Here is a 115,343-nt window from a genome sequence, read left to right on the forward strand (position 1 = left end):
GCTATCTGGCCCATGCGCGCAATCATGGTTTCCAGTTCCAGCTGGGTTCCGTCATTGATATCGATCGTGAAGCGAAAACAATCACTATTGCAGAACTGCGCGACGAGAAAGGTGAACTGCTGGTTCCGGAACGTAAAATCGCCTATGACACCCTGGTAATGGCGTTGGGCAGCACCTCTAACGATTTCAATACGCCAGGAGTCAAAGAGAACTGCATTTTCCTCGATAACCCGCATCAGGCGCGTCGTTTCCACCAGGAGATGCTGAATCTGTTCCTGAAATACTCCGCCAACCTGGGCGCGAATGGTAAAGTGAACATTGCGATTGTCGGCGGCGGCGCGACGGGTGTAGAACTCTCCGCAGAATTGCACAACGCGGTCAAGCAACTGCACAGCTATGGTTACAAAGGCCTGACCAACGAAGCCCTGAACGTAACGCTGGTAGAAGCGGGCGAACGTATTTTGCCTGCATTACCGCCACGTATCTCTGCTGCGGCCCATAATGAGTTAACGAAACTTGGCGTTCGCGTGCTGACGCAAACCATGGTCACCAGCGCTGATGAAGGCGGCCTGCACACTAAAGATGGTGAATATATTGAGGCTGATCTGATGGTGTGGGCAGCCGGGATCAAAGCGCCAGACTTCCTGAAAGATATCGGTGGTCTTGAAACCAACCGTATCAACCAGCTGGTGGTGGAACCGACGCTGCAAACCACTCGCGATCCAGACATATACGCTATTGGCGACTGCGCGTCATGCCCGCGTCCGGAAGGGGGCTTTGTTCCGCCGCGTGCGCAGGCCGCACACCAGATGGCAACCTGCGCAATGAACAACATTCTGGCGCAGATGAACGGTAAGCCGCTGAAAAATTATCAGTATAAAGATCACGGTTCTCTGGTATCGCTGTCGAACTTCTCCACCGTCGGTAGCCTGATGGGTAACCTGACGCGCGGCTCAATGATGATTGAAGGACGAATTGCGCGCTTTGTATACATCTCGCTATACAGAATGCATCAGATTGCGCTGCATGGTTACTTTAAAACCGGATTAATGATGCTGGTGGGGAGTATTAACCGCGTTATCCGTCCACGTTTGAAGTTGCATTAATCGGCTTGTACTGGCGGATGCGGCGTAAACGCCTTATCCGCCCTGGACAAATGGTACGAGCGGTAGGCCTGATAAGACGCGTTAAGCGTCGCATCAGGCATTCCTTCAGACTCCTCCGAATCCCTAAGTATTTCCAGCCATTCCCGCGCTTTTCATCTTCTGTCTGATAGCTGCTTTTCTCCTTCACTTGCATGATTGGCATAACAGCAAAGAAGGAGGTGTTCCCGTGAATAAATCAATGTTGGCGGGTATGGGGATTGGTGTCGCAGCTGCGTTGGGCGTAGCGGCAGTGGCCAGTCTGAACGTGTTTGAACGTGGCCCGCAATACGCTCAGGTTGTTTCTGCAACCCCAATCAAGGAAACGGTTAAAACACCGCGTCAGGAGTGTCGCAACGTCACAGTGACCCATCGTCGACCGGTGCAGGATGAAAATCGCATTACCGGGTCGGTGCTCGGCGCTGTTGCTGGCGGCGTGATAGGGCATCAGTTTGGCGGTGGTCGCGGTAAAGATGTCGCCACTGTTGTGGGGGCGCTGGGAGGTGGCTATGCCGGTAACCAGATCCAGGGCTCTCTCCAGGAAAGCGATACTTACACGACTACGCAACAGCGTTGTAAAACGGTGTATGACAAGTCAGAAAAAATGCTCGGTTATGATGTGACCTATAAGATTGGCGATCAGCAGGGCAAAATCCGCATGGACCGCGATCCGGGTACGCAGATCCCGTTAGATGGCAACGGGCAACTGATTTTGAATAACAAAGTATAACAAGGCTGTATTCTGCAATTTAGCCCCCCATTCGCTCAGGCTGAGGGGCTTTTTTTTGCGCCTTATTTCACCAGTTCGGGCCATAAACGCAAAGTCATTCGGGCAATCTGCATCAGTTTTTCCAGCGATGCACCTTCGCGTGCGCTGATCGACATCCCCTGAATAATACAATTAAGGAATTCAGCCAGATGCGTCACATCACAGTGGGTCGGGATTTCCCCGCGCGCTTGTCGTTGACATAAAAACTGCTGCAAAGTGCGCTCTTGCATCGCATGGCGTGATTTCAGCGTATTGGCGATATCTCCGGAATCCGGGGAGAGGGTGGTGCAGTTGTTGATCATAAAGCAGCCAGCCGGGGTGTCTTTGCTGGTAAAGCAGTTGGCGATGGCAGCAAAATAGTCAGCCAGCGCAGACTCCACGCTTTTCTCTTCACAAAACAGCTGTGCTTCATGCTTAGCGGCAAAACGATCGATATAGCGGTCGAGTACGGCGCGGAATAACCCCTCTTTGTTGGTAAATTCCGCGTATAGCGTGGGCGCTTTGGCTCCGGTCGCTTCGACGAGGTCCGCAAGAGAAGTCGCTTCATAACCGTGCTGCCAGAACAATTTCATGGCCTTATCAAGCGCGGCATCCCTGTCGAACACTTTTGGGCGGCCACGGCTTTTTTTTACACATTGTGTTGAGTCAGTTGCCATGATGCCGTTGTACCTGGTGACTGTGAATGAAAGGTTATTATAAAAATAATCACCTCCGTTCACCAGTCCACAAACCATAAAAATAATTGCTTTCTATTTAACTGAAATTTAAAGATTTTTAAATTAATTAATGATTGTTATAAAAAATATCTTGTATGTGATCCAGATCACATCTATCATTTAGTTATCGATCGTTAAGTAATTGCTTGCGACGTCATTCATCTGCATAAGGCCACTATTATGAAAAACGTAAAAACCCTCATCGCTGCGGCGATTTTAAGCTCCATGTCATTTGCCAGCTTTGCGGCTGTCGAAGTTCAGTCAACGCCAGAAGGCCAACAAAAAGTCGGTACTATCAGTGCTAACGCGGGGACAAATCTGGGATCGCTGGAAGAGCAGCTGGCGCAAAAAGCGGATGAGATGGGCGCGAAATCTTTCCGTATTACTTCTGTAACCGGTCCGAATACCCTCCATGGAACAGCAGTAATTTATAAATAAGCATTAACCCTCATTAATGCCTGCTACTGCTGATTTTTTTCCCCGCGACATGCCGTGTCGCGGGGATTTTTTTATTCAGGATTTACAAAGTTTGTGGGCTCACTTGATGACGGCGGACATCCACCGGCATCCCGGAACGGACATCCATCACATGCTGCATCACTTCAGCGTCAGTTTGCGCTGCATCTTTAAATGATTGCATTGCGCTATTCAGTGTAATTGGCAGCAGCTGCGGATCGTCATCAATCTTCTCTGACAGCGGTTGATGTACTTCAACCAGACGCGCACCGTTTGGTTCGGCAGAGACTTTAATCGGGGTGTTGATGATATTCACTTTGGTACCTGGGGTGACCTGGCTAAAGAGTGTTTTGATATCGTCATCCCGCAGACGAATACAGCCAGAACTTACCCGCATGCCAATGCCGAAATCGGCGTTCGTACCGTGAAGCAAATAAACACCGCCATAGGCCGCCAGACGAATCGCATGATGGCCCATTGGGTTATCCGGTCCAGCCGGAACTACCGCAGGCAACTCAATTCCCTGTGCCTTATACCGCGCGCGAATGTTTGCCGTTGGCGTCCAGGTTGGGTTTGCACGCTTGTCAGAAACGGTGGTCACCATTGTTGGTGTCAGCGTGTCACCACCCAACTGACCAATGCCGATGGGATACACGGTTACCGAATTTTTACCCGGCGGGTAGTAATAGAGACGCAGTTCCGCAATATTGATCACAATGCCTTCGCGCGGCGCATCTGGAAGTAGGGTTTGCAACGGGATCGTTAACACGCTACCCGCGCGCGGCACGTAAGGATCAACGCCGGGGTTAGCCTGTAACAAAGCGAGAAAGCCGACATTATATTTTTTGGCGATGGCTTCCAGAGAACCACCGTCATTTTCCACCACATGAAATTTGTTTTCGCCAACCAGACGACTGCCTGCTGGCGGCAGCGGCCAGGTGTTGGCTTTTACCGGTAGCGCCAGCGCCACGGCAGCGGCGAACGTAAAAAACGTTAGCCAGCGAGAAAAACGCGTTTTGATCATCACCAAAAATCCATAATAAATATAAGGTTATTGTAATAAACAGATAAGCCTGAATTATGGATGGTGACAGTGTCGGATAGTGCAGGGAAGTGCAAATAATTTGTAAATGTTGGATATGGGGGCGCAGAAACGCCCCCGATTTACCATTAAGCGATCGCGTTCTCTTCCAGTTCACGCATAAACTGGCGAATCCATTCGATACGCGTTTTCCGCTCGCTCAAATCCTGAATAAACTTCAGGCGCGTCGGACCATCAAGGCGGTAATGCTGTGGCTGTTTTTGCAGCAAACCAATCAACCAGGCCGGATTAACGTGATTCTTCTCGGCAAATTCGATCACCCCACCTTTCTCATTACCTTCCAGCTTCCTGATCCCCAGTTTCTGCGCTTGCTGGCGCAGACGGGCAATATCCAGCAGGGTACGCGCCGGATCCGGCAGCAGGCCGAAGCGATCGATAAGCTCAACTTTGATCTCTTCCAGTTCGTTTTCCGTTTTGGCGCTGGCAATACGTTTATAGAACGACAAACGCGTATTCACGTCAGGAATGAAATCATCTGGCAATAGCGACGGCATCCGCAGCTCGACTTCTGTTTGCTGACTGGTGAGATCTTCCAGCGATGGCTCGCGTCCGGCTTTCAGCGCATCGACGGCGTTTTCCAGCAACTCCATATACAGCGAGAAACCGATGGTTTCCATTGAGCCGCTTTGTTCTTCGCCAAGCAGTTCACCTGCGCCGCGGATCTCCAGATCGTGCGTTGCCAGCGCAAAACCTGCACCGAGATCTTCCAGCGAGGCAATCGCTTCAAGACGTTTTTGCGCATCGGTGGTCATCGCTTTTGGATGCGGCGTCAGCAACCATGCATATGCCTGATGATGCGAACGTCCGACGCGACCGCGCAACTGGTGCAGCTGTGCCAGACCGAAGTGATCCGCGCGTTCAATGATAATGGTGTTGGCGGTAGGGATGTCGATCCCGGTTTCGATAATGGTGGTACAAACCAGCACGTTAAAACGTTGATGATGGAAATCATTCATCACCCGTTCCAGTTCGCGCTCGCGCATCTGCCCGTGACCGATGGCGATCCGCGCTTCTGGTACCAGTTCTGCCAGTCGTTCGGCGGCTTTCTGAATGTTTTCCACATCATTGTAGAGATAATAAACCTGCCCCCCGCGCAGAATTTCGCGCAGGATCGCCTCCCGTACCACCAGACTATCGTACTCACGAACAAAGGTTTTAACTGCCAGACGACGGGCTGGCGGCGTGGCAATAATCGACAGATCGCGCATTCCGCTCATTGCCATATTCAGCGTACGTGGGATCGGCGTTGCGGTAAGTGTCAGAATATCCACGTTCGCCCGCATCGCTTTAATGCGCTCTTTATGACGCACCCCGAAGCGGTGTTCTTCATCGACAATCAGCAAGCCTAAATCTTTAAACTTGACGTCATTTTGCAGCAGTTTGTGCGTACCGATCAGAATATCGATTTTCCCTTCTGCCACTTCCGCAAGGATTTGCGTCTGCTCTTTGGCGCTGCGGAAACGGGAGATCATTTCGATGCGTACTGGCCAGTTGGCGAAACGGTCGCGGAAGTTGTCGTAATGCTGCTGCGCGAGAAGGGTGGTAGGCACCAGCACCGCCACCTGCTTGTGGTTATCTACCGCCAGGAAAGCGGCGCGCATCGCGACTTCAGTTTTCCCAAAGCCAACATCGCCGCACACCAGACGATCCATTGCCAGCGGCTGACACATGTCACTAAGCACCGCATTAATGGCCTGCGCCTGATCCGGCGTGGTTTCAAACGGGAAGCTGTCGCAGAACAACTGATACTGCTCACGGTCGTGTTTAAACGCGAAGCCCTCTTTGGCGGCGCGTTGTGCGTAGATATCCAGCAATTCTGCCGCCACATCACGCACTTTTTCCGCCGCTTTCTGCCGCGCGCGTGACCACGCATCGCCGCCAAGTTTATGCAGCGGGGCATTTTCTTCCGCGCCACCTGCATAACGGCTAATCAGATGCAGCGACGACACCGGAACATACAATTTGGCGTCGTTGGCATAGGTGAGCATCAAATACTCGCCGGTAATGCCGCCGGCTTCCAGCGTGGTCATTCCGGCATAGCGACCGACGCCGTGCTCCAGATGGACCACCGGCTGACCAATATGCAGCTCCGCGAGGTTACGGATCAGCGTGTCAGGATTGATGGCGCGCCGTGAGTCCTGACGGCGACGAGCAACACGTTCACCGAGCAGATCGCTTTCGCAAATCAGCGCCAGATTACGTACCGTATCGATAAAGCCATGTTCGGCAGCGCCAATCATCAGATAACGCCCGCGGTCGCTGGCTTCATCAAGACGCATAATGCGTTGTGGGGCGATTTTGATTCGGGCGAGCAACTCACCCAGCGCTTCACGGCGGCCTTCACTTTCTACCGAGAACACCACCGGGCCGTCGAAAGACTCGAGGAACTTACGCAGCGCATCCAGCGGCGCTTTTTGTTGTGCCTGAACGGCCAGGTCTGGCAGCTTCTGGAAACCTAAATTGGCATTCGCTGCTTTTGTCGGTAAATGTTCAGTTTTTAGCTGCACACGCGGCCAGTTTTTTAGCTCTGAAAAGAGCTCGTCTACCCGCAGCCAGAGCGATTGTGGTGGCAACAGTGGACGCATCGGATCGACGCCGCGATTTTCAAAACGCGCCAGCGTGTCAGCCTGGAAACGTTCGGCACTGTTTTCCAGATCGCCAGTATTCACCAATAGCGTATTGGCAGGGAAATAACTGAACAGTGGCGGCAGCGGTTCGCTGAAGAATAGCGGCTGCCAGTACTCGATCCCGGCAGGTAATGTGCCTTTACTCACTTGCTGATAAATATGTTCCGGGTCGCGCTTCACTTCGAAGGTATCGCGCCACTGGCTGCGGAACAGTTCAATCGCCGCTTTATCGGTCGGAAATTCGTGCGCGGGCAACAGATTGATCGCTTCTACTTCTTCCAGCGTACGCTGGCTGTCAACGTCAAATACGCGCAGGCTATCGATTTCATCATCAAAAAAATCAAGACGATAAGGCAAGTCGCTGCCCATCGGGAAAAGATCCAGCAACGCGCCGCGCGTGGCGTATTCGCCGTGCTCCATCACCTGGTCAACATGGCGATAACCGGCACTGTCCAGTTGCGTACGCAAGGCATCACGAGATAACCGCTGACCTTTTTTCATCATCAGCGCGTGGCCGTGGAGGAAACTGTGCGGGCAAACGCGCTGCATAAGCGTATTCACCGGAACAATCAGTACGCCACGCTGCATCGTTGGTAGCTGGTAAAGAGTGGAAAGGCGTGAGGAGATAATGTCCTGATGAGGCGAAAAACTGTCGTAGGGAAGGGTTTCCCAGTCCGCCAGATTCATCACCATCTGATCGGTAAACTGGCTGATTTCATCATGCAAACGCAGGGCATTTTGCATATCTGGTGCAATAAGTACCACCGGACCGGCGTGACGTTCGGCAATTTCCGCTACCAGCGTCGCGCAGGCAGCGCCAGTTAACTCGCCCAGCAGACGCTGCTCACCCGCTTTGACGGGCAGCGTATAACGATATTGTTCAGGCATAACGGTTGTCAGATTCTCGTTAGGATATGCCTCAACATATGGGGGCATATCTCTGATAAGCAATGCTGTTCATTATCCGTAATCGACATGGTTTAGCAAATTGAATCGCCCCGGCTGGGGCGATGGCTTAGCGGGAGTAACTGACGGCAGCGGGCAGAGAAGGCGGGGAGAACAACAGATCGCTGAATGCGCGCTGTGAAAGTTTTCTTACCAGCAAGCCCGCAACAGTACAAATCAACAAACTGACAAAGGGGTAAACCAGCAGGAGCGTCAGTTCGACTTGCGGCGACCAGCGTGCCGCGTTCATTTGCGGAATCAGGCTTAAGCTGAATATTTCTACCAGTATGCGATGGGTGGTATAGATAGCAATGGTGTTGGAGCCAATCACATTCAGCAGGCTGGAGGAGCGCATACCGAAGCGTTGCTCGTACTGATAAAACAGCTTCATGATCACCACAATCGATACCAGCGACAACAGCAGCGAGATATTAAACAACCAGGCACCGACCGCCAGAACGGCCAACAAAGAAGCCATCAGCAGATGGCGGCGCAACGGCACCGCTTTAACACAGGTTATTAATGTTGCGCCAAACCATGCGCCAAGACTGTAATAAGGCAAATTGCGGATCACGCTGTTCATTCCCCACCACGGCGTGGGAACGAAATTAACAGAGACACTCAGCAGCACAAACAAGGCGAATAGTGGCAGCGCCAGACGGCTAAAAAGTTTACATATCACGAAATAGACAATTAAAGCATACAGATACCACAAGCTGGTGCTGGCGGTGATCATCCCGTGCAGGAACTCACCGGTGGAATCGGCATAAGCGGCATTGGAGGCATTGCTTAAATCGCGCTCAGGTACCAGCCACTGATTCAGCGCACTTAACGCCAGCCACTGCACCACGCCCCACAGCGCCAGCACCCAGAAGATGTTCCAGATGCGTTTATTGAGACAATTTCCCCACGGTACGCTGTCGATATAGCGGCGAATCAAATAGCCAGAAATAAAGAAAAAAACCGGCATACGAAAGGGGGCAAGGTAAAGATTGAAATAGATCCAGCATTTGCTCAGGACTTCCGATAACGGATGCTGAAAAGTGGTCAGATGCGGATAAAAGGTAATGACCGAGTGATAAATCACTACAAGACAAATACATAACCCTTTGATCTGGTTAATCCATAGCTCTTTTTGTTTCATCAGGACAACACGCTCTTTTTTAATTTACATGCGGTTGATCCTGCGGGTTATGACCCGAGGTGTAATGGGTATCTGTCTGTATTGGATGATTTTTCAGATTAAGATCAGGCGGCAAGATTGATGATAAAACATGGCAATTTAGCCGATTGATTTACGGGGACTTTTCAGATTAGCCCTGACGATCACTTACAGTTCAGACGTTTACCCATCTTGCTTTCGCTTATATACTCGTGTCTTTGCTAACAGCAACCAGACGGATTTCATGTACCAACCTGTCGCTCTATTTATTGGCCTGCGTTACATGCGTGGGCGTGCAGCGGATCGCTTCGGTCGCTTCGTCTCCTGGCTTTCTACCATCGGCATTACCCTCGGGGTGATGGCGCTGGTCACAGTATTGTCAGTGATGAACGGCTTTGAGCGCGAGCTGCAAAACAACATCCTTGGCCTGATGCCACAGGCAATTCTCTCTTCTGAGCATGGCTCTCTTAACCCGCAGCAACTCCCGGAAACGGCAGTCAAACTGGACGGCGTTAATCGCATCGCACCTGTCACTACCGGTGATGTGGTACTGCAAAGTGCACGCAGCGTGGCGGTCGGGGTGATGCTGGGTATCGACCCGGCACAAAAAGATCCACTAACGCCGTATCTTGTCAATGTGAAACAAGCTGATCTCGAACCGGGGAAATATAATGTCATTCTCGGCGAACAGCTTGCCTCACAGTTAGGTGTCAATCGCGGTGATCAAATCCGCGTGATGGTGCCGTCTGCCAGCCAGTTCACGCCGATGGGGCGTATTCCAAGCCAGCGCCTGTTCAATGTGATTGGCACTTTCGCCGCCAACAGTGAAGTCGATGGCTATGAAATGCTGGTGAATATTGAGGATGCCTCGCGTCTGATGCGTTATCCGGCAGGCAATATCACTGGCTGGCGTTTGTGGCTGGATGAGCCGCTGAAAGTTGATTCTTTAAGCCAGCAAAAACTGCCTGAAGGCAGCAAATGGCAGGACTGGCGTGATCGTAAAGGCGAGCTGTTCCAGGCCGTACGCATGGAAAAAAATATGATGGGCTTGCTGCTGAGCCTGATTGTTGCCGTAGCGGCGTTTAACATTATTACCTCGCTAGGGCTGATGGTGATGGAGAAGCAGGGCGAAGTAGCGATCCTGCAAACGCAAGGCTTAACTCCGCGACAAATCATGATGGTCTTTATGGTGCAAGGGGCCAGCGCCGGGATTATCGGTGCGATCCTCGGAGCGGCGCTTGGCGCACTGCTTGCCAGCCAGTTGAATAATCTGATGCCGATAATCGGCGTCCTGCTTGATGGCGCGGCACTGCCAGTCGCTATCGAACCTTTACAGGTCATTGTTATTGCGCTGGTGGCGATGGCTATCGCGCTGCTGTCTACGCTTTACCCTTCATGGCGCGCTGCCGCCACTCAACCCGCTGAGGCTTTACGTTATGAATAAGATCCTGTTGCAATGCGACAACCTGTGCAAACGCTATCAGGAAGGCAGTGTGCAAACCGATGTACTGCACAATGTCAGTTTCAGCGTCGGCGAAGGTGAAATGATGGCGATCGTCGGTAGCTCTGGTTCTGGTAAAAGTACCTTGCTGCACCTGCTGGGCGGGCTGGATACGCCAACCTCCGGCGATGTGATCTTTAACGGTCAACCGATGAGCAAACTGTCTTCGGCGGCGAAAGCAGAGCTGCGCAACCAGAAGCTGGGCTTTATTTATCAGTTTCACCACCTGCTGCCGGATTTTACCGCCCTGGAAAACGTGGCTATGCCGCTGCTGATTGGCAAGAAAAAGCCCGCTGAAATCAACAGCCGTGCGCTGGAGATGTTAAAAGCGGTGGGGCTGGAACATCGTGCGAATCACCGCCCATCTGAACTTTCTGGCGGTGAGCGCCAGCGTGTGGCGATTGCCCGTGCGCTGGTCAATAACCCGCGGCTGGTACTGGCGGATGAACCTACCGGTAACCTTGACGCACGTAACGCCGACAGCATCTTCCAGTTGCTTGGGGAGTTGAATCGTTTGCAGGGTACCGCCTTCCTGGTGGTTACTCACGACCTGCAACTGGCGAAACGTATGAGCCGCCAACTGGAAATGCGTGATGGACGTCTGACGGCGGAACTGAGCCTGATGGGAGCGGAGTAATGGCGATGCCTTTATCGTTATTGATTGGCCTGCGTTTTAGTCGCGGACGGCGGCGTGGCGGCATGGTATCGCTGATCTCCGTCATTTCTACCATTGGCATTGCCCTCGGCGTGGCGGTATTGATCGTCGGCTTAAGCGCGATGAACGGCTTTGAACGCGAACTGAACAACCGCATTCTGGCGGTGGTGCCGCATGGCGAAATTGAGGCGGTGGATCAGCCGTGGACTAACTGGCAAGAAGCCCTGGATAACGTGCAAAAAGTGCCGGGTATTGCCGCTGCCGCGCCGTATATCAATTTCACCGGGCTGGTGGAAAGTGGTGCCAATCTGCGCGCAATTCAGGTCAAGGGCGTTAACCCGCAACAGGAACAGCGTTTGAGCGCATTACCCTCGTTTGTCCAGGACGATGCGTGGAGCAATTTTAAAGCAGGCGAACAGCAAATTATCATCGGCAAAGGCGTGGCGGATGCGCTGAAAGTGAAGCAGGGCGATTGGGTGTCGATTATGATCCCCAACTCGAATCCCGAGCATAAACTGATGCAGCCAAAACGCGTGCGTTTGCACGTTGCCGGTATTTTGCAGTTGAGTGGCCAACTCGATCACAGTTTTGCCATGATCCCGCTGGCGGATGCCCAGCAATATCTTGATATGGGTTCCAGCGTGTCAGGTATTGCCCTTAAAATGACGGATGTTTTCAACGCCAATAAGCTGGTACGCGATGCGGGTGAAGTGACCAACAGCTATGTTTATATTAAAAGCTGGATTGGTACTTACGGCTATATGTATCGCGATATCCAGATGATCCGCGCCATTATGTATCTGGCGATGGTACTGGTGATTGGCGTGGCCTGTTTCAACATCGTCTCCACCTTAGTGATGGCGGTGAAAGACAAGAGTGGCGATATCGCCGTATTAAGAACGCTGGGGGCGAAAGACGGTTTAATTCGCGCCATCTTTGTCTGGTATGGATTACTGGCAGGGCTGTTCGGCAGCCTGTGTGGGGTGATTATCGGCGTGGTGGTTTCACTGCAACTTACCCCGATTATTGAGTGGATTGAAAAGCTGATCGGTCATCAGTTCCTCTCCAGCGATATCTATTTTATTGACTTCCTGCCATCGGAATTGCACTGGCTGGACGTCTTCTACGTACTGGTCACAGCATTGTTGCTGAGTCTTTTGGCAAGTTGGTATCCGGCGCGGCGCGCCAGTAATATTGACCCTGCGCGAGTCCTTAGCGGCCAGTAAAGGCAGTACATTAAAACAAGGAGCGGCAATGTATTACGGGTTTGATATTGGTGGAACAAAAATTGCGCTTGGCGTGTTTGATAGCGGTCGGCAGTTGCAGTGGGAAAAGCGGGTGCCGACACCGCGTGACAGCTATGACGCATTTTTAGATGCAGTGTGCGAGCTGGTGGCTGAAGCCGATAAGCGTTTTGGCTGTAAAGGTTCTGTAGGCATCGGTATTCCGGGAATGCCGGAAACAGAAGATGGTACGCTGTATGCTGCCAATGTCCCCGCTGCCAGCGGTAAACCGCTGCGTGCCGACCTGAGCGTACGTCTTGATCGCGATGTCCGCCTTGATAACGATGCCAACTGTTTTGCCCTTTCAGAAGCCTGGGATGATGAATTTACTCAATATCCACTGGTGATGGGGTTGATTCTCGGCACCGGCGTTGGCGGCGGGCTGATTTTCAACGGTAAACCAATTACCGGTAAAAGCTATATTACCGGCGAGTTTGGCCATATGCGTCTGCCGGTTGATGCGTTAACCATGATGGGGTTGGATTTCCCGTTACGCCGCTGCGGCTGTGGTCAGCATGGCTGCATTGAAAATTATCTGTCTGGTCGCGGTTTTGCGTGGCTGTATCAACACTATTATCATCAACCGTTGCAGGCTCCCGAAATTATTGCGCTTTATGATCAAGGCGATGAGCAGGCAAGGGCGCACGTTGAGCGTTATCTGGATTTGTTAGCGGTTTGTATGGGAAATATCCTGACCATTGTTGACCCTGACCTGGTCGTCATTGGTGGTGGCTTATCGAATTTCCCGGCAATCACAACGCAACTGGCGGACAGGCTGCCTCGTCATCTCTTACCTGTAGCTCGTGTTCCGCGCATTGAACGCGCGCGCCACGGTGATGCGGGAGGAATGCGTGGTGCGGCTTTCCTACATCTAACCGATTAAACAACAGAGGTTGCTATGCTGTCGCGTCGGGGTCATCGGTTAAGTCGTTTTCGTAAAAATAAACGCCGCCTGCGCGAGCGTTTGCGTCAGCGTATTTTTTTCAGAGATAAAGTGGTGCCGGAAGCAATGGAAAAACCAAGAGTACTCGTACTGACAGGGGCAGGGATTTCTGCGGAATCAGGTATTCGTACCTTTCGCGCCGCAGATGGCCTGTGGGAAGAACATCGGGTTGAAGATGTGGCAACGCCGGAAGGTTTCGATCGCGATCCTGAACTGGTGCAAGCGTTTTATAACGCCCGTCGTCGACAGCTACAGCAGCCAGAAATTCAGCCTAACGCCGCGCATCTTGCGCTAGCTAAACTGCAAGACGCTCTCGGCGATCGCTTTTTGCTGGTGACGCAGAATATCGACAACCTGCATGAACGCGCAGGTAATACCAATGTTATTCATATGCATGGGGAACTGCTGAAAGTTCGCTGTTCGCAAAGTGGTCAGGTTCTCGACTGGACCGGAGACGTTACGCCAGAAGATAAATGCCATTGTTGCCAGTTCCCGGCACCCTTGCGCCCGCACGTAGTGTGGTTTGGCGAAATGCCACTCGGCATGGATGAAATTTATATGGCGTTGTCGATGGCCGATATTTTCATTGCCATTGGTACTTCCGGGCATGTTTATCCGGCGGCTGGATTTGTTCACGAAGCGAAACTGCATGGTGCGCACACTGTGGAACTCAATCTTGAACCGAGTCAGGTCGGTAATGAATTTGCCGAGAAATATTACGGCCCGGCAAGCCAGGTGGTGCCAGAGTTTGTTGAAAAGTTGCTGAAGGGCTTATAAAGCAGGAAGCATTGCCTGATGCGCTACGCTTATCAGGCCTGCGATGGGGCGCAATGAATTGAATTTGCGGGTGTCGTAGACCAGAGAAGGCGTTGACGCCGCATCTGGCATATTTACTGCCTCTTTTAGCGTTTACTCGTCCATAACAGCAACATTAGCCACATCCTTGCTAAATGAAAAAACGGGCGGTAATACCACCGCCCGCTTGCTGAATTAACGTCCTGCTTTCAGCTTCTGATAATACTCTTCATAAATGCTGCTGGCTGCGCCAACGTCATTCTGCCATTCGCCATTTTTAATGGTTTCAGCATCCGGGTAGAGCGTCTTGTCGTCCGCTATTTCCGGGCTTAACAGCTTACGCGCGGCGAGGTTTGGCGTTGGATAACCGATAGTTTCAGCAACCTGTTTTGCCACATCCGGGCGCAGCAGGAAGTTGATCAATTTCAGCGCGCCCTCTTTGTTTTTGGCATTTGCCGGGATCGCCAGGCTGTCCATCCAGAAAATGCCGCCTTCTTTCGGCCATACCACGTCAATTGGCGTACCCGCCTGGCGTGCAACGAAAGCGGAACCGTTCCAGATCATGCCGAGGTTAACTTCGCCTTCCATGTACGGGTTAGCTGGGTTATCGGAGTTAAACGCCGCTACGTTTGGCATCAGTTTTTTCAGCTCGTTATACGCAGCTTCAATCTCTTTCGGATCGGTGGTGTTACCGGAGTAGCCCAGTTTGCGCAGCGCCATCTGGAACACTTCACGGGCATCGTCGGTCAGCAGCAGGCTGCCTTTGTACTCAGGTTTCCACAGATCGGCCCAGCTGGTGACAGATTTCGGATCCACCGCATCACCGTTAACGCCAATCGCCGTCGCACCCCAGATATACGGAATGGAATAGTCGTTATTCGGGTCAAACGGCTTGTTGAGCATGTCTGGATCGAGGTTGCTGAAATTGCTTAACTTCGACTTATCGATCTTCTGGATCATCCCTTCTTTACGCATTTTATCGACGTAATAGGTTGAAGGAACCACCAGGTCATAGGCACCGTCTTTGTACGTTTTCAGCTTCGCGTACATGGTTTCGTTCGACTCGTAAGTCGAATAGATAACCTTAATACCGGTTTCTTTGGTGAACTGTTCAAGCAGTCCTGGCGGCACGTACTCGGTCCAGTTGTAGAAATACAGCGTGTTGTTGTCATCGGCGTGAGCGGCGCTCATGCCCAGTGCCAGAGCACCCGCCGCGAGCAGGTGGCGTGACCATTTTTTCATTTAACGTCCCCTGTGTTACCTTTCGTTTTATCACGAGCAATAAGCTGGCTGGCAATTACCATCACCAGCGACAGCACCAGTAATATGGTTGCCAGCGCGTTAACTTCCGGCGATACGCCGACTTTGACCATCGAATAAATTTTTAACGGCAGAATTTCATAGCTTGGTCCGGTGACGAACGAAGAAACTACTACATCGTCCATCGACAGGGTAAAGCTTAACACCCAGCCCGCCGCCACCGCAGGCATTGCCAGTGGCAGAATGATTTTTCGCAGAATGGTAAATTCGCTGGCACCGAGATCTTTCGCCGCTTCCAGCATTCGCACATCAAAACCTTTCAGGCGCGAATACACCGTCACCACCACAAACGGCAGGCAGAAGGTGATATGCGAGAACAGCAGCGACCAGAAGCCAAGCTGAATACCCAGCAGCATAAACAGCACCAGCAGCGAAATCGCCATTACGATATCTGGTGACATCATCACCACAAACAGCATTCCGCTAACGAACGGCTTACCACGAAAGCGATAACGGTACAGCGCAACTGCCGTCAGTGAACCGATAAGCGTAGCAAACGTCGCCGAAAACACCGCCATCGTCAGAGAATGCTGAGCTGCCTGTAACAGGCTGTCGTTGTTCATCAGCAGGCTATACCATTTGGTGGTAAAACCCTGCCAGTTGATGCCAAAGCGCGAGCTGTTAAAGGAGTTCACAATCAAAATAATGATTGGGATATACAGGTACGCGTAGATAGCGGTCATAAAACCGCCGCGAAGCAGTCGACCGATCATTCGAGTTCCACCTTCTTATTCAGCAGACGAGAAGCGCGCCAGTAAACCAGCAACATCAGGCCCATTACGATAGTCAGCGTAATGCTGGTGGCAGCACCAAACGGCCAGTCACGAATATTGAGGAACTGGACCTTGATGACGTTACCAATCAGCAGGTTTTTCGCACCGCCCATCAGGTCAGACACATAGAACAGGCCCATCGCTGGCAGCATCACCAGCAGACATCCGGCAATAATCCCCGGCATCGTCAGTGGGATAATGATACGGATAAAGGTCTGCAACTTGCTGGCACCGAGATCGCGCGCCGCCTCCAGCAACGGCTTATCCAGTTTTTCGATACTGGAGTACAGCGGCATCACCATAAACGGCAGCAGAATGTAAACCAGACCGATAATCACCGCACTGGGTGTGAACATAATGCGAATTGGTGTATCGATAACGCCCAGCCAGAGCAAAAACTCGTTGAGATAGCCTTTGGTGCTGAGGAAAATTTTCAGCCCGTAGATACGAATCAATGAGTTGGTCCAGAACGGAACAATCAGCAGAAACAGCAGCAGCGGACGCACCTTGTGTGGCAGCTTCGCCAGAAACCAGGCAAAGGGATAGCCCAGCACCAGGCAGGCGAGGGTGGCGATCAGCGCCATATTCAGCGAGTGCAATAGCACTTCAAAATAGAGCGGATCGAGCAGACGCGTGTAGTTATCCAGCGTAAAGACCATTTTGACGAAACTGGCGTCGTCGCGGGTCAAAAAGCTGGTGCCAATGATCATCAGGTTGGGCAGAAAGACAAACAACACAAGCCAACCGACGATAGTGACAATCACTACATTCTGGAACTTACTTGTGTTCTTCATCAGCCAGTACGACCTCCCAGCTTTCTACCCAATTAATGGCCATTTTTTGGTCGAGAGAGTGGTCAAAGTCAGGATCGTCTTCATTGAAGAATTCGCTGACCATCACCATCTTGCCATTTTCCAGCTCAACAACCGACTCCAGCGTCATGCCTTTGTAATTACGCTCGCGAACGTAACCAATCAGCCCTTCGGCGTGGTTGTCGTCGTTAATCTCTTCAACACGTAAGTCTTCCGGGCGCAGCAGAACATGCAGTTTTTGCCCCGGTTCAACGCCGAAGTTAACGTAGATATTACACTCGCGGCCTTCAACGTTGGCGCGTACGCGCTGCTCGTCGAGACGTTCGATGACCGTGGCATTAAACATATTGATTTCACCGATAAACCCAGCAACAAACAGGTTTTTCGGCTCTTCGTAGATTTCACGCGGCGTGCCGTCTTGCTCAATGCGACCATCGCGCATCACCACAATCCTGTCCGACATGGTGAGTGCTTCTTCCTGGTCGTGAGTTACGAACACGAATGTAATGCCAAGCTTACGCTGTAACGCTTTCAGCTCGTTCTGCATTTGCTTGCGCAGTTTGTAATCCAGCGCTGAGAGCGACTCATCCAGCAACAACAGACGAGGCTTGTTAACCACCGCGCGAGCAATGGCGACGCGTTGCTGTTGACCACCAGAAAGCTGATGCGGTTTACGTTGAGCGAAGGTTTCCAGCTGCACCATCCGCAGGGCTTCCATCACGCGGGGCGTAATTTCAGCAGCGGGGGTTTTTTGCATGCGCAACCCAAAGGCCACATTTTCGAACACGGTCATGTGGGGGAAAAGTGCGTAGCTTTGGAAAACAGTGTTCACATAGCGGTTTTCCGCCGGAACGTGGGTGATGTCCTCGTTATCCAGCATGATGCGTCCGGAATCAACAGTTTCCAGACCTGCAATCAGGCGAAGAACGGTTGTTTTACCGCAGCCAGAAGGGCCAAGCAGCGTGAGGAACTCGCCATTGTTGATAGTCAGATCCAGCTGGGGAATGACCTCTTTACCATCAAAGCATTTGCGAATTCCCGCCAATTGCACCAGCGGTGAAAGCGAACTCGGTTGTTTATTCAATTTTTTACTCTGTCCCATGTAAACGCAACGGATGGCTTACCGATGCGGGGTTTGTGGTTAACCACCTTGGTGACTCTTAATGAGGGCGGTAATTCTACGGCAAACCGCTTGAATCGCCAATCTTTGTTGTGAATTACTGGCTTAGCTTTATATTCATTAAGGTAATGCTGATAAATATTCCCGCTTGCAGGGCTAAAAGTGACCTGACGCAATATTTGTCTTTTCTTGCTTCTTAATAATGTTGTCACAAAAAGTGAGGGTGACTACATGGATAAACTACTTGAGCGATTTTTGAACTACGTGTCTCTGGATACCCAATCAAAGGCAGGGGTGAGACAGGTTCCCAGCACGGAAGGCCAATGGAAGTTATTGCATCTGCTGAAAGAGCAGCTCGAAGAGATGGGGCTTATCAATGTGACCTTAAGTGAGAAGGGCACTTTGATGGCGACGTTACCGGCTAACGTCCCTGGCGATATCCCGGCGATTGGCTTTATTTCTCATGTGGATACCTCACCGGATTGCAGCGGCAAAAATGTGAATCCGCAAATTGTTGAAAACTATCGTGGTGGCGATATTGCGCTGGGTATCGGCGATGAAGTTTTATCACCGGTTATGTTCCCGGTGCTGCATCAGCTACTGGGTCAGACGCTGATTACCACCGATGGTAAAACCTTGTTAGGTGCCGATGATAAAGCAGGTGTTGCAGAAATCATGACCGCGCTGGCGGTATTACAACAAAAAAACATTCCGCATGGTGATATTCGCGTCGCCTTTACCCCGGATGAAGAAGTGGGCAAAGGGGCGAAACATTTTGATGTTGACGCCTTCGATGCCCGCTGGGCTTACACCGTTGATGGTGGTGGCGTCGGCGAACTGGAGTTTGAAAACTTCAACGCCGCGTCGGTCAATATCAAAATTGTCGGTAACAATGTTCACCCGGGCACGGCGAAAGGAGTGATGGTAAATGCGCTGTCGCTGGCGGCACGTATTCATGCGGAAGTTCCGGCGGATGAAAGCCCGGAAATGACAGAAGGCTATGAAGGTTTCTATCACCTGGCGAGCATGAAAGGCACCGTTGAACGGGCCGATATGCACTACATCATCCGTGATTTCGACCGTAAACAGTTTGAAGCGCGTAAACGTAAAATGATGGAGATCGCCAAAAAAGTGGGCAAAGGGTTACATCCTGATTGCTACATTGAACTGGTGATTGAAGACAGTTACTACAATATGCGCGAGAAAGTGGTTGAGCATCCGCATATTCTCGATATCGCCCAGCAGGCGATGCGTGACTGCGATATTGAGCCGGAACTGAAACCGATCCGCGGCGGTACCGACGGCGCGCAGTTGTCGTTTATGGGATTACCGTGCCCGAACCTGTTCACTGGCGGTTACAACTACCATGGTAAGCATGAATTTGTGACTCTGGAAGGTATGGAAAAAGCGGTGCAGGTGATCGTCCGTATTGCCGAGTTAACGGCGCAACGGAAGTAGCGAAAAGGGATGCGGCATGTGATGCCGCATCCAGCTTAACTTCAAACTTACCCTTCGAAGAACCAATACCCGCTATTGACCAGCGCTGCGAGCATCGCGAGAAATGACGGATCTTCCAGTGCATCACCAAAATTCTCCGCGGTCAGCGCAATGTTGCTGGCGAGCGCATCCAGTGCCGGACGGTGCGGGGAATCGATCTTCTCACCATTGGCATACACGTCGTCGCCAATGCGCAATACGCGCAGCCCCCCCAGGCGTACCAGCACATCACCTTGTTTCAGCGCATCGTAGATTTCATCCGGCTGATAAGGCGGCTCTGGCGGCGCGATATCCAGTTCATGACGTGACTGGGATATAAACTCGCCAAACCATTGCTTAAAGTGTTCCGGCTGGTTGATCAATTCGAGCATCATCTCACGCAGTTTATCCATCTCTTGCGGCAGAACGTCCGCAGGATGAGCGCGAGGTGGAACATCAGGATCGCTGTAGTAGTTGCCGCCCAGTTCACGTTGCAGCACATAATCGGCAAATCCGCTAATCAGTTCCCGCGTATTTGGCGCGCGAAAACCCACGGAATAGTTCATCGCATTTTCCAGTGCGTAGCCTTCATGCGGGAATCCTGGCGGAATATAAAGGATATCGCCAGGCTCCAGCTCTTCATCGATGATGGCTTCGAACGGATCGACCTGTAACAGATCCGGGTGCGGGCAGTGCTGTTTCATTTGCAGCTTTTCGCCCACTCGCCAGCGACGACGTCCGGTACCCTGAATGATAAACACGTCGTACTGATCGAGATGTGGGCCGACGCCGCCGCCAGGTACGGAAAAAGAGATCATCAGGTCATCAATACGCCAGTCTGGTAGTTCACGGAACGGCCGCATCAGTGCGGCGGTCGGCTCATGCCAGTGGTTCACTGCCTGTACCAGTAACGACCAGTTGGTTTCACCGAGATGATCGTAGCTTTCGAACGGGCCGTGGCTGACCTGCCATTTGCCATCCTGGTGACTGACCAGTCGACTGTCGACTTCGCTTTCCATCGCCAGACCCGCCAACTCGTCTGGAGAGATCGGGTCAATAAAATTATTAAAGCCGCGTTTTAACACCACCGGGCGTTTCTGCCAGTGACGTTCAAGAAAATCGGGCCAGTTAAGAGTGAGTTGGTATTCCATGTTAAGCATCCACAGGCTGGTATCTGCAACCGATTATAACGGATGCTTAACGTAATGCGTGAAGTATGGACATATTTATTCATCTTTCGGCGCAGAATGCTGGCGACCAAAAATCACCTCCATCCGCGCACCGCCCAGCATGCTCTCTCCGGCGACGATTTTACCCTCATACTGCTCGGTGATTTCGCGGGCTACCGCCAGCCCTACACCTTGCCCAGGGCGTAAAGTATCAACCCGTTGACCACGGTCGAAAATGACCTCTCGCTTGCTTAATGGAATACCGGGGCCATCATCCTCGACCACAATATAGAGATGCTCGTCGGTTTGCCTTGCAGAAATTTCGACAAACTCGAGGCAATATTTACAGGCGTTATCCAGCACGTTGCCCATCACCTCGACAAAATCGTTCTGCTCACCAACAAAGCTGATCTCTGGTGAAATATCGAGAGAGATATTGACCCCTTTGCGTTGATACACTTTGTTCAGCGCCGAGGTGAGATTGTCCAACAGAGGGGCGACCGGATGCAGTTCGCGGCTAAGCAATGTCCCTCCGCGCATACTGGCACGATGCAGGTAGTAGCCAATTTGCTGTGAAATGCGGCTGATTTGCTCCAGCATCACCGGCTCTGCATCACTGACGCTCATCTTCTCACTACGCAGAGAACGCAGCGTACTTTGCAGCACCGCCAGTGGCGTTTTCAGACTATGGGTCAGGTCGGTGAGCGTAGTGCGGTATTTGTCGTAACGTTCGCGTTCACTTTTTAACAGTCGGTTCAGGTTTCGTACCAGACTGGTCAGTTCTCGTGTTGTGGCAGGATTGAGCAATTCGCGGTTATGCTCTTCCAGTTCGCGGACTTCTTTTGCCAGGGCCTCGATGGGACGTAAACTCCACCAGGCGGCTACCCACAGCAGCGGGATCACTAACAGCAGATTGGCTGAAAGCACATAGATAAACCAGCTCCAGACCATATAGGAACTTTTTAGCTCCACCGGAATGGTATCCACCACCACAATGGTTAACTTTGGCATCCGCGATGTTGCCGGGTAGACGTTTACCGCCACCGAGTGGGTCATCTCCGCGTCGTCATCATCTTCCCGCACTTCCTGCAACTGTTGCTGTATTGAATGATCTCCACTCAGCAAGAGGCTGGTATCGTTAACATCCGCTTCAATTTCATGAAAACCATTCGATTTCAGCCAGTCAGGCTGGATCATCTTCATCAGCCAGGGCACGTCACGTTGCGCCCATAAAAGCTGCCCGTTCTCATCATAAATTAGCGTCATAGTGGGGCTTTGCTTGTCGATATTTTCGGGTAACTCGACATGCAACTTATTGTTTTCCCACTTCGCAAGGGTATAGAACAGATTGCTCTCGCCACGTAACAGCCGAAACGTGGTTTTATCGAAACTGACGCTATAACCGATCAGCGCAACCATTCCGTAGGCAAGCGAAAGCACCAATACTACTGCTGCCGTTGCTAACAGAAAACGTACCCGCAGCGAGAGCGGGAAAAAAAGACGCAGTAATTTTTTCATCAGCGCAATTCGAACAGATAGCCCTGGCCGCGAACGGTGGTAATCACTTCTTGCGGATATTGTGCCTGAATTTTTTTGCGCAGACGTCCCATCAGTACATCAATGGTATGGCTTTCCCGCAGCTCCGCATCCGGGTAGAGTTGTAGCATTAACGAATCTTTGCTGACCACTTTGCCATTATTGCGTATCAACGTTTCCATAATGGTGTATTCGAACGCGGTCAGTTTGATCACTTCGTCATTAATAGATAATTCACGGCGGGAGAGATCAACCTGAAACGGTGGTAGCGAAATGACCTGTGAAGCCAGACCGCTATTACGCCGCATTAATGCCTGCATTCGCGCCATCACCTCTTCAATATGAAACGGTTTAGTCACGTAATCATCAGCACCGGCACTTAATACTTCGACTTTGTCCTGCCAGCTTTCACGGGCGGTTAATACCAGAATCGGCAGTGAAACATCATTGCTACGCCAGCGGCGAATCAGTGACAGACCGTCCTCGTCAGGCAAACCGAGATCGACAATCGCAATATCCGGTAAATGCTCATTGAGATAATAATCGGCTTCTTTGGCATCTTCTGCGTCATCGACCTGATGACCAGCATCCTGAATCTGAACTTTAAGATGGTGACGTAACAACGCATTGTCTTCAACAACCAGTACGCGCATTTTTCATTCTCCCTGTTTTAATTATTAAAATAGTGTAACGCGATTATGTCGTTATGGGGGTAAACATTAAATAAACCAGCGGGGAGGGGAGGTAAAGAGAAAAAATAAAAAGCGGATAATCTTAATAAGCAGGCCGGACAGCATCGCCATCCGGCACTGATTTGAGGCTTATTTCAGCTCATCAACCATGGTGATGGCGCGACCAATGTAGTTTGCCGGCGTCATCGCTTTCAGGCGGGCTTTCTCTTCTTCTGGCAGCGCCAGACCGTCGATAAATTGCTTCATGCCTTCGGCGTCAACGCGCTTACCGCGAGTCAGCTCTTTCAGCTTCTCGTACGGTTTTTCGATGCCATAGCGACGCATAACTGTCTGGATTGGCTCAGCCAGCACTTCCCAGTTGTGATCCAGTTCCTCCAGAAGATGGTCACGGTTCACTTCCAGTTTGCTCACGCCTTTCAGGGTGGATTGATACGCAATTAAGGCATAACCGATACCCACGCCGAGGTTACGCAGCACGGTGGAGTCGGTCAGGTCACGCTGCCAGCGGGAAACCGGCAGTTTGCTTGCCAGGTGCTGCAACACCGCGTTGGAAAGCCCCAGGTTACCTTCGGAGTTTTCGAAGTCAATCGGGTTAACTTTATGCGGCATGGTGGAAGAACCAATCTCACCAGCAATGGTTTTCTGTTTGAAGTGGTTAAGGGCGATATAACCCCAGACGTCACGGTCGAAGTCGATCAGAATGGTGTTGAAACGCGCAACGCAATCAAACAGTTCGGCAATATAGTCGTGTGGTTCGATCTGGGTGGTGTACGGGTTCCACTGAATACCCAGCGAGGTGACGAACTCTTCGCTGAACTGATGCCAGTCAACTTCCGGGTAAGCCGCGATGTGGGCATTATAGTTGCCGACAGCGCCGTTGATTTTGCCGAGGATCTCCACCTGATTAAGCTGGCGGTACTGACGTTCCATGCGGTAGGCAACGTTTGCCATCTCTTTACCGATGGTTGACGGCGTGGCTGGCTGACCGTGGGTACGGGACAGCAGCGGGATATCGCGATACTGAACGGCGAGATCTTTAATGCCATCAATCAGTTGACGCCAGTATGGCAGGATCACTTCATCACGCGCGGTTTTCAGCATCAACGCGTGGGAGAGGTTATTGATATCTTCCGAAGTACAGGCAAAGTGGATGAATTCAGAAACTGCGTGCAGTTCCGGGATATCGGCCACTTTTTCTTTCAGGAAATACTCAACCGCTTTAACGTCGTGGTTAGTGGTACGCTCGATGGTTTTGATGCGTGCTGCATCTTCTTCGCTGAAACTGGCGACAATTGTATCAAGGTAACCGATTGCGTCGGCAGCAAAAGCAGGAACTTCCTTGATCGCTGCGTGCGCGGCCAGTTTTTGCAGCCAACGTACTTCAACTTGTACACGGAATTTCAGCAAACCATATTCGCTGAAAATCCCGCGCAGCGCGCTGACTTTATCGCCGTAGCGTCCATCGACAGGGGAAACGGCGGTCAGTGAGGATAATTCCATAGATCACAACTCCGGGGTTAAATGAGCAAGAATTTGTTTTGCCTGAGTGGTCAGGCGATTACGAGAAAACATCAGTTGCAGACGTCCGCCGCCGACCTGGTGCCAGAGCACGGCGGCGCGAATGCCTGCCAGCAGGGTGGCGCGGACTTTCGCCTGCACCTGTGGGCTTTGCAGTACAGCAGGAGATCCGGTGACCTGAATGCGCGGGCCTAGCGGGCTAATCACATCAACATAAATAGCGGCCATCGCGCTCATCAGCGTTTCGGACTGTAGATCGAAGTGTTCGAGCTGACGTTGCAGGCCGTTGATGCGGTTGCCCAGAGTGTCGAGCGCACCTTTCGCTGAGGAAAGTTTGCGCTCAAGCACCATCAGGCTAAGGGTGTAGCGGGTTAACTCAGCATTTAAGCCCTGGCGACTGCTGGCGTTGAGCACGCCGAGCAATGTTTCCAGCCCGACGCGCAGGTTAGCTTCGCTGCCGCCAAAAACCGCCAGCGTGGAGCTGGGGTTCATATCGATAATACTGTTGAGTGAGACGTGTAGCGCATCGGCATCACAATGCCCCTGGTGAGCGAGTTGTTGCACCAGGCGTGCCGACTGACAAATTCCGGCCAGGGCGAGGGTGATGTCATAGTAATTCTTTGCCACGTTCACTGCTTCCTTGTTGTAATTAAAGACAATAATCAGACCGGCAGCGGCAGACGCTGCTCAATAATACCGCCACCGAGGCACACTTCACCGTTATAGAAGACGGCAGACTGGCCCGGCGTCACGGCGGCAACCGGCTCATCAAAAATCACTTCAATGCGATCGTCGTCCAGCGCCTTGACGGTGCAAGGGATGTCGGTCTGGCGATAGCGGGTTTTTACCGTGCAACGCATAGTGCCGGTGAAGGGTTCGCGATCGACCCAGTGCAGCTGCTGGGCAATCAGACCGACAGACATCAGACGCGGGTGTTCATGGCCCTGCGCAACAATCAGAATGTTGTTTTCGACGTCTTTATCGACCACATACCACGGTTCTTCAGTGCCTTCTTTGGTGCCACCGATACCCAGACCTTTACGCTGACCGAGGGTGTGATACATCAGCCCCTGGTGCTCGCCAATTTCATCGCCGTCAACGGTAATGATTTTGCCCGGTTGCGCCGGGAGATAACGGCCCAGGAACTCGCGGAATTTACGCTCGCCAATAAAGCAGATCCCGGTAGAGTCTTTTTTCTTCGCGGTAACCAGACCGAGATCTTCAGCAATCTTGCGCACCTGCGGCTTTTCCAGTTCGCCGACCGGGAACAGGCTTTGCGCAATCTGCTCATGGCTGAGCGTATAAAGGAAGTAGCTCTGGTCTTTATTGCTATCCAGACCACGCAGCAGGCGGCTTTTGCCATCGACATCGGCACGACGAACGTAATGACCGGTAGCGATATAATCGGCACCTAAATCTTCAGCGGCAAATTCGAGGAAAGCTTTAAATTTGATCTCTTTGTTGCACAGAATATCCGGGTTTGGCGTGCGACCGGCTTTATATTCGGCAAGGAACAGTTCGAAGACGTTGTCCCAGTACTCGGCAGCAAAGTTAACGGTGTGCAGTTCAATGCCGAGCTTGTCGCAGACAGCCTGGGCATCAGCCAGATCCGCTGCCGCCGTGCAATATTCCTCACCGTCATCTTCTTCCCAGTTCTTCATAAACAGGCCTTCGACCTGATATCCCTGTTGTTGCAACAGCCAGGCAGAAACGGAGGAATCGACACCGCCGGACATACCGACGATTACTTTTTTTGCGGTTTCAGACATTGGATCACTCACGACATTGAACTTCAAGGCGGCGTATTCTATCACGCAGCCTTTTAGATGACACCCTTTGTAAAAGGCCAGTTAAAATCGCCAATCATCTCCAGCGGATAGCGTTGCCCACTTTGATAACAACGAATACTTTCCGCCACCAGCGGCGAACGCAGATTTGACGCCTGTAAAATTTCTTCGGCGCTAACCCAACGGCAGCAGTCGATATCGCTGTCATGAGGCTGGGTTGGACATATTTGCTCAAGCTCAATGGCAAAGAGGAAACGCAAAAACGGCGTTTTATCAGGCGCAATCCACTGATGCATACGAATAAAGTGTTGCGGCTGCGCGCTGATGCCCGTCTCTTCCCACAGCTCACGGGCGGCGGCTTCCACTAAGGTTTCATCGGCTTCCAGATGCCCGGCGGGCTGGTTCCATAACGCTTTACCATTAATCGTCTCTTCAACGACTAAAAATTTGCCTTCTGCGTGCACCACGCAGGCAACGGTAACGTGCGGTTTAAACATTTTGCGTCCTTAATCTGTCGCTTCTCGCCATTCGCCATTGGCAAGATTATCCAAAGAGTAATCACCCATCGCATAGCGAATCAGTCGCAGCGTGGGAAAACCAACATGGGCGGTCATGCGGCGCACCTGGCGATTACGTCCTTCATATAAGGTGATCTTAAGCCAGCTGGTGGGAATACTTTTTCGTTCACGAATTGGCGGATTACGGGGCCATAACCATTCCGGCTCCTCAACCATCTCCGCACCTGCGGGCAGGGTAGGGCCATCATTTAAGGTTACGCCATTGCGCAACGCTTCAAGGGCGTCTTCCGTGGGAATACCTTCTACCTGTACATAATAGATTTTCCCGGTACGTTTACCCGGCTGGGTTAAACGCGCCTGCAAAGCGCCGTTATTGGTCAGCACCAGTAACCCTTCGCTGTCGCGGTCGAGACGACCTGCCGCATACACTCCCTGAACCGGGATGAATTCTTTTAATGTTTTGCGTCCGGCTTCATCGGTGAACTGCGGAAGAACATCGTAGGGTTTATTGAACAGGATCACACGCGTGGGCTGGTTTTCAGGTTTTCGCTTAGTTGAGTGTTGCGAGTTTAGTCGACTAACCTGTTTTTTTCTAAAAGAAGATTTAGAATCGCTAAAGTATTTCATGGTAAATTCCAAATAGAGCTATACGCAGAGGGTAGCACAGTGTCGGATTGCATTGGACTTTAAAGGTACTCGTTAGAGGTTCAGGGTTCAGGCTCTTCAGCGCGGTTTCATCAATACCTGGGTTAGTGAGCAGCGGTTGTGTGGCTGCATGGTGATAAATATGGCCCAATGAACACATTTTACATTGATGAATTGAATAAATACTGGTATGAAAAATAGTGTTTTGTAGTGGTCAAGTAATATTGGCCACGGTTTTACAGTAAAAACGGTATCTGTTCTCTGATTCTTCCGGCGTCAACCCACCGTTGTAATGGTGAGGCCTGACGCTATTGTAATAATTCAGGATATAACCGCTAATTTGTTGCCGGGCCTCGTCCTTGCCTACGTAACCATCCGTCGGCACCCATTCTGTTTTCAGACTGCGGAAGAAGCGTTCCATAGGGCTGTTATCCCAGCAGTTTCCCCGTCGGCTGACACTTTGCTTTATCCTGTAACGCCAGAGAAGCTGTTGATATTTCAGTCCTGTATACTGACTTCCCTGGTCGCTATGGAACATGACGTCCCGCGGCTGACCACGCACCTCATACGCCATCCGCAAGGCACTGCTTATCAGTGCAGTATCGGCATTCGCTGACAGGCTCCAGCCGATAACCCTGCGGGCAAAAAGATCCATGACGACCGCCAGATAGCACCAGCGATTTCCTGCCCAGATATACGTAATATCTCCGCACCATACCCTGTCTGGCTCCGGTACAGCGAACTGACGCTCGAGCAGATTCGGCAAACACGTATGCTCCTGACAGGCATTTTTGTATTGATGTTTTCCGGGCTGACAACTGCTCAGGTTCAGGTATTTCATCAGCCGTCCGGCACGATAACGGCTCATCGGGACGCCGTTTTGGGTCAGCATTTCAGCCAGCGTGCGCGCGCCTGCAGAGCCCCGGCTCTGGTTCCATGCCCGGCGTATTTCGCTGCACAACCTGACGCGAGCCGAATTAACCGTATCGCGTCGTTTTCGCCAGTACCGGTAACTGCTACGGTGTATTCCCAGTGCGGAACAGAGGCTGACAACTGAGTGGCTGTCACTCAGTCTGGAAACTATCGTAAACCGTTCAGTGAGTCGGACATCAAGAGCGCGGTAGCCTTTTTTAATATCGTATTTTGTTCCTCCAGTCGGCGAACCTGCTTTTCCAGCTCGCGAATACGTTGCTGTTCAGGGGTAATGGGTGTTGCAGAGGGCGCAATACCTTGGCGCTCTCGCCTGAGCTGACGTACCCAGCTCTCAAGCGTGGTAGAACCGACATTCATCGCCTCACTGGCTTGTCGATACGAATAGCCCTTATCAACAATCAGCTGTGCACATTCCAGCCTGAACTCAGGGGTGAAAGTACGTTTGGTTTTCTTGTTCATTAAGTCACCTGTTTTGTGTTGAGGTGAGAATATCACCTTTAATCAGGTGGCCAAATTTACTGTGCCACTACAGTTTCTGTATTACTGATGGGTGACAGCACTTCACTGTTCAAGTTCAGGATGATGCTTTACCACTACCATCATCAGCAGTAATAAGAGGGGCATCGCAGCCTTCTTTTTTATTCTACTGATACAGCCATTTTCCCGCTTCTGCTGATTCTGCAAACATCCGTACAGTTAACGGTAAACGTGTTGTTTCTACCTCTTCCCGCTTGAGTTTGAACCATCGTTGAAGCAATGGTGCAGACTCCCACGGAAGGTAAAAAGACCAGTCCAGATTATCCAGGTTAATCCCAAACCTCTCTTTGTATTTCCGTATAGCGTCCTCTAAATCATCTCGTGGATAGTCGAACAAATCAGAGTCCAGTTCTAACGGAATTTCCTTCCCGTGGTCATCCTGATAACCTGGAATCTCATCACGGAACAGTGCTAAAACTTCGTCTGTGATTGTTGTCGCCATTAGAAGGAAGTCCACTTAATACGGTCTTGAGGTTTGGCAATCAGATTGTATTTTTCCTGGGTACGAGTCGAAACCCTGTAAAGACTCATCGACAGTGAAGCCCAACCAATCCACGGGACCCAACGAGCGATAATTGCAGCAAGCTTATTAGATTTCTGCATCCTTACACCCACTGGTGTATGAACAGAAATACCAAAAGGCATGCGTGCATCTCTCATCAGTATACGCGCATACTTTGAGACAACACTTGTTCCCAGGGTTGCTCCTTGCGGCTTCGCTCTTGTACCCAGCCACGGTTGACCAGATAAGATTGCTGCACCTGATACCGAATCAATCCCCAATTCCTTACAGAATTCTTCAAGGAATATGACGTTGAGTAGTTCTATTTTGGACAGGTTCGGGTGTCCTCTGTAGAAATATGTTCCATTGCGTTCTTCGGTAGTATCCATTTTTCAACACTCCATTGTTATATGGTGTTTCTGTTACTTGAAGTTGATTTCTTCGGTTGCAGCAGAACCAGTAAAGGCAACGAGTGTCACAGCTATCAGTGCAAAGCGTTTCATGTGAACCTCAAAAAGGGTGGATGCCATAATTTACTCGTTGCTTGTCGCTTCAACCATGACTTTTGATAATTTTCCCAATAGTGCTCAAAGTGAGTTAGTCGCTGAATCGAGTAATGTCAAATTTTGACCAAATAGCACCCTGTTAGTTATCTCTGGTGGTTTTGTTATTGCTTAAAATCTGGTGTAAATAATTGATATTTAATATTTTATTTGAAGGCTGGTAAAATACTGTCTTTGGTCTAAAAGAAGTTTTTTGCATGGTATTTTCAGAGATTATGAATTGCCGCATTATAGCCTAATAACGCGCATCTTTCATGACGGCAAACAATAGGGTAGTATTGACAAGCCAATTACAAATCATTAACAAAAAATTGCTCTAACGCATCCGTATCGCAGGACGCAAACGCATATGCAACGTGGTGGCAGACGAGCAAACCAGTAGCGCTCGAAGGAGAGGTGAATGGAAAGTAAAGTAGTTGTTCCGGCACAAGGCAAGAAGATCACCCTGCAAAACGGCAAACTCAACGTTCCTGAAAATCCGATTATCCCTTACATTGAAGGTGATGGAATCGGTGTAGATGTAACCCCAGCCATGCTGAAAGTGGTCGACGCTGCAGTCGAGAAAGCCTATAAAGGCGAGCGTAAAATCTCCTGGATGGAAATTTACACCGGTGAAAAATCCACACAGGTTTATGGTCAGGACGTCTGGCTGCCTGCTGAAACCCTTGATCTGATTCGTGAATATCGCGTTGCCATTAAAGGCCCTCTGACCACTCCGGTTGGCGGCGGTATTCGTTCTCTCAACGTAGCTCTGCGCCAGGAACTGGATCTCTACATCTGCCTGCGTCCGGTACGTTACTATCAGGGCACCCCAAGCCCGGTTAAACATCCTGAACTGACCGATATGGTTATCTTCCGTGAAAACTCGGAAGATATTTATGCGGGTATCGAATGGAAAGCTGACTCTGCCGACGCTGAGAAAGTGATTAAATTCCTGCGTGAAGAGATGGGTGTGAAGAAAATTCGCTTCCCGGAACATTGCGGTATCGGTATTAAGCCGTGTTCTGAAGAGGGCACCAAACGTCTGGTTCGTGCCGCGATCGAATACGCAATTGCTAACGACCGTGACTCTGTGACCCTGGTGCACAAAGGTAACATCATGAAGTTCACCGAAGGCGCGTTTAAAGACTGGGGTTACCAGCTGGCGCGTGAAGAGTTTGGCGGTGAACTGATCGACGGCGGCCCGTGGCTGAAAGTCAAAAACCCGAACACCGGCAAAGAGATCGTTATTAAAGACGTGATTGCTGACGCATTCCTGCAACAGATCCTGCTGCGTCCGGCTGAATACGACGTTATCGCCTGTATGAACCTCAACGGTGACTACATTTCTGATGCTCTGGCAGCGCAGGTTGGCGGTATCGGTATCGCCCCAGGCGCAAACATCGGTGACGAATGCGCGCTGTTTGAAGCCACCCACGGTACTGCGCCGAAGTATGCTGGTCAGGACAAAGTTAACCCAGGCTCTATCATCCTCTCCGCTGAGATGATGCTGCGCCATATGGGCTGGACTGAAGCCGCAGATCTGATTGTTAAAGGTATGGAAGGCGCGATTAACGCGAAGACCGTAACCTATGACTTCGAGCGTCTGATGGAAGGCGCTAAACTGCTGAAATGTTCAGAGTTTGGTGACGCGATCATCAAGAATATGTAATCACTACATGTGTTAAATATTGAAACGGGCGTATAACACGCCCGTTGTTTTTTTGTTAGCATGCTAACGGTTATCAAAATTTTATCAAAACTCCCCTGCTAGTTTGGGGTAGTGTGGTCTGTCCAATGACTGCTCTACTGCCTAAGTCCCTATTCTCTTTTCTTTTAAACTGCGGTAAAGACCGGAATGCAACGGATCTGTATTAATAAAATAATAATGATCTCCCGTCTGGCGTTTAATGGCACGACGGTTATGCTCCCTGTTTGCTGACAGGCCCCGGCGCTGTGCGAGTTAAATAAACAGGTCTGCAGCTCTCCAGGGGGAGCCGTGGGCAAACACGGCACGATCCGGAATATCAACCCCCCTGAGAAAAAGGATTGTATTATATGGTAACACCATGCCGCATTAACGCGGCTGTGACACTGTCCCAGCTCCTGCAGAGCCAGGAAAGTTGCAGGACTCATCTGCGGGAGATGATAAATTTAATTCACAGAAATACGGACTGTAGCACGATGAGTTCTGACCAGATTAACGAACTGGCGGATGTCATGGCGACCGCACTGCAGCCAAATCAGATGGCTAAACTGCCGGATAATCCAGACATGCCTAGGGCGCGTGGTCTGCAAATTCCTGAGTCGTTCAGTTTTAGTTTTTCCGACCACACCATTACCTTCACCAACACGCATATGGATTTTAATGGGGACAATTGCGTGAATATTATGGTCAGCAAGGATGGGAGGAGTGCCTGTGGCTATGCTGATTGTTATCTGTTTAACGCCTTTGTCACAACACTGGTCTCACGCAGTCGCCAGCCCGGAATAGATGATTTCAGCCCTTCTATCACAGAAGAAAAACAACGGGAAGGAGTGAATTACATGCTAACGCCATGCTACTCCAACCTCGCCATGGGCGCGACATTGCCCCGGCCCCTGCTGCTGCTCCAGAGCAGCGAGAAAATTCTGAATCAGATGAAAAATTTAATCATCGAGAATACGGACGAGGCTAACGAACTGGTAGTTGCCATGACGAATGCACTGTTTACGTACCGGGCGGAGGTGGGGGCTGACCCGCAACTCACTAAGCTTTTCACTGAGCCGTTCAAGTTTAGTTTCTGTTTTTCCGGCCACACCATCACCTTCACGAAAACTATTAGTAATAGCAAATTAGTGAATATTGATGTCACTGATGGCAGTGTGAAGGTCTGTGGAAGTGTGGATAGTGCCCGATTTCACGCCATTGCCGCGACACTGTTGTCACATAACCAGCCAGAATCACTTGATTTCAGGTCCTCCCTCTCCGCACTGTCGGAAGAAAACCTGAGTGCGAAACATGAGACAGTCCCGCAACGTCGCGTCAGGGTAAGGTCGAAAGTTGCCATAAAGCTCCCCATTCCCTACGAGGTTATCCGGAAATGGTCGATGATGACCTCGGATGAGCGGCGCAACGTCGATTTCAATAAGTGGTGTGAGAGCCACAACATCCGGCCGTGCACAGCACGTCATTACCTGAATTTGAGCAAGGACGGATTAACCTGGGTGGGCCGAGCGAAGCTGAACAAACCAGAGAAATGGAACAGAGTTACCAAAAATCTCGTCCGGGAATGGTCGAAGATGCCCCAGGTTCAGCGGGAAAAGATCAAGGGTGTTAAGGGGTTTTGTACTGACCACAGCATTAATATATTCACTGCCAGAAAATACATGACAGAGAATGGGCTTACCGAAAGGGGCAAGAGCAGGATAAAGAAAGGTTCGTAAGGATCCGGTAAATTCGCGTTACATAATCATCAGCCCCTTAAATCGAAATCATAGTGGAGGGGCTTTTTTGAATAAATCGTACTTTTACTGAGTTTAAGGATCAGACCACACATCATCTGCCAACACGGCTCGTCCCGTTACAAAGCAAAAGTTAGAATCACCAACTGGCACATCAATAACAGAGCTCTTATCAACCGAGGCCCCTCCCTGTCTGGTTGCACGAGGAGGTGATTTCGGATTGGTATAAGTCAGCAATGCCTTCTTCCCAAGGGCGACCTCAGCATTCAGCGTAACGGATGTAGAGGTGTAGCCGGATTAATCCGGCAAACCCATCAAAAAATCAGGACAGCAGCAGACGGAGTTTACGCCTCTCGGCTCTGTTACGAGCAGCTGCGCCGTGTGAAAATCAGCGCGCTCATCCCACCCCAAAAAGGAGCGGGTTACTGGCCCGGTGAGTATGCCGACCGTAACTGTGCAGTCGCGTATCAGCGATTGACCGAGGGTAATTCCCGGTGAAAATGGACAAAAGATTACAATCGTCGCTCAATAGCGGAAACGGCAATGTACAGGGTAAAACAGTTATTCTGAGGTTCTCTGATGCTGCTAGATTATGATAGGCCGGTTGCAGAGGCTTTGGTCATGGTGCATACGCTGAACATAATGACGAAGGTAGGTATGCCAGAAAGTGTTCATACTGCCTGAAGATACAACCTGCTCAGGGGGATACTTACCGAAAAATTATTTATTCGACAAAGCCCCATAGGGAGCGACTTGTAATGATGCAGGCCCAGCGGGAAGGCTCAACAATACATAACCGAACAGTGTTATAATAAGATTCATTTTGCTGATTGTTTCATAAGGACCAGTGAAGTAAGATCTAAGAAGAGTTAAAATTTATACAGTATAATCATGACATTGCAGTAAGGTGGTTATAATTGAAAGAACATTTGGATATGAATACATCTCATGTAAGAGTTGTAACTCATATGTGTGGGTTCTTGGTCTGGCTCTATAGTCTTTCAATGTTACCACCAATGGTTGTAGCATTGTTTTATAAAGAAAAAAGCTTGTTCGTTTTTTTTATTACTTTTGTTATATTTTTTTGTATTGGTGGCGGAGCGTGGTATACCACTAAAAAATCTGGCATTCAATTACGCACCCGTGATGGGTTTATTATAATTGTAATGTTTTGGATTTTATTTTCTATTATTAGCGCATTTCCATTATGGATTGATTCAGAGCTTAATTTAACGTTTGCTGACGCGCTGTTTGAAGGGGTTTCCGGAATAACAACAACAGGAGCAACAGTAATTGATGATGTCAGTTCATTATCTCGGGCATATTTGTTCTACCGGTCACAATTAAATTTTATAGGCGGTTTAGGGGTTATTGTTCTGGCAGTTGCTGTGTTGCCATTATTGGGTATTGGTGGTGCAAAACTTTATCAGTCAGAAATGCCAGGACCATTTAAGGATGACAAACTGACTCCACGCTTGGCTGATACGTCGCGGACACTTTGGATAACTTATTCTTTATTAGGCATTGCCTGTATTGTTTGTTATCGACTTGCAGGAATGCCGTTGTTTGATGCTATTTGTCATGGACTTTCTACAGTTTCTCTTGGCGGTTTTTCAACTCATAGTGAGAGTATCGGTTATTTCAATAATTATTTGATTGAACTGGTGGCGGGCTCTTTTTCTCTGTTATCGGCTTTCAACTTCACTCTTTGGTATGTTGTTATAAGCAGGAAAACAATAAAACCCTTACTCAGAGATGTTGAACTTCGTTTCTTTTTGTTAATAGCTTCAGGTGTTATCATTGTTACCTCTTTCCAGGTCTGGCATATAGGTATGTATGACTTAACTGGAAGTGTTGTTCATTCGTTTTTTCTTGCTAGCTCCATGCTCACTGATAATGGTTTAGCTACGCAGGATTATTCAAACTGGCCCACACATACGATAGTTTTTTTGCTGCTGTCAAGTTTTTTTGGGGGATGTATAGGCTCAACGTGCGGCGGAATTAAATCACTTAGATTTCTTATACTTTTTAAACAAAGTAAACACGAAATAAATCAGCTTTCTCATCCCAGAGCATTGCTTAGTGTAAATGTAGGAGGGAAGATTGTTACAGACCGCGTAATGAGGTCTGTATGGAGTTTCTTTTTTCTTTATACTTTCTTTACAGTGTTTTTTATACTGGTGCTAAACGGTATGGGATATGATTTCCTTACATCATTTGCGACAGTCGCTGCATGCATTAATAATATGGGGCTGGGTTTTGGGGCTACCGCATCCTCATTCGGTGTTCTTAATGATATTGCAAAATATCTCATGTGTATTGCTATGATTCTTGGTCGACTTGAAATTTACCCTGTTATTATACTATTTTCAGGATTTTTTTGGCGTTCTTGATATATAGTTAATTTATGATTGTGAATTTTATAGTATGTTGACCCCCTCATATGGACTGGACCCATAGGATTATTACCATCTCCGATGTGAAGTTGATAAAAAAATGCCTCTTTCTTACGCGAAATATCATCATTTCATCTGACGTGAATGCTGATAGTATCCAGGCTTGAGAAGCAAGCAGGCTACTCACTTAGCCTCGACGCCTCCTATTTACCATAAGAGACATCGAAATAACATTACAGTACAGTTTTTGCCCATCGCCTTCTGCGAAGTTTAGGAATGCAAGATGTTGCAGTGAGTCTTGTTCCACAGCGGGAACAGACAGCACCATGAGGTTGATTTAACTCAGGTTTATAGGTTGTAAAATTAAAACTTTGGCTTGAGCAAATCGGGCAGCAAAATTTAAGATTGGGGATAGCCCCTCCTGCCGGTTACGTTGAAACCTAAGGTTAGTTCAGAAGGTAGAAAAAAGATAGGTAACTACGTTAAATTAATAGCATTAAACACTAAAAATATAAACTCTGACGTCACATACATATCATTGTTTGACCACTCGGTAGAGGAACCAGAAACAAGTATTATGGGTTTAGTGCAGCTTCAGGTGTTGAATCTGGATTCAACGAATACATTCAGCACCATGCCTTCAAATAAAACAAAATCATAGCGCCCCTCTACGAAGGGGCAGTTTTTGGTAGATTTATCTATAGCATATAGGGAAGGTTAAATAACCCCCATTACTTGAGACCATGTGGACATATTTGCATAATGCAATTCTTATGCAGGCATTTATTCGTAATTTTGTTTGATTCTGTAGGACACTCTTGACTATTTTTGATTAAATTCCATAAGTTTTTGTTGAATAGCGCCACGTTAAAAATACTGATCGGATATTCTTTATCCTCGAGTATAATACCTGACTTAATAACTGTAAATATGCTGCCAGGTGGGATAAATATATTTGAACGATACCAAATGATCATTTTCATATCGCTCCATATGACTGAAAAATATATACCACACGAAGGTTGTATTACAGTATCAATTACTATACACTTCATTTCTTCGCCTTATTCTTCTGTTCCAATGATGTTGATAAAGAATATCAATATATTCAGCTCAGATGAGGTTGAATGCAAAGGTGGTTTGTTCTTTATTTATATTTAAAGTTTTTTTCTATCACGGACGTTAGAGAAATATGCCAATGCATAATCTCTTTCCCCGCACTAATAATTAAATATGAATATAATCGCTAGTATCCGGGCACTCTTCGTGTATTAAAACTCCTGAGATGACTTAAATATCGTCTAATGTAAAAATAAGCACCACTTCCAAAGCATTCCTGATAATATCTTTTTCAACAATGTCATCAGCAGATGATAAAAATGAAAGCAATTTCAGTATAATGCTCTTGTTATCCACGTGTTCGTTGTAAAGATATAAATCTCTAACTGCCTTATCAATTGCAAGTTTTTCTTCTGAAAGCCGACTATCATATTTATTCAAATATGCGTATAGGTTCATTTCAAAGTTCATTCCTTGACTTTGCATAGACATAATTGACTCCCAAGGATTTAATTAAGAATTTTATCTAAATGAAATTTAAAACAAGGGATCTCAACAGAGGCTAAACAAAATGAAATTTAGTAATATGATTAAATAATTCATTCCGTTATAGTTCTGTTTAGTCAGGACGATATATATTTAATTCAAAGAAGATTTGTAAACAAAGCATAGCTTTTATGCTGGTTTGTGCCACTTTGCCAACCCCATGGTTGGCTTTTTTATATAAAGATCATAAGGATGACTATCTTCCTGACATGATGAAAAGGTTTCAATTATTGGGCTTTATAGTATCGGTTTGACCGTTATGAGCAGCGTTAACTCGTTCCTGATAATATTAAGGTAACGTGATAATAACTAAGCCAAAACGCATAAAAAGCGCTTACTTTGCGTCCTTCATAATGGCCAGTAACGAATAGGTCGAATAAGGTAGGATGATTAAGAAACAGTTCCAGCAGCGGTATGATATCCAGATGCGCGCAAGCGTTCTTATCTGGCTGTGTTCAGCCATGTTTGGTGGAGTTAGCCGGAGATAATTCTAAGGCAGGAGGTATGCAGTACATGCTATCAAGAATATGTTAACGCTATACCTATTAAGTACTGAACGGGCATATAACACGCCCGTTGTATTTGTGGGTTTGATAGCTGCAAGAAAAGTAACGTATCAGAACGGCAAAGGAGGCGTGTCAAATGTCAGATTTATAGAATTGGTCGGCTGAACAATTATGGATAACAATAAAAAGGGAGTTCTGATAAGTCATAGAAAGTCCTCTTTTTTGTTATTTTACTGAATTATGATAGATCTCTTATGTGTTAAAACTTTGCTAGATTAATGGCTTGTTATTTTCCACATCTTCAACATACAACAGCGTATTATCAATAGCGTAGTAGCCGCGTTTATTGTTATTAACATCGGTTACCCAGCGGAAAACGCCAGCACTTGCCAGTGTTGTACAATACTCCCAAAATGTAGAGTTCCCAGAAATATGAAGCAATGCCGCCTCTTTAATTTTTTCTGGGTTTTTGGTTGTACTGACTTTTAACAGGCTACGGTTTCCTCTTAATAACAAAACTGTTTCATCGTGAGTAATAATTCTGATGTTATCCGTAGCCAGATAATAAATGTAATGCACAATACGGTGATGTTTTAACTCTGAATAAAACCAGGAAAAGTTTTGCTCTTTTCTCACTTTTTCAAACATCTTTTGAAAAACAACGACCTGATCCATCAGGATAATAACCTTTTGTTAGTTGTGAGAGTGCGTAGTGTGCACGATCGGTTTTCTCACTTCAAGCTGGTCTGTCCTTTGGCTGTGATATGTACAAAGTGTGAAAGGGGGGTTACCTGAATTCTCCCGGTGAGCATTTTGCAACGGATCAGCTCCGGTACAAACGCTGTTGTGGGTTCAGATTATAAGATTCTGTCTAAGGGGCGGGATAAAGGTGAAATTAGGGGGCATGAAAGATGACGTTATAACCTTGCTCACCCCAGTGTTGTAAAAGTTCGTTTTGCCTTCTCGTTGGTGCCATGCCTGTCCAGACAATCAATGTTTGCGTCGGGAACAGTTCCGGGCGCGGCGATTCAATGGGATCAGCAAGGACAGAAATATGCCATCCTGACAATGATAAACGCCATGCTTCCAGCCACAATCGTGCTCTCTCTTCAACATTCCACGCCATTAGAATGGCTTCTTTACCGGGCTTACGGCGCATTTCGAAAAGTGAGGCTGCTGCGTATTCAATTAATGCGCCGTCAAATATACTGCTCATAATGCGGGAGGTGTTGTGATCAAGCACGAGACGCTGACGAACAGGAAGGTAAACATGATTAATCAATTGATCTACCGGGTACTCTCGACCCAGTGAAATAATTCTCGCGCGTAGTTTGGCAGGATTAGCCATACGAAGAATTGACATCATTTCTTCTTGCAGGCGGCTCCAGTCATCTTCCGTATCCTGGCTGGTGGTTTCCAGTAATGCTTTAACTTTGCCTACAGGGACGCCATTACTTATCCAACGCTTGATCTCTTCGATGCGTTGTATGTCTTCTTCATCAAAGAGTCGGTGTCCGCCTTCACTGCGCTGTGGTTTTAACAAACCGTAGCGGCGTTGCCAGGCCCGGAGAGTGACAGGATTAATCCCGCAACGTTCAGCAACATCACCAATGCTGTAATAAGCCACAATTCCTCCTTGCGCTCATAAATCTCCGTCGCCTGTACACGACCCAATAATACTTTGTACAATATACGCTAAAATTGTACAAAGTATAAATAAGATTTCAGCTAAATTGGATAAAACATTATTTTTAATGTGGATTAAATTAAAACATAACGTATTCATTTTCACGATGATTTCCAGAAATCATGTGAAATAATGTGCTGAAAATTATTTTTTCTCCGGCCACGCAACTGAAGGGATACCATTCAATTTAGCTTTGGCAAACAGATCTCCCTGAAACATCTCAATTCCTGCAGATTCAAGCCACATCCACTCTTCTGGTGTTGCCACACCCATAGCAGAGACTTGAATTTCAAGTGATGTACAGCATTTTATGATCGCCTGAATAATTGCCTGCCGAGGCCCGCTTTTATGAACATTGGTAATCAATTCCTGACTGATTTTAATTCTATCAGGCTGGAAGCGTGACAGGAGTAACAAACCGGCAAAACCTGTGCCAAAATGGTCAATTGCTACACTCATACCGGTAGCCTTAAGTGATTTAACAGCATCGGCAAATTCATCAAACCGAGATATGACCTCACTTTCAGTAAATTCCACGATAATTTGTTCAGGCACCAAACCATTGGCCTTTATTTCATCAAGTAAAAAAGAGACCGCGTCAGGCTCGTTAACCAAGGTCATAGGTAATAGATTGATTGAAATCATTTTATCACCGAGCTCAAGTGCGTGTGCCATCGCGAATGCAAGCGCCTTACTTTTGAGATCCGCTTTGTAGATTTCCCCGTCTTTACGCTGCCCAACCGCTATAGCTGATGGGCTATCTTCATTTTTTTGCACAATGGCTTCAAAAGCGATTATTCGCCGCGATAAGGGATCGACAATAGGATGAAAGGCAAAGTGGTCGTTTATAGTTGGTGAAAGGGTACAGGAATCAAGTTCTTTATCAGAACCGTCAGCGATAAAAAGCCAGGAGTCTTCAGCAGGGATCTCGAAATAGGTTGCTTGTTCGGTTGCAAGGACAAAAGTACGAAAAAATTGTAGCGCTCTGTCATCATAAGTTAGCTGAAATTTTGATGTGCCTTTGTCGAATACGGCCTGTAAAACGTCATCTCGCTCGTGCAGGCGCAAATCAAATAATTCCATTCCCGCTTTGCCAAAACGGCGAGCAGGCGCGTAATCGCACAGCAGCTCAACAATATTATAGTGCCGTGGATCCTGGCATATGGCCCGATAAATCATTTGAACCTGTTCTTCCGGACCTTCCAGAAGTTGAAAAAAATGTGAACCATTAAACAGTAAAATCCCTGTTACGTCAGACCGCATGTTTCTGCGATTTGCTATCGAAACCATTTCTTCGATTTTTTTGACAGGTTCGTCGTCACGTATATGGCTACGATAAATAAGGGTAGTAAGCATTAATAGTCCAGGGTAATGGGCGAGGCGAGAGTATGACGGTAACAGACATATCTTCTGGTGTCTTGCTTTTAATACTAAAACATAACTATTTATTTACATTGTTAAAAAATAGAAAAATTTGAAGATGAGTTCGTTTGGAATCTTGTATAGGTTGTCAGTCAAATGATGCAAATAATTTTTACGTATCTCATTGTTTTATAGGTGTTAGCACTAATTGCAAAAAAATAATTTATCATTCTGTACACATATTTCGTACAAGTTTGCTATTGTTACTGCACTTAACAACGTTTAACATTTTTAATAGAGGCGTAGCATGCAGCAAAATTCAGTGATTTCAGATTCTGCGGGGGCAATTACTCGTTACTTTGCAAAAGCTAACTTGCCTACTCAGCAGGAAACCCTCGGGGAAATTGTGACTGAAATTTTGAAAGATGGACGTAATCTGAGTCGAAAGTCGCTTTGTACCAAACTTCTTTGTCGACTGGAGCAAGCGACAGGGGAAGAGGAACAGAAACACTACAATTCACTAATTGGGTTGCTTTTTGAATAATGTGACAGCCTGATTATTTGACAGATTAACTATGAAGTCGTTATGAAGACATCTGATAATGAAAGTATAAAACATGAAATTACTGGCCAGGCGGTGCTCCAGATATTACGCATGAAGATAAATTTTTCGTTGCAGACTCTTATTAAGCAATTACTCGTAATGAAATCGGCTGAGGAAAATGCTTTCCGACGAGATTTAATTGACAGCATAATTCGTGATTTTAGCAACAGTGATACAGGAGGGCCAAACAGAAGAACAGCGATAGCTGACAATAAAAGTATGTTCAATGGTAAGAAAATAAACAGAATACATTAAAATTTCATAAGTAAGATGAGAGGTTACCATGCTTGAAGATACTACAATTCATAATGCAATAACTGATAAAGCGTTATCAAGCTACTTTCGCAGTTCGGGTAATTTGTTAGAAGAAGAGTCAGCTGTGTTAGGGCAGGCTGTGACCAATTTAATGCTTTCAGGCGATAATGTTAATAATAAAAATATTATCTTAAGTCTGATACACTCTCTGGAAACAACAAGTGATATTCTCAAAGCTGATGTGATTAGAAAAACACTGGAAATCGTGTTGCGATACACAGCTGATGATATGTAACTTTCAATTATTAAGTATAAGTTTATAGAAAACTCAGTCATCTTATTTTTGTCTGTCGCTTTAGACTATACACAGCATAATTTTATTGGGTCACTATTCCTACGAGGCTGACATGAATAATTCAATCCCAGAGAGATTTATTTTTCAATGTGCTTTGTTTAAAAATCTCGAGAGGGAGGTGTTCATGACGCATGGATATGTTGATAGTCATATTATTGATCAGGCTTTACGCTTGCGTTTAAAAGATGAAACTAGTGTGATTCTTTCTGATCTCTATCTGCAAATCTTGCAGTACATTGAAATGCATAAGACTACACTAACGGATATCATTATTAATGACAGGGAATCCGTGCTCTCTTAGAACTGAGTAAGGTTTTAAAATTACCATCAGCTGTATCATATGCTGGTGCAAAGTAATAATTTAAGTCGTTATGTTTCTTAATATATCCGGAATATCAGGGTTTAAACAAGAATGGAGAACTATTGTTCTCCATTCTTGACGTCTGACATCCTGCCAGATTTGCTTAATTTTACCCACATTAAGCACAATAATTAATAGGTTAGATGACGATGGAGAAAATTTTATCTTCGGCGTGGATATTTCTTATGCTCTCTACCATGCTCTCTTTAGACGCCAGCACGAGCGAATGAACATCATTTCATGTATTAAAATCCTTAGTCCGGGACAAGCGAATGCGCAATACACTCATACCCATCCTCGTTGCGATATGCTTGTTTATAACCGGTGTCGCTATTTTGAATATCCAGCTCTGGTATTCCGCAAAAGCAGCATATATGGCGGGAGCGAGATATGCTGTCAACAATATCAATCACATACTTGAAGAAGCGTCACAGGCGACTCAAGCGGCGGTTAACATTGCCGGGAAGGAATGCGACCTCGAGGAGCAATATCAGCTTGGCACTGAAGCAGCTCTGAAACCTCACTTGCGCACAATCATCATTCTCAAACGCGGAATGGTCTGGTGTACATCCTTGCCGGGGAATCGAGTCCTGCTGTCTCGTATTCCTGCTTTCCCTGACAGTAATTTACTGTTGGCTCCGGCAATCGACACCGTCAATAGATTGCCTATCCTGCTCTATCAGAGCCAATTTGCAGACACGCGTATTTTGGTCACGATAAGTGATCAGCATATTCGTGGAGCGCTTAATGTGCCCTTGAAAGGGGTAAGGTATGCATTACGCGTAGCGGATGACATTATTGGACCTACCGGTGACGTGATGACGCTTAATGGACACTATCCTTATACTGAGAAGGTTCACTCCACAAGATATCATTTCACTATTATCTTTAACTCACCACCATTCTTTAGCTTCTACAGACTTATCGATAATGGCGTAGGGGTTTTGATATTCATTCTGTTAATTGCCTGCGCCGCAGCCTACCTGCTTGATAAGTATTTTAATAAAAGCGCAACGCCTGAAGAGGTCCTGCGACGGGCAATAAGTAATGGTGAGATTGTCCCTTTTTACCAACCTGTGGTAAATGGTCGGGAAGGGACATTGCGGGGAGTTGAGGTATTAGCCCGCTGGAAACAACCTCACGGCAAATATATCTCACCCGCGGCATTTATTCCACTTGCTGAAAAATCTGGATTAATTGTTCCGCTTACACAAAGTCTGATGAATCAGGTTGTCACACAGATGAACGCTATCGCGAGTAAATTGCCGGAAGGTTTTCATATCGGAATTAATTTTAGTGCCTCGCATATTATTTCGCCGACGTTTGTCGACGAGTGCTTAATTTTCCGTGACAGTTTTACCCGTCGCGATTTAAACCTCGTTCTGGAAGTTACCGAGCGTGAGCCATTAAATGTTGATGAGAGTCTGGTTCAGCGGTTGAACATTCTGCATGAAAATGGTTTTGTCATCGCGCTGGATGATTTCGGTACTGGCTACTCAGGGCTTTCTTATCTGCATGACCTGCATATTGATTATATCAAAATTGATCACAGTTTCGTTGGCCGCGTAAACGCAGACCCAGAATCAACTCGGATTCTGGATTGTGTATTGGATCTGGCGCGTAAACTTTCGATCAGTATCGTAGCTGAAGGTGTCGAAACAAAAGAACAGCTTGATTATCTGAATCAAAACAACATCACATTTCAGCAGGGTTATTATTTCTATAAACCGGTAACCTACATCGACCTGGTTAAAATTATCCTTTCTAAACCGAAGGTGAAGGTTATGATTGAGTAAAAATTGATCATCAAGACCATGGTGCGGTGTAATTATAGACAGCTAATTAGCTCGTTGCGTCTTGTTACTATTGTTCATTATTTTGTTTGCTATAATTGTTTGAAAGTTTTGACAGGATCGCCATTAGTAGCATGAACAATAGTAATAATCTGGATTATTTCACTCTCTATATCATCTTTTCCATTGCATTTATGCTGATCACCTTGCTGGTCATCCTTATCGCAAAACCCAGTACTGGGCTTGGAGAAGTGCTTGTAACGATAAATTTGCTGAATGCCCTTGTTTGGCTGGCGATCAATCTGGTTAATCGAGTAAGGGAAAAACTCGTTAGCCACAGGGATCAGCACTAATCTTTCTTTATGCTATAGCCGCTATATAGTAATAAGTATTGTTGTATTTGTGGTTTAATGCCGATTAAATTGCTTTGCTTGTTGTTGTGAGGGCGTATTGGCGGGTGTGATGTTTCATTGTAGAACTATATACAACCACCGCGTCGAATCAATCGACGCGGTAACAGACGAAATATTATTTTTTGCCGATAGCACGCATGGTGTCATCAATTGCCGTGATCAACAGCATTTGCGGGTCTTTAGCGCAAACCTGGTTCAGTTTTTCTACCACTTTGGCGCTCAGTTCCGGAGATTGCTCAATTTTTAAATCACGGCTGGCAACGCTGGCATTACCCATTACCGCAACAATTTCTGCAACCTGTGCGCTGTCAGTTTTTGCCATTTCGTTGGCTTCTGCGCAAGTAATATAGGTTTCTGACGGCAAGCCGTTCTTAATATTGTAGTCCTGCGCCCAGGTCATTGGTGCGAAAACAAACAGACCCGCCAGTAAAGCAAATTTTTTCATCATCATTCCTTATTTCATTTTACCCAGAATTGCACCACCCGTACCGCCAATTACGGCACCTTTAATCGCCCCTTCAAGGCCATTGCCGGTCAGAACGCCAGTGACAGCACCAACGGCGGCACCCACTTTTGCACCTTTGCGCGCATTTTTGCCGTCGCGGCCTTTTTCTGTTACTGCACCAACGCCAGCGCCAACAGCTGCACCTTTCAGTACGCCATTAACGCCATTGCCAGTAAGTAAACCAACGCCTGCACCAAGTAGTGCACCTTTTGTGGTGCGATTCATATCCGCCATCGCTGGCGCGGAGCAGAGCAATGCTGAGATAAGCCCGAAGGCGAGTATTTTTTTCTTCAACTTAGATGTCCGGTATTAAGTAAGTTGCACACACAATAATTTCGTCTTCAATTAAGACCTGCTTAACTAAAGAACGCTCGCTATTATTCAGATAATTCAAAATGAGCGTGGCTGTGATGATAGGAATTATGTCTTTTACTTGAATGAGAATAATCTTAAATAAAAAATAACTCTTTGATTGATAATATTTTTATTCAAGAAGTGTCATTGGCTGTTAACGTGATGTTGTAAAGGTAAGATAATCTGATGCATCAATATTATTGTGTAATATTCATGTGAGTAGAAGATATTCATCAGAAACAATTATGTGAGTCATTTTACTTTGCCGACGGCCTTATTTTCGCAGAATAAGCGTACGACAGTCTTATCTGAAAAGATTGATTTTTATTCAACCACACTTCAGCGCGATGCGTCTAAAAATGCCTCTTTCTTATGCGGAATATCATCATTTCATCATGATGTCTTTGATGAGCGGTGAACACAATACACTTGCGCTGTCTCTTAAGGATGAATCCCCTGGTCTGGTGCCTGTGGGCCGATGTTGCAGCAGAGCTAAGGTCGCTTACCCGCTACTCAGTATTCACTTTTCAGAGGATGAAATTTATGAACAGGACCAGTCGCTATTATTTTCGCCGTTCAGTACTTTCCTTATTGATATCTGCCTTGATATATGCCCAGCCTGGAGAGGCTGCTTTCACATCAATCGTTACTGGTATCGTAAATGGTGAAACTGTGGATGGCGAGCAAATAGTAGATGAAAGGGGGACAACTAATGATACTCATATCATTAATCACGGCCACCAGACTGTATTTGGTGGGGTGTCTAATGGAAGTATTATTGAAATGGGTGGACAACAAGATGTAGCAAACCATAACAATTATCAGGGGCAAGCTAATAATACAATCCTTCATGGGGGTACACAGGTAATTTATAATGGTGGGAATTCTAGCGGTACGATAATCGCGAGTGGCAATCAGCAAGTTTATAACGGTGGTACCAGCAATGGCACGTTAATCGAGGGTGGCAATCAGTACATTTATAAGGATGGTACCAGCAATGGCACGATAATTAAGAATGGTAATTCATACGTCGAAGGAGGGAGAGCAAACGGGACTGTCATTGATGGTGGTAAACAAACAGTAACAGCTCAGGGGCATGTTGACGGTACGACGATAAATACATCTGGTTCTCAGAACATCACACAAGGAAGTCTGGCAACGAACACAACAATAGATGGGGGCCGACAGTATGTAGATTCGAGTATTGTAGAAAACACTATCATTAAAAATGGAGGTGACCAAAGAACAATTAAGAGCCATGCGCTGGACACCACAATAGATGGTGGTCGACAGGATGTTGATTCAAGCACTGCACAAATAACCACCATTAAAAATGGAGGAATGCAGACGCTGCAAAACACGTCAACGGCGCACACTACCACGATCTATTCTGGTGGGACGCAAATTGTTGATAGCAGGAGCACCTCGAATGTTATTGAAATATATTCCGGTGGCGTGCTTGATGTTAGAGAGGGCACGGCAACGAATGTTACCCAGCACGATGGCGCGGCTTTAAAAGCAATGACTGACAGGTCGACGGTGAGCGGTACGAATAGTGAAGGGGCATTCTCTATTCACAATAACGTGGCAGACAATGTGTTGCTGGAAAACGGTGGTCATTTAGACGTATATGGTTCGGCAAATAAGACGATTATTAAAGATAACGGAACAATGTCAGTTTTAACGAATGCTAAAGCTGATGCGACCCGAATAGATAATGGCGGCGTTATGGATGTTGCCGGAAACGCGACCAATACCATAATTAATGGTGGCACACAGAATATAAATAATCATGGTATTGCCACGGGAACCAATATCAACAGCGGAACACAAAATATCAAGAGCGGCGGGAAAGCTGACACGACAAATATCTCCTCCGGGAGCCGGCAGGTTGTTGAGAAAGATGGTACGGCAACTGGCAGCAATATTAGCACCGGAGGCTCGCTGATTGTCTATACCGGTGGTATCGCACATGGGGTTAACCAGGAGACGGGCAGTGCTTTAGTTGCCAACACGGGCGCAGGGACTGATATTGAAGGATACAACAAGCTCTCTCACTTCACTATTACCGGAGGGGAGGCTAATTATGTTGTGCTGGAAAATACCGGCGAACTGACGGTAGTGGCTAAAACCACGGCGAAAAATACTACCGTTGATGCTGGCGGTAAGCTGATTGTCCAGAAGGAGGCTAAAACAGATACCACCAGACTTAATAATGGTGGCGTTCTGGAGGTTCAGGACGGTGGTGAGGCTAAGCATGTTGAGCAACAATCCGGCGGCGCATTGATTGCTTCCACGACTTCCGGAACACTTATCGAAGGAACCAACAGTTATGGTGATGCTTTCTACATCAGGAATTCAGAAGCTAAAAATGTAGTGCTGGAAAACGCTGGCTCATTAACAGTCGTTACTGGTTCCCGGGCAGTTGATACGATTATTAATGCCAACGGCAAAATGGATGTTTATGGAAAAGATGTTGGCACTGTACTCAATAGTGCGGGCACCCAAACAATATATGCCAGTGCCACTTCTGATAAAGCAAATATCAAAGGTGGCAAGCAAACGGTATATGGTTTAGCCACTGAGGCAAATATCGAAAGTGGTGAACAAATTGTTGATGGTGGGTCAACAGATAAAACGCACATCAAAGGCGGCACGCAAACCGTTCAGAATTATGGTAAGGCGATCAATACCGATATCGTCTCTGGCCTACAACAAATTATGGCAAACGGGACAGCGGAAGGTTCCATTATTAATGGCGGTTCACAGGTAGTTAATGAGGGCGGTCTGGCTGAAAACTCGGTACTTAATGACGGCGGCACACTCGATGTGCGGGAGAAAGGCAGCGCTACGGGGATACAGCAGAGTAGCCAGGGCGCGTTGGTGGCAACCACCAGGGCGACGCGGGTCACAGGGACACGCGCTGATGGCGTCGCGTTCAGCATCGAGCAGGATGCGGCGAACAATATCCTGCTGGCAAATGGCGGCGTGTTAACCGTGGAGTCAGACACCACTTCCGCCAAAACACAGGTCAATGCGGGCGGACGGGAGATCGTCAAAACAAAAGCCACTGCGACTGGCACGATGCTTACCGGCGGTGAACAAATCGTCGAGGGTGTGGCGAATGAGACAACGATTAACGACGGCGGAATACAAACAGTTTCGGCTAACGGTGAGGCAGTAAAAACAACGATTAATGAAGGCGGTACGCTGACAGTCAACGATAATGGCAAAGCGACAGATATCATCCAGAACAGCGGTGCCGCTCTCCAGACGAGCACGGCTAACGGTATTGAAATCAGCGGTACTCACCAGTACGGCACCTTTTCCATTGCCGGAAATTTAGCGACCAATGTGCTGCTGGAAAATGGCGGTAATTTATTGGTATTAGCAGGTACCGAAGCTCGCGATTCCACGGTTGGCAACGGTGGGGCAATGCAAAACCTGGGTCAGGACTTCGCCACAAAGGTTAATTCCGGTGGGCAATATACCCTTGGTCGGTCAAAAGATGAGTTTCAGGCTCTGGCCCGGGCAGAAGATCTACAGGTCGCTGGCGGGACGGCAATCGTCTACGCAGGTACGCTGGCGGATGCATCGGTCAGTGGCGCGACAGGAAGCCTGTCGTTAATGACGCCACGGGATAATGTTACGCCAGTTAAACTTGAAGGGGTGGTCCGGATTACCGATAGCGCGACATTAACTATCGGAAATGGCGTCGATACGACGCTTGCCGACCTGACGGCTGCCAGCCGGGGCAATGTCTGGCTTAACAGCAATAATTCCTGTGCAGGCACCAGCAACTGCGAATATAGAGTAAACAGTTTGCTCCTCAACGACGGTGATGTTTATTTATCAGCACAAACAGCAGCGCCTGCCACAACTAACGGTATCTACAATACGCTGACCACCAGTGAACTTTCCGGCAGCGGTAATTTCTACCTGCATACCAACGTTGCAGGCTCCCGGGGCGATCAACTGGTCGTCAACAACAACGCCACTGGCAATTTTAAAATCTTTGTTCAGGATACCGGCGTCAGCCCTCAGTCTGACGACGCGATGACGCTGGTGAAAACAGGGGGAGGGGATGCTTCGTTTACGCTGGGTAATACCGGCGGTTTCGTTGATCTTGGGACCTATGAGTATGTCCTGAAAAGCGACGGCAACAGCAACTGGAACCTGACCAATGATGTCAAACCCAACCCGGACCCCAACCCAAATCCGAAACCGGATCCAAAACCAGACCCAAAACCGGATCCGAAACCAGACCCGACTCCCGATCCAACGCCGACACCCGTCCCGGAGAAACGCATCACGCCTTCTACGGCAGCCGTACTCAATATGGCAGCAACATTACCGTTGGTCTTTGATGCTGAGCTAAACAGTATTCGCGAGCGGTTGAACATAATGAAAGCGAGTCCACACAACAATAATGTCTGGGGGACGACGTATAACACCCGTAATAATGTCACCACCGATGCGGGTGCCGGGTTTGAGCAGACGCTGACCGGAATGACGGTGGGGATCGATAGCCGTAATGGTATTCCTGAGGGGATTGCGACGCTGGGCGCTTTTATGGGTTATTCCCATTCACATATCGGTTTTGATCGTGGAGGACATGGCAGTGTGGGCAGTTATTCTCTGGGGGGCTATGTCAGCTGGGAACATGAAAGTGGTTTCTATCTGGACGGTATCGTGAAGCTGAACCGCTTTGAAAGTAACGTAGCCGGTAAAATGAGCAGCGGTGGAGCCGCCAGCGGCAGTTATCGCAGCAACGGGCTGGGCGGTCACATTGAAACCGGGATGCGATTTACCGATGGTAACTGGAACCTGACGCCGTATGCATCGTTAACGGGGTTCACCGCTGATAACCCCGAATATCATTTATCCAATGGTATGGAATCGAAATCAGTCGATACCCGCAGTATATATCGTGAACTGGGCGCAACGCTGAGTTACAACATGCGTCTGGGGAACGGCATGGAAGTTGAGCCGTGGCTGAAGGCGGCTGTGCGCAAAGAATTTGTCGATGATAACCGGGTGAAAGTGAATAATGACGGTAATTTTGTCAATGATTTGTCGGGCAGACGTGGAATATACCAGGCAGGTATTAAAGCCTCATTCAGCAGTTCGTTAAGCGGGCATCTCGGGGTGGGGTATAGCCATGGTGCCGGTGTGGAATCCCCGTGGAACGCGGTGGCTGGTGTGAACTGGTCGTTCTGACCATCAACGCTTAAACTGCGCTTCGGCGCAGTTTCCGTTTACAGGATGTTAAAAGGGAAAATTCTGCGGCAAAAAAAGCCCGCCAGTTACGGCGGGAAACCTCATCCTATGGGAGAACAATGAATAATGAAATTGCGGGGTTATCATCTCCCAGTATACCAATACTAACAATAAGGTTATTTACTCAGCCAGGTATAAACAATTTGTTCTGTGTGGGGGGAACGGCATTAAGGTGTAAAGGGGGGGGGGAAGCAATGAGTAGCATCAGCAAGAATACTCGCCGCGCTTACTAAACGTGGATGAGGGGGATGAAAAACTCAAGGCAGAGATGGCTCTGCCTTAAAGATAAATACGCTTTTACAGCGGGCTTATTTCAGCTCTTCAGCTTCCGGTAAAGTCACGTTCAGCTCAAGAATAGAAATATCGCCATCTTTTTGCTCAAGCTGTACGGTTACCATCTCAGGATCAATTTGTACGTATTTACAAATGACCTCAAGAATATCTTTACGCAACTGCGGTAGATAATGCGGTTCAGCATCGCTGCGACGGCGTTCAGCAACAATAATCTGCAGCCGTTCTTTTGCAATGTTGGCCGTGTTTTTCTTCCGCGAGAGAAAGAAATCGAGTAATGCCATAACTTATCCTCCGAACAAGCGTTTGAGGAAGCCTTTCTTCTCTTCTTCAATGAAGCGGAAAGGACGTTCTTCTCCCAACAGACGTTCTACGGTATCTGCGTAGGCTTTACCCGCATCGGCGTTAATGTCGAGAATGACCGGTTCACCCTGGTTAGAGGCGCGCAATACTGATTGATCCTCAGGAATCACGCCGACGAGTTTGATGCGCAGGATCTCCAGCACATCTTCCATGCTCAACATGTCACCTCTGCTCACGCGGCCTGGGTTATAGCGCGTTAACAGCAGATGCTCTTTAATAGGCTCTTCGCCATTTTCTGCGCGGCGTGATTTCGACGCCAGAATGCCTAAAATACGGTCAGAGTCGCGTACTGAGGAGACTTCCGGGTTGGTGGTAATAATGGCTTCGTCTGCAAAATAGAGTGCCATTAACGCACCGGTTTCAATCCCTGCCGGGGAGTCACAAACGATAAATTCAAAGTCCATCGCTTTCAGATCATCAAGAACTTTGGCGACCCCTTCACGGGTAAGGGCATCTTTATCGCGTGTTTGCGATGCCGGAAGAATATAGAGATTTTCAGTACGCTTATCTTTAATTAACGCCTGATTTAGCGTTGCATCGCCCTGAATGACGTTGACGAAATCGTAAACGACCCGGCGTTCACAACCCATAATCAGGTCGAGATTACGCAGGCCGATATCAAAATCTATCACGACAGTTTTCTTTCCCTTCTGGGCCAAACCAGTGGCGATGGCCGCGCTGGAGGTTGTCTTACCAACCCCCCCTTTGCCCGAAGTAACAACAATAATGCGTGCCATAGAAATTCCTTGTTAAAAAGGGATCAATTTAACGGTTGAACGGTCAAAGCGTTTTCGACTAACTGTAGTCGCGCTGCTTTGCCATAAAATTCTGCTGGGATTTGATCACTCAGCCAGTATTCACCTGCGATGGACACCAGTTCCGCCATCAGGTTCGTACAAAATATTTGCGTTTCCCGGTCACCACTTGCCCCTGCCAGCGCACGACCGCGCATCATGCCATAAACATGAATGTTACCATCGGCAATCAATTCGGCCCCAGCGCTAACGTGGCTTGTAACAATCAGATCACATTGTGGAGCATAAATACGCTGACCGGAACGCACCGGGGTATCTATTAAACGCGTTTTTGTGACCGGCGTTGTATTTTGCGCTGGAGCCTGCGGTGCGGGAGCTGGACGCGGCGCTTTTTCCTTTCCTTCCGTCAGGATAGGCAGCCCCATTTTTTCAATTTCGGCTTTAAGTTGCGCATCTTTGCAGCCACTTACGCCAATAACCCGCAAACCGGTTGCCGAAACAGCCTTATGCATCGCTGACCAGTTTACCGGGTCTTCAAGTGCACTGACGTTGAGTACAACAGGGGCATGTTTTAAAAATGCGGGGGCCTGAGCGATTTTGTCTTCCAGCGCCTGATGGATAACCTTAGGTTCTGCCTCATGCAGATGAACCACAGATAAAGTGAAGCTACTGCCTTTAAGCTCGATTGGCGTGTTTGACATCCTGGCCTTACTCAATTAGCTATTAATCATCGCCAGCGCGCGATGATGTTACGAAGACTATAAGGCATGTTATAGTCTGGATTATATTGAGGCAAGTCACCCTCCCATTTATTCAGAGTAAAAGTCTATTCTGTGATAAATGGCGCTGATTCATAGCTTAAAAAATACCCTTGTCAATCAACCCATTGCCGTCGTACTTTTGATTGTTCTTATTTACGCTTCCTTTTTCCGCACCCTAATCGTGACAGCATCTTCAGACCTGTTTAAATATCCAGTATTGAGACGAGTGTATTTTTTCACCACACCAGGCTTTCTTAACTTTCCATTTTTTGCAGCATCATTAAAGAACAGATACCCGTTATCTTAATATCCGCCACAGAATTGCTCTATCATAGAAACCGCAGAAGACGTCTGATACTTCTGTCAGGTCATCGTAACTCGTCCAGGTCAGCGGTTTTGATTACGGATTGATGATGAAATGAGCATAAGTGTTGTACGGTTGGATTATCAGGATGTGCTATGAATATGATGCGTATTTTTTATATCGGATTGTCAGGTGTGGGGATGATGTTCTCATCAATGGCGTCTGGAAATGACGCTGGCGGACTTCAATCTCCGGCGTGCGGCGTTGTTTGCGACCCGTATATTTGTGTTAACTCAGATGGCATTTCCCCAGAGTTAACAAGGAAATATCTCGGCGAAAAAGCCGCTGAAAACTTACAATCAGTACAAGGTTACGATCCCAGCGAATTTACATTCTCTAACGGTGTATTTTGCGATGTTAAAGAAAAATTATGTCGTGATGATCGTTATTTTGGTGTGAATGGTAAGCGGAGTGGAAAAATCAATCAAACCACCACAAAGATGTTATTTATGTGTCGTGAGTGATGTCTTGTTTACATTATGTTCTATTCGTCATTAACCTCTTAAGCGACAGAGAGGAGTGGGGCGTTAACGTTTATGACGGGGAGAGTCCCCGTCGATTGACATTTACTTAATTTGAATATCAACGTTATATTTTTTAGTTTTGTTTTTACGGGCGTCGTTTCGGGTTTGCAGCACACGCAGCTCATATTTGCCAGAAGCTGGGAGTGCGTATTGTCCGTGACTATCGAGTTCTGGGGAATATCTGGATAAATCAACAGAATCATCGATCCCTGGTCCGAAGAGGTAAGTATCAGCGCCTTCATTAGAGATACTCACATGCACTTTCTGGCCTTTTTTGGCATAGAAGGTATATGTATCGTAATCATATCCCTTTATTTCGCCGGAGTACTGAGCGCTGCTATGACCTTTTCTGAACTCAACATTGACATTCTTACCTGCAGCAAAGCTCGTAGAGGTTAGCAGTGCAAGCAGCAATACACCCTTACTGATGCCCTTGATTTTCATAGGTAGTCTCCTGTTCAGAATGAGTACGATGAACTGTTATAATATAACAATTCCTTACGGGGGAATTCCAGTGGCTTTCCTGTATTCGGTAAAATCCTGGTGCGGTATTCTTGCCGGGGATTACTTATAAAGGGCGCATGGATTGAACAAACCGCAGAAATCTACAGCTGGCTGGCTTGTGGCGCGGGTTTCATTGATGTTAGCTTATGCCAAAACCTGGCATTTTAAAGAGTAAATGTATGTTTTGTGTGATTTATCGAAGCAGCAAGCGTGACCAGACCTATTTATATGTCGAAAAAAAAGACGATTTTTCGCGTGTTCCTGAGGAACTGATGAAAGGTTTTGGTCAGCCTCAGTTAGCGATGATTCTGCCGCTGGATGGGCGGAAGAAATTGGTCAATGCCGATATTGAGAAGGTTAAACTGGCATTAACCGAGCAAGGTTACTATCTGCAGTTACCGCCACCCCCCGAAGATTTGCTGAAGCAACATCTTTCCGTAATGGGGCAGAAAACAGACGACACTAACAAATAACCGATATCCGGCGGTGGCATTATCTTTGTCGGCGCGGGTTTTCATATCCACGATAAGTGAGGGGAACGTTATGTATCAACATCACAACTGGCAAGGTGCGCTGCTGGATTATCCGGTGAGTAAAGTAGTCTGTGTTGGCAGTAACTATGCCAAACATATTAAAGAGATGGGCAGTGCAGTGCCCGAAGAGCCAGTGCTGTTTATTAAACCAGAGACGGCACTGTGCGATCTGCGGCAGCCATTGGCGATCCCTTCCGATTTCGGTTCAGTTCATCATGAAGTCGAACTGGCGGTGTTGATTGGCGCGACGCTACGTCAGGCTACGGAAGAGCATGTCCGCAAAGCAATTGCCGGTTACGGCGTGGCGCTCGATCTGACATTGCGTGATGTTCAGGGAAAAATGAAGAAAGCCGGGCAGCCGTGGGAAAAGGCCAAAGCGTTTGATAACTCTTGTCCGCTATCCGGGTTTATTCCAGCGGCGGAATTCACCGGCGATCCGCAAAATACAGTGCTGGGCCTGAGCGTCAACGGCGAACAACGCCAGCAAGGTACGACTGCGGACATGATCCATAAAATCGTTCCGCTGATCGCTTATATGAGCAAGTTTTTTACCCTCAAGGCCGGTGACGTTGTGCTGACAGGCACGCCTGATGGCGTCGGCCCCTTGCAAAGCGGTGATGAGCTGACGGTTACTTTCGATGGACATTCTTTGACAACTCGCGTTTTGTAATACTTTTTGCCGCCTGAAAGCGGCGGCAAAACTTGCATCGCTGTGCCAGACTGGTTATAAGGTGCGTTTTAACGTAATGGCGGAACACCTGATGAGCGATGTACCTTTCTGGCAAAGTAAAACCCTGGACGAAATGAGCGATGCGGAATGGGAGTCGTTGTGTGATGGTTGCGGTCAGTGTTGTCTGCATAAACTAATGGACGAAGACACCGACGAAATCTACTTCACTAACGTCGCCTGTCGCCAGCTCAATATTAAAACCTGTCAATGTCGGAACTACGAGCGTCGTTTCGAGTTTGAACCCGACTGCATTAAACTAACCCGTGAAAATCTGCCAACATTCGAATGGTTGCCAATGACCTGCGCTTATCGCTTGCTGGCGGAAGGTAAAGATTTACCTGCGTGGCATCCGCTGCTTACTGGTTCGAAAGCGGCAATGCATGGCGAACGTATCTCTGTGCGTCATATCGCAGTGAAAGAATCAGAAGTGATTGACTGGCAGGATCATATCTTAAATAAACCTGACTGGGCGCAGTGATAAATTTAATAGATGTTGATGAGGGCTTTCTTAATATACGTCTGGTTGCTCGCCATTTCGTAGGGTTGTTTTTGAAAGCGCTCTGTCATAATGAGAGTTACCCGATACCTTATTATTAACAGGTAACTCTCAATCTTTAAAAAACGTCTGTATTTTTAAATGTGATAAACTTTATACCTTGAGTACATGGAGAGAATAATCGCTTATCAGACTTCAGGTACCTCAAAGAGTGTCTTCTTACCGTGTCTTTTCTGATACTCATTACAGGTGTTAATCATTTTTTTTGCCGCTTCTTTTAGCAAAGAAAGCATTAAATCATCATAATCAACGTAGAATCTGGTTGTTTCAGTTTCCGTTTTTATCTCCCCGATGGCGGCTATTTCGGTGGTTAATTTCAATTTGGCAGCATCGATATCTTTATTCGCTTGTTTAACCGTGTTAGACAGGGTGGTAAAGAAACTCTGCACAGATTTTAACTTGTTCTTCAATTCTGGAATCAGTTTCCCTTCAACTACGCCCGCAGCAATAGAATAGGAAATGATTAATCCAAATGGACCGGCGACGACACCGGCTGCGGCACCGGCATACGCTTCCTTCCTGATTTTATCTACCTGTGACTGGAAATAGCTGCTTTTTTCTGAAAAATCATTGGTTAACTGGCTATCTAACGCCAGCAGTTTTCCGGAAGCGTTGTTGAAACTTTGTGAGCTTACCAGCAGAGATTTTTGCGCTTCATTCAGCTTCGTGATGCCGTCATCCAGCACCTTAATGAGAATGTCTTTCTGGGCGGATGCTTTCTTCTCATTGTACTCATCAAATAGCAAAATATATGCTGCGAGCAATTGCGTCGCAACACCACACCATTCATACACCGTTTGGGTTGCTTCAAAATACTTATCCTGGCTATCCATAAGTAAGGTTTTAATATCGCCAACTAAAACGGAGGCTGCCTGTGAATACTCCTGTTTAAAGCGACTTAGCTCTTTTATGGTTTCATCGAAGGTCTGCCAGGGGATGACCTGATCGAGATATTTATTATAAAGGTCTAATGCTCCATCTGCGGTTTCGATTGCGTTTTTAACTACCTCTACCGTTTTATCTGCAACGATTTCAGTCATAATCATTCGCCTCTTTAAATATATAAATTGTAATGAAACCCCTGTTTTACAACTATTAATGAATTTTACTTCATCTAATTCATAGTTAGGCGGGTGAGATGCGTCAATGTCTTTATTTCTATTAATATGATAAATATCAAACAATGTTTAATGTCATTATGGCGAATGCTTCTATTCTATTTTTAGCCGGGTGATATTTTTCATTTCTGCTGGATGAGCGTCGTCGCCAGAAGGCCGCGTGAGCACAGGATAAGAGAACGAAAAATCAGCAGTCTATGCAGCGACAAATATTGATAGCCTGAATCAGTATTGATCTGCTGGCAAGAACAGACTACTGTATATAAAAACAGTATAACTTCAGGCAGATTATTATGTTGTTTATCAAGCCTGCGGATCTCCGCGAAATTGTGACTTTTCCGCTATTTAGCGATCTTGTTCAGTGTGGCTTTCCTTCACCGGCCGCAGATTACGTTGAACAGCGCATCGATCTGAATCAACTGTTGATCCAGCACCCCAGCGCGACTTACTTCGTCAAAGCAAGTGGTGATTCTATGATTGACGGCGGGATTAGCGACGGCGATTTACTGATTGTCGATAGTGCGATTACCGCCAGCCATGGTGATATTGTCATCGCTGCTGTTGACGGCGAGTTTACGGTGAAAAAATTGCAACTACGCCCGACAGTGCAGCTTATTCCCATGAATAGTGCGTACTCGCCCATTACCATCAGTAATGAAGATACGCTGGATGTCTTTGGTGTGGTGATCCACGTCGTTAAGGCGATGCGCTGATGTTTGCCCTCTGTGATGTAAACGCGTTTTATGCCAGTTGTGAGACGGTGTTTCGCCCTGATTTATGGGGTAAACCGGTGGTTGTTTTATCTAATAACGACGGTTGTGTTATTGCCCGCAACGCCGAGGCAAAAGCGCTGGGCGTTAAAATGGGCGATCCCTGGTTCAAACAAAAAGATCTGTTTCGCCGCTGTGGCGTGGTTTGCTTTAGCAGTAACTATGAGCTTTACGCCGATATGAGCAATCGGGTGATGTCGACGCTGGAAGAGCTATCGCCCCGCGTCGAGATTTACAGTATTGATGAGGCATTCTGCGATCTGACCGGTGTGCGTAATTGTCGCGATCTGACTGATTTTGGCAGAGAAATTCGCGCAACGGTGCTACAACGTACCCATCTTACTGTTGGTGTGGGGATCGCCCAGACCAAAACGCTGGCTAAGCTTGCCAATCATGCGGCAAAAAAATGGCAGCGGCAGACGGGTGGGGTGGTGGATTTATCAAATCTGGAACGCCAGCGTAAATTAATGTCTGCTCTCCCCGTGGATGAAGTCTGGGGGATTGGACGGCGGATCAGCAAAAAACTGGACGCGATGGGGATCAAAACCGTTCTCGATTTGGCGGATACAGATATCCGGTTTATCCGTAAACATTTTAATGTCGTGCTCGAAAGAACGGTGCGTGAACTGCGCGGCGAACCCTGTTTGCAGCTGGAAGAGTTTGCACCGACGAAGCAGGAAATTATCTGTTCCCGCTCGTTTGGTGAACGCATCACGGATTATACGTCGATGCGGCAGGCCATTTGTAGTTACGCTGCCCGGGCGGCGGAAAAACTTCGCAGCGAGCATCAATATTGTCGGTTTATCTCCACATTTATAAAAACGTCGCCATTCGCGCTCAATGAACCTTATTACGGCAATAGTGCGTCGGTAAAACTACTGACGCCCACTCAGGATAGCAGGGATATTATTAACGCCGCTACGCGATCTCTGGATGCCATCTGGCAAGCGGGCCATCGCTACCAAAAAGCAGGCGTGATGCTGGGCGATTTTTTCAGTCAGGGAGTCGCGCAGCTCAATTTATTCGATGACAATGCACCGCGTCCCGGGAGTGAGCAATTGATGACGGTGATGGATACGCTGAATGCCAAAGAGGGCAGAGGAACACTCTATTTTGCCGGGCAGGGGATCCAGCAACAATGGCAGATGAAGCGTGCCATGCTTTCACCACGTTATACAACACGAAGTACGGATTTACTGCGGGTCAAATGAACATAGCGGCAGCAAAAAGCGCTCCCGCAGGAGCGCCAAATGGATTAGCGACCGAACAGGTCACGTTTTTTCGCTTTAAACGGCTGGGAAATCACCACCAGCACCGCGACAATGAGGTAAGCGATAAAAATACCGAGCAGCCACTGCGGCATTTCCAGACCTAAAAATTCCCACTGACGCTCGGCACAATCGCCAGAGGCGACAAACACTTGCGGTACCCATTTATCCAGCGGCAGCCAGTCAGGGAAACGAACCATAAAATCACAGGTCGCAAACGGCGAAGGATAGAGCTGAAGCATGGTGTGCTCGTAAGTTAACTGCACACCGCGGAACGCACTATACAACCAGATAATCATCGCTACATAACGCAGCGGAGTTTTCGGGGCGATCGCGCCAATCAGCGCAGCACCCAGAATGCCGAATAATGCGCAGCGTTCATAAATACAGAGCACGCAAGGTTTCAGTAACATCACATGCTGGAACCACAGCGCCGTCAGTTCCAGTGCCAGAGCGGTAAACGCCATCAACAGCCACGCGCCCCGACCTTGTGAACATTGATTCAAAAATCGCAACATAATCATTTCCCTGCAATATGCATAGAGTGCGCAGTTTAAACCAATTCATTCGCTGCGCCACCAGGAGGCAGCAAAAATAGGACGCAATTGGACAATTATCGGGCGAAAAGGCAAACCGGGCATTTATATGCCCGGTAAGTTGTTATCAAAGCGTTGCTATCCAGCCCATTTGCATAAACCATTCGGTTACAGGGGCAAGCGTAAACTCGACGCAGAGCAAGCCGACGAGTGTCAGGACGAGGGTGTAAGGCAGGGCCATCCACACCATGCGCCCATAAGAGAGGCGAATCAATGGCGCGAGTGCAGAGGTCAGCAGGAACAGGAACGCAGCCTGACCGTTCGGCGTAGCGACGGAGGGCAGATTGGTACCGGTATTAATGGCGACCGCCAGCAGCTCGTATTGCTTCAACGTGATAGCGCCACTTTCCATTGCCGCTTTCGCTTCGTTGATATAAATCGTCCCCACGAAGACGTTATCCGAAATGGATGACAGCAGACCGTTGAAAATATAGAACAGCGACAGCTGAGCATGTTCCGATGCCTGCAACACAAACTGAATAATCGGCGAAAACAGTTGTTGGTCGATAATCACCGCGACTACCGAGAAAAACACCGTCAACAGTGCGGTGAATGGCAGAGATTCGGTGAAGGCTTTACCGATAGCATGTTCATCGGTGACACCAGTCAATGATGTCGCCAGAATAATGACCGACAAACCAATCAGGCCAACCTCCGCCAAATGCAACGCCAGCGCGGTGACCAGCCAGACGCCGATAATCGCCTGGACAATCAGACGAATTTTATCCTGACGGGTACGCTGGTGGCGACTTTGATCGTCAAACTGTTGCAGCACTTCGCGGACTTTCTCCGGCAGCGTTTCGCCGTAGCCAAACCAACGTAGCTTCTCCACCAGCAGGCAGGTTAACAGGCCACAAATCAGAACCGGGACGGTCACCGGCGACATGCGCAGGAAGAAATCGCCAAAATGCCAGCCAGCCGCTTTAGCGATGATCAAGTTCTGTGGTTCGCCCACCATGGTCATCACCCCGCCTAATGCGGTGCCGACACCTGCATGCATCATCAGGCTGCGCAGAAAGCCACGGAACTGTTCCAGAACCACTTTGTAATGCTTGTCGATATGACTATCGTCTTGCAGGTCGGTATCTTCAGTACGGGAAGAGGCTACGCGGTGATAAATACCATAAAAACCGACGGCAACGCTGATCACCACCGCCACGACGGTTAAGGCATCGAGGAACGCGGAGAGGAACGCCGCTGCCACGCAAAAAGAGAGCGACAGCAGCATTTTGGAGCGAATGCTTAACAGCAAACGGGTAAATATGAACAGCAACAGCTGTTTCATAAAATAGATACCCGCCACCATAAACATCAGTAACAGCAAGACTTCAAGATTTGCCGCCACCTCTTCACGGACGTGTTCCGCGCTGGTCATGCCGATGAACACCGCTTCGATAGCCAACAGGCCACCGGGGAGTAGCGGGTAGCATTTCAGGGCCATCGCCAGAGTGAAAATAAATTCCGCTACCAGCAACCAGCCAGCGACGAAAGGGCTGATGAGGAAAATTAACGGATTTACGATTAAGAAAATGATGAGGGCGAGTTTGTACCAGTCGGGGGACTGGCCCAAAAAATTGCGCCATAGCGCGCGGCCCCAGGAGATCTCCATGATGGTTTCCCTTACCTTACAAATAATCAATGATGTTTTTATGTTTAAACGCAAAGCTTAACGGTCAGGCAGGAGTGAGGCAAGTCTTGATAGTCAAGGGTAAAGAGATGCGGAAAATGAAGCCTTGATCCCTTTTTTCTTCTTTTTGTCTGCTATCAGCGTAGTTAGCCCTCTGGTATGATGAGTCCAACTTTGTTTTGCTGTGTTATGGAAATCTCACTATGGTCATTAAGGCGCAAAGCCCGGCGGGTTTCGCGGAAGAGTACATTATTGAAAGTATCTGGAATAACCGCTTCCCTCCCGGGACTATTTTGCCCGCAGAACGTGAACTTTCAGAATTAATTGGCGTAACGCGTACTACGTTACGTGAAGTGTTACAGCGTCTGGCACGAGATGGCTGGTTGACCATTCAACATGGCAAGCCGACGAAGGTGAATAATTTCTGGGAAACTTCCGGTTTAAATATCCTTGAAACACTGGCGCGACTGGATCACGAAAGTGTGCCGCAGCTTATTGATAATTTGCTGTCGGTGCGTACCAATATTTCCACTATTTTTATTCGCACCGCGTTTCGTCAGCATCCCGATAAAGCGCAGGAAGTGCTGGCTACCGCTAATGAAGTGGCCGATCACGCCGATGCCTTTGCCGAGCTGGATTACAACATATTCCGCGGTCTGGCGTTTGCTTCCGGCAACCCGATTTACGGTCTGATCCTTAACGGGATGAAAGGGCTGTATACGCGCATTGGTCGTCACTATTTCGCCAATCCGGAAGCGCGCAGTCTGGCGCTGGGCTTCTACCACAAACTGTCGGCGTTGTGCAGTGAAGGCGCACACGATCAGGTATACGAAACAGTGCGTCGCTATGGGCATGAGAGCGGCGAGATTTGGCACCGGATGCAGAAAAATCTGCCGGGTGATTTAGCCATTCAGGGGCGATAATCCCTTCCGTTTAAAAAGCAAACCCCTCAAACGAGGGGTTTTTTGTTGTTTTTACAGATTTCCCATTCTCGGCGGGCAACGTTCCAGCAACTCGACGCTGCCGTCTTCGTTTTGCTGTTCCAGCATCACATCAAATCCCCACAGGCGATGCACATGCTTCAGCACTTCTTTGCGCCCCCGATCCAGCGGTGCGCGATTATGTGGAATGTAACGCAGCGTCAGCGAACGGTCGCCGCGCAAATCCACGTTCCAGATCTGAATATTCGGCTCCAGATTACTTAAATTATATTGCGACGATAACCGGTTACGGATCTCCCGATAACCTTCTTCATTATGAATAGCGGAAATTTCCAAATAATTATGCCGATCGTCGTCCAGCACGGTGAAGAAGCGGAAATCACGCATCACTTTCGGTGACAGGAACTGACTGATAAAGCTCTCATCTTTGAAATCACGCATCGCAAAATGTAATGTGTCCAGCCAGTCAGAACCGGCGATATCCGGGAACCAGTATTTGTCTTCTTCCGTTGGCGACTGACAAATCCGTTTAATATCCTGGAACATGGCGAAACCAAGCGCATACGGGTTTATTCCGCTGTACCACGGGCTGTTATAGGGCGGCTGGAAAACCACATTGGTGTGGCTGTGCAAAAACTCCAGCATAAAACGTTCCGTCACTTTCCCTTCATCATACAGATGGTTAAGGATGGTGTAGTGCCAGAAGGTCGCCCAGCCTTCGTTCATTACCTGAGTCTGTTTTTGCGGATAAAAATACTGGCTCACCTTACGCACAATACGCAGAATTTCACGCTGCCATGATTCCAGCAGGGGTGCATTTTTCTCCATAAAATAGAGCAGGTTTTCTTGTGGCTCGGGCGGATAGCGGCGCGCTTCAGCAACCGTTTTCTCTTCCTCGCGCTTCGGCAGGGTACGCCAGAGCATATTGACCTGACTTTGCAGATACTCTTCGCGACTTTTCTGCCGGGCTTTTTCTTCTTGCAGCGAGATTTTTTGCGGGCGTTTGTACCGATCCACACCGTAGTTCATCAGCGCATGACAGGAGTCAAGAAGCCGCTCTACTTCATCTACGCCATAACGTTCTTCGCACTCGGTAATATATTTACGGGCAAAAATCAGATAATCGACAATCGAACTGGCGTCGGTCCAGCTACGGAATAAGTAATTGTTTTTGAAGAAAGAGTTATGCCCATAGCAGGCGTGGGCCATCACAAGTGCCTGCATGGTGATAGTGTTCTCTTCCATCAGGTAAGCGATACACGGGTTAGAGTTAATGACGATTTCATAGGCCAGTCCTTGCTGACCGTGCTTATACAGCCGTTCAGTCTCGATAAACTTTTTACCGAATGACCAGTGTGGATAGTTAATTGGCATGCCGACGCTGGAGTAGGCATCCATCATCTGTTCTGAGGTGATCACTTCAATCTGGTGCGGGTAGGTATCCAGCCGATAGAGTTTCGCTACCCGGTCTATCTCTGCCAGATAAACATCCAGCAGGTCAAACGTCCAGTCGGGTCCATCGCTCAAACGTGTGGTGTCCTTATTCATAGAATCGATCGTCGCCATACGCGCACCTCATTGTTGTCGGTGCTCTCTGTGTGGAACACCTCATTTCAAGCATAGAACACCTGTTAAAAACCGCGTCGCCGAAGAATTTTTTCTTTGCGATTTCTTATTATCAGAGTGCCAGTAATTCGCTTCTGAGCGGAATTTTATGCTGGTTAAAAAGGGTGTTCAGCAGGAGATACTAAAGATGCCATATTGCTGCAGAGTCAGGGAGATGTGAGCCAGCTCACCATAAAAAAGCCGTATGTTGAATAATATTTTCAACTGAGTTATCAAGATGTAATTAGATTATTATTCTTTTACTGTATCTACCGTTATCGGAGTGGCTATGCGAGTTGTCATACTGGGAAGTGGTGTGGTAGGCGTTGCCAGCGCCTGGTACTTAAATCAGGCAGGACATGAGGTCACCGTCATTGATCGGGAGTCAGGAGCCGCCCTGGAAACCAGTGCTGCGAATGCCGGGCAAATTTCCCCCGGCTATGCTGCGCCGTGGGCAGCGCCAGGTGTACCTTTAAAAGCGATTAAATGGATGTTCCAGCGCCATGCACCGCTGGCGGTTCGTCTCGACGGTACGCAGTTCCAGTTGAAATGGATGTGGCAAATGTTACGTAACTGTGACACCAGCCACTACATGGAAAACAAAGGGCGGATGGTGCGTCTGGCGGAATACAGCCGTGATTGCCTGAAAGCATTGCGCGCCGAAACCAATATTCAGTATGAAGGGCGTCAGGGTGGGACGCTGCAACTGTTCCGTACCGAACAACAGTATGAAAATGCGACCCGCGATATCGCCGTGCTGGAAGATGCTGGCGTACCGTATCAACTGCTGGAATCCAGCCGCCTGGCGGAAGTGGAGCCCGCGCTGGCAGAAGTAGCGCACAAACTGACGGGTGGTCTGCAACTGCCCAATGACGAAACCGGAGACTGCCAGCTGTTTACCCAGAATCTGGCGCGGATGGCGGAGCAGGCGGGGGTTAAATTCCGCTTTAATACGCCTGTTGACCAACTGCTTTGCGACGGCGAGCAAATCTACGGCGTGAAGTGTGGCGATGAAGTGATTAAGGCCGATGCATATGTGATGGCATTTGGTTCTTACTCGACGGCGATGCTCAAAGGCATTGTTGATATTCCGGTGTATCCGCTGAAAGGCTACTCGCTGACTATTCCGATTGCACAGGAAGATGGTGCGCCGGTGTCTACCATCCTTGATGAAACCTACAAAATCGCCATTACCCGTTTCGATAACCGCATTCGTGTTGGTGGAATGGCGGAAATTGTTGGCTTTAACACCGAGCTGTTGCAACCGCGTCGTGAAACGCTGGAGATGGTGGTTCGCGATCTCTATCCACGCGGCGGTCATGTCGAGCAGGCCACATTCTGGACTGGTCTGCGCCCGATGACGCCAGACGGTACGCCGGTTGTGGGGCGTACACGTTTTAAAAATCTGTGGCTGAATACCGGTCACGGTACGCTCGGCTGGACGATGGCTTGCGGTTCCGGTCAGTTGTTAAGCGATCTGCTCTCTGGCCGTACGCCAGCGATCCCGTATGAGGATTTAAGCGTAGCACGCTACAGCCGTGGATTTACGCCATCACGCCCGGGCCATTTACATGGCGCGCACAGCTAAGGAAACGAGATGACCCGTCCGATACAGGCCAGCCTCGATCTGCAGGCATTAAAACAGAATCTTTCCATTGTCCGGCAGGCCGCGCCGCACGCGCGTGTCTGGTCGGTGGTAAAAGCGAATGCTTACGGGCACGGTATTGAGCGTATCTGGAGCGCGCTAGGGGCCACCGATGGCTTTGCATTACTTAATCTGGAAGAGGCAATAACGTTACGTGAGCGCGGCTGGAAAGGACCGATCCTGATGCTGGAGGGTTTTTTCCATGCACAGGATCTGGAAATTTATGACCAGTACCGCCTGACCACCTGCGTCCACAGCAACTGGCAGCTCAAAGCACTGCAAAATGCGCGGCTAAAAGCGCCGTTGGATATTTATCTTAAAGTGAACAGTGGGATGAATCGGTTGGGCTTCCAGCCCGATCGTGTGCTTACCGTCTGGCAGCAGCTGCGGGCGATGGCGAATGTTGGCGAAATGACTCTGATGTCGCATTTTGCCGAGGCGGAGCATCCTGAGGGGATTGCCGGCGCAATGGCGCGTATTGAGCAGGCGGCGGAAGGGCTGGAATGTCGGCGTTCATTGTCCAATTCGGCGGCGACTCTGTGGCATCCGGAAGCGCATTTTGACTGGGTTCGGCCTGGCATTATTTTGTATGGTGCTTCGCCGTCGGGTCAGTGGCGCGATATCGCCAATACCGGATTACGTCCGGTAATGACGCTAAGCAGTGAGATTATTGGAGTCCAGACGCTAAAAGCGGGTGAGCGTGTGGGCTATGGCGGTCGCTATACTGCGCGCGATGAGCAACGAATCGGCATTGTTGCCGCAGGATACGCCGACGGTTATCCGCGCCACGCGCCTACCGGTACACCTGTTTTAGTCGACGGCGTGCGTACCATGACGGTGGGGACAGTCTCGATGGATATGCTGGCGGTCGATTTAACGCCTTGCCCGCAGGCGGGTATTGGTACACCGGTTGAGCTGTGGGGCAAGGAGATCAAAATTGATGATGTTGCCGCCGCTGCCGGAACCGTGGGTTATGAGTTGATGTGCGCGCTGGCGTTACGTGTCCCTGTTGTGACGGTGTAACTTGTTGTAAGCCGGATCGGAGGCAGTGTCTTCTGGTTGCAAAAAAATCATCCATCCGGCTGGTCAGCAACTTTCGCTGTTAATGTGACAGAGCCATTTTCCATGATAGTGCCCATTAAAATGATGGACACTATTTCCCCGGAACCTGAGCTCACCGCACAGGCGTTCTACATAAAACGCTTACGTTTCATTGTTGACTCGAACTCGACTTCAGATAAATCTCGCTTTACCCTTAATGCAGATTCGGGTTCATGTTCAGAATGTTGATTAACAGGCTGCGAGTCCTGTTGTCTTTCCAGACTCAACAGGCCCAACTGCTGATCCAGGAGCTCCAGGTCCTCCTGTACTTTCACGCGCTCCAGGAGTACCGGATCCTCCAGGTGCTCCAGAGCCATCAGGTCCTCCAGCTCCTCGAGTCCCTCCAGGTCAAACTGGCCTTCCTTGCGCAAAAAGTCTAAAAGGTCCGACAGGCCTTCCTGTTTTTTCAGGCCCTCAACGGCTTTGAGCAGCGTCGGCAAATTGTCTGTGTCCCAAGGGTTACTGTTACAGTCAAACAACTTCAGGCTACGGGGCTGCGGCACCGGTATCGTTTTAAACTGGTTGTGACCACAGTAGTATATTATTAGCTTGGGCGGCAGCCGTGGTGCAGAGATCAAATCGTTACTAGAACAGTCAAATACTTTCAGGCGAGTCAGGCTCTCCAGCATCTCATCAGGTATGAAGCTAATACAGTTGTCAGCACAGCGCAGTGTATACAGGTACTGAGGCATCGACGGCGGTAAAAATTGCAATGAGTTCTCAGAACAGTCAATCACTCTCAGGTTAGGCGACAGCTCAGGTAGCCAGATAATATAGTTTTCACAGCACTTCAGTATCATCAGTTTCGGGGGCTGCACCTTTGGTAACAAGATCAAAACGTTATCCATACACTCAAGCACCCTCAGTTCCTTCGGCAACATCTTCGGTAACGCGGACAACACGTTATTATTGCAGTAAAATTTCATCAGAAGTGGAGGCAAATTTTCAGGGAGTGAGGTCAATCCAAGGTCGCTAAGATTGAGCATAATTTGTCTATTTATGAGACATTCCTTCATTCTGCGCAATGCCTCTGCCCGGTTTTCAGTTCGGTTTGCTGGCAGGTTTTCTTCCAGGATATTTTTCAGGATTTCTTTCACGTCTTCTTGTGATATTTCTGGCACTTTTTTTTGCAGGATTTCTTGCTGGGTTTCTTTCAGAGTTTCGTGCAGGTTTTCTTGCAGACCATCTTGCTGTATAGCCCATGTGCACCATTCGGCGACCAACCTGAACTCGTTATATTGCGGATCCGGAGGGGCCTCCAACGTGATGGTAATATTGTTTTCCATCTGTATTTTCACTTTGTCCGCGTTACTGAGGTCAATGATCCTCTGGGGGGCATCACCCCAGCGAAATTTTTGCGGGCCGAGATACTGCATGTTCCGCAAAAGATGATTCTTGAATTCCACCGTCAGTAAGCGCCGCCCTGACGGGTGTACGCCTGTGTTATAGGAAGATGGGGCGAATAGGCGTATGTCTTTAATGCTGGCCATAATGCTATGCATCCTTGAAATAAATATCCTCTGGCAGCGCCGAAGACGTGAATGTGGTCACCGCAACGGTGCCACAAAACGTCATTTGCGCTGATATAACGACTCATCGTTGACTTTTTCCCGGGTCAGAAATGCCGTGTCGGGTCTGGTACATGCGTAACAGATCTGAACAAGTTTTATTACGGCCCAGGCAGCGTAGACGTATTAAAGAAAATACGAGAGCGAACGACCCGGAAATAATCGTTATTAAGCAAAAGAATAACTATAAGAAATCGCTCATTTATCCGGTGTTACAGGCGGATGAAACGCCACTACATATACAGGGCAGTCTGATACGCGTATTGGTTCTCTATGGGCTATTTCAGCGCGGCAGGATGTGTGGGGGAATATTTTCGGGCGATGCCAGGCCGGAACCCCTGGTGGTTGACGGGAATGCCGGTAATGCGGGACTAGTTTTTCATCACCTGTTGCTGTCAGAAGAAGTCATTACACTGACTTTTTTGAGCTGGCCGAGATTTTTAGTGTTTTGAGTTTATTGGCTAGTTCATTAGCCAGAGCCTGCATGGTTTGTCGTCCATAATTTAACTTTCTTCCGATGTTGGAATGAGCATATTAAAGTCAGGAAATGACAAGGTTATGTACAGGCTCAGGCTGCGTTCAGCAAAGCATTGTATCCGGTGATAGATGCAGCATTATATTTAAGATTCAGTGTCCTCTTCTGCTACCCGTACACCAATCTTCAACACTTCATTATCTTCTTTCTCGGCCACCGTCCAGATCATCCCGGCAAACTCTACCTGGTCACCGACAACCGGTGCCGCGCCTAACAACTGCTGGACAATTTCACCCAGCGTTTGCTGCTTATCACGATATTCTCGCCCGTCTTCCAGGCCATATATCAGCGCCACATCAGCATATTTAGCGCTGGCTTCGAGAATGAAGTCACCAAAGAAGCGTTGATCCAGCGCGACAGGTGGCGACTGGCTGAACAGTTTACCGAGCGCCGGGAGATCGCGTTCCCGACCAATTACACACAACACATCGCCTTCGCGCAGTCGGGTGCTGCCGGTAGGATGAAGCAACTGGTTATCACGAAACAGTGCCGCAATACGCGTCTCTTTTGGCATATGCAGATCGCGCAGTGCCGCGCCCACGCACCATTTATCGGCACTCAATTGATAAACAAACTGCTCCCATGGATTTTCCGGATGAATATCCAGGCCAACGCGTGACACCGGACGCCCCACTGGTGGAACGACCACTTTAGCTTTTTTCGCCGCCCACGAGAGTGATGTTCCCTGCAAGAGCAGTGAAACCAGAACCACAAAGAAGGCGACATTAAAGAACAGTCGCGCATTCTCCAGCCCTGCCATCATCGGGAATACGGCCAGGATGATTGGCACTGCGCCGCGTAATCCCACCCAACTGATAAACACGCGCTCACGCAGATTAAAACCGCGGAACGGTAGCAATCCGGCAAATACCGAAAGGGGACGGGCGAAGAAAATCATCCATGCGGACAAAATGAGCGCCGGAATGGCAATAGGCAGTAGATCGCTTGGGTTAACCAACAGCCCCAGCACCAGGAACATGGCGATTTGTGCCAGCCAGGCAAGGCCGTCGAAATTTTGCAGAATGCCGTAGCGGTTGCGAATTGGCCGATTACCCAGCAGAAAACCGCACAGATAAACAGCCAGAATACCGCTGCCTTCCAGCGCCGTGGTTAAAGCAAAAATTAAAATACCGCCGCTTAATGCCAGCAGTGGATATAAACCTGCGGGCAGGGCGATGCGATTAATCATTTGCAGCAGTAAATAACCACCGCCAAGACCGATGACAATCCCGAGGCCAAATTGTTGCAGAATATCGACCACGAACATCCAGCTGACACTGCTTTCATGCTGCTGGATCATCGCAATCAGGGTAATCGTCAGAAAGACCGCCATTGGATCATTACTGCCGGATTCAATTTCCAGCGTCGAGCCAACGCGTTCGTTAAGCCCCTTACCACCCAGCAGAGAAAATACCGCCGCAGCATCGGTGGAGCCGACGATAGCGCCGATTAATAAGCCTTCAATCAAATCAAGATTAAACAGCCACGCCGCCATCATGCCGGTTAAACCAGAGGTGATAAGCACGCCCAGCGTCGCCAGTGACAGCGCCGGTCCTAGCGCTACGCGAAAGGAGCTGGCCTGAGTGCGCATCCCGCCGTCGAGCAAAATAATCGCCAGCGCCAGGTTACTTACCATGTAGGCGAAGGGGTAATTATCAAACGGGATACCGCCGATGCCATCGACTCCCGCCAGCATGCCGATCGCCAGAAAAATAACCAGAATAGGAATGCCAAGACGGGAAGAAAATGAACTAAGTAAAATACTGCTGGTGACAAGGATGGATCCTAAGATGAAAAGGCTAATTATTGTTGTGGCATCCAACGGTCGGTTACTCCTGATTACGCTGTCTCTTATATAAACCCTACCATATTAGCGGCAGAGACAGCGTTTTACTTAGCCCTGAAGCGTGATTTTTTTACATTTTAAGAACAGGATGACCGCTAATCGTCAACTGAGTGCCTTCCTGGGTGTTATTAAGAATGGCATGTGCGCCCAACGGCAGCGTAACCGTACGTTGTTCATGACCAAAATCGAGGCCGGTAATGAGTGGAATCGACAGGCGGGAACGCAAAAACGCGTACACTGACTCCAGGTTGTAACCTGCGTCATAATCATTGGGCGTGCTGCCGCTAAAGCTACCGAGAATAATCGCCTTCTGACGTGGCAAAATTCCAGCATGATAGAGCTGCAACAGCATACGTTCGACGCGGAAAGGATGCTCGTTAATATCTTCCAGCACCAGAATACCGTTTTCGATTTGCGGCATCCACGGTGTACCAATCAGTGAAATCAGCATCGCGAGATTGCCTCCCCATAACGTGCCTTCGGTCTGACATGTCGGGCCTTCCCCTTGCCATTCAATGGTGAAGGTTTCATTGCGTAACGCCAGCCAGAAATGGTGCTCGGTAAAGGCGTTTAGTTCATCCGCGCCAAAGTTTGCTACCAGCATGGGGCCGCTAAAAGTGATGACATTGCCTTGCGCCAGAAGACCGCACTGAATGGCGGTAAAATCGCTATGTCCGCAAATGAGCAACGGGTCATGTTGTTGGCGAGCCACCAGTGCCTGCCAGTCAATATCCGCCAGTAAACGACTGGCACCGTAACCACCGCGTACAGCCAGCACGATAGTGTTGGGGGTAGTCAGTCTGGCAAGGGAATTGAGATCTTCCAGACGCTCCGTTTCCGTACCCGCAAAACGCTCACAACGACGGGCAATAACCTCGACGTTATTGACCTGATGCCCCGCGTCGGTAAGGCGCTGGATACCACGCAGCGCATCGTGTTGTTTTATGCAGTAACCCGATGGGGCTATTAAGTGAAACAGAGACATGGCAATTCCTTGCTGACAACAGAAACGAAATGTATATCATGCCGCTTAGGTGTGCCGTTGTCACCTCAACGGCGATTCCAGGCTATAAGGATAGAAGAAGTGAAATTAAGATGGTTTGCCTTTTTGATTGTGTTATTAGCGGGTTGTTCATCAAAGCATGACTACACGAACCCGCCGTGGAACGCGAAAGTTCCGGTGCAACGTGCGATGCAGTGGATGCCCATAAGCCAGAAAGCCGGTGCAGCCTGGGGCGTCGATCCACAATTGATCACGGCGATTATCGCTATCGAATCGGGTGGAAATCCGAACGCGGTGAGTAAATCGAATGCCATTGGTTTGATGCAGTTAAAAGCTTCAACCTCCGGACGTGATGTTTATCGCCGTATGGGCTGGAGCGGTGAGCCGACGACCAGCGAGCTGAAAAATCCAGAACGTAATATTTCAATGGGCGCGGCTTACCTGAATATTCTGGAAACCGGCCCGCTGGCAGGCATTGAAGATCCGAAGGTACTGCAATATGCGCTGGTGGTGTCATATGCTAACGGGGCAGGTGCGCTGCTACGGACTTTCTCGTCAGATCGGAAAAAGGCGATCAGCAAAATCAACGATCTGGATGCTGACGAGTTCCTCGACCATGTAGCACGAAATCATCCTGCGCCGCAGGCACCGCGCTATATCTACAAACTTGAGCAGGCACTGGACGCGATGTAAATCAGTCGCGCACTTTGGCCGCTTTCTCCCGGGCTTCCCGCTCGAGAGAGAAAATAATCCGCTGTAATTGCCGCTCCACCGTCGGGCTGACGTTAAGAAAACGGAAGCTCAGACGGGGAGTGGTGATGGTTTCATTCTTGCCATCAATCACTTTGCGCTCGCTGATTGAGATTAACTGGGCGTCAAAGTGAAAAACACCCCATTGCCCCATGTTGACTTCAATCTGAGCGAAGCGCATGCCTTCGTGCAATCCGGCAGGCTTTGCCGTTTCCAGTAATGCGCCCATGCCGCCTAACGACAAATCATACAGGCGGAAACGTAACGTACTGTTATCCGCCAGTTTGGTCTGGCAAAAATAAGGCGGATGGAGTGGGGCGGAGATGCGGAAATATCGGCGTCGTTGTACAAACCACAAGGTGGGAGGCGGTACGGTAATAAATGCCGGAAGCTGCAAGTATTCACTCTGCTGTAGTTGTTCAACAGTAAATTCGACTTTCGCGCCCTGGGTTTCGGCGGTAATGGTAATGTGCTGCGCCTTTAACACAGCGTTGTTATCTTCGGCCTGGCTGCCGAAATCCAGCACCAGTTTATCCGGGGTTATTGCCAGTATTTTGCTGATCAGCTGCCCGCCATTCCAACTGATACGCAAAGGAATTGCGGCTTTGTGCAAATCGCGTAACACGCCCAGGACGGCTAACGGATTTTGTTTCAGGAACTGCTCATGGTAATGACTCACGCGGAAAAACTCCTGACTGACAAACTGTCTTTGGTTTATCGGTCACAGTTAACAAAACTTAATACAAATGCGTGAATATTTTTTACATGTTGTTCTTAAATCAGCCGACAAACGCCCAGCATCGATCCCGCCCTTGCCTATACTTAGAGCGTTGACGTAAGCATTTCTTGCGTCCGATTCATCGAAACGAGGGCCTGAACATGGGAATTATTGCCTGGATTATTTTTGGCCTGATAGCCGGTATTATCGCCAAGCTAATCATGCCGGGGCGTGATGGTGGTGGATTTTTCCTGACCTGTATTCTTGGGATAGTCGGTGCGGTGGTCGGCGGCTGGCTGGCGACCATGTTTGGCATTGGCGGCTCCATCAGCGGTTTTAATTTGCACAGCTTCCTGGTGGCGGTAGTGGGCGCTATCCTGGTGCTGGGTGTTTTCCGCCTCCTGCGAAGAGAATAAGATTTTCATAAGGCGGATAGCGATACAGATGTTGCTATCCGCTTTCACATCAGAACGTATATTCGACACCTGCCCAGAAATTGCGACCTTCTTCAATAAACCCTTCACTGTAGGCATATTTGGTATCAAACAGGTTATTGACCGACGCATTAACGCTGAAGCCATGACCTAAGGTGTAATCGGCTCGAATGTGGGTCACCGCAAAACCGGCGGCTTTTTGTGAACCGTCACTGTTGCTGTAGCTGGAGGAACGCGCCTCTTCCGACAGCGTTACGCTTAACGGCTCCCACGGTTTGAGAGTCATCCATGCGGTCATTGTCTGCGTTGGCAGATCGGTTATCTTGCCGATGTCTTTGCGTTTGGCGTCAGCGTGGATCAGGGCGTAGCTCAATCCTACATCCAGTATATTGCTGATTTTCCCCTTAATACCGGCATCCAGACCGCTGTAATCCACCGTGCCGCTGTTCTGATTTTGAATGGTATCGGCATCAATATTGTGCGAGAAGCATGCATATCGTAGGCATTGTCCTGGCTACGGCTCCATCCCTGGCGATATCCCAGACTTGCTTCCAGAGATTTCGTTGGCTTCTGGGGGGATATTAATGGCTCCGCCCATTTGATTAGGCCCCTGAAGCAGCGAAGAATACCCTTTGGAAACTTCGACTGCCCCCAGACGATGCGTGTAATGTTTTGGGCTTCGGGAAGCGTCAGTGAGGCCCAGAATTTGACTGATTGTGCAAAGGACGGCAGATGATGCAGGAACAATGTCGACGCAAGAATCTGTGTAAACCTCCGTCTGGTTAGTGACATAAGTCATATCCTGATAATTAAAACCAAAATATATTTACACATATAGCGAAAAAGATCATGTTTGATGTCAAAATTTGTCTAAAGAGACAGAATGATTTGCTTGTTTCTTAAATAACACTTTGTTCCACAAAAAAATTGTCAGGGAGAATGGGGAGTGGGGGAAAATATAAATAGAGGTGTAATGATTAACAAGTTGATAAAATAAAATTAAAATCTTCCCTAATAAAAGAAAATAAAGGCATAGACTGTAGAAAGAGTGGTATTTCGTGATGAAGAAAGAGCAATGCCAATTTTATGCACGTAATGGCATTGCTCGATATACAGTAAAGTTAAGGCGTAGGTTCCGCCTCATTTTGTTTTACCGGCTGTGTTGTTGATTCACTGAGTGGACGCGTCGCCGGAACATTGTCACACGGTTGCTCTTTCGGGCAGATCAAATCCAGCATTTTCAGCGTCACGCCATTGGTCCAGCCAAAGCCATCCTGTAATGGATATTCGCCACCGCCGCCCCCTGTTCCGGTGGTGCTGACATCATATTTTTCCACCAGCTTTTTCTCCCGGTCATAGGTGTGCTGAACATTGGTCAGGAAGTGCCAGCTAATATCCATCGCCACCTCTTTTTGCCCGTAGTTTTGTAATCCTTCTGTCGCGACCCACTGCAACGGTGCCCAGCCGTTTGGCGCATCCCATTGTTGCCCACTTTTCACCGACGTGGTGTTCAGGCCGCCTGGTTGCAGCAGATGTGTTTTCGTCGCCGTCGCCATTTTGCTGGCGCGATCTTTCGCTGCCGCATTGACGTACAGCGGGAACAGGGCGGCAGCGGTTAACTGATTGCGCACTTTATGACTTTTCAGGTCGTAATCGGCATACCAGCCTTGTTGATCGTTCCACAGATATTTTTCGATCCCTTTTTGACGGGCATTCGCCAGCGTTTCGTACTGGTTTGCCATCGCGTTATCTCCGGCAGCTTTGCTGGCGCGGGCAAGGATTTTTTCCATTTTGAACATCAGGCTATTCAGATCGACCGGTACGATGCTGGTGGTGCGTAAGGTATTTAACTGCTGCGGATTGTCCATCCAGCGCGAGCTGAAATCCCAGCCAGACGCAGCGGCAGAGCGCAGGTCGCGGTAAATTTCAGTGGCAGGTCGATTCGGATTGCTTTTGGCAGTGGCAATATCTTCCACCCATGACTCTGGCCGTGGCGTATCGCGATCGTCCCAGTAGCGGTTGAGAAGGGTACCATCCTGAAGTTTTACAACGCGTTTTTCCTGTTGTCCGGCTTGCAGGTTTTCAACACCGTCCATCCAGTAAGCATATTCTTTTTGCATTTGCGGCAGGTATTGCTTCAACGCGGCATCGCCTTCATGCTGCGCCAGTAATTCTACCATCAGGGCAAAGAATGGCGGTTGCGAGCGGCTTAAATAGTAACTGCGGTTGCCGTTGGGAATATGCCCGTAAGTGTCTATTTCATGAGCAAAATTGGCCACCATATCCGCAACTTTATCCCAGTGGCCGCTTTCGGCAAGCCCTAACATGGTGAAGTAACTGTCCCAGTAATATACCTCGCGAAAACGTCCGCCCGGCACGACATAAGGTTCCGGCAGCGGTAACAGAGAATCCCATTTTTCGGTGTTTTCGGTAGAACGCGTTAATACAGGCCAAAGTCCGTCAATATGTTCGCGCAGCGACTGCCCTTCTGGCCGAACATATTTCTCTCCCTCTTTCGGCAGAGTGAAATTGACGTTAACGAAATGGCGCAGATCAAAGCCGCTCTGGTTTTGCTGCATTCGATAATCTGCAAGGATCATTAGCGGATCGCTGTTCGGCACGGCATCAGCAAAGGTCTTTTGGTCCGGAAAAAGTTTGGCGTTTTGCACATCGTTAAACAGCGGCCCTAACAAAATATCAGGCGGCTGTGGCGTTACTGGCGTTTCTTCTGCCTGCACCGCTAGCGCAGCGAAACACAACAAAACGCAGGCGGGAATTAACGCTATTTTTTGCGGGCGAGGAGGGGCGGTGGCTTTCATCAATCATTCTCCTTGGGCGAAACCGAACAAAACGGTATTCAAGTATCAGAAAACCTTAGTTCAGGATCGCACTAACTGCATGATCGAAATCTCATTCTGCGAACTGTCAGGCATTTTGGAAAAGGAGATTAAAGGGATAAATAAGGGTGAAATAGAGTAATTAAATAAAGTCTGTTTATTAGCCAGCCAGCGACGTTTGGTTTGCGATTAGCGCAGAAAAAATCATCATGATTTGGTAAAAAATATAACAGGTAGTTAAAAAATATCAGAGCAGAGTAAATAGCCGGATGGCATCAGAACGATGCCATCCGAACGGTGGTTTAACCCTGACGGCTGAAACGTTGCGTTTTAACGTCCAGCGTTAGCGTTTCTTCTGGTTGTATCGCATACAGTTTCTCACCCTGCTGGCAAATCCAGCCAATCCCCAGTTCACGGGCGATCAGGGCGCTGTGGGATAGCGGACTTCCGGCGCTAAGGCAGATACCTTTTACAACCGCCGGATCCAGTTGCAGTACTGTGGAAGGATAAATGTTCTCCGCCAGTAGAATAGTTGGCGAGTTAAACTGCGGGAGTTCTTCTTTCGTTTGGGTCAGGTGGACCAGGGTGCGATGCAGAAGATCGTCCACATCAATATAGCGAGCTTGTAGATATTCATCATCCAGTTGCTGGTATTGCTGGCTAAGTTCTTTAAGAACTTGCTGCCAGGCATATTCTGCCGTGCAATGTTCATGCTGAAGGAGTTCGCTTGCCGCCGCCAGCAGTTCCGGATCATCTAACAGTGTATGGTGACCAGAAAAGATTGCGGCAATATCGTCAAGCCCGCTGGCTTCTGCTTTCGCTGTTAACGTCATCAGATCTAACAACGTGAAGTCAATTGCCTGGCGTAACCGTTCCTGTTCTTCTTCCACGCTCAGTGATGATTTCGCCTGTACTGTGCATAAAACCGGTTGATAATAAAAGGCTTTGCCTGTGACAGGCGGAGCTGGACGCAGAGTTGGCGGTGCTATCTCTTCCGTCTCACCAAAGTTATCTTCAGCCAGCTGACGGAAAGCAACCAGCGCCTCTTCAGCTTCTGGCCCTTTCGCAATCAGGCGCAGCGTATCGTTATAGCGGACTTGTAGTAGCGCGATCTGGTTAATACTCTCCGGCGTGACGCATTTACCGTTTTTCTCCAGCAACATATCGGCATTAAATGTCGATAAGGTATAAACCAGCCGGGAGGCCGGACGTACGTGGAGTCCGTTACGGTTTTTTATGACCACCGACAGAGAACGGGCTTCTTCATCGTGCGAGGGGCATATGTCGGAGATTTCAGTGGCGGATGACGATAAACCCAGTTGTTCACGTTTGGCTTCCAGCGCATGCATGGCGTCATGGATGACTTTGTCAATATCCGCCCCCGAAGCTGCACTGACCGCTGCTGCCAGCGTTCCTTCGACCAACGGCGCAGCACACAAACGTACTCTCGCGGCGATCTCTGGCGCAAGCAATTCCAGTGCGGTTTCTGCACTCAATAACGCACTCCCCATATCCATCATGACCAACACATGGTCGGCATCGGCAACGGACTCGATGGCCTCCATCACTTTGACGGCATCGGTACCAATGGGATTTTGGGGATCGTCAATTCCCGCGGCAATGGCGATTTTACAGCTATCACTCATTAACATCTGACGGGCTAATTCACCGACACCTTCTCCCAGTCGGGCGCTATGTGAAACTATGACCAGGTTTACCATCACCATTTCCTTACTCTTTTGCGGCTAACGCCAGCATTTGCATCATAAACATCACGGAGGTCGCGCCGGGATCCTGGTGACCAATACTGCGTTCACCGAGATAACTGGCGCGGCCTTTGCGGGCTTGCATCGTAATCGTACTTTGTGCAGCGGATTCAGCGACGCTACTGGCGGCTTCGAGCGCCACCGGAACAGAGAGATTTTGCTCGCTGGACTGACGTAACGATTCCACCACCGGCACCCAGACATCACACATAGTTTTATCGCCAGGTTCGGCTTTCCCGCGACTGATTACGCCGTCTACACCATCGCGGAACATCTGATACAGTTCTTCCAGCGTCAGGCTTTGCCGTGCCTGTGTCGCCTGTGCGGCGCGGATAAAGAAAGTACCGAACAGCGGACCACTGGCACCACCGACGCTGGAAAGCAGCGTCATGCCGGTATTCTTGAGAATGAAACCGATATCTTTATCTGCGATAGCAGGGAGTTTTTCTACCACCTTGCTAAAGCCACGGTTCATATTTAGCCCGTGGTCAGCGTCGCCAATTTCGCGATCCAGTCCGGTAAGATACTCGCTCTCGGTACTGAAAATATCGCCACAACGAGTGAGCCAGTTAACAATTTGAGTTCTGCTCAGTGACATTGCTATCTCCTTATTTACCCCAGTTAAGGGCCGGGGTGTGGACCGGGGCGTCCCAGAGTGCCAGCGTTTCGTCATCAACTTTCAGTAAGGTGATAGAGAAACCGGTCATGTCCAGTGAGGTACAATACGCGCCGATTAAATTGCGCTCGATAGTCAAGCCCGCTTGCTGGCAACGCGTGGCCAGGCGGTTATAGACGCCGTACAGCTCAGAAAGCGGAGTTGCGCCAAGATTGTTAACCAGCGCAATCACCCGATCGCCAGGCTGAAGCGGTTGTTTAGTTTGCGTCTCTTCCTGCCAGCTACCTTGTCGATAATCCCAGAAGCGGAGCGTGCGGTGGTATGAGCCATTTTCCAGCAGGGTGTCGAACATTTGATCAACTGTTTGGTCAAGGGAGGAGAAGGGGCGGCGGTCAATACCCGGCTCACCATGAATGCCGACGCCAAACTCCATCTCATTATCCGCCAGGGTAAAAGAAGGTTTGCCCGCGGCAGGAACGGTACAGGCACCGAGAGCGATACCAATAGAATGGCCCTGATTGTTCAACTTACGCCCCAGTTGTGCACAAGCCTCCAGCGAGTCGCCACGCTCTGCCGCTGCGCCTACGAGTTTTTCGATTAATACGGTGTTGGCAACGCCGCGCCGCCCGGCGGTATAAAGACTGTCTTTTACTGCAACGTCGTCATCAATGACCACGGTGGTCACTTTTACGCCGCTATCGTGCAGTAATTCTGTTGCTGTTTCGAAGTTAAGAATATCGCCGGTGTAATTTTTGATAATCAGCAGTACACCTTCGCCGCCATCAATTTGCATGGCGCATTCAAAAATTTTATCGGGCGTCGGTGAGGTGAATATTTCGCCCGGACAGGCTCCCGAAAGCATCCCTTGACCGATATAACCGCAGTGCATCGGTTCGTGTCCGCTGCCGCCGCCCGACAGCAGGGCGACTTTTCCTGCAACGGGGGCATCAGCTCGGGTGACATACACCGGATCCTGATGCAGTTTCAGCGATGAATGCGCTTTCGCCAGACCCGCCAGTTGTTCGTCCAGAACGTCTTGCACATCATTGATCAATTTTTTCATTATCTTGCTCCAGCAATTACGGTAGGGCATGGATGATGTTCAACGACACGGCGACCACTGACTGCCGATAAATCCATTGTGCATCAGGTAAGGGAAAAGAAAATTAGCCCAAATTATGTTTCATGGTGAAACATATGTTTTAATGAATGTTCCATATTGAAACTGTTACGCGTTTTAATACTAAAAATTGCGAGCCGGAACACCTTTTGTCACAAAGGATGCGGGATATGAGTGGCGCTTTTAACAACGATGAACGGGGCATATCTCCCTTAATTGCAGCCTCCTGGGAGCGATGCAATAAACTGATGAAACGGGAGACATGGAGCGTACCGCACCAGGCCCAGGGTGTGACATTTGCTTCTATCTATCGGCGTAAGAAAGCGATGCTGACGCTCGGGCAGGCTGCGCTGGAAGATGCCTGGGAATACATGGCACCGCGAGCGTGTGCGCTGCTTATCCTCGATGAAACCGCCTGCATTCTCAGCCGTAATGGCGATCCGCAAACCTTGCAGCAGCTAAGTGCACTGGGATTCAATGACGGCACGTATTGCGCCGAGGGAATTATTGGTACTTGTGCGCTATCGTTAGCGGCTATCTCTGGTCAGGCCGTGAAAACGATGGCCGATCAACATTTCAAACAGGCACTCTGGAACTGGGCCTTTTGTGCAACGCCGTTGTTTGACAGCAAGGGCCGATTGACGGGAACAATAGCGCTGGCGTGTCCGGTTGAGCAAACCACCGCAGCTGATTTGCCGTTGACGTTGGCAATCGCACGCGAGGTCGGAAATTTACTGCTGACGGACAGTTTGCTCGCTGAAACTAACCGTCATTTAAATCAACTTAATGCCCTGTTAGAAAGTATGGATGATGGCGTGATTAGCTGGGACGAGCAGGGTAATTTGCAATTTATCAATGCCCAGGCGGCGCGGGTCTTGCGCCTTGACGCGACGGCAAGTCAGGGAAGGGCGATCACTGAACTCTTAACGTTACCCGCCGTATTGCAACAAGCAATAAAACAGGCACATCCGCTCAAACACGTAGAAGCAACCTTTGAAAGTCAGCACCAGTTTATTGATGCGGTGATAACCCTTAAACCGATAATAGAAACGCAGGGAACCAGCTTTATTTTGTTGCTCCATCCTGTGGAACAGATGCGGCAGTTAATGACCAGTCAATTAGGAAGAGTCAGCCATACTTTCGCTCATATGCCACAGGACGATCCGCAAACCCGCCGCTTGATTCATTTTGGTCGCCAGGCGGCGCGCAGTAGCTTTCCTGTCCTGCTTTGTGGAGAAGAGGGCGTGGGCAAGGCACTGCTAAGTCAGGCAATTCATAATGAAAGTGAGCGTGCAGCGGGGCCTTATATCGCCGTCAATTGTGAGTTATATGGTGATGCGGCGCTGGCGGAAGAATTTATTGGCGGCGATCGCACGGACAATGAAAATGGTCGTCTGAGTCGACTTGAACTGGCGCACGGCGGCACGCTGTTTCTTGAAAAGATTGAATATCTGGCGGTGGAGTTACAGTCTGCTTTGCTTCAGGTTATCAAGCAGGGTGTTATCACGCGACTGGATGCGCGGCGTTTAATACCAATTGATGTCAAAGTGATTGCCACAACGACCGCGGACCTGGCAATGCTGGTGGAACAAAATCGCTTTAGTCGCCAGCTGTATTACGCGCTGCATGCATTTGAAATTACCATCCCGCCTCTGCGTATGCGGCGTGGCAGCATTCCGGCGCTGGTGAATAACAAATTACGCAGTCTTGAAAAACGCTTCTCTACGCGTCTGAAAATTGATGACGATGCCCTCGCTCGCCTGGTTTCTTGTGCATGGCCAGGCAATGATTTTGAACTTTACAGCGTCATCGAGAATCTTGCTCTGAGTAGTGATAACGGGCGCATTCGCGTCAGTGATTTGCCTGAACATCTGTTTACCGAGCAGGCGACAGATGATGTCAGCGCCACTCGCCTTTCCACCAGTCTGTCATTTGCGGAAGTTGAAAAAGAGGCAATTATTAACGCAGCCCAGGTCACAGGCGGTCGCATTCAGGAAATGTCGGCTTTACTTGGAATCGGCCGCACTACGCTGTGGCGGAAAATGAAGCAACATGGCATTGATGCAGGGCAGTTTAAGCGCCGGGTATGAAAGACAGAGACGATTTCTGATACATCAGAGTGATCTGTATTTCATTCCGGCGCACGCTAAAAATTTTCAGCATCGTTTAAGGGCTTGTCTATCCCGCACTTAAAAGCTGAAGCGATATCCTCCGTTGACTTGCTTCTGATCAAAGAGGTTACCCTGCGTGTAATCCGCTTCGAGATAGAATGTGTGCTGTTTGTTATACTGTGCACTGACTCCCACGCCGTTATTCCAGCCATTACCTTTGAAACTGTACTTCTCCCGGGAGTTGTTCAACAGATATTCGGTATCCCCTGAAAACTCGCGGATAGCGCCAGTCTTCACATAGACATTCAGCTGGCTGTTGCCTGCGGTGATGTCATATCCCAGTATCATGCTGGCACGCCCCAGCAGCGATTCGTAGTGATTCAGATGTATATTGAGACCATTACTCGCCTTCATAGCCATCTCATTCTGGTGGCTGTATGTGAGCTGGGTTTGCGGCTCTATATAGAACCCATAACCAGTAGGGGTCAGGTTGAACCTCTGCCCGGCTTCCAGGGAGATGCTCAATCCATTCGCAGTGCCGTTGGCGTTAACGCCGTTGTTCTGACTGTCCAGTACGTGGAAACTATTTTTCTGGTGCGATGCTTTTACAACGAGATCGCTGTAAAAACCGTTGTGTGCCATGTAACTGGCGTACATTCCCATGTAGTCTGAACGTGCGGTACCGTCGCCTCCGCTATAGTCCGGCGATGCATGTGTTGAGCCAATATACAGACCGACATACAACGGCATTTCATCAGAGAGACGTTTATCCCCACCAAACTGGATACCGCTGTAACCCATGTCAAAGCCGCTCAGTTTGCCACTGGCAAAGGAGTCCAGGCTTCCCCCATAACTGCGCAACCAGATATTACCGTCTTTACCCTGATTTCGCAGGTCACCCATCCGTTGCATCAGCGTACGGTTTTCAACATAGTTCAATAAGTAACCGACATTGAGATAATTGCCGCCAGCATCTGCGGTCGTGGTGGGTTTAGGCGTGGGAGCGGGGGCAGGCGTAGGATCGGGGTTGACTATGGGGGGCTGAGCGGGAGCTGGTGTGGGCTCTGGATTAGGAGTCGGCTCCGGAATTGTCCCGGAAGCATAAAGCTCCCAGTTAGTGCCATTTTTACGCACATCATACAGATATCCCCCCAACTCAACCTGAGAAGACGCGCTGAACGAGGCCGCGCCGTCAGTGGTTTTTACCACTGTCAGAACTTCATTTCCCGTTGTGGCCTCGCTGCCCTGGTTACGGATAGCCAATACGTGATTACCAGCACTACTCCCGCTGATATTCAATAAATCCCCTTTATTATTAACGCCATTACCCTCGCCAACAACATCAGCACGCATAATAAAGGTACTGTTACCGCTAAGGTTCTCTACGTTTAATGTGGTAAATGTGCCGGCAGTTGACGCGTGGCTGGCAAAATCGACAGTTGAATGGCTCAGCGCCAGCGTGTCGAGATTAGAATTACTTGTTACGTTCCAGACGCTGTTATTCATTGCAACGTCTAGTTTCCCGCCATTGACATTATCGCTGAGGGAAGAACCTGTCCAAACCGACCCAGGGTGCATATCCAGATTGATTAGCCCACCTTTAGAAAGAACGCTACCGTTGATAAGCATACGACCCGAAGCGTTGATGCGGCTGGCGGCATAACCATCGTCATGTTGCGTTGCGATGGCCATCTGGTCGTGTGTACTCATATCAATGACCAGATCGCTCGTGAGATCGATCTGGCTGTTGGTCATGGCATAAATCCCCCTGGCTCCTGCCGCGCCGGTGATAGCCAAACTGTCTCCGGTTATTCTACCGCCGCTGAGCGCCCACAAACCCAGCGCCAGACTGCCATTACGATCAACCGTAATATCGGTATTTTGCATGTTGATAACAGCCGTTGCCGTCTGGGCTGAGGCACCATAAGAACCGCTGGAAAAGATGCTGTTTCGTTGCGCTGCCGTGCCAGAAAAATTGATTGTCGCGTCTGAACCACTGGTTACGAGGCCACCGCCCTGCGCGGAAGAAATATGGCTATCAGCACCGATAGTGGTTGTACCACCACGAACTTCGACGCCATTGGCAGCGGCTCCAGTTACATCAACAGTGAGTGCATTCGCGCTCACCTGGCCAAAGCTCCAGAGGCCGTGTGCATTATCGCCATTGGTTTTAATGGTACTGTTTGTTCCGAGATCGACAACAGAGTTTTTCTGTACGTTTATTCCCATGGCGCTGTAGCCCTGAACATCGATTGTCAGGTCTGTCGCCGTAAAACGCGCAGCACCGTTGGCGTTATTGCCGTTGAGACCACCGATATAAACACCTGTACTTCCATCGGTCTTGATTTTACTACCGCTTCCAAGATCGACACTGGTGCCATAGTCATTGATGGTTAGGCCTATACCGTTCGAGTTTTCAATGGTGAATTGAGAGGCTGTTAGTGTTGAGCTATGCCCAATAATGATGCCGTCATCGTTACTCTTAATGGTGCTGCCTGTGCCTAAGTCAGCATGTGTATAGTCACCAATTAAATTAATGCCGATGGCAGAGGTTTGACCAACAACATCTACTGTAAGTCGGTTAGCTGTCAGAGAGCTGTTCTTGCCCTGAATAATGATTCCCTTTGCATATCCAGAGGCGTCGTTGACATTGACGGTGACATCATCACCCAGGTTGATATTGCCAGGCGTGTTTCCTGCTGGGGTCATTACACCATAGAGGTTTCCTGATGGATCGGCGGTATCTCCTGTAATTCTGTCACCATCATTAATAGTAATATTGGTGCCATTTTGACTTCCTAAATCAGCAGCTATCAGCAGGGGGGAAAAGATAATTGCATTCAAACCAATAGCGCCATATTTTATCAGTTGAATGGAGGGCGAACGGATTTTTAATTCAGCGAGACGATCGGCTTTGGTATTCCCATTATGTTGTTTGATGCCCATACCACTCCTATATAGTACCCAAGCTATGGGTCTATGGATTTTGTCACTTTGTTTAAGTCAATGAATAATATCCTCTTATCATCATGATATTTGTATGGTGCAATCATGATGAGCTGCTCTGAGAATAATTCTCTATTACCGGGCAAAATCAGGAACACAGGAATTAATATATATTTAACATCCCCCTTACAAAGGTGAGTTTAGATCGAGTTATTCCCTAAGTTGTCGTTACTTATTCCAATTCGTTACTATGAATATGACAAAAACATTACAACAAACAGCGGTTAAATAATTTGGTGAATATTTTTGGTAATAATCCTAATTAGTTATGGGGTTTTCGCTTGATGTATCTGCATAACAAAAACAATATGAGCCATTTTTGCATTACTAATAAGAAAAAGCAAAAAACATCGATATTCATTTTTGATCAATGGATTTTCTGGCATATCGTTATTATCGTGATACTGGTTATCATTTTCATCTTGCCAGGATCGCACGTAATCACGTTATTCGGGGGCTTTATCTGCTGGATATTGCCCTTCAGGCAAGTCCTTTTCTCGCCAGCATATTGGAGCGTGATCAATATTGATCAGCTGTAAAAGGTGTCTGATGTGCAGTGGAACACAAACTTACGTGATCTCATTGCTAATGAGATATCCCTCATCTGAACACTTATGTCTTTAATTATTCTCGTGGTTCACTATAGGCAATAAGCACAAAAGTGTAGGATGTTATAAGAATGGTTAGGACTCGGTGAAATGAAAAATCCACGCAATTGCGTGGATTTTATATACTTTTGCGCTCTTCATGAGATTTAGCGAAACCTCATGAGACAACAAATTAATTAGACGTTGAACAGGAAGTTCATTACATCGCCATCTTTAACGATGTAATCTTTACCTTCTGCACGCATTTTGCCTGCTTCTTTCGCGCCTTGTTCACCTTTGTAAGTGATGAAATCTTCGAACGAAATAGTTTGTGCGCGGATAAAGCCTTTTTCAAAATCAGTATGGATTTTGCCAGCGGCCTGCGGCGCGGTTGCACCAACCGGAATGGTCCATGCACGCACTTCTTTCACCCCAGCAGTGAAGTAAGTTTGCAGGTTCAGCAGCTTATAACCGGCACGGATCACGCGGTTCAGGCCCGGCTCTTCCAGCCCAAGCTCCTGCATAAACTCGTCACGTTCTTCGTCGTCCAGTTCGGCAATGTCTGCTTCAACAGCAGCACAAACCGGAACCACAACAGAACCTTCTTTCGCCGCGATTTCACGCACCTGGTCAAGATACGGGTTGTTTTCAAAACCGTCTTCGTTGACGTTGGCGATGTACATTGTTGGTTTCAGCGTCAGGAAGCTCAGGTAACGAATAGCCGCTTTCTCTTCAGCGCTTAAATCCAGCGCGCGCAGCATACCTGCGTTTTCCAGCTGTGGCAGGCATTTTTCCAGTACCGCCAGCTCGGCTTTCGCGTCTTTATCGCCGCCTTTGGCTTTCTTCTGTACGCGATGAATCGCACGTTCGCAGGTGTCGAGGTCTGCCAGCGCCAGTTCTGTGTTGATAACTTCAATATCATCCGCCGGGTTAACTTTGCCGGAAACGTGAATGATGTTGTCGTTTTCAAAGCAGCGAACAACGTGACCGATCGCTTCGGTTTCACGGATGTTGGTCAGGAACTGGTTACCCAGACCTTCGCCTTTCGATGCGCCTTTTACCAGACCGGCGATATCGACAAATTCCATGGTCGTGGGAAGCGTACGCTGCGGTTTTACGATTTCAGCCAGTTGATCCAGGCGAGGGTCAGGCATTGGTACGACGCCTGTGTTCGGCTCGATGGTGCAGAATGGAAAGTTGGCCGCTTCAATACCGGCTTTGGTCAGCGCGTTGAACAGGGTAGATTTCCCGACGTTGGGCAAACCGACGATACCGCATTTGAATCCCATGATTTAAATCACCTTAATATCTTAATAATCAACCTGTTATTGCTAACAGATTGCAGAAATGGAAATAACTTTGCCTATTATACACGGCACTCGGCAAAAATGCCGCAGACAACGACTTATTGCGCTTTAAAGGCGTGCAATCGGTTCGTTGCTTTGGTCAAGCCCTCTGTAAACCACATTTCAGTACAACGTGCCGCTTCGTCGATGGCTTCATCAATTAACTTCTGTTCACTAACAGGCGGTTTGCCTAACACAAAACCGACAACTTTATTTTTATCGCCCGGATGACCGATTCCGATGCGTAAACGGTGAAAGTTAGGGTTATTACCCAATTTACTGATGATGTCTTTCAGTCCATTGTGACCACCATGGCCACCGCCCAACTTAAATTTGGCGACGCCAGGAGGCAGATCCAGTTCGTCGTGGGCCACCAGAATCTCGTCCGGATTAATGCGGAAAAAACTGGCCATCGCCGCAACGGCTTTGCCGCTGAGATTCATAAATGTAGTCGGGACTAACAGGCGGACATCTTCGCCTCCAAGGGTGACTCGCGAAGTATAACCAAAGAATTTAGCCTCTTCGCGCAGCGGAGCGCGCAATCGCTCTGCCAGTAAGTCAACGAACCAGGCACCAGCATTATGTCGCGTTGCGGCGTATTCAGCGCCGGGGTTCGCCAGGCCGACAATCAATTTAATCGTCACGTTTTTTTGTCCTGAGTGTGTACATAACTGGCGCGTAGTTTACTGGTTGCGGCCCCGCTTGACAAAAAACTGCGTATCAAATGCAGATAACGCAATAATTGCCTAAGTGGACTATTAGAAAATCAAGGTGTTCAGGCGTTTATTTGTAAAGTTTTGTTGAAATAAGGGTTGTAATTGTGATCACGCCCGCACATAACCCACAGGGTGTTGTCTATACTTTACACATAAGGAAGAGGGGTATTCCCTGTTACAACCCAGAAAGTTCCGGAGGTGACATATGAAACGCAAAAATGCTTCGTTACTCGGTAACGTGCTCATGGGGTTGGGTCTGGTGGTGATGGTAGTTGGTGTGGGGTATTCAATCCTCAACCAGTTACCACAGTTTAATATGCCCCAGTATTTCGCACATGGTGCAGTGCTAAGTATTTTCGTCGGTGCCATTCTCTGGCTGGCGGGTGCCCGTGTTGGCGGGCATGAACAGGTGTGCGACCGTTACTGGTGGGTTCGCCACTATGACAAACGTTGCCGCCGTAGCGATAATCGCCGTCATAGCTAACAAATAATGCAGTTTGCTGACCAGTCAGTTTGCGCTGACTGGTCAATTTCGTACTTATAAATCCGCCATCGCCGCGCGACGATTCGGGAAGAACGCCAGGCGTCCCGGGATCGGTTGAATCCCTGCGCGAGCCATAGTGCGCAGCGGCTGGAATTCCACGTTACACACGCGCAGTTCACATCCTTCGGGCAGACGCTTCACAAAACGCTGGAACGCATCAAGGCCACCAGCATCAAGCACCGGAACGGCATCCCACTTCAGAATCACAATCCGTTTGCCTTCAAGACGTGACTCCAGGTCCGTGAACAAGCCTTCAGCGGCAGCAAAGAACAGCGGGCCAATAACGCGCAGAACCAGAACATCGTCTGGAACGTCTACGACTACCGGTGCCAGGCGAGTCATACGTGCGATACGACGCATAAACAGTAGCGATGCCAGCACGATCCCCACGCTGATGGCAATAACCATATCAAACAGCACGGTCAATGACATACACAGTAGCATGACGATGATGTCATCTTTCGGCGCATGACGCAGCAAGTCGACCACTTTGTGCGCTTCACTCATGTTCCACGCCACCATCAACAGCAGGGCCGCCATGGCGGAAAGCGGCAGCCAGGAGAGCAGCGGTGCCAGTACCAGCAGGGCAAGAATAACCAGAATAGAGTGGATCACCGCCGAGATAGGGGAAGTAGCCCCGGCACGGACGTTAGCGGCAGAACGCGCGATGGCAGCTGTAGCGGTAATACCACCAAAGAACGGAGCGATAATATTCCCCAGCCCCTGTCCAACCAGTTCACTGTTCGCTTTGTGTTTCGTTCCGGTCATACCATCCAGTACCACGGCACAGAGCAGAGATTCGATTGCGCCGAGCATTGCCATTGAGAATGCCGCAGGCAGCAGTGTGCGAATAGAATCCCAGGTTAGCGTGAATTCTGAATTAGGCAGGTCCCACGGCAGTACCAGCTGTGGCAGCAGTTGCGGAATACCGTTACCCTGAGTACCATCGGCCAGGACGTAGTGGAATTGCGAACCGATGGTAGCAACATGTCCGCCGAGCAGGTTAACAATTCCCATCACCGCGCAACCAGCCAGCAAGGCCGGAAGGTGACCAGGCAAACGAATGCCCAGACGCGGCCAGAAAACCAGAATGCCAAGCGTCACAATGCCAATGGCAGCATCACCCACATTAATGGTCGGCAACGCCATAAATAATGCGCCGACTTTTTGTAGATAATGCTCCGGGACATGGGCCATTTGCAGACCGAGAAAATCTTTAATCTGCATGGTACCGATGGTGATCCCGATACCCGAGGTGAAACCTAAGGTCACGGAAACCGGAATATATTCAATCAAGCGTCCAAAACGTGCCAGCCCCATCAGGATCAAAAAGACACCTGACATGAGTGTCGCGACCAGCAGTCCTGCCAGTCCAAACTGTTGCGAAACGGGATAGAGAATTACCACAAATGCCGCAGTCGGACCGGAAACGCTAAAGCGTGACCCACCCGTCAGAGCAATGACAATCCCCGCAACAGCTGCGGTATATAAACCGTACTGGGGTGCCACACCACTACCAATAGCCAACGCCATCGCCAGCGGGATAGCAATAATCCCGACGGTTATCCCGGCAATCAGGTCACGGGTAAACCGTGCGGCAGTATATTTTTCTTTCCAGCAAGCGTCGATCAGAGCGCGGAAAGGCATCACATGTGAGGAAAATATTTTGTTCACAATAATGTTTCATCCGTGAGCGCATCATCTGTCAACTAAATGGCAGGTGAAGGAGGCATAGGTCATACAAATGGATATTACAGACAAAAAAACCCGCCGCAGCGGGTCTTTGAGCCGGGTTCGATTAGTGTTCGAACATGGCAGAGATCGATTCTTCGTTGCTGATACGACGAATCGCTTCGGCCAGCATACCTGACAGGGTCAGAGTACGCACGTTCGGCAGTGATTTGATTTCATCGCTCAGCGGAATGGTATCGCAGACAACGACTTCATCAATTACAGAGTTACGCAGGTTGTTCGCCGCGTTGCCAGAGAAGATCGGGTGAGTCGCGTACGCAAATACACGTTTAGCACCACGTTCTTTCAGAGCTTCAGCAGCTTTACACAGCGTACCGCCAGTGTCGATCATATCATCGACCAGTACGCAGTCACGACCTGCAACGTCACCGATGATATGCATCACCTGGGAAACGTTCGCACGCGGACGACGTTTGTCGATGATTGCCATATCGGTATCGTTCAGCAGCTTAGCGATAGCGCGGGCACGCACAACGCCGCCGATGTCCGGAGAAACCACAATTGGGTTATCCAGATTCAGCTGCAGCATGTCTTCCAGCAGGATCGGGCTACCAAATACGTTATCAACCGGAACGTCGAAGAAACCCTGAATCTGTTCAGCGTGCAGATCCACTGTCAGCACACGGTCAACACCGACGCTGGAGAGGAAGTCTGCAACCACTTTCGCAGTGATTGGTACACGAGCGGAACGGACGCGACGGTCCTGGCGCGCATAGCCAAAGTAGGGGATAACAGCGGTGATACGACCTGCGGAAGCACGACGCAGGGCATCAACCATAACGACTAATTCCATCAGGTTGTCGTTAGTAGGGGCACAAGTGGACTGGATGATGAAAATATCACCACCGCGTACATTTTCGTTGATTTGTACACTGACTTCGCCGTCGCTAAAGCGACCTACAGCGGCGTCGCCGAGTGAAGTGTACAGGCGGTTGGCAATACGTTGTGCTAGTTCCGGGGTGGCGTTACCAGCAAAAAGCTTCATATCAGGCACGAGAAGAACCTCAGGCATGCGTCCATTGGTGGAAAGAATCTGCCGAAAACTGTGCGGGCCAGGCATGATTCTTTCCAGGCGGTGTATTAAAGAGCGCGATGCAACGTCTGGAACAAGGTGACGTTGTCACCGAAACTCAGCTTGCCCGGCTTAAAGCATGGCTCTGTGCAATGGGGAAAGATTAACGCCTTTCGCCACAAAGCCATTGAGCCATTCCGGGGCTTGCTCTAGCACCTGGCGGGCTTCAGACTCTGTATCAAATTCAGCAAAGACACAGGCCCCTGTCCCAGTCAGGCGCGACGGGGCGTATTCTAACAGCCAGGAAAGCACCGCATCAACCTCGCGAAAACGTTTTCTTGCGATAACCTCGCAATCATTGCTGAATTCACATTTTAGCAACGTTTCTATTGACCTTTTTGGCGTATTGCGCGGGAGTTCAGGATCTTTAAAAATCACCGGTGTCGGAATACTTACACCAGGGTGCGCCACCAAGTACCACTTCTCTGGCGGATCCACCGGCGTTAGTATTTCACCAACGCCTTCGGCAAACGCGGCATGCCCCCGAACAAAGACAGGAACATCTGCGCCCAGCGTCAGCCCCATTTCCGCCAGTTCATCAATGCTTAGCCCGCATTGCCAGAGATGGTTTAATGCCACCAGCACCGTCGCGGCATTGGATGAACCACCACCCAGACCGCCGCCCATCGGCAAACGCTTGTCAATACTGATTTCTGCACCGCTTCCCGTAGGAAGACGCCCGCTGGCGGCTGCTGTTTTCATCAGCAACCGTGCTGCGCGAACGATCAGGTTATCTTCATGTTCCACGCCTTCAACGGGGGTTAACAGACGAATATCCCCATCGTCACGAAGCTCAATGCTGATGGTGTCGCCGTAATCCAGGAACTGAAACAGCGTTTGCAGCGTGTGGTAACCGTCCGAACGCTGACCGGTAATGTATAAAAACAGATTAAGTTTTGCCGGAGAGGGCCACTGTGTCCGCATTATTTCACTATCCAGTTATCCATTTTTAACTTGATGCGCTGACCACCATCGGTGAGTTCCATATTGGCTGGCATCGCAGGTTGCGTTTTGGTGCCATAACCACCGTAAACAACTTTCCAGTTTTTGCCGTTTTGGCTGTAGGTGATTTCGCTGAGGCGATATTGATCGTCCAGTTTGTAGTCGGTTGCATCACCCGGTAAACCTAAAATCCACTGACGCAAACTGTTGAGCGGAATCGGCATTCCGGTCAATTTGCCAATCATCTCTTCGGCGTCATCGGCGGTGTAACGCTGCCCTTTATTGTCGACTAACTGCACGTTACCCGGCTGAGCATTCAGCTCCAGTTCGGTGCTGCCCAATGGGTTAGTCAGTAGCAGACGATAGCGATCCTGGCCGGTTTGTTGCCAGAAAAAGCGGGCGTAGACTTTTTGTTGATCAGAAATATAAGCGAATGCACCGCGAGTCTGATACTGATTAAGATTACGCACGTCTTGCTGATGCTGACGCCATTGTGGCGAATCCGGGCTTTTGCCAGGACCTTTCGGCGTGGTAACGGAACAGGCAGTAAGCACGAGAGCAGCCAGTGGTAGCAGACGGATAAGACGAAAATCGGGCAGGGGCATAATGATGACAAGTCCTTGAGATACGTTGCAGTTATAACCCTTAATGCTAGCGTTACCGTCCGCTATCGTCTATGTTCAAGTTGTCTTAATTGCCAGAATCTAACGGCTTTCGGCAATTACTCCAAAAGGGGGCACTCTCTTTTATTGATCTCGCGCATCCTGTATGATGCGAGCAGACTAACCCTATCAACGTTGGTATTATTTCCCGCAGACATGACCCTTTTAGCACTCGGTATCAACCATAAAACGGCTCCTGTATCGCTGCGAGAACGTGTATCGTTTTCGCCGGATAAGCTCGATCAGGCGCTTGACAGCCTGCTTGCGCAGCCGATGGTGCAGGGCGGCGTGGTACTGTCGACGTGTAACCGCACAGAACTTTATCTTAGCGTTGAAGAGCAGGATAACCTGCAAGAGGCGTTAATCCGCTGGCTTTGCGATTACCATAATCTCAATGAAGACGATCTGCGTAAAAGCCTCTACTGGCATCAGGATAACGATGCAGTTAGCCATTTAATGCGTGTTGCCAGCGGCCTGGATTCACTGGTTCTGGGGGAACCGCAGATCCTCGGTCAGGTTAAAAAGGCGTTTGCCGATTCGCAAAAAGGCCATATGAAGGCCAGCGAACTGGAGCGCATGTTCCAGAAATCTTTCTCTGTCGCAAAACGCGTTCGTACTGAAACCGATATCGGTGCCAGCGCTGTGTCTGTCGCTTTTGCGGCTTGTACGCTGGCGCGTCAGATCTTTGAATCGCTCTCTACGGTGACGGTACTGCTAGTTGGCGCGGGTGAGACTATCGAGCTGGTGGCGCGTCATCTACGTGAACACAAAGTACAGAAGATGATTATCGCCAACCGTACTCGCGAACGCGCCCAAATTCTGGCAGATGAAGTCGGCGCAGAAGTGATTGCCTTGAGCGATATTGACGAACGTCTGCGCGAAGCCGATATCATTATTAGTTCTACCGCCAGTCCGTTGCCGATTATCGGTAAAGGCATGGTGGAGCGCGCATTAAAAAGCCGTCGCAACCAACCGATGCTGTTGGTAGATATTGCCGTTCCGCGCGATGTTGAGCCGGAAGTTGGCAAACTGGCGAATGCTTACCTTTATAGTGTTGACGATCTACAAAGCATTATTTCGCACAACCTGGCGCAGCGTAAAGCCGCAGCAGTTGAGGCGGAAACTATTGTCGCCCAGGAAACCAGCGAATTTATGGCGTGGCTGCGTGCACAAAGCGCCAGCGAAACCATTCGCGAGTATCGCAGCCAGGCAGAGCAAGTTCGCGATGAGTTAACCGCCAAAGCGTTAGCGGCCCTTGAGCAGGGCGGCGACGCGCAAGCCATTATGCAGGATCTGGCATGGAAACTGACTAACCGCTTGATCCATGCGCCAACGAAATCACTTCAACAGGCCGCCCGTGACGGGGATAACGAACGCCTGAATATTCTGCGCGACAGCCTCGGGCTGGAGTAGCAGTACATCATTTTCTTTTTTACAGGGTGCATTTACGCCTATGAAGCCTTCTATCGTTGCCAAACTGGAAGCCCTGCATGAACGCCATGAAGAAGTTCAGGCGTTGCTAGGTGACGCGCAAACTATCGCCGACCAGGAACGTTTTCGCGCATTATCACGCGAATATGCGCAGTTAAGTGATGTTTCGCGCTGTTTTACCGACTGGCAACAGGTTCAGGAAGATATCGAAACCGCACAGATGATGCTCGACGATCCTGAAATGCGTGAGATGGCGCAGGATGAACTGCGCGAAGCTAAAGAAAAAAGCGAGCAACTGGAACAGCAATTACAGGTTCTGTTACTACCAAAAGATCCTGATGACGAACGTAACGCCTTCCTCGAAGTCCGTGCCGGAACCGGCGGCGACGAAGCGGCGCTCTTCGCTGGCGATCTGTTCCGTATGTACAGCCGTTACGCCGAAGCCCGCCGCTGGCGTGTAGAAATCATGAGCGCCAGCGAGGGTGAACATGGTGGCTATAAAGAGATCATCGCCAAAATTAGCGGTGATGGTGTATATGGTCGTTTGAAATTCGAATCTGGCGGTCATCGCGTGCAGCGTGTGCCTGCTACGGAATCGCAGGGTCGAATTCATACTTCTGCTTGTACCGTTGCGGTAATGCCAGAACTGCCTGACGCAGAACTGCCGGACATCAACCCAGCAGATTTGCGCATTGATACTTTCCGCTCTTCAGGAGCTGGTGGTCAGCACGTTAACACCACCGATTCGGCAATCCGTATTACCCACTTGCCGACCGGGATTGTTGTTGAATGTCAGGACGAACGTTCACAACATAAAAACAAAGCTAAAGCACTTTCTGTACTTGGTGCTCGCATCCACGCTGCAGAAATGGCAAAACGGCAACAGGCCGAAGCGTCTACCCGTCGTAACCTGCTGGGGAGTGGCGATCGCAGCGACCGTAACCGTACTTACAATTTCCCGCAGGGGCGCGTTACCGATCACCGCATCAACCTGACGCTCTACCGTCTGGATGAAGTGATGGAAGGTAAGCTGGATATGCTGATTGAACCGATTATCCAGGAACATCAGGCCGATCAACTGGCGGCGTTGTCCGAGCAGGAATAATGGAATATCAACACTGGTTACGTGAAGCAATAAGCCAACTTCAGGCGAGCGAAAGCCCGCGGCGTGATGCTGAAATCCTGCTGGAGCATGTTACCGGCAAAGGGCGTACTTTTATTCTCGCCTTTGGTGAAACGCAGCTGACTGACGAACAATGTCAGCAACTTGATGCGCTACTGACGCGTCGTCGCGATGGTGAACCTATTGCTCATTTAACCGGGGTGCGAGAATTCTGGTCGCTGCCGTTATTTGTTTCGCCAGCGACCTTAATTCCGCGCCCGGATACGGAGTGTCTGGTGGAGCAGGCACTGGCGCGGTTGCCTGAACAGCCTTGCCGTATTCTCGATCTCGGGACGGGTACCGGGGCGATTGCGCTGGCGCTGGCTAGCGAGCGCCCGGACTGTGAAATTACCGCTGTAGATCGTATGCCAGATGCTGTCTCTCTGGCACAACGTAATGCCCAGCATCTGGCGATCAAAAATATCCATATTCTGCAAAGCGACTGGTTTAGCGCGCTAGCCGGGCAGCAGTTTGCGATGATTGTCAGCAATCCGCCGTATATTGACGAGCAGGATCCACATCTTCAACAAGGCGATGTCCGCTTTGAGCCGCTCACTGCGCTGGTTGCGGCAGACAGTGGAATGGCAGACATCGTGCATATCATCGAACAGTCGCGTAACGCGCTGGTATCCGGCGGCTTTCTGCTTCTGGAACATGGCTGGCAGCAGGGCGAAGCGGTGCGACAGGCATTTATCCACGCGGGATATCATGACGTCGAAACCTGTCGGGACTATGGTGATAACGAGCGCGTAACGCTCGGCCGCTATTATCAATGACAAGTTTTTCTACACTGCTTAGCGTTCATCTCATTAGCATTGCGCTTTCTGTAGGGCTATTAACCTTACGTTTCTGGCTACGTTATCAGAAGCATCCACAGGCATTTGCTCGTTGGACGCGCATTGTGCCGCCGGTTGTCGATACGGTGTTATTGTTAAGCGGCATTGCGTTGATGGCTAAAGCGCACATCCTGCCATTTTCCGGGCAGGCACAGTGGCTGACTGAAAAGCTGTTTGGAGTTATCATTTATATCGTTTTGGGTTTTATTGCACTCGATTATCGTCGTATGCACAGTCAGCAGGCGCGCATTATTGCCTTCCCGCTGGCGTTGGTGGTGCTGTACATCATCATTAAACTCGCCACCACAAAAGTACCGTTACTGGGGTAAGTCATGAGATCGTTAGCTGATTTCGAATTTAATAAAGCGCCATTGTGCGAAGGCATGATCTTGGCTTGCGAAGCAATCCGCCGCGATTTTCCCTCGCAAGATGTTTACGACGAACTGGAGCGTCTCGTTACTCTGGCGAAGGAAGAAATCAGCCAGCTTCTGCCTTTAGAAGAGCAGCTGGAAAAACTGATCGCGCTGTTTTACGGCGACTGGGGATTTAAAGCCTCACGCGGCGTTTATCGTCTTTCCGATGCATTATGGCTGGACCAGGTGTTAAAGAATCGGCAGGGCAGTGCGGTATCATTAGGCGCCGTTTTATTGTGGGTCGCTAATCGTCTTGATTTGCCGCTGCTGCCGGTGATTTTCCCGACGCAGCTGATATTGCGCATTGAATGTCCGGATGGCGAAATTTGGCTGATTAATCCTTTTAACGGTGAATCGTTAAGCGAACATATGCTGGACGTTTGGTTAAAGGGAAATATCAGCCCGTCAGCGGAACTGTTTTATGAAGATCTTGATGAAGCTGATAACATTGAGGTAATCCGCAAATTGCTGGACACACTCAAAGCCTCGTTGATGGAAGAAAATCAGATGGAGCTGGCATTACGCACCAGCGAAGCTTTATTACAATTTAACCCGGAAGATCCCTATGAAATTCGCGATCGCGGGTTGATTTATGCGCAACTGGATTGCGAACACGTTGCGTTGAACGATTTAAGTTATTTCGTTGAACAGTGTCCGGAAGACCCGATCAGCGAAATGATCCGTGCGCAAATAAATAACATCGCGCATAAACATATTGTGCTGCATTAATTAATCGACATTTTACTCAAGATTAAGGCGATCCTATGAAACAAAAAGTGGTTAGCATTGGCGACATCAACGTAGCAAATTATCTGCCGTTCGTGCTGTTTGGCGGTATGAACGTGCTGGAATCTCGCGATCTGGCGATGCGCATTTGCGAGCACTACGTAACCGTGACCCAGAAACTGGGTATCCCTTACGTGTTCAAAGCCTCTTTTGACAAAGCCAACCGCTCCTCTATCCACTCTTATCGTGGACCAGGTCTGGAAGAAGGGATGAAAATCTTCCAGGAACTGAAACAGACATTTGGCGTAAAAATTATCACTGACGTTCACGAGCCAAGCCAGGCACAGCCCGTTGCTGATGTCGTGGATGTGATTCAGTTGCCAGCGTTTCTTGCTCGCCAGACTGACCTGGTGGAGGCAATGGCGAAAACCGGTGCGGTAATTAACGTCAAGAAACCACAGTTCGTCAGCCCAGGCCAAATGGGTAATATCGTTGATAAATTCAAAGAAGGCGGCAACGATAAAGTGATTCTTTGTGACCGTGGCGCTAACTTCGGTTACGACAATCTGGTCGTTGATATGCTGGGCTTCAGTATAATGAAGAAAGTCTCTGGTAACTCGCCGGTGATTTTCGACGTTACCCACGCACTGCAATGCCGCGATCCGTTTGGTGCAGCTTCTGGTGGTCGTCGTGCTCAGGTGGCTGAGCTGGCACGGGCCGGTATGGCGGTAGGTCTGGCTGGGCTGTTTATTGAAGCGCATCCGGATCCGGAACATGCGAAATGTGATGGTCCATCCGCGCTGCCGCTGGCTAAACTGGAACCGTTCCTCAAGCAGATGAAAGCGATTGATGATCTGGTGAAAGGTTTCGAAGAACTGGATACCAGCAAGTAATCTTTTTTTGTTTGAAAACAAAAGCCTTAGCGTTATGGGTCAGTCCATTCTGCGTTAAGGCTTTTTTCATGGGGCCGGATACAAAAAAGGCCGCAGGCTGTTACCCCTGCGGCCGGTTTCGGGCGCATATTGCCATCACGGCAGCCTGACGCCCGTTTTCACCTTACTTCCGGTTACGCCACCAGCTGACAATCGCTGCGGTAATAATTCCCGCCAGGATCGGTGCTGCCAGGTCGTGCCAGAAAGTCATGGCAAACTGCGCGAGCGTCATATAGCCGCCTTGTTGTAATGACAACATTTTGCGGCTATTCTTGAAGTGTCTGGTTTCAAGATTAGCCCCCGTTCTGTTGTCAGGTTGTACCTCTCAACGTGCGGGGGTTTTCTCTTTCCAGCAACCAATGCCACCAGGGATAGAGCCCCCGCAACATTGCGCCTCACCGGATAACTCCGGCTTGGTGTGGATACTACGTCTCAATTCATCTTCACTTCATCCCTGAAATGTTTGCAATGAAGAGTGCATTCCGGTTTTTCAACAGTTGTTACAGTCGTTTCATGAGTGCTCTGGATGATGCTTCCAGCTCGGGTTGCCAATATTTACTTGCAGAAGAGATAAAGACAAAAAAGGCCGCAGGCTGTTACCCCTGCGGCTGGTTTCGGGCGCATATTGCCATCACGGCAGCCTGACGCCCGTTTTCACCTTACTTCCGGTTACGCCACCAGCTGACAATCACTGCGGTAATAATCCCCGCCAGGATCGGTGCCGCCAGGTCGTGCCAGAAAATCATGGCAAACTGCGCGAGCGTCATATAGCCGCCTTGTTGTAATGACAACATTTTGCAGCTATTCTTGAATTGTTGATGGTTCAAGATTAGCCCCCGTTCTGTTGTCAGGTTTTACCTCTCAACGTGCGGGGGTTTTCTCTTTCCAGCAACCAATGCCACCAGGGATAAAGCCCCCGCAACATTGCGCCTCACCGGATAACGCCGGCTTGGTGTGGATATTACGTCTCAATTCATCTTCACTTCATCCCTGAAATGTTTGCAATAAAGAGTACATTCCGGCTTTTCAACAGCTGTTGCAGTGGTTTCGTGCAGGTTGTGGTACAGGCTCGCAATTCTGATTAACGACCTGTTCAGGTAGTATGAAGAAATACAATAAGCAGGAATTTATATTATCTCCCCCGATTTCTGTCATCGGAGGAGATATAACTGTCAGGCAAATATCGTCATCAAATAGGCGGCAAACAGTGCCAGATGCGCTGCGCCATTGAGCACGTTAGTACGTCCGGTGGAGAAGGAGATATGGCACAGCACTAAAGAGGCCACCATCACCACCATTTCTGGCGCACCAAGTGCAAACTGCAATTCGTTACCCGTCATAAAGGCAATTAGCGTGACGACAGGTACGGTAAGCGAAATGGTTGCTAACACTGAACCAAAGAACAGATTCATCGCGCGCTGGACCTGGTTGTTCAACACTGCTTTTAACGCACCTAAACCTTCCGGCGACAGAATCAACAGAGCCACCAGGAAGCCAGTAAAGGCGACAGGGGCATTCATGCTGTCGAGCAATGTCTCCAGCGGGCTGGCGTTCATTTTGGTGACTGCAATAACGGCAATCAGATGGACAATCAACCAGATAGCATGCCACAGGCTGCTATGGGCAGACGGTTTACCGTGGTGCGGGTCGTCATCATCACTGTCATCTTCGTGCTCGTAAACAAATAAACTTTGATGCGTTTTGGTCTGGATCAGCAAAAATACGCCATACATTGCCGCAGAAATTAATGCTACCAGTAACGCCTGACCGGTTGAAAAATTTGCCACAGGCAGAGCCATTGGAAATACCAGTACGATTATCGCCAGGGGGAACAGCGCAATTAAATACTGCTTGATACCAAACAGATTCATATATTGTGTGGCAAACTTGCGTCCGCCCAACAATAATGAAAAGCCAACCAGCCCACCGGTAACAATCATAATGATTGAATAGAGCGTATCACGCATTAGCGTTGGCGCGGCGTCGCCGGTTGCCATTAAAGCTGAAATCAAACTGACTTCAAGAATAACCACTGAAAGGCTAAGAATAAGCGAACCGTAAGGTTCTCCCATGCGATGGGCTAATACGTCCGCATGACGGACAACACTAAAGGCGCTACTTAAAATACCAATAAGAGCAAGAAGATTGATGGCAATGACCACTGGTAGTGTCTGGCTGCTTCCCCACAGGAACAGCACTACCAGCGCCAGAACCGGGAAAATAAGCGAAGTCTCCTTGTGGCGGGTTTTTACCGCCTCTTGAGCATTTGACATTATGGTTATCCCTTTGCAGATGAATTTATCGAAAATGTAAAAAATAGGTAGGAAAAATAACAGAAAGTGTCTGGATATCGGTAACATTTTACGAATTTTTACCCCACTGTCGATTTTTTACTCATCGGGCCATAAAAATAAGCAATGCGTTTAGACAATGTTTGTTTTAGCGTTTCTTAAGAAGAGTCTGACATGAAAATTCTTATGTTTTGGCAAGAGTGGATATTGTTGACCACACTTAATGTTCAACTTTGTAAAGGAGTCAACGATGCCGTATAAAACGAAAAGCGATCTGCCGGAAAGCGTAAAGCACGTGCTACCGTCTCATGCTCAGGATATCTATAAAGAAGCGTTCAACAGCGCATGGGATCAATATAAAGATAAAGAAGATCGGCGTGATGACGCCAGTCGCGAAGAAACCGCGCATAAAGTGGCCTGGGCTGCTGTGAAGCATGAATATGCCAAAGGGGATGATGATAAATGGCATAAAAAATCGTAAAACCGGTAGCTTAGTTAAAGCTATTCGTGCGGTGTTGCCTTGCAAGTGGTCCGTGGATTGCATATTGTCCCGTTAATGGTTTCAAAATGAGCAGTAAAATGTCCGGAAGACACCAAAAAGTTGTCGCAGGGAAGTATGCAGTGGCGGAGGTGTAAGGTGATAACGCGTGATTTCTTGATGAATGCCGATTGTAAAACGGCATTTGGTGCCATTGAAGAATCACTCTTATGGTCAGCAGAGCAACGGGCGGCTTAGCTGGCGGCGACGCTGGCTTGTCGACCTGATGAGGGACCGGTGTGGATCTTCGGTTATGGATCGTTGATGTGGAATCCGGCACTGGAGTTTACCGAGTCGTGCACTGGTACACTGGTTGGATGGCATCGCGCGTTTTGCCTGCGCCTGACCGCCGGGCGCGGGACTGCGCACCAGCCGGGACGGATGCTTGCACTGAAAGAGGGCGGACGCACCACAGGCGTCGCCTATCGACTGCCAGAAGAGACGCTGGAGCAGGAACTAACCCTGTTGTGGAAGCGCGAGATGATTACCGGCTGTTATCTGCCAACCTGGTGTCAGCTTGATCTTGATGATGGACGCACAGTAAACGCCATTGTGTTTATTATGGACCCGCGACATCCAGAATATGAATCTGACACTCGCGCTCAGGTCATCGCGCCGTTGATTGCGGCGGCGAGCGGTCCACTGGGAACCAACGCACAATACCTGTTTTCACTGGAACAGGAGCTTATCAAACTGGGAATGCAGGACGATGGGCTGAATGATTTGCTGGTATCGGTAAAAAAACTGCTGGCGGAGAATTATCCGGATGGTGTGTTACGGCCGGGATTCGCCTGAGTAAACTTCCCTCATAGTGGGGCGTCAGACGCCCCCCTCAAACATTAAAATGTGAGCACTTTATCGGCTGACAGCGTCCATTGCGCCAGTTCCACAAGAGTACCGATTTCCACCCCATCAATCAGAGGAAGTGTACTAATCCCGCGCCCGTCGGTACAGGTTTTGCACAATTTCACCAGTACATTCTGAGCGGTAAGGATCTCCAGCATTTGTTGAATGTTGTAGCCTTCCCCTGGTTTTTGCCCGCGCAACCCGGCTGTGACCGCATCAGACATCAGGAACAGACGCAGATCCAGATTGTTCTCCTGCTCTCGTAACGCAATGGCCAGCCGCAAGCTGTTAAACAAGGATTCGCTCCCGTAAGGTGCGCCATTGGCAACGATCACGATTTTTTGCATTATTTACTCCTGTATTCAGGGAATTAGACACTTATCTTCTATCTTACTGCTTCTGCAGCGTCTGACCAATCGGTCACATTTTTAAGGATTTTCCTGAAAGCGCGAGAAAATACGACAAAAGTTGCCAGTAATCGTTATTCTTTAAGGCTATGGTTTTTCATTTTTTACCGGAAGTTACCGACGTTTTGAGCCGTTTCGTTCCTCGCATTATTCCGTTTTATTTACTCTTGCTGGCGGCAGGCGGTACAGCTAACGCACAATCTACCTTCGAGCAAAAAGCGGCAAATCCCTTTGATAATAACAATGATGGTCTGCCGGATTTAGGCATGGCTCCCGAAAATCATGATGGGGAAAAACACTTTGCTGAAATTGTGAAAGATTTCGGCGAAACCAGTATGAATGATAACGGGCTGGATACTGGCGAGCAGGCAAAAGCTTTCGCATTGGGAAAAGTCCGTGACGCGCTTAGTCAGCAGGTTAATCAGCACCTGGAATCTTGGCTATCACCGTGGGGAAATGCCAGTGTTGACGTCAAAGTAGATAACGAAGGTCATTTCACCGGCAGTCGCGGAAGTTGGTTTGTGCCTTTACAGGATAATGATCGTTATCTCACCTGGATCCAGCTTGGTCTTACTCAGCAGGATGATGGGCTGGTGAGCAATCTTGGAGTTGGGCAACGCTGGGCGCGCGGCAACTGGCTGGTGGGGTATAACACCTTTTATGACAACTTGCTGGACGAAAATCTTCAGCGAGCAGGCCTTGGCGCCGAAGCGTGGGGCGAATATTTGCGGCTATCAGCAAACTATTATCAGCCGTTTGCTACATGGCATGAACAGACAGCCATACAAGAACAAAGGATGGCGCGCGGGTACGATCTGACGGCCCGGATGCGCATGCCGTTCTATCAACACCTCAATACCAGCGTCAGCGTAGAACAGTATTTTGGTGATCGCGTTGATTTATTTAACTCTGGTACGGGTTATCACAATCCCGTCGCGTTGAGTCTGGGATTAAATTATACCCCAGTGCCATTAGTCACGGTGACGGCCCAGCATAAACAGGGTGAAAGCGGCGAGAATCAAAATAACCTCGGGCTGAATCTTAACTACCGTTTTGGTGTACCACTCAAAAAACAACTTTCTGCGGGCGAGGTTGCCGAAAGTCAGTCGTTACGTGGTAGTCGCTATGATAATCCGCAGCGAAATAATCTACCGACTCTTGAGTACCGACAGCGAAAAACGTTAACGGTGTTTCTGGCGACACCGCCGTGGGATCTAAAACCTGGCGAAACAGTGCCGCTGAAATTACAAATCCGCAGTCGTTATGGTATTCGGCAACTGATTTGGCAGGGCGATACGCAGATATTAAGTTTGACGCCGGGCGCACAAGCCAATAGCGCGGAGGGCTGGACGCTGATCATGCCTGATTGGCAGAACGGGGAAGGGGCAAGCAATCACTGGCGATTGTCTGTAGTGGTGGAAGATAACCAGGGGCAGCGTGTCTCCTCCAATGAGATCACGCTAACGCTTGTCGAACCGTTCGACGCTTTGTCAAACGACGAACTGCGCTGGGAACCGTAATCAGAAAATGCGCTCCTGATGCACCCATACTGCTGCTTCCACGCGAGACTTGAGCTTCATTTTCTTCAGCATGTGCTTGACGTGCACTTTTACTGTGCTTTCGGTGATGTCCAGGCGGCGGGCAATCATCTTGTTCGGCAAACCCTGGGCAATCAGCTTGAGAATATCGCGCTCGCGTGGGGTTAACTGGTTAACATCGCGTTCAGTAGTGGCACGGTTAGCGCGCAAGCTGGCGGCCAGAACAGGCGTTAATGCTTCGCTTAATACCATTTCGCCAGCAGCAGCCTGATGCAATGCTTTCAGCAGATCTTCCGGTTCCATATCTTTTAACAGATAGCCATCCGCGCCGCGTTTCAGTGCGGTGACCACATCTTCTTCATGGTTAGAGACGCTGAATACCACAATGCGCCCGGAGAGGGACTTTTCGCGCAGTTTATCCAGCGTTTCCAGACCGTTCATGCCGGGCATATTGAGATCTAACAAGATCAAATCGGGATCAAGAGACTCCGCCAGTTCAATACCCTGTTCGCCATTACTCGCTTCGCCAACCACGGTGATATCTGGTGCCATACTGATAAGCTGTTTTACGCCAGTTCGCAGCATCGGGTGATCGTCGATCAGCAGGATAGTAGCCGGTTCCTGATTACTCATGGGTATCTCCTTGGACGTCTGTGAAAGTTTTTTCGGGAATAAAGGTGACCACCACTTCGGTGCCACCTGATTCACGACGGCGGACGCGGCAATCGCCTCGTAAACTTTGCGCACGGTCGCGCATTATTATCATGCCGTAGTGATTGCTGCGGATGGCATTTTCAGGCACGCCGCAGCCGTTATCCTGGACGGTCAGTTTGACCTGATTATCGTTTTGCGCCACTGTCACCACGACCTCACTCGCTTGCGAATGTTTGAGGGCGTTACTTAATGCCTCACGGGCAATTTGCAACAGATGGATTGCCTGATGCGAAGGCACCAGACGAGGCGGCAATTGATAATCCAGCTTCACCGGGAAGCCAAATTTGGCGCTGTACTCTTCGCAACTCGCTTCCAGTGCCGGACGTAATCCAGGCTCGGTGAGCTGCAAGCGGAATGTGGTGAGCAATTCACGCAACTGCGCCCAGGATGCATTCAGTTCGTTACGGATCTGACTTAACAGTTCGCGGCTGCTTTCTGGCAGCGCATCGCCCTGCATCTGTAAACAACTCACCTGCATCTTCATGCAAGAGAGAGATTGGGCAATAGAATCATGCAGTTCGCGCGCAATGGTGGCACGCTCTTCCATCACGATCAACTGTTGCTGACGTTCCTGATGGCGATCCAGCGCAAGCGTGGCGGTGAGTTGTTCAACCAGGGTATCCACCAGTTGTTGTTGATCATGACTAAGATGACGCCCCTGCGGCAGGGTTGCCAGCAAAATACCGTACTGCGTATGAGAGTCAGCCAGCCGCCACTTCAGGGTTGTGCCGCGATCGCCAACGGGGAGTACACCGCGCGGGCAGAGCTGACAGCCTTTATCATCGCAGGTCATATCTGGCTGGCAGGTAAACTCCTGATGATTCTCTTCATCATCAGTGTCATACACCCGCAGTTCGATATCACGTAGCAGGGTTAAATTCTGTAAGCCGTTGAGTACAGGTGACAGGCGTTCACACAGCGGGGCGCGGGAATGCAAACGGCGGTTGGCCTGCCATAAAAAAGAGAGGATCTGATTTTTATGTTCCAGCCCGGCGGTTTTCTCCTGAACCCGCTGCTCAAGTACGGCGTAACTTTCCGCCAGTTCTGCAGACATATTGTTCAACGCAGTTCCAAGCATAGCCATTTCGTTGCGTCCGCTGATGTTCGCGCGTTGGGTAAAATCGCGATGGCTGACGGCACTCGCCATTGCCAACAACTGCCGCCACGGTTGTAGCAGTCGCGCCCGCAACCAGATAATAGTGAACACCAGTAAAAGTGCCATAAATACCGCCATTACCCGATGGACCAGCACCACTGTCTCAATGCGCATTTCCGTGGTGCGGTCAAAACCAGATACCAGTTGATCAAGCCCGGCAACAAACTGGCTGACATCCGCTGACACCGTTTCGCGGTTTTGTGCACGCATTAGCGCAGGGATCAGTTCATTACGCCAGTAATCTTGTAAACCCTGTAATTGCGCCAGTTGTCCGTCTCGTTCTGCTGCTCGGGTTAACTCGGCGCTAAATGCTGTTTGTTCCATCTCTTTAATTAAGGGCTTGTCTTTCTCGCTTAATGGCACTGCTGCCAACAGACGGTAACTTTGCATGCGCAGCGATCCCGCTTTGTTGATCGCATGGGCGCTGCCCTGAACGCCTTGTACCAGCCAGCCAGAAACCGCCATCCCCGCCAGTCCAATAGCAGTAGAAAGCAACACAATAAGCGCAACCTGATTAACCAGGGTGAGCGGAGAGAGACAACGTTTAAGCATGCAAACCTCTTCCTTCAGGCTTTAAATGAGCAATAACCTTAATGAATGTGACGATACATTCTGGAATGGCAGTATTCTCGGCTATTGGCTGAAGTATACCCATACCCGGAAAGAGTTACTCCTTATTTGCCGCGTGGTAAGTCGCTTTACATCGGTAAGGGTAGGGATTTTACAGCACCGTGAAAAATCTCATAATTTTTATGAAATCACTGTACTCACTATGGGTAATGATAAATATCAATGATAGATAAAGTTATCTTATCGTTTGATTTACATCAAATTGCCTTTAGCTACAGACACTAAGGTGGCAGACATCGAAACGAGTATCAGAGGTGTCTATGAGTCACTCATCCGCCCCCGAAAGGGCTACTGGAGCTGTCATTACAGATTGGCGACCGGAAGATCCTGCGTTCTGGCAACAACGCGGTCAACGTATTGCCAGCCGCAACCTGTGGATTTCCGTTCCCTGTCTGCTGCTGGCGTTTTGCGTATGGATGTTATTCAGTGCTGTTGCGGTGAACTTACCGAAAGTCGGTTTTAATTTTACGACCGATCAGCTATTTATGTTGACGGCGCTGCCTTCGGTTTCTGGCGCGTTGTTACGTGTTCCATACTCCTTTATGGTTCCTATCTTCGGTGGTCGTCGCTGGACGGCGTTCAGCACCGGTATTCTGATTATTCCTTGCGTCTGGCTGGGTTTTGCCGTGCAGGATACCTCCACGCCTTATAGCGTCTTCATCATCATCTCTCTGCTGTGTGGCTTTGCTGGCGCGAACTTCGCATCCAGTATGGCAAACATCAGCTTCTTCTTTCCGAAACAGAAGCAGGGTGGCGCGCTGGGTCTGAATGGTGGTCTGGGCAACATGGGCGTCAGCGTCATGCAGTTGGTTGCTCCGCTGGTGGTATCACTGTCGATTTTCGCAGTATTTGGTAGCCAGGGTGTCAAACAGCCGGATGGGACTGAGCTGTATCTGGCGAATGCGTCCTGGGTATGGGTGCCGTTCCTTGCCATCTTCACCATTGCGGCGTGGTTTGGCATGAACGATCTTGCTACCTCGAAAGCCTCCATCAAGGAGCAGTTGCCGGTACTCAAACGGGGTCATCTGTGGATTATGAGCCTGCTGTATCTGGCAACCTTCGGCTCCTTCATCGGCTTCTCCGCGGGCTTTGCGATGCTGTCAAAAACGCAGTTCCCGGATGTTCAGATTCTGCAATACGCTTTCTTCGGGCCGTTTATTGGTGCGCTGGCGCGTTCTGCAGGTGGTGCATTATCTGACCGTCTGGGCGGAACTCGTGTCACACTGGTGAACTTTATCCTGATGGCGATTTTCAGCGGCCTGCTGTTCCTGACCTTACCGACTGACGGACAGGGCGGAAGCTTCATGGCGTTCTTCGCAGTCTTCCTGGCGCTGTTCCTGACAGCTGGGCTGGGTAGTGGTTCCACTTTCCAGATGATTTCCGTGATCTTCCGTAAACTGACAATGGATCGCGTGAAAGCAGAAGGGGGTTCTGACGAACGTGCGATGCGTGAAGCGGCAACCGACACGGCGGCTGCGCTGGGTTTCATCTCTGCGATTGGCGCGATTGGTGGCTTCTTTATCCCGAAAGCGTTCGGTAGCTCGCTGGCATTAACGGGTTCGCCAGTCGGCGCAATGAAAGTATTTTTGATTTTCTATATCGCCTGCGTAGTGATTACCTGGGCGGTATATGGTCGGCATTCTAAAAAATAAATCTTAATATTTGATTATCCTTTGCGCGGCATGATGTCGCGCTTTTTTTATGCATCATTTAGTTACAACATACTAATGTTATATGGCTTATTTCGCCGGATTTCATTAAGAGCCATTAATATGTTACCCATGGGGAATACTCCTTAATACCCATCTGCATAAAATTCTTAATAGTTTAAATAACTACAGGTATAAAATGCCTTAATTTACAGTCTTTTATGCTGTAACTGTTAATTATCCTAAAGGGGTATCTTAGGAATTTACTTTATTTTTCATCCCCATCACACTTGATCGTTATCAATTCCCACGCTGTTTCAGAGCGTTACCTTGCCCTTAAACATTAGCAATGTCGATTTATCAGAGGGCCGACAGGCTCCCACAGGAGAAAACCGATGAGTAAATTCCTGGACCGGTTTCGCTACTTCAAACAGAAGGGCGAAACCTTTGCCGATGGGCATGGCCAGCTTCTCAATACCAACCGTGACTGGGAGGATGGATATCGCCAGCGTTGGCAGCATGACAAAATCGTCCGCTCTACCCATGGGGTAAACTGCACCGGCTCCTGCAGCTGGAAAATCTACGTTAAAAACGGTCTGGTCACCTGGGAAACCCAGCAGACTGACTATCCGCGTACTCGCCCGGACCTGCCAAACCATGAACCTCGCGGCTGCCCGCGCGGTGCCAGCTACTCCTGGTATCTTTACAGCGCCAACCGTCTGAAATACCCGATGATGCGCAAACGCCTGATGAAAATGTGGCGTGAAGCGAAGGTGCTGCATAGCGATCCGGTTGAGGCATGGGCTTCTATCATTGAAGACGCCGATAAAGCGAAAAGCTTTAAGCAGGCGCGTGGACGCGGTGGTTTTGTTCGTTCTTCCTGGCAGGAAGTGAACGAACTGATCGCCGCATCTAACGTTTACACCATCAAAAACTACGGCCCGGACCGTGTCGCTGGCTTCTCGCCAATTCCGGCAATGTCGATGGTTTCTTACGCGTCGGGTGCGCGTTATCTCTCGCTGCTTGGCGGTACTTGCTTAAGCTTCTACGACTGGTACTGCGATCTGCCTCCTGCGTCTCCACAAACCTGGGGCGAGCAAACTGACGTACCGGAATCTGCTGACTGGTACAACTCCAGCTACATCATCGCCTGGGGGTCAAACGTGCCGCAGACGCGTACCCCGGATGCTCACTTCTTTACTGAAGTGCGCTACAAAGGCACCAAAACCGTTGCCGTCACGCCGGACTACGCTGAAATCGCCAAACTGTGCGATCTGTGGCTGGCACCGAAGCAGGGCACCGACGCAGCAATGGCGCTGGCGATGGGCCACGTGATGCTGCGTGAATTCCACCTCGACAACCCAAGCCAGTATTTCACCGACTATGTGCGTCGCTACACCGACATGCCGATGCTGGTGATGCTGGAAGAACGCGACGGTTACTACGCCGCAGGTCGTATGCTGCGCGCTGCTGATCTGGTTGATGCGCTGGGCCAGGAAAACAATCCGGAATGGAAAACTGTCGCCTTTAATACCAATGGAGAAATGGTTGCGCCGAACGGTTCTATTGGCTTCCGCTGGGGCGAGAAGGGCAAATGGAATCTTGAGCAGCGCGACGGCAAAACTGGCGAAGAAACCGAGCTGCAACTGAGCCTGCTGGGTAGCCAGGATGAGATCGCTGAAGTGGGCTTCCCATACTTTGGTGGCGACGGCACGGAACACTTCAACAAAGTGGAACTGGAAAACGTGCTGCTGCACAAGCTGCCGGTGAAACGCCTGCAACTGGCTGATGGCAGCACTGCACTGGTGACGACCGTTTATGATCTGACGTTGGCAAACTACGGTCTGGAACGTGGTCTGAACGACGTTAACTGCGCAACCAGCTATGACGACGTGAAAGCCTACACCCCTGCATGGGCCGAGCAGATCACTGGCGTTTCTCGCAGCCAGATTATCCGCATTGCCCGTGAATTTGCTGACAACGCTGATAAGACCCACGGTCGTTCAATGATCATCGTTGGTGCAGGTCTGAACCACTGGTATCACCTTGATATGAACTATCGCGGTCTGATCAACATGCTGATTTTCTGCGGCTGCGTCGGTCAGAGCGGTGGTGGCTGGGCGCACTATGTAGGTCAGGAAAAACTGCGTCCGCAAACCGGCTGGCAGCCGCTGGCGTTTGCCCTTGACTGGCAGCGTCCGGCTCGTCACATGAACAGCACCTCTTATTTCTATAACCACTCCAGCCAGTGGCGTTATGAAACCGTGACTGCGGAAGAGTTGCTGTCGCCGATGGCGGATAAATCCCGCTATACCGGACATCTGATCGACTTTAACGTCCGTGCGGAACGCATGGGCTGGCTGCCGTCTGCGCCGCAGTTAGGCACTAACCCGCTGACTATCGCTCGCGAAGCAGAAAAAGCCGGGATGAATCCGGTGGACTATACGGTGAAATCCCTGAAAGAGGGTTCTATCCGTTTTGCGGCAGAACAACCAGAAAACGGTAAAAACCACCCGCGTAACCTGTTCATCTGGCGTTCTAACCTGCTCGGTTCTTCCGGTAAAGGTCATGAGTTTATGCTCAAGTACCTGCTGGGGACGGAGCACGGTATCCAGGGTAAAGACCTGGGTCAGCAGGGCGGCGTGAAGCCGGAAGAAGTGGACTGGCAGGACAACGGTCTGGAAGGCAAGCTGGATCTGGTGGTGACGCTGGACTTCCGTCTGTCGAGCACCTGTCTCTATTCCGACATCATTTTGCCGACGGCGACCTGGTACGAAAAAGACGACATGAATACTTCGGATATGCATCCGTTTATTCACCCGCTGTCTGCTGCGGTCGATCCGGCCTGGGAAGCGAAAAGCGACTGGGAAATCTACAAAGCCATCGCGAAGAAATTCTCCGAAGTGTGCGTTGGTCATCTGGGCAAAGAAACCGACATCGTTACGCTGCCGATCCAGCACGACTCTGTCGCTGAACTGGCGCAGCCGCTGGATGTGAAAGACTGGAAAAAAGGCGAATGCGACCTGATCCCAGGTAAAACTGCACCGCACATTATGGTCGTAGAGCGCGATTATCCGGCAACTTACGAACGCTTTACCTCTATCGGCCCGCTGATGGAGAAAATCGGTAACGGCGGTAAAGGGATTGCCTGGAACACCCAGAGCGAGATGGATCTGCTGCGTAAGCTCAACTACACCAAAGCGGAAGGTCCGGCGAAAGGCCAGCCGATGCTCAACACCGCAATTGATGCAGCAGAGATGATCCTGACGCTGGCACCAGAAACCAACGGCCAGGTGGCCGTGAAAGCCTGGGCGGCATTGAGCGAGTTTACCGGTCGTGACCATACGCATCTGGCGCTGAATAAAGAAGACGAGAAGATCCGCTTTCGTGACATTCAGGCGCAGCCGCGCAAAATCATCTCCAGCCCGACCTGGTCTGGCCTTGAAGATGAACATGTTTCTTACAACGCCGGTTACACCAACGTTCACGAGCTGATCCCGTGGCGTACGCTCTCTGGCCGTCAGCAGCTGTATCAGGATCATCAGTGGATGCGTGATTTCGGTGAAAGCCTGCTGGTTTATCGTCCGCCGATCGACACCCGTTCGGTGAAAGAAGTGATGGGTCAGAAATCTAACGGTAATCCGGAAAAAGCGCTCAACTTCCTGACACCGCACCAGAAATGGGGTATCCACTCCACCTATAGCGACAACCTGCTGATGCTGACTTTAGGTCGCGGTGGTCCGGTAGTCTGGTTGAGTGAAGCCGATGCCAAAGAGCTGGGTATCGCCGATAACGACTGGATTGAAGTCTTCAACAGCAACGGTGCACTGACTGCCCGTGCGGTTGTCAGCCAGCGTGTTCCGGCAGGGATGACCATGATGTACCACGCGCAGGAACGTATCGTTAACCTGCCTGGTTCAGAAATCACCAGTCAGCGCGGCGGTATTCATAACTCGGTCACCCGTATCACGCCGAAACCGACGCATATGATCGGCGGCTATGCCCATCTGGCATACGGCTTTAACTACTACGGCACTGTAGGTTCTAACCGCGATGAATTTGTTGTAGTGCGTAAGATGAAGAACATTGACTGGTTAGATGGCGAAGGCAATGACCAGGTACAGGAGAGCGTAAAATGAAAATTCGTTCACAAGTCGGCATGGTGCTGAATCTGGATAAGTGCATCGGTTGCCACACCTGTTCAGTGACCTGTAAAAACGTCTGGACCAGCCGTGAAGGCGTGGAATACGCGTGGTTCAACAACGTGGAAACCAAGCCGGGCCAGGGCTTCCCGACAGACTGGGAAAACCAGGAGAAATACAAAGGCGGCTGGATCCGTAAAATCAACGGCAAACTGCAACCGCGCATGGGTAACCGCGCCATGCTGCTGGGTAAAATCTTCGCTAACCCGCATCTGCCGGGGATCGACGATTATTACGAGCCGTTCGATTTTGACTATCAGAACCTGCATACCGCGCCGGAAGGCAGCAAATCGCAGCCGATTGCCCGTCCACGTTCGCTAATTACCGGCGAACGGATGGCGAAAATCGAAAAAGGGCCAAACTGGGAAGATGACCTGGGCGGCGAGTTTGACAAACTGGCGAAAGACAAGAACTTCGACAACATCCAGAAGGCGATGTATAGCCAGTTCGAAAACACCTTCATGATGTATTTGCCACGCCTGTGCGAACACTGCCTGAACCCGGCATGTGTGGCGACCTGCCCGAGCGGTGCGATTTACAAGCGTGAAGAAGATGGCATCGTCCTGATCGACCAGGACAAATGCCGTGGCTGGCGTATGTGCATCACCGGATGCCCGTACAAAAAAATCTACTTCAACTGGAAGAGCGGTAAGTCTGAGAAGTGCATCTTCTGCTATCCGCGTATCGAAGCCGGTCAGCCGACAGTATGTTCAGAAACCTGTGTCGGTCGTATCCGTTATCTTGGCGTGCTGCTGTACGATGCCGACGCGATTGAACGTGCAGCCAGCACCGAGAACGAGAAAGATCTCTACCAGCGTCAGCTGGACGTGTTCCTCGATCCGAATGATCCGAAAGTCATCGAGCAGGCGATTAAAGACGGTATTCCGCTGAGCGTTATTGAAGCCGCACAGCAGTCGCCGGTTTATAAAATGGCGATGGAATGGAAACTGGCGCTGCCGCTGCATCCGGAATATCGCACGTTGCCGATGGTCTGGTATGTGCCACCTCTGTCGCCGATTCAGTCTGCGGCAGATGCGGGCGAGCTGGGCAGCAACGGTATTTTGCCAGACGTCGAAAGCCTGCGTATCCCGGTACAGTATCTGGCGAATCTGCTGACCGCCGGTGATACCAAACCGGTACTGCGCGCGCTGAAACGTATGCTGGCGATGCGTCATTACAAACGTGCTGAAACCGTTGACGGTAAAGTTGATACCCGTGCGCTGGAAGAGGTCGGTCTGACCGAAGCTCAGGCACAGGAGATGTACCGTTATCTGGCGATTGCCAACTATGAAGATCGCTTTGTAGTGCCGAGCAGTCATCGTGAACTGGCGCGGGAAGCCTTCCCGGAGAAAAATGGCTGCGGCTTTACCTTTGGTGACGGCTGCCACGGTTCAGATACCAAATTTAATCTGTTCAACAGCCGCCGTATCGATGCCATCGACGTGACCAGTAAAACGGAGCCGCACCCATGATCGAATTCGTGATTGTATCGCGTCTCCTGGAATATCCGGATGCTGCCTTATGGCAGCATCAACAAGAGATGTTTGAGGCGATTGCTGCGTCGGAAAATCTGTCGAAAGAGGATGCCCATGCGCTGGGCATTTTCCTGCGCGATTTAACAGCGCTGGATCCGCTGGATGCTCAGGCCCAGTACAGCGAACTGTTCGACCGTGGTCGCGCCACGTCGTTGCTGCTGTTTGAGCATGTTCACGGTGAATCCCGCGATCGCGGCCAGGCAATGGTTGACTTGTTGGCACAGTATGAGCAGCACGGTTTGCAATTGAACAGTCGTGAATTACCGGATCATCTGCCGCTGTATCTGGAGTATCTGGCGCAGCTGCCGCAAAGCGAAGCCGTGGAAGGTTTGAAAGATATCGCGCCGATCCTGGCGTTGCTGAGCGCGCGTCTGCAACAACGTGAAAGCCGTTATGCCGTGCTGTTTGATCTGCTGCTGAAACTGGCGAATACCGCTATCGACAGCGACAAAGTGGCGGAAAAAATTGCTGATGAAGCGCGCGACGATACGCCACAGGCGCTGGATGCCGTCTGGGAAGAAGAGCAGGTTAAATTCTTTGCTGACAAAGGCTGCGGTGATTCAGCAATCACTGCTCATCAGCGTCGCTTTGCCGGTGCCGTCGCGCCGCAATATCTGAATATCACCACCGGAGGACAGCACTAATGCAATTCCTGAATATGTTCTTCTTTGATATCTACCCGTACATAGCCGGGGCCGTCTTCCTGATTGGTAGCTGGCTGCGCTATGACTACGGGCAGTACACCTGGCGCGCGGCATCCAGCCAGATGCTGGATCGCAAAGGGATGAACCTGGCGTCGAACCTGTTCCATATCGGAATTTTGGGGATTTTTGTCGGCCACTTCTTCGGTATGCTGACGCCGCACTGGATGTATGAAGCGTGGTTGCCAATTGAAGTGAAACAGAAAATGGCGATGATTGCTGGTGGTGCCAGCGGCGTGCTGTGTCTGATTGGCGGCGTGCTGTTGCTGAAGCGTCGTTTGACCAGCCCACGCGTACGAGCAACGACTACTGGGGCGGACATCCTGATCCTGTCGCTACTCGTTATCCAGTGCGCACTGGGCCTACTGACCATTCCGTTCTCCGCCCAGCATATGGACGGTAGCGAGATGATGAAACTGGTTGGCTGGGCGCAGTCGGTGGTGACCTTCCATGGTGGCGCTTCTCAACATCTTGATGGTGTGGCGTTTATCTTCCGTCTGCACCTGGTGCTGGGGATGACGTTATTCCTGCTGTTCCCGTTCTCGCGTCTGGTGCACATCTGGAGCGTACCGGTGGAGTATCTGACACGTAAGTACCAGCTGGTGCGCGCTCGTCACTAAGCGAATTTTAGTTCACATAGACCCTGCTTCGGCGGGGTTTTTTTATGGGCACGGTGCGGAGTGATTCGCTTATCTGACCTACAGGGGAGGATATTGTAGGTCCGGTAAACGCGGTGCCACGGGGCAAATTAGCTTGA

At 49.3% G+C, this 115,343-nt stretch carries 101 protein-coding genes and 7 pseudogenes (1 of these 108 cut by a window edge); 50 read left to right on the plus strand and 58 right to left on the minus strand.

The annotated features are described in order from the left end of the window. Positions 1–1,106, plus strand: the 3' portion of a protein-coding gene (ndh, locus tag QUE34_RS07165; protein ID WP_000211045.1) for an NADH-quinone dehydrogenase. It extends 199 nt beyond the left edge of the window; only the last 1,106 of its 1,305 coding nucleotides appear in the window; the start codon falls outside the window, past its left edge; it ends in the stop codon at positions 1,104–1,106. A gap of 226 nt (positions 1,107–1,332) precedes the next feature. Then, positions 1,333–1,872, plus strand: a complete 540-nt coding sequence (locus QUE34_RS07170) for a glycine zipper 2TM domain-containing protein (RefSeq protein WP_001043462.1) — start codon at positions 1,333–1,335, stop codon at positions 1,870–1,872. A 62-nt stretch (positions 1,873–1,934) separates the two neighbouring features. On the opposite strand, the gene comR is transcribed toward QUE34_RS07170, so the two are convergent. Then, positions 1,935–2,567, minus strand: a complete 633-nt coding sequence (gene comR / locus QUE34_RS07175; protein WP_032302870.1) for a TetR family copper-responsive transcriptional repressor ComR — start codon at positions 2,565–2,567, stop codon at positions 1,935–1,937. Between the two features lie 240 nt (positions 2,568–2,807). Here comR and bhsA point away from each other — a divergent pair, with 240 nt between their 5' ends. Beyond that, entirely contained in the window at positions 2,808–3,065 is a 258-nt protein-coding gene (gene bhsA / locus QUE34_RS07180) for a multiple stress resistance protein BhsA (protein ID WP_000800153.1), read from the plus strand. Positions 3,066–3,147: 82 nt separating this feature from the next. Here bhsA and ldtC read toward each other — a convergent pair whose 3' ends face one another. The 3 genes from ldtC to QUE34_RS07195 form a co-directional block, all read right to left on the minus strand. Next, complete coding sequence (gene ldtC / locus QUE34_RS07185; RefSeq protein WP_010360119.1) at positions 3,148–4,110, minus strand: L,D-transpeptidase LdtC; 963 nt, start codon at positions 4,108–4,110, stop codon at positions 3,148–3,150. 143 nt (positions 4,111–4,253) lie between these two features. Then, positions 4,254–7,700, minus strand: coding sequence for a transcription-repair coupling factor (gene mfd / locus QUE34_RS07190; RefSeq protein WP_105268791.1), 3,447 nt, complete (start codon positions 7,698–7,700; stop codon positions 4,254–4,256). Positions 7,701–7,827: 127 nt separating this feature from the next. After that, the gene (locus QUE34_RS07195; protein WP_105268792.1) at positions 7,828–8,901 is read right to left on the minus strand and encodes an acyltransferase family protein; all 1,074 of its coding nucleotides are present in this window, start codon (positions 8,899–8,901) and stop codon (positions 7,828–7,830) included. A 262-nt stretch (positions 8,902–9,163) separates the two neighbouring features. On the opposite strand from QUE34_RS07195, the gene lolC reads away from it, so the two are divergent. The 5 genes from lolC to cobB are packed head-to-tail and all read left to right on the plus strand — an operon-like array spanning position 9,164 to position 14,078. Beyond that, complete coding sequence (lolC, locus tag QUE34_RS07200; RefSeq protein ID WP_000284704.1) at positions 9,164–10,363, plus strand: lipoprotein-releasing ABC transporter permease subunit LolC; 1,200 nt, start codon at positions 9,164–9,166, stop codon at positions 10,361–10,363. Continuing rightward, complete coding sequence (gene lolD, locus QUE34_RS07205) at positions 10,356–11,057, plus strand: lipoprotein-releasing ABC transporter ATP-binding protein LolD (RefSeq protein ID WP_001033695.1); 702 nt, start codon at positions 10,356–10,358, stop codon at positions 11,055–11,057. The genes lolC and lolD overlap by 8 nt, the downstream gene beginning before the upstream one ends. Next, entirely contained in the window at positions 11,057–12,301 is a 1,245-nt protein-coding gene (lolE, locus tag QUE34_RS07210) for a lipoprotein-releasing ABC transporter permease subunit LolE (RefSeq protein ID WP_001251354.1), read from the plus strand. The genes lolD and lolE overlap by 1 nt, the downstream gene beginning before the upstream one ends. Before the next feature lie 28 nt (positions 12,302–12,329). Further along, positions 12,330–13,241, plus strand: coding sequence for an N-acetylglucosamine kinase (gene nagK, locus QUE34_RS07215; protein ID WP_032302874.1), 912 nt, complete (start codon positions 12,330–12,332; stop codon positions 13,239–13,241). A 15-nt stretch (positions 13,242–13,256) separates the two neighbouring features. Then, positions 13,257–14,078, plus strand: coding sequence for a Sir2 family NAD+-dependent deacetylase (gene cobB / locus QUE34_RS07220; RefSeq protein ID WP_000952736.1), 822 nt, complete (start codon positions 13,257–13,259; stop codon positions 14,076–14,078). Positions 14,079–14,291: 213 nt separating this feature from the next. Here the strand turns inward: cobB and potD are convergent, their stop codons facing one another. From potD to potA, 4 genes are read right to left on the minus strand one after another with little or no spacing between them, the layout of a single operon-like run. After that, positions 14,292–15,338 carry a spermidine/putrescine ABC transporter substrate-binding protein PotD gene (gene potD / locus QUE34_RS07225; RefSeq protein WP_000759306.1) on the minus strand — a complete coding sequence of 349 codons (1,047 nt, stop codon included), beginning with the start codon at positions 15,336–15,338 and terminating at the stop codon, positions 14,292–14,294. Next, positions 15,335–16,129 (minus strand): spermidine/putrescine ABC transporter permease PotC, encoded by a 795-nt coding sequence (gene potC, locus QUE34_RS07230; RefSeq protein WP_000580316.1) that lies wholly within the window; start codon positions 16,127–16,129, stop codon positions 15,335–15,337. Before potC ends, potD begins: the two co-directional genes overlap by 4 nt. Next, positions 16,126–16,983: a spermidine/putrescine ABC transporter permease PotB gene (gene potB / locus QUE34_RS07235; RefSeq protein ID WP_000799401.1), complete on the minus strand. Its 858-nt coding sequence runs from the start codon at positions 16,981–16,983 to the stop codon at positions 16,126–16,128. Before potB ends, potC begins: the two co-directional genes overlap by 4 nt. Continuing rightward, positions 16,967–18,103 carry a spermidine/putrescine ABC transporter ATP-binding protein PotA gene (gene potA / locus QUE34_RS07240; protein WP_000531596.1) on the minus strand — a complete coding sequence of 379 codons (1,137 nt, stop codon included), beginning with the start codon at positions 18,101–18,103 and terminating at the stop codon, positions 16,967–16,969. Before potA ends, potB begins: the two co-directional genes overlap by 17 nt. Positions 18,104–18,352: 249 nt before the next feature. Here potA and pepT point away from each other — a divergent pair, with 249 nt between their 5' ends. Continuing rightward, complete coding sequence (gene pepT / locus QUE34_RS07245) at positions 18,353–19,579, plus strand: peptidase T (protein WP_032302878.1); 1,227 nt, start codon at positions 18,353–18,355, stop codon at positions 19,577–19,579. A 47-nt stretch (positions 19,580–19,626) separates the two neighbouring features. Here the strand turns inward: pepT and roxA are convergent, their stop codons facing one another. From roxA to QUE34_RS07300, 11 genes are all read right to left on the minus strand, one after another. Next, positions 19,627–20,748 (minus strand): [50S ribosomal protein L16]-arginine 3-hydroxylase, encoded by a 1,122-nt coding sequence (gene roxA / locus QUE34_RS07250; protein WP_001295435.1) that lies wholly within the window; start codon positions 20,746–20,748, stop codon positions 19,627–19,629. A gap of 75 nt (positions 20,749–20,823) precedes the next feature. Then, positions 20,824–22,284 carry a two-component system sensor histidine kinase PhoQ gene (gene phoQ / locus QUE34_RS07255; protein ID WP_000735412.1) on the minus strand — a complete coding sequence of 487 codons (1,461 nt, stop codon included), beginning with the start codon at positions 22,282–22,284 and terminating at the stop codon, positions 20,824–20,826. Continuing rightward, complete coding sequence (gene phoP, locus QUE34_RS07260) at positions 22,284–22,955, minus strand: two-component system response regulator PhoP (RefSeq protein ID WP_001265481.1); 672 nt, start codon at positions 22,953–22,955, stop codon at positions 22,284–22,286. The genes phoQ and phoP overlap by 1 nt, the downstream gene beginning before the upstream one ends. A gap of 168 nt (positions 22,956–23,123) precedes the next feature. Beyond that, a complete protein-coding gene (gene purB, locus QUE34_RS07265; RefSeq protein WP_000423751.1) occupies positions 23,124–24,494 on the minus strand; it encodes an adenylosuccinate lyase in 1,371 nt (456 codons plus the stop codon). 3 nt (positions 24,495–24,497) lie between these two features. Continuing rightward, positions 24,498–25,139, minus strand: coding sequence for a high frequency lysogenization protein HflD (hflD, locus tag QUE34_RS07270; RefSeq protein WP_001297479.1), 642 nt, complete (start codon positions 25,137–25,139; stop codon positions 24,498–24,500). A gap of 35 nt (positions 25,140–25,174) precedes the next feature. Beyond that, on the minus strand, positions 25,175–26,281 hold the full coding sequence (gene mnmA, locus QUE34_RS07275) for a tRNA 2-thiouridine(34) synthase MnmA (protein WP_001353282.1): 1,107 nt from the start codon (positions 26,279–26,281) through the stop codon (positions 25,175–25,177). Between the two features lie 53 nt (positions 26,282–26,334). Then, positions 26,335–26,796, minus strand: coding sequence for a phosphatase NudJ (nudJ, locus tag QUE34_RS07280; protein WP_000476093.1), 462 nt, complete (start codon positions 26,794–26,796; stop codon positions 26,335–26,337). A 9-nt stretch (positions 26,797–26,805) separates the two neighbouring features. Next, complete coding sequence (gene rluE / locus QUE34_RS07285; protein ID WP_032302880.1) at positions 26,806–27,444, minus strand: 23S rRNA pseudouridine(2457) synthase RluE; 639 nt, start codon at positions 27,442–27,444, stop codon at positions 26,806–26,808. Positions 27,445–27,676: 232 nt separating this feature from the next. Then, positions 27,677–28,854, minus strand: a protein-coding gene (locus QUE34_RS07290; RefSeq protein WP_152895938.1) for an IS3 family transposase whose coding sequence is annotated in 2 segments (ribosomal slippage) — positions 27,677–28,596 and positions 28,596–28,854 — 1,179 coding nt in all. Because the reading frame shifts where the segments join, the coding sequence is not laid out codon by codon here. A 184-nt stretch (positions 28,855–29,038) separates the two neighbouring features. Further along, a complete protein-coding gene (locus QUE34_RS07295; protein ID WP_032302882.1) occupies positions 29,039–29,374 on the minus strand; it encodes a DUF1493 family protein in 336 nt (111 codons plus the stop codon). Then, complete coding sequence (locus tag QUE34_RS07300) at positions 29,374–29,823, minus strand: STM2901 family protein (RefSeq protein WP_000381622.1); 450 nt, start codon at positions 29,821–29,823, stop codon at positions 29,374–29,376. The genes QUE34_RS07295 and QUE34_RS07300 overlap by 1 nt, the downstream gene beginning before the upstream one ends. A gap of 574 nt (positions 29,824–30,397) precedes the next feature. On the opposite strand from QUE34_RS07300, the gene icd reads away from it, so the two are divergent. From icd to trkG, 4 genes and pseudogenes are all read left to right on the plus strand, one after another. Next, positions 30,398–31,648, plus strand: coding sequence for an NADP-dependent isocitrate dehydrogenase (gene icd, locus QUE34_RS07305; RefSeq protein WP_000444487.1), 1,251 nt, complete (start codon positions 30,398–30,400; stop codon positions 31,646–31,648). Positions 31,649–32,034: 386 nt separating this feature from the next. Next, a complete protein-coding gene (locus tag QUE34_RS07310) occupies positions 32,035–33,402 on the plus strand; it encodes a hypothetical protein (RefSeq protein ID WP_103254012.1) in 1,368 nt (455 codons plus the stop codon). Positions 33,403–33,714: 312 nt separating this feature from the next. Continuing rightward, positions 33,715–34,104 (plus strand): annotated as a pseudogene (locus QUE34_RS07315) (transposase); the annotation flags it as partial. Between the two features lie 251 nt (positions 34,105–34,355). After that, positions 34,356–35,813 carry a Trk system potassium transporter TrkG gene (gene trkG, locus QUE34_RS07320; protein WP_001360580.1) on the plus strand — a complete coding sequence of 486 codons (1,458 nt, stop codon included), beginning with the start codon at positions 34,356–34,358 and terminating at the stop codon, positions 35,811–35,813. A 734-nt stretch (positions 35,814–36,547) separates the two neighbouring features. On the opposite strand, the gene iraM is transcribed toward trkG, so the two are convergent. The 5 genes from iraM to bluF form a co-directional block, all read right to left on the minus strand. Continuing rightward, the gene (gene iraM / locus QUE34_RS07325) at positions 36,548–36,871 is read right to left on the minus strand and encodes an anti-adapter protein IraM (protein ID WP_032302885.1); all 324 of its coding nucleotides are present in this window, start codon (positions 36,869–36,871) and stop codon (positions 36,548–36,550) included. Positions 36,872–37,106: 235 nt separating this feature from the next. Next, a complete protein-coding gene (locus QUE34_RS07330; protein ID WP_050486594.1) occupies positions 37,107–37,367 on the minus strand; it encodes a biofilm development regulator YmgB/AriR family protein in 261 nt (86 codons plus the stop codon). 830 nt (positions 37,368–38,197) lie between these two features. Further along, on the minus strand, positions 38,198–38,602 hold the full coding sequence (locus tag QUE34_RS07335; protein WP_000373092.1) for a DUF1398 domain-containing protein: 405 nt from the start codon (positions 38,600–38,602) through the stop codon (positions 38,198–38,200). 220 nt (positions 38,603–38,822) lie between these two features. Next, entirely contained in the window at positions 38,823–39,554 is a 732-nt protein-coding gene (bluR, locus tag QUE34_RS07340) for a DNA-binding transcriptional repressor BluR (RefSeq protein WP_000332295.1), read from the minus strand. A 204-nt stretch (positions 39,555–39,758) separates the two neighbouring features. Beyond that, positions 39,759–40,970: a blue light-responsive regulator BluF gene (gene bluF, locus QUE34_RS07345; RefSeq protein ID WP_032302887.1), complete on the minus strand. Its 1,212-nt coding sequence runs from the start codon at positions 40,968–40,970 to the stop codon at positions 39,759–39,761. A gap of 313 nt (positions 40,971–41,283) precedes the next feature. Here bluF and ycgZ point away from each other — a divergent pair, with 313 nt between their 5' ends. From ycgZ to ymgF, 6 genes are all read left to right on the plus strand, one after another. Further along, the gene (gene ycgZ, locus QUE34_RS07350; RefSeq protein WP_001186982.1) at positions 41,284–41,520 is read left to right on the plus strand and encodes a regulatory protein YcgZ; all 237 of its coding nucleotides are present in this window, start codon (positions 41,284–41,286) and stop codon (positions 41,518–41,520) included. A gap of 42 nt (positions 41,521–41,562) precedes the next feature. Beyond that, on the plus strand, positions 41,563–41,835 hold the full coding sequence (locus tag QUE34_RS07355) for a hypothetical protein (RefSeq protein ID WP_032302888.1): 273 nt from the start codon (positions 41,563–41,565) through the stop codon (positions 41,833–41,835). A 28-nt stretch (positions 41,836–41,863) separates the two neighbouring features. Beyond that, positions 41,864–42,130 (plus strand): biofilm/acid-resistance regulator AriR, encoded by a 267-nt coding sequence (gene ariR, locus QUE34_RS07360; protein ID WP_000888778.1) that lies wholly within the window; start codon positions 41,864–41,866, stop codon positions 42,128–42,130. Between the two features lie 112 nt (positions 42,131–42,242). Continuing rightward, positions 42,243–42,491 (plus strand): protein YmgC, encoded by a 249-nt coding sequence (ymgC, locus tag QUE34_RS07365; RefSeq protein ID WP_001065752.1) that lies wholly within the window; start codon positions 42,243–42,245, stop codon positions 42,489–42,491. Positions 42,492–42,823: 332 nt separating this feature from the next. Then, the gene (gene pdeG, locus QUE34_RS07370; RefSeq protein WP_103254014.1) at positions 42,824–44,347 is read left to right on the plus strand and encodes a cyclic di-3',5'-guanosine monophosphate phosphodiesterase PdeG; all 1,524 of its coding nucleotides are present in this window, start codon (positions 42,824–42,826) and stop codon (positions 44,345–44,347) included. 131 nt (positions 44,348–44,478) lie between these two features. Beyond that, on the plus strand, positions 44,479–44,697 hold the full coding sequence (gene ymgF / locus QUE34_RS07375) for a cell division-associated protein YmgF (RefSeq protein WP_001065863.1): 219 nt from the start codon (positions 44,479–44,481) through the stop codon (positions 44,695–44,697). A 175-nt stretch (positions 44,698–44,872) separates the two neighbouring features. Here the strand turns inward: ymgF and QUE34_RS07380 are convergent, their stop codons facing one another. The 3 genes and pseudogenes from QUE34_RS07380 to QUE34_RS07390 all read right to left on the minus strand — a co-directional run. Next, on the minus strand, positions 44,873–45,208 hold the full coding sequence (locus QUE34_RS07380; protein WP_000979977.1) for a YmgD family protein: 336 nt from the start codon (positions 45,206–45,208) through the stop codon (positions 44,873–44,875). A gap of 3 nt (positions 45,209–45,211) precedes the next feature. After that, on the minus strand, positions 45,212–45,556 hold the full coding sequence (locus QUE34_RS07385; protein ID WP_000726978.1) for a YMGG-like glycine zipper-containing protein: 345 nt from the start codon (positions 45,554–45,556) through the stop codon (positions 45,212–45,214). Between the two features lies 1 nt (position 45,557). Continuing rightward, positions 45,558–45,728, minus strand: a pseudogene (locus tag QUE34_RS07390) (hypothetical protein); the annotation flags it as partial. Between the two features lie 247 nt (positions 45,729–45,975). On the opposite strand from QUE34_RS07390, the pseudogene QUE34_RS07395 reads away from it, so the two are divergent. Both QUE34_RS07395 and QUE34_RS07400 read left to right on the plus strand, forming a co-directional pair. Then, positions 45,976–46,092, plus strand: a pseudogene (locus QUE34_RS07395) (ATPase); the annotation flags it as partial. A 67-nt stretch (positions 46,093–46,159) separates the two neighbouring features. Next, positions 46,160–50,836, plus strand: a complete 4,677-nt coding sequence (locus tag QUE34_RS07400) for an AIDA repeat-containing protein (RefSeq protein WP_286338944.1) — start codon at positions 46,160–46,162, stop codon at positions 50,834–50,836. A gap of 368 nt (positions 50,837–51,204) precedes the next feature. Here the strand turns inward: QUE34_RS07400 and minE are convergent, their stop codons facing one another. The 3 genes from minE to minC are packed head-to-tail and all read right to left on the minus strand — an operon-like array spanning position 51,205 to position 53,006. Further along, positions 51,205–51,471: a cell division topological specificity factor MinE gene (gene minE / locus QUE34_RS07405; protein WP_001185665.1), complete on the minus strand. Its 267-nt coding sequence runs from the start codon at positions 51,469–51,471 to the stop codon at positions 51,205–51,207. Positions 51,472–51,474: 3 nt separating this feature from the next. Beyond that, positions 51,475–52,287, minus strand: coding sequence for a septum site-determining protein MinD (gene minD, locus QUE34_RS07410; RefSeq protein WP_000101055.1), 813 nt, complete (start codon positions 52,285–52,287; stop codon positions 51,475–51,477). 23 nt (positions 52,288–52,310) lie between these two features. Next, the gene (gene minC, locus QUE34_RS07415) at positions 52,311–53,006 is read right to left on the minus strand and encodes a septum site-determining protein MinC (RefSeq protein ID WP_000072536.1); all 696 of its coding nucleotides are present in this window, start codon (positions 53,004–53,006) and stop codon (positions 52,311–52,313) included. 519 nt (positions 53,007–53,525) lie between these two features. On the opposite strand from minC, the gene QUE34_RS07420 reads away from it, so the two are divergent. After that, positions 53,526–53,894 (plus strand): YcgJ family protein, encoded by a 369-nt coding sequence (locus QUE34_RS07420; protein WP_001056847.1) that lies wholly within the window; start codon positions 53,526–53,528, stop codon positions 53,892–53,894. A gap of 102 nt (positions 53,895–53,996) precedes the next feature. Here QUE34_RS07420 and pliG read toward each other — a convergent pair whose 3' ends face one another. Then, positions 53,997–54,398: a g-type lysoyme inhibitor PliG gene (pliG, locus tag QUE34_RS07425; protein WP_000693759.1), complete on the minus strand. Its 402-nt coding sequence runs from the start codon at positions 54,396–54,398 to the stop codon at positions 53,997–53,999. Positions 54,399–54,637: 239 nt separating this feature from the next. Between pliG and QUE34_RS07430 the strand changes: the two genes are divergently transcribed. From QUE34_RS07430 to ycgN, 3 genes are all read left to right on the plus strand, one after another. Then, a complete protein-coding gene (locus QUE34_RS07430) occupies positions 54,638–54,931 on the plus strand; it encodes a YcgL domain-containing protein (RefSeq protein WP_001297679.1) in 294 nt (97 codons plus the stop codon). Between the two features lie 70 nt (positions 54,932–55,001). Further along, a complete protein-coding gene (locus QUE34_RS07435) occupies positions 55,002–55,661 on the plus strand; it encodes a fumarylacetoacetate hydrolase family protein (RefSeq protein ID WP_000284282.1) in 660 nt (219 codons plus the stop codon). Between the two features lie 91 nt (positions 55,662–55,752). Continuing rightward, positions 55,753–56,199 (plus strand): cysteine cluster protein YcgN, encoded by a 447-nt coding sequence (ycgN, locus tag QUE34_RS07440; RefSeq protein WP_001306825.1) that lies wholly within the window; start codon positions 55,753–55,755, stop codon positions 56,197–56,199. Positions 56,200–56,405: 206 nt separating this feature from the next. Here the strand turns inward: ycgN and hlyE are convergent, their stop codons facing one another. Then, on the minus strand, positions 56,406–57,317 hold the full coding sequence (gene hlyE, locus QUE34_RS07445; RefSeq protein ID WP_001306826.1) for a hemolysin HlyE: 912 nt from the start codon (positions 57,315–57,317) through the stop codon (positions 56,406–56,408). A gap of 371 nt (positions 57,318–57,688) precedes the next feature. On the opposite strand from hlyE, the gene QUE34_RS07450 reads away from it, so the two are divergent. Both QUE34_RS07450 and umuC read left to right on the plus strand, forming a co-directional pair. Next, a complete protein-coding gene (locus QUE34_RS07450) occupies positions 57,689–58,108 on the plus strand; it encodes a translesion error-prone DNA polymerase V autoproteolytic subunit (RefSeq protein WP_032302891.1) in 420 nt (139 codons plus the stop codon). Further along, positions 58,108–59,376, plus strand: coding sequence for a DNA polymerase V catalytic protein (gene umuC, locus QUE34_RS07455; RefSeq protein WP_032302892.1), 1,269 nt, complete (start codon positions 58,108–58,110; stop codon positions 59,374–59,376). Before QUE34_RS07450 ends, umuC begins: the two co-directional genes overlap by 1 nt. Positions 59,377–59,420: 44 nt before the next feature. Here the strand turns inward: umuC and dsbB are convergent, their stop codons facing one another. Continuing rightward, positions 59,421–59,951 (minus strand): disulfide bond formation protein DsbB, encoded by a 531-nt coding sequence (gene dsbB, locus QUE34_RS07460; protein WP_000943444.1) that lies wholly within the window; start codon positions 59,949–59,951, stop codon positions 59,421–59,423. A gap of 145 nt (positions 59,952–60,096) precedes the next feature. Then, positions 60,097–61,638, minus strand: coding sequence for a Na(+)/H(+) antiporter NhaB (gene nhaB / locus QUE34_RS07465; RefSeq protein ID WP_000406391.1), 1,542 nt, complete (start codon positions 61,636–61,638; stop codon positions 60,097–60,099). A 221-nt stretch (positions 61,639–61,859) separates the two neighbouring features. On the opposite strand from nhaB, the gene fadR reads away from it, so the two are divergent. After that, positions 61,860–62,579, plus strand: coding sequence for a fatty acid metabolism transcriptional regulator FadR (gene fadR, locus QUE34_RS07470; protein WP_000234823.1), 720 nt, complete (start codon positions 61,860–61,862; stop codon positions 62,577–62,579). Positions 62,580–62,630: 51 nt separating this feature from the next. Here fadR and QUE34_RS07475 read toward each other — a convergent pair whose 3' ends face one another. Continuing rightward, positions 62,631–64,163 (minus strand): SpoVR family protein, encoded by a 1,533-nt coding sequence (locus QUE34_RS07475; RefSeq protein ID WP_032183982.1) that lies wholly within the window; start codon positions 64,161–64,163, stop codon positions 62,631–62,633. A gap of 328 nt (positions 64,164–64,491) precedes the next feature. Here QUE34_RS07475 and dadA point away from each other — a divergent pair, with 328 nt between their 5' ends. Further along, positions 64,492–65,790 (plus strand): D-amino acid dehydrogenase, encoded by a 1,299-nt coding sequence (gene dadA / locus QUE34_RS07480; protein WP_001266926.1) that lies wholly within the window; start codon positions 64,492–64,494, stop codon positions 65,788–65,790. Positions 65,791–65,799: 9 nt separating this feature from the next. Next, entirely contained in the window at positions 65,800–66,870 is a 1,071-nt protein-coding gene (gene dadX, locus QUE34_RS07485; protein WP_000197857.1) for a catabolic alanine racemase DadX, read from the plus strand. A 167-nt stretch (positions 66,871–67,037) separates the two neighbouring features. On the opposite strand, the gene QUE34_RS07490 is transcribed toward dadX, so the two are convergent. Continuing rightward, positions 67,038–68,438 carry a leucine-rich repeat domain-containing protein gene (locus QUE34_RS07490; RefSeq protein WP_103253918.1) on the minus strand — a complete coding sequence of 467 codons (1,401 nt, stop codon included), beginning with the start codon at positions 68,436–68,438 and terminating at the stop codon, positions 67,038–67,040. 152 nt (positions 68,439–68,590) lie between these two features. On the opposite strand from QUE34_RS07490, the gene QUE34_RS07495 reads away from it, so the two are divergent. Next, positions 68,591–68,968: a hypothetical protein gene (locus tag QUE34_RS07495; protein ID WP_165289471.1), complete on the plus strand. Its 378-nt coding sequence runs from the start codon at positions 68,591–68,593 to the stop codon at positions 68,966–68,968. A 138-nt stretch (positions 68,969–69,106) separates the two neighbouring features. After that, on the plus strand, positions 69,107–69,265 hold the full coding sequence (locus QUE34_RS28560; protein WP_419470900.1) for a hypothetical protein: 159 nt from the start codon (positions 69,107–69,109) through the stop codon (positions 69,263–69,265). On the opposite strand, the pseudogene QUE34_RS07500 reads toward QUE34_RS28560, so the two are convergent. Continuing rightward, positions 69,203–70,873: pseudogene (locus QUE34_RS07500) on the minus strand (potassium/proton antiporter); the annotation flags it as partial. The gene QUE34_RS28560 and the pseudogene QUE34_RS07500 overlap by 63 nt on opposite strands. Positions 70,874–70,967: 94 nt before the next feature. Then, on the minus strand, positions 70,968–71,882 hold the full coding sequence (gene ldcA, locus QUE34_RS07505) for a muramoyltetrapeptide carboxypeptidase (RefSeq protein WP_103253920.1): 915 nt from the start codon (positions 71,880–71,882) through the stop codon (positions 70,968–70,970). 99 nt (positions 71,883–71,981) lie between these two features. Here ldcA and emtA point away from each other — a divergent pair, with 99 nt between their 5' ends. Further along, on the plus strand, positions 71,982–72,593 hold the full coding sequence (gene emtA, locus QUE34_RS07510; protein ID WP_001295616.1) for a membrane-bound lytic murein transglycosylase EmtA: 612 nt from the start codon (positions 71,982–71,984) through the stop codon (positions 72,591–72,593). A 1-nt stretch (position 72,594) separates the two neighbouring features. Here the strand turns inward: emtA and ycgR are convergent, their stop codons facing one another. Beyond that, positions 72,595–73,329 (minus strand): flagellar brake protein YcgR, encoded by a 735-nt coding sequence (gene ycgR / locus QUE34_RS07515; RefSeq protein WP_032183986.1) that lies wholly within the window; start codon positions 73,327–73,329, stop codon positions 72,595–72,597. A 200-nt stretch (positions 73,330–73,529) separates the two neighbouring features. Between ycgR and QUE34_RS07520 the strand changes: the two genes are divergently transcribed. Further along, positions 73,530–73,784, plus strand: coding sequence for a GlsB/YeaQ/YmgE family stress response membrane protein (locus tag QUE34_RS07520; RefSeq protein ID WP_000511315.1), 255 nt, complete (start codon positions 73,530–73,532; stop codon positions 73,782–73,784). A 49-nt stretch (positions 73,785–73,833) separates the two neighbouring features. Here QUE34_RS07520 and QUE34_RS07525 read toward each other — a convergent pair. From QUE34_RS07525 to dhaK, 6 genes and pseudogenes are all read right to left on the minus strand, one after another. Then, positions 73,834–74,295, minus strand: a pseudogene (locus tag QUE34_RS07525) (TonB-dependent receptor domain-containing protein); the annotation flags it as partial. 161 nt (positions 74,296–74,456) lie between these two features. Beyond that, positions 74,457–74,594 (minus strand): annotated as a pseudogene (locus tag QUE34_RS07530) (iron ABC transporter substrate-binding protein); the annotation flags it as partial. Positions 74,595–74,923: 329 nt separating this feature from the next. Beyond that, a complete protein-coding gene (gene treA, locus QUE34_RS07535; protein ID WP_286338945.1) occupies positions 74,924–76,621 on the minus strand; it encodes an alpha,alpha-trehalase in 1,698 nt (565 codons plus the stop codon). 320 nt (positions 76,622–76,941) lie between these two features. Beyond that, positions 76,942–78,360: a dihydroxyacetone kinase phosphoryl donor subunit DhaM gene (gene dhaM, locus QUE34_RS07540; protein ID WP_105268688.1), complete on the minus strand. Its 1,419-nt coding sequence runs from the start codon at positions 78,358–78,360 to the stop codon at positions 76,942–76,944. 10 nt (positions 78,361–78,370) lie between these two features. Next, the gene (gene dhaL / locus QUE34_RS07545; RefSeq protein ID WP_032302907.1) at positions 78,371–79,003 is read right to left on the minus strand and encodes a dihydroxyacetone kinase subunit DhaL; all 633 of its coding nucleotides are present in this window, start codon (positions 79,001–79,003) and stop codon (positions 78,371–78,373) included. A gap of 10 nt (positions 79,004–79,013) precedes the next feature. Continuing rightward, positions 79,014–80,084, minus strand: coding sequence for a dihydroxyacetone kinase subunit DhaK (gene dhaK / locus QUE34_RS07550; RefSeq protein WP_105268689.1), 1,071 nt, complete (start codon positions 80,082–80,084; stop codon positions 79,014–79,016). Positions 80,085–80,311: 227 nt separating this feature from the next. Here dhaK and dhaR point away from each other — a divergent pair, with 227 nt between their 5' ends. Next, positions 80,312–82,231, plus strand: coding sequence for a dihydroxyacetone kinase operon transcriptional regulator DhaR (gene dhaR / locus QUE34_RS07555; protein ID WP_105268690.1), 1,920 nt, complete (start codon positions 80,312–80,314; stop codon positions 82,229–82,231). A gap of 99 nt (positions 82,232–82,330) precedes the next feature. Here the strand turns inward: dhaR and QUE34_RS07560 are convergent, their stop codons facing one another. The 3 genes from QUE34_RS07560 to pth form a co-directional block, all read right to left on the minus strand. After that, a complete protein-coding gene (locus tag QUE34_RS07560; RefSeq protein WP_032302909.1) occupies positions 82,331–85,198 on the minus strand; it encodes an autotransporter outer membrane beta-barrel domain-containing protein in 2,868 nt (955 codons plus the stop codon). An 844-nt stretch (positions 85,199–86,042) separates the two neighbouring features. Beyond that, entirely contained in the window at positions 86,043–87,134 is a 1,092-nt protein-coding gene (ychF, locus tag QUE34_RS07565) for a redox-regulated ATPase YchF (RefSeq protein ID WP_000505866.1), read from the minus strand. A gap of 116 nt (positions 87,135–87,250) precedes the next feature. Further along, a complete protein-coding gene (pth, locus tag QUE34_RS07570; RefSeq protein WP_000152937.1) occupies positions 87,251–87,835 on the minus strand; it encodes an aminoacyl-tRNA hydrolase in 585 nt (194 codons plus the stop codon). 277 nt (positions 87,836–88,112) lie between these two features. Here pth and ychH point away from each other — a divergent pair, with 277 nt between their 5' ends. Then, the gene (ychH, locus tag QUE34_RS07575) at positions 88,113–88,391 is read left to right on the plus strand and encodes a stress-induced protein YchH (RefSeq protein WP_000823885.1); all 279 of its coding nucleotides are present in this window, start codon (positions 88,113–88,115) and stop codon (positions 88,389–88,391) included. 54 nt (positions 88,392–88,445) lie between these two features. Here the strand turns inward: ychH and dauA are convergent, their stop codons facing one another. The 4 genes from dauA to lolB all read right to left on the minus strand — a co-directional run bounded on the left by dauA (position 88,446) and on the right by lolB (position 92,822). Next, positions 88,446–90,125 (minus strand): C4-dicarboxylic acid transporter DauA, encoded by a 1,680-nt coding sequence (dauA, locus tag QUE34_RS07580; protein WP_072039634.1) that lies wholly within the window; start codon positions 90,123–90,125, stop codon positions 88,446–88,448. A gap of 124 nt (positions 90,126–90,249) precedes the next feature. Beyond that, positions 90,250–91,197 carry a ribose-phosphate diphosphokinase gene (gene prs / locus QUE34_RS07585; protein WP_001298109.1) on the minus strand — a complete coding sequence of 316 codons (948 nt, stop codon included), beginning with the start codon at positions 91,195–91,197 and terminating at the stop codon, positions 90,250–90,252. A gap of 150 nt (positions 91,198–91,347) precedes the next feature. Further along, positions 91,348–92,199 (minus strand): 4-(cytidine 5'-diphospho)-2-C-methyl-D-erythritol kinase, encoded by an 852-nt coding sequence (ispE, locus tag QUE34_RS07590; RefSeq protein WP_001260356.1) that lies wholly within the window; start codon positions 92,197–92,199, stop codon positions 91,348–91,350. Beyond that, positions 92,199–92,822 carry a lipoprotein insertase outer membrane protein LolB gene (gene lolB / locus QUE34_RS07595; protein ID WP_103253926.1) on the minus strand — a complete coding sequence of 208 codons (624 nt, stop codon included), beginning with the start codon at positions 92,820–92,822 and terminating at the stop codon, positions 92,199–92,201. Before lolB ends, ispE begins: the two co-directional genes overlap by 1 nt. Before the next feature lie 213 nt (positions 92,823–93,035). Between lolB and hemA the strand changes: the two genes are divergently transcribed. Genes hemA through kdsA form a run of 6 tightly spaced genes read left to right on the plus strand, consistent with a single transcriptional unit; the run spans position 93,036 to position 98,340 of the window. Then, positions 93,036–94,292 (plus strand): glutamyl-tRNA reductase, encoded by a 1,257-nt coding sequence (gene hemA, locus QUE34_RS07600; RefSeq protein ID WP_001353262.1) that lies wholly within the window; start codon positions 93,036–93,038, stop codon positions 94,290–94,292. Positions 94,293–94,332: 40 nt separating this feature from the next. After that, the gene (gene prfA, locus QUE34_RS07605; protein WP_000804726.1) at positions 94,333–95,415 is read left to right on the plus strand and encodes a peptide chain release factor 1; all 1,083 of its coding nucleotides are present in this window, start codon (positions 94,333–94,335) and stop codon (positions 95,413–95,415) included. Further along, positions 95,415–96,248, plus strand: coding sequence for a peptide chain release factor N(5)-glutamine methyltransferase (gene prmC, locus QUE34_RS07610; RefSeq protein ID WP_000456456.1), 834 nt, complete (start codon positions 95,415–95,417; stop codon positions 96,246–96,248). The genes prfA and prmC overlap by 1 nt, the downstream gene beginning before the upstream one ends. After that, the gene (gene sirB2, locus QUE34_RS07615) at positions 96,245–96,637 is read left to right on the plus strand and encodes an invasion regulator SirB2 (RefSeq protein WP_000200378.1); all 393 of its coding nucleotides are present in this window, start codon (positions 96,245–96,247) and stop codon (positions 96,635–96,637) included. The genes prmC and sirB2 overlap by 4 nt, the downstream gene beginning before the upstream one ends. 3 nt (positions 96,638–96,640) lie before the next feature. Then, positions 96,641–97,450 (plus strand): invasion regulator SirB1, encoded by an 810-nt coding sequence (sirB1, locus tag QUE34_RS07620; protein WP_001257058.1) that lies wholly within the window; start codon positions 96,641–96,643, stop codon positions 97,448–97,450. A 35-nt stretch (positions 97,451–97,485) separates the two neighbouring features. Continuing rightward, positions 97,486–98,340: a 3-deoxy-8-phosphooctulonate synthase gene (gene kdsA / locus QUE34_RS07625; RefSeq protein ID WP_103253927.1), complete on the plus strand. Its 855-nt coding sequence runs from the start codon at positions 97,486–97,488 to the stop codon at positions 98,338–98,340. Between the two features lie 163 nt (positions 98,341–98,503). Here kdsA and QUE34_RS07630 read toward each other — a convergent pair whose 3' ends face one another. The 3 genes from QUE34_RS07630 to chaA form a co-directional block, all read right to left on the minus strand. After that, positions 98,504–98,611, minus strand: a complete 108-nt coding sequence (locus tag QUE34_RS07630; protein ID WP_000170965.1) for a type I toxin-antitoxin system toxin Ldr family protein — start codon at positions 98,609–98,611, stop codon at positions 98,504–98,506. 427 nt (positions 98,612–99,038) lie between these two features. Then, positions 99,039–99,146: a type I toxin-antitoxin system toxin Ldr family protein gene (locus tag QUE34_RS07635; protein ID WP_000170956.1), complete on the minus strand. Its 108-nt coding sequence runs from the start codon at positions 99,144–99,146 to the stop codon at positions 99,039–99,041. Between the two features lie 405 nt (positions 99,147–99,551). Beyond that, on the minus strand, positions 99,552–100,652 hold the full coding sequence (gene chaA / locus QUE34_RS07640; RefSeq protein WP_103253928.1) for a sodium-potassium/proton antiporter ChaA: 1,101 nt from the start codon (positions 100,650–100,652) through the stop codon (positions 99,552–99,554). Between the two features lie 268 nt (positions 100,653–100,920). Between chaA and chaB the strand changes: the two genes are divergently transcribed. Then, positions 100,921–101,151 carry a putative cation transport regulator ChaB gene (gene chaB, locus QUE34_RS07645; RefSeq protein WP_001146444.1) on the plus strand — a complete coding sequence of 77 codons (231 nt, stop codon included), beginning with the start codon at positions 100,921–100,923 and terminating at the stop codon, positions 101,149–101,151. Positions 101,152–101,307: 156 nt separating this feature from the next. Further along, positions 101,308–102,003 (plus strand): annotated as a pseudogene (gene chaC, locus QUE34_RS07650) (glutathione-specific gamma-glutamylcyclotransferase). Positions 102,004–102,047: 44 nt separating this feature from the next. Here the strand turns inward: chaC and ychN are convergent. Continuing rightward, complete coding sequence (ychN, locus tag QUE34_RS07655; RefSeq protein ID WP_103253929.1) at positions 102,048–102,401, minus strand: DsrE/F sulfur relay family protein YchN; 354 nt, start codon at positions 102,399–102,401, stop codon at positions 102,048–102,050. 185 nt (positions 102,402–102,586) lie between these two features. Here ychN and ychO point away from each other — a divergent pair, with 185 nt between their 5' ends. After that, the gene (gene ychO / locus QUE34_RS07660) at positions 102,587–103,981 is read left to right on the plus strand and encodes an inverse autotransporter invasin YchO (RefSeq protein ID WP_103253934.1); all 1,395 of its coding nucleotides are present in this window, start codon (positions 102,587–102,589) and stop codon (positions 103,979–103,981) included. Here the strand turns inward: ychO and narL are convergent, their stop codons facing one another. Both narL and narX read right to left on the minus strand, forming a co-directional pair. Next, positions 103,982–104,632 (minus strand): two-component system response regulator NarL, encoded by a 651-nt coding sequence (narL, locus tag QUE34_RS07665; protein ID WP_000070491.1) that lies wholly within the window; start codon positions 104,630–104,632, stop codon positions 103,982–103,984. It lies immediately after the preceding gene. Next, positions 104,625–106,421 carry a nitrate/nitrite two-component system sensor histidine kinase NarX gene (gene narX / locus QUE34_RS07670; RefSeq protein ID WP_000918073.1) on the minus strand — a complete coding sequence of 599 codons (1,797 nt, stop codon included), beginning with the start codon at positions 106,419–106,421 and terminating at the stop codon, positions 104,625–104,627. Before narX ends, narL begins: the two co-directional genes overlap by 8 nt. Positions 106,422–106,759: 338 nt before the next feature. Between narX and narK the strand changes: the two genes are divergently transcribed. The 5 genes from narK to narI all read left to right on the plus strand — a co-directional run bounded on the left by narK (position 106,760) and on the right by narI (position 115,206). Next, complete coding sequence (gene narK, locus QUE34_RS07675) at positions 106,760–108,151, plus strand: nitrate transporter NarK (RefSeq protein ID WP_000019836.1); 1,392 nt, start codon at positions 106,760–106,762, stop codon at positions 108,149–108,151. 392 nt (positions 108,152–108,543) lie between these two features. Next, positions 108,544–112,287 (plus strand): nitrate reductase subunit alpha, encoded by a 3,744-nt coding sequence (locus QUE34_RS07680; protein WP_105268691.1) that lies wholly within the window; start codon positions 108,544–108,546, stop codon positions 112,285–112,287. Further along, entirely contained in the window at positions 112,284–113,822 is a 1,539-nt protein-coding gene (gene narH, locus QUE34_RS07685) for a nitrate reductase subunit beta (RefSeq protein WP_000702650.1), read from the plus strand. Before QUE34_RS07680 ends, narH begins: the two co-directional genes overlap by 4 nt. Further along, on the plus strand, positions 113,819–114,529 hold the full coding sequence (gene narJ / locus QUE34_RS07690; RefSeq protein WP_286338946.1) for a nitrate reductase molybdenum cofactor assembly chaperone: 711 nt from the start codon (positions 113,819–113,821) through the stop codon (positions 114,527–114,529). Before narH ends, narJ begins: the two co-directional genes overlap by 4 nt. After that, entirely contained in the window at positions 114,529–115,206 is a 678-nt protein-coding gene (gene narI / locus QUE34_RS07695) for a respiratory nitrate reductase subunit gamma (RefSeq protein ID WP_103253931.1), read from the plus strand. Before narJ ends, narI begins: the two co-directional genes overlap by 1 nt. Positions 115,207–115,343 lie beyond the last annotated feature (137 nt).

This window comes from Escherichia sp. KS167_9B, from assembly GCF_030295215.1.
GTDB lineage: Bacteria > Pseudomonadota > Gammaproteobacteria > Enterobacterales > Enterobacteriaceae > Escherichia > Escherichia coli_F.

Coding starts and splice junctions, on each gene's coding strand:
- comR (WP_032302870.1), bottom strand. CDS start 2,567: ATGGCAACTGACTCAACACAATGTGTAAAAAAAAGCCGTGGCCGCCCA.
- bhsA (WP_000800153.1), top strand. CDS start 2,808: ATGAAAAACGTAAAAACCCTCATCGCTGCGGCGATTTTAAGCTCCATG.
- mfd (WP_105268791.1), bottom strand. CDS start 7,700: ATGCCTGAACAATATCGTTATACGCTGCCCGTCAAAGCGGGTGAGCAG.
- QUE34_RS07195 (WP_105268792.1), bottom strand. CDS start 8,901: ATGAAACAAAAAGAGCTATGGATTAACCAGATCAAAGGGTTATGTATT.
- lolC (WP_000284704.1), top strand. CDS start 9,164: ATGTACCAACCTGTCGCTCTATTTATTGGCCTGCGTTACATGCGTGGG.
- lolD (WP_001033695.1), top strand. CDS start 10,356: ATGAATAAGATCCTGTTGCAATGCGACAACCTGTGCAAACGCTATCAG.
- lolE (WP_001251354.1), top strand. CDS start 11,057: ATGGCGATGCCTTTATCGTTATTGATTGGCCTGCGTTTTAGTCGCGGA.
- nagK (WP_032302874.1), top strand. CDS start 12,330: ATGTATTACGGGTTTGATATTGGTGGAACAAAAATTGCGCTTGGCGTG.
- cobB (WP_000952736.1), top strand. CDS start 13,257: ATGCTGTCGCGTCGGGGTCATCGGTTAAGTCGTTTTCGTAAAAATAAA.
- potD (WP_000759306.1), bottom strand. CDS start 15,338: ATGAAAAAATGGTCACGCCACCTGCTCGCGGCGGGTGCTCTGGCACTG.
- potC (WP_000580316.1), bottom strand. CDS start 16,129: ATGATCGGTCGACTGCTTCGCGGCGGTTTTATGACCGCTATCTACGCG.
- potB (WP_000799401.1), bottom strand. CDS start 16,983: ATGAAGAACACAAGTAAGTTCCAGAATGTAGTGATTGTCACTATCGTC.
- potA (WP_000531596.1), bottom strand. CDS start 18,103: ATGGGACAGAGTAAAAAATTGAATAAACAACCGAGTTCGCTTTCACCG.
- pepT (WP_032302878.1), top strand. CDS start 18,353: ATGGATAAACTACTTGAGCGATTTTTGAACTACGTGTCTCTGGATACC.
- roxA (WP_001295435.1), bottom strand. CDS start 20,748: ATGGAATACCAACTCACTCTTAACTGGCCCGATTTTCTTGAACGTCAC.
- phoQ (WP_000735412.1), bottom strand. CDS start 22,284: ATGAAAAAATTACTGCGTCTTTTTTTCCCGCTCTCGCTGCGGGTACGT.
- phoP (WP_001265481.1), bottom strand. CDS start 22,955: ATGCGCGTACTGGTTGTTGAAGACAATGCGTTGTTACGTCACCATCTT.
- purB (WP_000423751.1), bottom strand. CDS start 24,494: ATGGAATTATCCTCACTGACCGCCGTTTCCCCTGTCGATGGACGCTAC.
- mnmA (WP_001353282.1), bottom strand. CDS start 26,281: ATGTCTGAAACCGCAAAAAAAGTAATCGTCGGTATGTCCGGCGGTGTC.
- nudJ (WP_000476093.1), bottom strand. CDS start 26,796: ATGTTTAAACCGCACGTTACCGTTGCCTGCGTGGTGCACGCAGAAGGC.
- rluE (WP_032302880.1), bottom strand. CDS start 27,444: ATGAAATACTTTAGCGATTCTAAATCTTCTTTTAGAAAAAAACAGGTT.
- QUE34_RS07295 (WP_032302882.1), bottom strand. CDS start 29,374: ATGGCGACAACAATCACAGACGAAGTTTTAGCACTGTTCCGTGATGAG.
- QUE34_RS07300 (WP_000381622.1), bottom strand. CDS start 29,823: ATGGATACTACCGAAGAACGCAATGGAACATATTTCTACAGAGGACAC.
- icd (WP_000444487.1), top strand. CDS start 30,398: ATGGAAAGTAAAGTAGTTGTTCCGGCACAAGGCAAGAAGATCACCCTG.
- QUE34_RS07310 (WP_103254012.1), top strand. CDS start 32,035: ATGGTAACACCATGCCGCATTAACGCGGCTGTGACACTGTCCCAGCTC.
- trkG (WP_001360580.1), top strand. CDS start 34,356: ATGAATACATCTCATGTAAGAGTTGTAACTCATATGTGTGGGTTCTTG.
- iraM (WP_032302885.1), bottom strand. CDS start 36,871: ATGAAGTGTATAGTAATTGATACTGTAATACAACCTTCGTGTGGTATA.
- QUE34_RS07330 (WP_050486594.1), bottom strand. CDS start 37,367: ATGTCTATGCAAAGTCAAGGAATGAACTTTGAAATGAACCTATACGCA.
- QUE34_RS07335 (WP_000373092.1), bottom strand. CDS start 38,602: ATGGATCAGGTCGTTGTTTTTCAAAAGATGTTTGAAAAAGTGAGAAAA.
- bluF (WP_032302887.1), bottom strand. CDS start 40,970: ATGCTTACTACCCTTATTTATCGTAGCCATATACGTGACGACGAACCT.
- ycgZ (WP_001186982.1), top strand. CDS start 41,284: ATGCAGCAAAATTCAGTGATTTCAGATTCTGCGGGGGCAATTACTCGT.
- QUE34_RS07355 (WP_032302888.1), top strand. CDS start 41,563: ATGAAGACATCTGATAATGAAAGTATAAAACATGAAATTACTGGCCAG.
- ariR (WP_000888778.1), top strand. CDS start 41,864: ATGCTTGAAGATACTACAATTCATAATGCAATAACTGATAAAGCGTTA.
- ymgC (WP_001065752.1), top strand. CDS start 42,243: ATGAATAATTCAATCCCAGAGAGATTTATTTTTCAATGTGCTTTGTTT.
- pdeG (WP_103254014.1), top strand. CDS start 42,824: ATGCGCAATACACTCATACCCATCCTCGTTGCGATATGCTTGTTTATA.
- ymgF (WP_001065863.1), top strand. CDS start 44,479: ATGAACAATAGTAATAATCTGGATTATTTCACTCTCTATATCATCTTT.
- QUE34_RS07380 (WP_000979977.1), bottom strand. CDS start 45,208: ATGATGATGAAAAAATTTGCTTTACTGGCGGGTCTGTTTGTTTTCGCA.
- QUE34_RS07400 (WP_286338944.1), top strand. CDS start 46,160: ATGAACAGGACCAGTCGCTATTATTTTCGCCGTTCAGTACTTTCCTTA.
- minE (WP_001185665.1), bottom strand. CDS start 51,471: ATGGCATTACTCGATTTCTTTCTCTCGCGGAAGAAAAACACGGCCAAC.
- minD (WP_000101055.1), bottom strand. CDS start 52,287: ATGGCACGCATTATTGTTGTTACTTCGGGCAAAGGGGGGGTTGGTAAG.
- minC (WP_000072536.1), bottom strand. CDS start 53,006: ATGTCAAACACGCCAATCGAGCTTAAAGGCAGTAGCTTCACTTTATCT.
- QUE34_RS07420 (WP_001056847.1), top strand. CDS start 53,526: ATGAATATGATGCGTATTTTTTATATCGGATTGTCAGGTGTGGGGATG.
- pliG (WP_000693759.1), bottom strand. CDS start 54,398: ATGAAAATCAAGGGCATCAGTAAGGGTGTATTGCTGCTTGCACTGCTA.
- QUE34_RS07430 (WP_001297679.1), top strand. CDS start 54,638: ATGTTTTGTGTGATTTATCGAAGCAGCAAGCGTGACCAGACCTATTTA.
- QUE34_RS07435 (WP_000284282.1), top strand. CDS start 55,002: ATGTATCAACATCACAACTGGCAAGGTGCGCTGCTGGATTATCCGGTG.
- ycgN (WP_001306825.1), top strand. CDS start 55,753: ATGAGCGATGTACCTTTCTGGCAAAGTAAAACCCTGGACGAAATGAGC.
- hlyE (WP_001306826.1), bottom strand. CDS start 57,317: ATGACTGAAATCGTTGCAGATAAAACGGTAGAGGTAGTTAAAAACGCA.
- QUE34_RS07450 (WP_032302891.1), top strand. CDS start 57,689: ATGTTGTTTATCAAGCCTGCGGATCTCCGCGAAATTGTGACTTTTCCG.
- umuC (WP_032302892.1), top strand. CDS start 58,108: ATGTTTGCCCTCTGTGATGTAAACGCGTTTTATGCCAGTTGTGAGACG.
- dsbB (WP_000943444.1), bottom strand. CDS start 59,951: ATGTTGCGATTTTTGAATCAATGTTCACAAGGTCGGGGCGCGTGGCTG.
- nhaB (WP_000406391.1), bottom strand. CDS start 61,638: ATGGAGATCTCCTGGGGCCGCGCGCTATGGCGCAATTTTTTGGGCCAG.
- fadR (WP_000234823.1), top strand. CDS start 61,860: ATGGTCATTAAGGCGCAAAGCCCGGCGGGTTTCGCGGAAGAGTACATT.
- QUE34_RS07475 (WP_032183982.1), bottom strand. CDS start 64,163: ATGGCGACGATCGATTCTATGAATAAGGACACCACACGTTTGAGCGAT.
- dadA (WP_001266926.1), top strand. CDS start 64,492: ATGCGAGTTGTCATACTGGGAAGTGGTGTGGTAGGCGTTGCCAGCGCC.
- dadX (WP_000197857.1), top strand. CDS start 65,800: ATGACCCGTCCGATACAGGCCAGCCTCGATCTGCAGGCATTAAAACAG.
- QUE34_RS07490 (WP_103253918.1), bottom strand. CDS start 68,438: ATGGCCAGCATTAAAGACATACGCCTATTCGCCCCATCTTCCTATAAC.
- QUE34_RS07495 (WP_165289471.1), top strand. CDS start 68,591: ATGCGTAACAGATCTGAACAAGTTTTATTACGGCCCAGGCAGCGTAGA.
- ldcA (WP_103253920.1), bottom strand. CDS start 71,882: ATGTCTCTGTTTCACTTAATAGCCCCATCGGGTTACTGCATAAAACAA.
- QUE34_RS07520 (WP_000511315.1), top strand. CDS start 73,530: ATGGGAATTATTGCCTGGATTATTTTTGGCCTGATAGCCGGTATTATC.
- treA (WP_286338945.1), bottom strand. CDS start 76,621: ATGAAAGCCACCGCCCCTCCTCGCCCGCAAAAAATAGCGTTAATTCCC.
- dhaM (WP_105268688.1), bottom strand. CDS start 78,360: ATGGTAAACCTGGTCATAGTTTCACATAGCGCCCGACTGGGAGAAGGT.
- dhaL (WP_032302907.1), bottom strand. CDS start 79,003: ATGTCACTGAGCAGAACTCAAATTGTTAACTGGCTCACTCGTTGTGGC.
- dhaK (WP_105268689.1), bottom strand. CDS start 80,084: ATGAAAAAATTGATCAATGATGTGCAAGACGTTCTGGACGAACAACTG.
- dhaR (WP_105268690.1), top strand. CDS start 80,312: ATGAGTGGCGCTTTTAACAACGATGAACGGGGCATATCTCCCTTAATT.
- QUE34_RS07560 (WP_032302909.1), bottom strand. CDS start 85,198: ATGGGCATCAAACAACATAATGGGAATACCAAAGCCGATCGTCTCGCT.
- ychF (WP_000505866.1), bottom strand. CDS start 87,134: ATGGGATTCAAATGCGGTATCGTCGGTTTGCCCAACGTCGGGAAATCT.
- ychH (WP_000823885.1), top strand. CDS start 88,113: ATGAAACGCAAAAATGCTTCGTTACTCGGTAACGTGCTCATGGGGTTG.
- ispE (WP_001260356.1), bottom strand. CDS start 92,199: ATGCGGACACAGTGGCCCTCTCCGGCAAAACTTAATCTGTTTTTATAC.
- lolB (WP_103253926.1), bottom strand. CDS start 92,822: ATGCCCCTGCCCGATTTTCGTCTTATCCGTCTGCTACCACTGGCTGCT.
- hemA (WP_001353262.1), top strand. CDS start 93,036: ATGACCCTTTTAGCACTCGGTATCAACCATAAAACGGCTCCTGTATCG.
- prfA (WP_000804726.1), top strand. CDS start 94,333: ATGAAGCCTTCTATCGTTGCCAAACTGGAAGCCCTGCATGAACGCCAT.
- prmC (WP_000456456.1), top strand. CDS start 95,415: ATGGAATATCAACACTGGTTACGTGAAGCAATAAGCCAACTTCAGGCG.
- sirB2 (WP_000200378.1), top strand. CDS start 96,245: ATGACAAGTTTTTCTACACTGCTTAGCGTTCATCTCATTAGCATTGCG.
- sirB1 (WP_001257058.1), top strand. CDS start 96,641: ATGAGATCGTTAGCTGATTTCGAATTTAATAAAGCGCCATTGTGCGAA.
- kdsA (WP_103253927.1), top strand. CDS start 97,486: ATGAAACAAAAAGTGGTTAGCATTGGCGACATCAACGTAGCAAATTAT.
- QUE34_RS07630 (WP_000170965.1), bottom strand. CDS start 98,611: ATGACGCTCGCGCAGTTTGCCATGACTTTCTGGCACGACCTGGCAGCA.
- QUE34_RS07635 (WP_000170956.1), bottom strand. CDS start 99,146: ATGACGCTCGCGCAGTTTGCCATGATTTTCTGGCACGACCTGGCGGCA.
- chaA (WP_103253928.1), bottom strand. CDS start 100,652: ATGTCAAATGCTCAAGAGGCGGTAAAAACCCGCCACAAGGAGACTTCG.
- chaB (WP_001146444.1), top strand. CDS start 100,921: ATGCCGTATAAAACGAAAAGCGATCTGCCGGAAAGCGTAAAGCACGTG.
- ychN (WP_103253929.1), bottom strand. CDS start 102,401: ATGCAAAAAATCGTGATCGTTGCCAATGGCGCACCTTACGGGAGCGAA.
- narL (WP_000070491.1), bottom strand. CDS start 104,632: ATGAGTAATCAGGAACCGGCTACTATCCTGCTGATCGACGATCACCCG.
- narX (WP_000918073.1), bottom strand. CDS start 106,421: ATGCTTAAACGTTGTCTCTCTCCGCTCACCCTGGTTAATCAGGTTGCG.
- narK (WP_000019836.1), top strand. CDS start 106,760: ATGAGTCACTCATCCGCCCCCGAAAGGGCTACTGGAGCTGTCATTACA.
- QUE34_RS07680 (WP_105268691.1), top strand. CDS start 108,544: ATGAGTAAATTCCTGGACCGGTTTCGCTACTTCAAACAGAAGGGCGAA.
- narH (WP_000702650.1), top strand. CDS start 112,284: ATGAAAATTCGTTCACAAGTCGGCATGGTGCTGAATCTGGATAAGTGC.
- narJ (WP_286338946.1), top strand. CDS start 113,819: ATGATCGAATTCGTGATTGTATCGCGTCTCCTGGAATATCCGGATGCT.
- narI (WP_103253931.1), top strand. CDS start 114,529: ATGCAATTCCTGAATATGTTCTTCTTTGATATCTACCCGTACATAGCC.